Genomic DNA, 112469 nt, shown 5'->3' with positions numbered 1-112469 from the left:
TGTCGCTACCAGTGCCGGGTGCCGTGCGCGCCCTTGATGCGGCCCTCGAGGTTGGGAGTGACCCACCCGCCGTAGAAATCCCCCGGCTGGGGCAGGACGCGCACGCCCCCGACCCACGCCTCGTCCATCAGCCCCGCGTAGAAGGCCACGAACCCCGCAAGCGGCGCGAAACCGGCGGTGGGGTGGTCGTAGCTCCAGGCGGCACGCGGTGCAGTCGTCGCACCGGCGAGCACGTCGAAATAGCGCGCCGCGCCCTTCCACTCGCAGAACGTGGCGCCGCCTACCGGGCGCAGCGTGGCGCCGATATCCTCGGGCGGCAGGTAGTAGGTGGGCGCGTGATGGGTCTCGAGCACCCGAAGCGCGTGGGTCGTGTCGGCAACCGTCACGCCCCCAAGCCGGACCGTCACCCGCTGCGGCACGGGCTCCAGCGCCGGCGGGCGCGGGTAGGACTGGACGTTCTCACGCGGCAGGCCGGTCATGCGAGCCCTCCGCCGGCGAAGCGCGCCAGGACATAGGCCGCGATCACGATATGGGCGAGGGTGATGACGACGGAAAGCCCGTGCAGCCACTTGAAGCGCGCCTTCGCGCCCGTGTCGGTGGCGCGGTTGATGGCCGGCATCAGGACCTGCCGCGTGGGCAGCGTCGTGGCCGCGACCAGCGCGAGCAGCCCGGCCGCAAGCGGGTCGACGGGCCACGCGAGCGCGGCCGCCGCCGCGGCGACGCCCATGACGAAAAGATAGAACAGTGGAAAGGCGCGCCGGATCGTCGTGCCGGCCACGTCCGGCGGCAGGGCGGTGAACAGGAAGGCCGCGAAACCGAAAGAATAAAGCACCATGCCCCCGAAAAGAAGCGCGGTGGCGAGAAGCGCCGCGGTCAGCATGAGACATCTCCGCTTGCGAGGGCGGGCCGCCGGGCGAGGCCCATGTAGAGGATCGCGGTGAGGGGCAGGGGCCCGAAGGTCAGGTCCAGGCGGCGGTCGATGCCGCGCGGCCCGAGGCCGGTCATCAGCCCCGGCGCGAGGCCCGCGCCCTCCATCGCGCGCGAAAGCTCCCGCGGCTTGATGAACATCGCGGGATCGTGCGTCCCGCGCGGCAGAAGGCGCAGCAGATCCTCGGCCACGGTGATGGTCGCGAACCGCGCCAGCGGGTTGCGGTTGATCGTGTCGTAGAGAAAGAGCCCGCCCGGACGCAGCACGCGCGCCACCTCCGAGAGCACCCGGTCGAGGTCGGCCACATGTTCGAGCACGTCGACGCAGACCACGGCATCGAAGGCCGCGTCGTCGTATGGCAGGGCCTCGCCCACGCCGACATCGTAGCGGATCCCGAGCCCCCGGGCGTCCGCGTGGCGGCGCGCGGCCTCCACCGCCTCGGCGGCGGGGTCGATCCCGGTGACCCGCGCGCCGCGCCCGGCCATCGCCTCCGCCATGAAGCCGCCGGCGCATCCCAGGTCCAGCACGTCCTTTCCCGCCCAGTCGATATGCCGGTCGAACCATTTCAGACGCCCCGGCACGAGATTCTTGAGCGTGCGCACCCAGCGCACCTCGTCCGACCACCATCGGTCGGCCACGGCGTCGTAGATCGTCAGGTCATTTCGCATCGGCATTGTCCCGTGTCGGTCTGGGCCGCGGCACCACATAGGGCACGGAGGCGCGGTACCGCGCGAACCGGTCGCCGTAGCGCGCGGCGAAGCGCCGTTCCTTCAGGCGCGGGGCCAGCAGGCAATAGGCGGTGTAGCTGACGGCGAGGGCGAGCTGGTCTGGCGTCCAGACCGGCACCGTCCAGAGCGTGAGCGCGAACGCCACGTAGATCGGCTGCCGTATCACGCGGAACAGGCCCTGCGTCGGCATGTCGGGAAAGACCGGACGGATCCGCGCCATCAGCGACATCCATCCCAGCGCGCCCGACTGCACCTCCGCACCGGCGTCGAAGCTTGCCTTGATCAGCAACAGCCAGCTTGCGGCATAGGCCGCGCAGATCGCCCAGAACGCCGCGCCCTCGGCCCGCCACCAGACGATGCCCGAAGGTGTCCAGAGCGCGAAGAGCGCCAGCAGCTGCGCCGAGGCGATGATGGCATAGGTGGTGGTGGCGAGCGTCGCGCCGTGCGGGCCGGGGATCAGCCGCGTCAGCCAACGCCCGCCCGGACCGGTCAGCAGGAACGAATGGGCAAGCGGAAACTGGGCGATCAGTGCCGCGTTGGCCAGCAGCGCCCAGGGCCACGGGACGGTGCCGAAGCTTTCGCTCAGCCCGAAGAACATGGCGGCGATCATCGCCAGCACGGCCGCCGCGAAAAGCGTGTGGCAGAGCAGCCCCAGCCCGAGCGCGAGGGCGATGCGCCCGGCGCCCGGCGGTGGACGCAGCGCGGAACCGATCAGGGCGAGCAGCCGGGCGATCCGGGGGTCATCGGTCATGGCATGCGCTCCAGCAGGGTGTCGGCGGCGGCGGTGCCGCTGGTCCAGGCCGCCTCGACGCGCGGGCCGAGGCACCAGTCTCCTGCAAGGCAAAGCGTGCCATCCGCTGCCGCGAGGCAGGGCTGGCCGAGCGGCGCGGTGACGTGGGCGTAGCGCCAGCGATGCGCCGCGGCGTGGACCGCGCGGTCGGGCGCAGTGCCCAGCCTGTCGCAGAGCAGGGGCAGCATCGCCGCGGCGATATCGTCCGGGTCGTCTTCGAGGTGGCGCCGGCTGAACGCGGCACCCGCCTGCGCGACCCACGCCACCGCGTCCGATGCGGGGCGGCCCGGTTTGCTGCTGTCCTGGGAAATCCAGGAGAGCGGATCATCCGGGTCGCACCGCGTGACGAAGGGGGCGGGCGCGCTCAGCGCCGCCATGAGCGTCAGGGAGGGGGCGAACCCGACGGCGGCCAGCGGCGCGACCAGCGGATGATCCGCACCCAGCAGTCCCGCCACTTGCGGCGCGGGGACGGTCACAACGACGCGGGCGGCCCGGTGCCAGGCGTCGCCCACGCGCAGCATCCACGCGCCCTCGTCCGGGCGCAGGGCCGTGACCTCGGCCCGCTGGCGCACCTCGAGACCCTGTGCGAGCGCCTTGGCGAGCGACGACATGCCGGGCGTGCCGACGAGGTGGGCGCGCCCGGAGCCGTCCTGCCAGCGCGCCACAGCCTCGCGGGTTTCAGCCGCGTCGAGCACCGCGGCAAAGGCATCCCCGCGCGCCGTGACGTACTGCGCGCCGTGGTCGAATTGCAGCCCGTCGGCGCGCCGGGTGGCGACCCGCCCGCCGATGCCGCGCCCCTTGTCGAACAGCACCGGCACCAGCCCCGCCCCGGCAAGCCGCCGCGCACAGGCGATGCCGGCGATTCCGGCCCCCACGATTGCCACGTCCATCATGCCTCGACCGTCCGTTCGAGGATCTGCGGGATCTTCTTCTTGACCTTGAAGAACCCGGCGGTCGCGTGGGGCCAGATCGCGCTGTCCCAATCGCGGCGCCACTCGCGGATCGCGATGCCACGCGCCTCGAGCGCCGGCCGCGCCTCCATCAGCCAGTCATGCAGCGGACCGCGCGTCACATAGGGCGTGACGATCTGCGTGGCCCCCGCCTCGGCCGCCCAGCGAGCGAGAAGATCCGGGTGATCGGCGCGCAATCTGGCGGGCGAGACGCCCGCCCGGGCCGCCGCGTCGGCGAGCGCATCGGCCTCGAACCGCGCGACGGCCTCCGCCACGGGCCGGGGCGAGCGCAGGTTGCTGGCCGACAGCGTGGCGGTGCCGCGGATGTCGAGACCGGCGAGGTCGAACTCCTCGACGCGGCAATCCTCGTCGGTGATCAGAAGCGCGGCGGGCGCGTGCGCGTCGGGTTCAGCGACCTCCCGCAGCGGCTGGACCGGGGGCAGCCCGTCGGGCTCTTCCGCCTCAAGGCCCTCGGTCACCTCTGCCAGATCGCGCTCGCGCGGGGTGAAGCGGCCGCCGGTGAACTTGGCGATGTTCCAGGCCTGCGCGCGGTAGGGCTTGCCGCGCGTGTGCAGCCCCGCCACCCAGCGCCAGCCCAGCGTGTTCGAGGCCGCATCCCCGTCGAGCAGGTGGCGGTAGAAGAAGTCGGCGCCCAGACGCCAGGGCAGTTCCAGCGTGAAGATCCAGATCGAGGCGAACCACATCCGCGCGTGGTTGTGCAGATACCCGGTCTCGACCAGTTCCTCGGCCCAGGCGTCGAAACAGGCCAGCCCGGTCCGCCCCTCCTCGGCGCGGCCCACGTCGCGCCGGAGGCGGCGGTCGAGATCGAGGGTCTCCAGATCGGCCCGGACGCCCTCGGCATAGCGGGTCCAGGCCTGGGGCCGGCGTTCCAGCCAGCCCTTGAAATAGCCGCGCCAGATCACTTCCTGGACGAATTTCTCGGCGTTCTCGGGGCCGTGGGCGGCCAGCGCGGCGGCCGCGACCTCTTCTTCGGTGACGAGCCTGCGCCGGACATAGGGCGACAGGACGGAGACGTCCTTGTGCCGGCCGGGCCCCCGGTCATGGTTGCGCCCGTTGGCGTAGCGCCGGCCCATGGCTGGCACGAAGTTTTCCAGGCGTTCCAGCCCATGGGCGCGTGTGGCGATGGGGCGATGCATCTCTCTGCCGTATCCGGTTGCCGGTGTCGGGCGCACATGTTTCGCTGCGCCGGCGGGTCAACACCATGCGACGGGGTGTCCCCGGATTTCTTCAATGGACATCGCGCGGCCGGGCAGGGCGCCGCGCCGTCCGTGCCGGCACGCATCGCTGGTCTTTCCGGCCCATGTCCGGGTGCTCGCGCCGCGTGCGGGCCCGTGCCCGCGTCTTGCCGCGCGACGAGCTGGGAGGTTTCGGCGGGCCGGGCGCGAGCCCTTCGCGCCGCGCCCCCATGCCGCCGCGCCTCAGCGCTGGAACACGTAGGCGCCGGGCGCCTCCTCGATCGGGCGATAGCGGCCCGACGTGGTGCCCATGGCGGGCGGCGCCACCTCCTTCGAGGAGCGTTCGCCGAGCCACGCGGTCAGCGCGGGCCACCAGGAGCCCTCCTGCCGTTCCGCCGACGCCTGCCACGCCTCGGGCGAGAGATAGGGTTCCCCGTCCTCGGTGGTGCGTATCCGGTACTCCCGGCCGTCATGGCCGGGCTCGCTGATGATGCCGGCGTTGTGGCCGCCATTTGTCAGCACGAAGGTGAGCTGCGTGTCGGCAAGCAGGTGCAGCTTGTAGACCGATTGCCAGGGCGCGACGTGATCCGACGTGGTCGAGACGCAGAAGATCGGCGCGTGGATGTCGCCGACCGTCACGGGCTTGCCGTTCAGCCGGTACTTGCCTTCCGCGAGTTCGTTGCCCAGGAAGATCTTGCGCAGGTACTCGCTCTGCATCCGGTAGGGCATCCGCGTGGCGTCGGCGTTCCACGCCATCAGGTCGAACATCTCCTGCCGGCGCCCCATCAGGTACTCGTGGACGTAGCGCGACCAGATCAGGTCCGCCGAGCGCAGCAACTGGAACGCCCCGGCCATCTGCTTGGTGTCGAGATAGCCCTGGTCCCACATCATGTTCTCGAGAAACGCGACCTCGCTTTCGCTGACGAAGAGCTGAAGTTCTCCCGGCTCCTCGAAATCGGTCTGCGTGGCGAAGAGCGTCAGCGAGGCCAGCCTGTCGTCGCCGTCGCGCGCCATCTGCGCCGCCTTGGCCGCCATCAGCGTGCCGCCGAGGCAGTAGCCGACACCGTGGATCTTGCGGTCCGGCACGATCGCGCCCACCGCGTCCATCGCCTCGGCCACGGCGTCGAAATAGTCGTCCATCCCCTTGTCGCGATCCTCGGCCGTGGGGTTGCGCCACGACACCATGAAGACCGTGAACCCCTGCTCGACGAGGTATTTCACCAGCGAGTTGTGCGGGCTGAGATCGAGGATGTAGTATTTCATGATCCAGGCCGGGACGATCAGCAGCGGTTCGGCCTTCACCTTGTCCGTCTGCGGCGCGTACTGGATCAGTTCCAGAAGCCGGTTGCGGTAGACGACCTTGCCGGGCGTGACGGCGACGTCGCGCCCCGGCAGGTAGTCCTCGGTGCCCACGGGCAGCTTGCCCGAGATCGCGCGCTCCCAGTCTTCCAGGAAGTGCTCGGCGCCGCGCACGAGATTGGCGCCGCCTTCGCGGAACGTCGCCGCCGCGACCTCGGGATTGGTCGCCACGAAATTCGACGGCGACATCATGTCGAGTATCTGCCGGGTGACGAACGAGACCACCTGCTCCTGGCGGGGGGTCACGCCGTCGATGTCGCAGGCCGCGTTGTACCACCATTGCTGGTTCAGCAGGAAAGCCTGGTAGATGGCGTTGTAGGGCCAGCGCGTCCAGCCCTCGTCCTCGAAGCGGTGGTCGTGGGGCAGGGGCTCGATGCAGGGCTCCGCGCCGGGATCCCGGGCGAGCTGGCCCGCGTAGACGCCGAAGCGCATCGCCTTGCGCGCGGCCTTCTCGGCCAGCTGGACCTGCTTTCCGGGCGATCCGGCAAGGTGGGTCCACCACGTGAAGAAGGTGGAGGCGAGGCCATAGGGCGACACACCGAGGGTGAAGCGCGCCAGATGCGCGTTGGCGGCCCGGTCGAGGCTCTTGGTGCTGTACCGGTCGGGCGCCTCGAGCGGCGAGGTATGGACGATTTCGGGCGGCTCGGCGTCGAGGCCGCTGCGCGCCTCGCGCGGCGTGGACTGGCCGGCCTGCGCCTCGTCCGCGTCAGGCTTCCGGGCCTTCTCCGCCTTGGCGGAACGGGGGGTCTCGTGCTTGGTGTCGGGCATGACTGCTCCTTTCGAACCTTCGCCGCCGCGTTTTTCCGGGCCGGTCGCGCCCCGGTCTACCCCATCCGGAGCCCGCCGTTCACGGCAAGAGTGGTCCCGGTGATGAACCCCGCGTCATCGGAGGCGAGGAACCTCACGCAGCGCCCGATTTCCGGCGGTTCGGCGAGCCGCGAGAGCGGGATCATGTCCACGATGCCGTCCAGGATATCGTCGGGCATGGCGCCCACCATCGGCGTGTCGGCATAGCCCGGGGCGATCGCGTTGACCGTGATGCCCTTGCCGGCCGTCTCGCGCGCGAGCGCGCGGGTGAAACCCTCGACGCCCGCCTTGGCCGCGCAGTAGTTGGTCTGGCCCGCCTGGCCCCGCGCCGCGTTCACCGACGAGATGTTGATGATCCGACCGAAGCCGCGCTCCCGCATGCCTTCGATCACCTGGCGTGTGACGTTGAACATGGATCCCAGATCGACCCGCATGACGGCGTCCCAATCCTCGCGGTCCATCTTGTGGAACATCGTGTCCCGGTTCACGCCCGCATTGTTCACGAGGATGTCGATCGGGCCCAGTGCCTCTTCCACCTCCGCGATGCCCTCGGCGCAGGCGTCGTAATCGGCCACGTCCCATTCGAAGACGGGCATGCCCGTCTCCTTCGCGAAGGCGTCCGCGCGCTCCCCAGCGCCAAGGTGCGTGGCGGCAACCGACGCTCCGCCCTCGGCAAGGGCGCGCGCGGCGGCCGCGCCCAGCCCCTGAACGCCGCCCGTCACCAGGGCCACTCTCTTCTCGGTCGTCATCGGTCGTCCTTTCCTTCTGGCTTGGCATCGCGGCTCAGGCGTCGCTCTCCAGCAGCAGCGCGATGCCCTGCCCGCCGCCGATGCACAGCGTCACGAGCCCCCGGCCCACGCTCTCGCGGCTCATGGCGTGCATCAGGCGGGTGGTGAGAATCGCGCCGTCCTCGGCGTTCACGGTCTTCCCGGAGAGTTCGAAGTCGTCGGTCAACCCGAGGGCGCTGGCGGTTGACGGCTCGTCGATCTCGGCCCGGCCCATATCGACCATCGACCAGCCCGCGCGCGAGCGCGAGGCGCGCGGCAAGCCGGAGGCGGTGGTCCTCGGCGATCTCGCGCATGCCCACGGCCATGCCGGTCGCTACGGTGGTCAAACCGGGCGCATGGCCGGCAGTGCGCGCGCCGTCCTCGCGAAAGGCCGGCGCGCGCTTTGCAAGCCCGTCCCCGGTGGCGTCGGGCCGGTTCGCCTCGTCCTTGCGGACCTCCGTCTCGCCGAACGTCCCGGCGAGCGTGCCGACGGCGTGGCGCGGAACCACTTCCGGAAGGGGCATCTGGGGCTCCGATCTGGGGATCAGGTTTCGGGAAAGTCGGTGTCGGTGGGCTTGCCGCTGCCCGGCTTGCCGCTCCGGACGTTCCAGTGCGGATCCTTGCGCTTGATCCGGCGCGAGATCGCGTAGGCGGCCGGCCAGGTCAGAAGCAGCCCCGCGACGACGGCGGCCGCGATCGGGATCCAGCTGTAGAAACCGAGGGACAGCACCGTGATCACCAGCCCGCCCACGAGGACGGGCCCCGTCAAGAGCGTCACGACGATACTCAGGCGATCCATGTCGGCTCCTTCTCCGGCCCGTGCCGGGACCTGTCTCTCCTGCCTCGGACCATGGTCGAAAAGGGGCCCGCGATCATTAACGCTCGTTAACGACCGCGGCAGCGCGGGGCTGCTTGACTGACGAGCGCTCAAGCTGACCCAGACGAAGCGAGACGGGCATGGGCATCGAGCCATATCCTGACGTAAAGCGCGGCCCCCGGCATCGCGCACCACTGCCGCGCGGCATCCGCATCCCGAGGCGGCTGGCCGCGTGGGCAACGCGGCGTGCGGGGTGTCGTTTCCTGCCATGAAGGTTCGCGAGATCATGTCGCGCCCCGTGGTCGCGATCTCCCCGTGGGGGTCGATCCGCACCGCCCTCGGCCTCATGCGCGAGAACGACATCGGCGCGCTTCCCGTGGTGGGCGAGGACATACTGGTGGGGATCGTCACGGATCGCGACATCGCCTTCGCGCTGGCCCGGGACGCCACCCAGGACACGCTTGTCTGCACGTTCATGACACGGCATCCGGCAAGCTGCCGCGCCGATGAGGAGGTGGCCCGCGCCGCGGAGATCATGGGGGATCGGCAGGTCCGCCGGCTTCCGGTGCTCGACCGGGACGATCGCCTCGCGGGTGTCCTGTCGCTCGGCGACATCGCCGAGCGCGTGTCGGAGGAACTGGCCGGCCAGACCCTTGGCGAAATCTGTGAAAGGCGGTAGCGCCGCGCCGGCCCGGATCAGGCCGCGTGCGTGACTTCCCTGCGCAGCTCTTCGAGGTCGATCTCCGCGATCACGGCCAGCGCGTCGAGATCGTGAACGACGATGTCCATGTGGTCGCTGACCGACAGGATGTTCTGCCGTTCGAAGCGGCGGAAGGTCCGGCAGACATGGACCGAGGACAGCCCGACGAAATCGCCCAGCACTTGTTGCGTCATGGGAATGTGGAACTGCTTTTCCCCGACGAGGCCCGATGTGGACGTGCGCAGCCCGAGTTCCAGTAGCGCGTAGGCGATCCGGCAGTCGGCGTTGCTCCGTCCAAGGCGCAGCATGCGCTCTGCCATGCGCGCATCGCGCAACGCGAAGAGATCGTCCACGAGCCAGTGCGCGTCCGCATGCGCGCCGAGAAGCCGCTGCCAGTCCCCGCGCGGGATGGAGGAAAGGGTGACATCCGTCAGCGCCCAGAGATCCGCCGTGGCGTGCTCCCCGCCCGCGGATCGCGGATCGAAGACGTCGCCGGGAAGCAGGATGTCGATGATCTGGCGATGCCCTTCCATCGTGGACTTCGACAGGACCAGCCATCCCGAGACCACGAAACAGATCGCCGTGCCCTGCTTGCAGGAGACCGACAGCGTTCGGTCCGCGGGGATGTTGCGCCGGGTCGCCTCGATCAGGGCGCGCAGCGCCTGCGCCGCCTGCGGATCCGCAATGTCCCAGCGCGGCATCGCAAGCGGGCTCTTTCCGGCCGGGGTCTTCCTGGTCATTCGCATCTCTCCGGAAGGTCCCGATGGCATCGGCGGGTCACGGTCGGGGCGCATGTGGCCGCACGCTCCGTTCGGTGAGCGCGTCGCACGGTTCCTGACATTCAGTGCATTCGATATCACATGCGGTGGCGAATGGCCATGAAATCGCCCGATTTGGCGCACCGGCCGGAAAAAGCCCGGAAAACGCCCACCGGGAGCGGCGGTCCTTTCGCAAGGAGTGCGGCAGGACAGGTCGGGCCTTTTCTTGTGCCACCGCGCGTTCCCGCCCGCGCAGCGCGACGGATTCCGGTCCTCACCAGATCATCGGCACGAGGACGAGCAGCACCGTCACGCAGATCAGCGTCAGCGGCGCGCCGGCACGGGCGTAATCGAAGAACCTGTAGCGTCCGGCGTCGTAGACCAGCAGGCAGGCCGGCTCCAGCGGCGAGATGAACGACACCGAGGCGGACAGCGTCACGAGAATCGCCAGCATCCGCGGGTCGAGCCCCAGCCCGTCGGCGGCCGCCACCGCGACCGGGATCACCGTCAGCGCGGCGGCCGCGTTGGACATCGGCTGGGTCAGCAAGACGGTCAGCAGGCTGAAGCCGGCCATCGCCGCGAACGGTCCGACGGGCGCGCTCCACCGCACGACGATATCGGCGAGGTAGGCCGCCGCGCCGCTTTCCTCCATCGCGAGCCCGAAGCCCGACATTGCCGCGATGAGCACGATGAGCCGCCATTCGATGAACCTGTAGGCTTCCGACATGGCGATGTTGCCGGCCAGGATCACGAAGAGCACCGCCACGAGGAACGCGAGCGACAGGGGCGCAAGGCCCAGGGCGCTGACGAGGATCGCCACCGCCATGGCCGCGAGCGCCCTGGTGCCTTCGCGCGGCGTGACGACCGGCGTCTCGACACGGGTGAGGACCTTAAGATCCGGATCGCCCCGCAGCGACGCCATGTGCCGTTCCGGGCCCTGAAGCAGAAGCACGTCGCCCGAGCGCAGCCGCAGGTTCTCGATCCGGGCCGGGCGGCTCCGCTCGCGCCGGTAGACGGCCAGCACGATGCCGCGGTAGCGGTCGAAAAAGCCGATCTGCTTGAGCGACTGCCCGACCAGCCGGGACTGCGGCGTCACCACCGCCTCCACCAGCACCGGCGTCACGTCGCCGCCGTATCGTTCGGAGAAGTGGCTGTCGGGCTCCAGCGTGAAATCGGAGGATTTCCTAAGCTTCATCAGACCGTCCCGCGTGGTCCGGATGATCAGCTCGTCGCCCGCGCGCAGCTTGCGGGAATGGTGCGGATCGCGCCTTTCGCGATCGCGAACGACGGACAGCAGGTCCGTGTCGAGCCCGTCGAAATCGAGGTTTCCGATGGCCTCGTCGATGGCCGAGGAGCCTTCGGGAAGGCCGAGCGTGGTGAAGAACCGTCGCGGTTCGGCGTTTCGCGCGGTCTCGACGGACCTCCGCGCAGGCAGAAGCCAATGCCCCGTCATCGCCAGCCACAGCAGCCCGGTCACCGACAGAACGGCGCCCACCGCGGCGAACTCGAAAAGCGAGAAGGGCTCCAGCCCGAGCCTTGATGCCATGCCGCTGCCCGCGAGGTTGGCCGAGGTGCCGATCAGCGTCGCCGATCCGCCGAGCATCGAGGCGAAGGCCAGCGGCATCAGGACCCGGCTCGCGCTGATCCCGGTGCGCCGGGCCGTCTCGATCGCCGCGGGCATCAGCATCGCGGTCGTGTTGGTGTTGCTCAGAAGGGCGGAACTGCCCGCGGACATGGACAGCAGCGTGAGTATCGATAGCCGCTCGTTGCCCTTTCCAAGGTCATGCGCGAATTTTCCCAGCCATTCCATCACCCCCGATTTCGCGACCGATCCCGCCAGCACCATGACCGACGCCAGCACGATGATGATTTCGCTGCCGAACCCCGTATAGGCGTCCGCCGGCGCGAGGATCCCGCTTGCGACGAGGGCCGTGAGCAATCCCAGCGCCGTGACGTCGGGCGAGACCAACTCCGTCGCGAAAAGGACCATCGCCGCCACCAGAAGCAGGAGGACAATTGCGATCTCGGGCGTCATCGTCCCCCCGTCGGCCTGGCCCGGCGCGGCGCCGCAGGCAGGATTCGCGGGCCATTTAAGCCGGTTTCGGCGCAAGGCGCGAGCGCCGCCCGTGATGCGCCCCGGTCGGCGCCGTGGCGTGAGCGAAAAGCGGCGGCCGCGCCTACGGGTGGTCGCGCCCCGGGGCAAGACCGTCGAGGACCAGGCCCGCCACCCGCGCGGTGTCGTCCCAGCCGGGCAGCGCCGCTCCGGCGGCCTGCGCGGCGCGCGCGGTGTCCGTGCGCAGCTTCGGGTCGCCCAGAAGCCGGTCGAGGGCCGCCGCGAACGCTGCGGCATCGTCCGGCGGCACCAGAAGTCCCGCGTTCTTGGCCACCGTGTCCGGCACCGCGCCGGTGCGGCAGGAGACGATGGGCAGCCCGTGCGCCATCGCCTCGTCGAAGACGATCCCGTGCCCCTCGTACCGGGTGGCGAGCGCGAAGATCGACGCTTCCCCGTAAAGCCGCGACAGCGCCTCTGCCGAGACCCGCCCGGCGATCCGCACCCGCCCGGCGAGACCGAGGGTCTCGCGCAGCCGGGCAAGCTCTTCCGAATGGGCCGCGTCGTGCGGCGCGCCCACGATCACGCAGTGCCAGTCGCGCGCGGTCAGCCCGGCCAGCGCCCCGAGGAGGATGTCGTGCCCCTTGCGCGGGTGCTGGATGCCCACCGAAAGAATGAGCGGCGGATCGGTCGGCGCCCGCCGCCCGGCCGGGCGGTCGGTGCCCGGGCGGGCGATGGTGATGCGGTCGGGGGCAACGCCGTAATCCGCCTGCAGCGTCGCGGCGGTGTGGGGGCTCGGCACCAGGACATGGGCGGCAAGCGCGAGGTTGTCGCGCTCCGTCCGGTAAAGATGCGCGCGCCGGCGCGGCTCCAGCCCGCTTTCCAGGGCGAGCGGATGATGGATCATCGCGACCACGGGCGCGCGCACCTCGCGAATCGCCCCGGTGTCGATCGCGCCGAAGACCAGCCCGTCGAGGATCAGCGGGCGGTCCGGCGCGATGGCGGCGAGGCGCGCGGCGGCGTCGGCCATGTCCCCGGGCGTCGGATCGGGAAACGAGGGCCCGAGGGCCAGATGGGCCACGTCGCGGCCCTGGGCGCGCAGCCCTTCGAGAAGCCGGCGCTCGTAGATGTAGCCACCCGTCAGCGTCGTGATGTCGCCGGGAATGGCGAAGGCGGCGGCGCGCGGGCTCATGCCAGCTGCTCGGGGGCGTAGACACGCAGCACGCGCGTCTCCAGCCGGCCGACCCCGGCATAGCCGAGCGCCGAGAACCCGGTGACGACCAGCACCGTGATCCAGAGCATGGTGTAGTCCGACAGCGAGGCCGACAGCGCCATGAGGCTGCCCACGCCCTTGCCGGTGGCGAGCCATTCCACCACCGTTACCGCGAGGACCGAGGCCGGCACGCCCATCCGCGCGGCGGCGAAGAAGGCGGGCAGCATCGCGGGCAGCCGGACCCGCAGCAGGCGCTGCCATTGCCCGGCGCCGTAGCTGTCGAGCACGTCGATCACCTGCCCGGGCGCCTGCCGCAGCCCGTGCAGGCACGCCACGAGGGTGGGAAAGAACACCATCACCGCGACCAGCACGATGGTGCCCAGCGCGCCGCGCCCGAGGAACAGGACGATGAGCGGCGCGGTGGTGACGATCGGCACGGATCGCAGCGCGATGGCGAGCGGCATGACGGTGCCCGCGACGGCCGGAACCAGCACGAAGAGAATCGCGAGCCCCGCGCCCGCGGCGAGCCCGGCGGCGTATCCGGGCAGCAGGAACACCGCCGTTTCCGCCATCGCCGCGCCGAGCGTCGCGCGGGTGGCCGCGGCGTCGGGCGCGGTGATCAGCGCCGCAAGCACGTCGCCGGGGTCTTTCGCGAAGAACGGGTTCGGCCCGAAGAGCGCGATGGCGCCCCACCAGAGGCCCAGGATCGCGAGCGACACGCCGGCCACCCGCGCGAGCAGGCGGACGGGGCCCGCATCGGCCGCCGTCTCGGCCCGCGGCGGGGCCAGGATGATCGGCGGCGCGTCCTTCAGCGCATGTCGGGCGAGCGCCCCGATGGCGAGGTAGGCCAGCACCGAGACGGCCGTCGCAAGCGTGGCGGTCGCCCAGGTCATCTCCACGTCGAGCGCGCGCATCGCGCGGGTCGTCCGGACCCCGAGGCCGCGCTCGGCGCCGGTGAATTCGCCCCCCATCGCGCCGAGGAAGGCGGCGGGCGCGGCGATCTGAAGACCGGCGAAGAGATAGGGCAGCGACGCCATCAGCCGGACATGGACGAGGGTCGCAATCCGTCCCCGCCCGTAGCTCGCCACGAGGTCGAACCAGCTCGCCGGCGCAGCGCGCAGCCCCACCAGCAGCGGGACCAGCGTGGTGTAGTAGACGGCGAGCGCGGCCAGCACGATCTGCGGCCCGTTCCCGGGCCCGAAGATCACGCGCAGGATCGGTCCCGTGGCCACCAGGGGCAGGCAGAACACCACGAGCGCGACCCCGGTCACCAGGCGCTGGCTGCGCGGCCAGGCCAGCGCGATGCTGGCAAGCAGCAGCGCGGCGAGATTGCCGAGCACGAAGCCTGCGGCCGCGTTGCCGAGCGTCTCGCCGAGCGCGCGGAGCATCAGCCCGCGATTGGCGATCAGATAGGCGATGACCTCCGACGGTGCGGCGAGGACAAAGGCGCCCGACAGCGCGTGGGCCGACAGCTCCCACCCCGCGAGGACAAGGCCGAGACCGAGGCCGGTCAGGCGCACGCTCCCCGCGCCCGTCGCGGCGGCCGGCTGCGCCAGCCCGCTCATTGCGCCGCGAGCGGCCGGTCGCGCAGCGCCGCGCCCTGTGAAAGCGCGGCGAAGACCTCGTCGACCAGCGCGACGAAGGCGGGATGGCGGGCGTCTTCGGGGGCGCGTGGCCGGGCGAGGTCGACCGCGATGTCGGCCACGATCTCCGCCGGGCGCGGGGACAGCACGACCACCCGGTCCGACAGCATCACCGCCTCGGTCACCGAATGGGTCACGAGGATGGTGGTGGTGCCGCGCGCCTCCCACAGGCGCGGCAGATCCTGGGCGAGTTGCTTGCGTGTCAGCTCGTCCACCGCGCCGAAGGGCTCGTCCAGCAGCAGAAGCCGCGGCTCGGTGGCCAGCGCGCGTGCAATGGCCGCGCGCTGCCGCATCCCGCCCGAGAGTTCGGCGGGGCGCGTGTCCGCGAAACCGTCAAGGCCCACCAGCGCGATCAGCTGGTCGATGGCGGCCTGGTCCACGGGGCGGCGCGCCAGCGACAGCGCCAACTCGATGTTCCCGCGCACGCTGCGCCAGGGCAGGAGCGACGGGTCCTGGAAGGCCACCGACAGCCCGGCGTGGCGCAGGGTCTCCGCCGGTGGGCGGCCGCCGATCTCGACGCGGCCCGCGCTCGGCGCCTCCAGCCCGGCGATCATCCGCAGAAGCGTGGACTTGCCGCAGCCCGAGGCGCCGACCATCGCCGTCGTCTGTCCGGGCGCGAAGCGGATGTCGACGGGTCGCACGGCCTCGACGCCGCCGGGCCACGACTTCGCCAGCCCGGTGCAGGTCACGCCGGGTGGTTGGTTGGTGTCAGCCGCCATGGACCTCTTCTAGGATCGAGCGGTCCCACAGCTCGGGTGTGACCGTCCGGCCGAGAAGCGCGAGGGTTTCGATATTCGCGGCGACCGTCTCGTCGGTCCACCATCCGAAGCCGTTCTCGTCGGTCAGATCCGAGAACATCAACGGCACCTGACGCGCCGCCTGAAGCCTTTGCGTCTCGGGGTCGAGCCCCGCGTCGGGGTGCATCCGCAAGGTCAGCTCGGCGGCGGCGTCGGTGTCCTCGCGGTAGGCCTCCCAGCCCCGGACCTCTCCGCGCATCAGCGCCACGAGCTCGTCCCGGCGGTTGGCGATGCTGTCCTCTGTGGCGATGTAGGTCTGCGAATGCAGGGCGTAGCCGTGATCGGCCATCAGCATGGTGACCGAGTCGATCCCGCGCACGGCCATGGCAACCGGCAGGTCGGTCTCCCAGCAGAGCAGGCAGTCGACCTCCCCGGCCAGCAGGGGCTGGGCGGAATACTGCGTGGGCACGATCTCGATCGCGTCGATGTCCACGTCGTTCAGCGCGCAGAGCGCGCGCAGGACGGGCGTGTTCGCCAGCGCCATGCCGATTCGCTTGCCGATGAGATCCCCCGGCGCGTTCACCGGGTTGCCGGGCAGCGAGGCGACGACGAAGGGGTTCTTCTGCATCGCGACGCCGAGAATGCGGAAGGGCGCGCCCTGTTCGACCGCCGCGGCGGTGTAATCTNTGCCGATTCGCTTGCCGATGAGATCCCCCGGCGCGTTCACCGGGTTGCCGGGCAGCGAGGCGACGACGAAGGGGTTCTTCTGCATCGCGACGCCGAGAATGCGGAAGGGCGCGCCCTGTTCGACCGCCGCGGCGGCGTAATCTGCGGCGGAAATGCCGCCGAGCGCCGCGCCCGAGATCACGGGCGGTTCGACCGGGGCGTTCGGTCCGCCGGGCAGAAGTGCGACCTCCAGCCCTTCCTCGGCCCACCATCCGCGGTCCTGCGCGATGTAGCTGCCCGCGAACTGCGCGGAATGCAGCCACGACAATTGCAGCGCCACCCGGTCCTGCGCCATCGCCCGGCGCGTCGAAAGCCCCAGCGCCGAGGCCGCGATGCCTGCCGCTCCGGCGCCGAGCAGGCCGCGCCGTGTCATGTTTGATCGTTTCGTCACCACATCCTCCTGTCGCGCCCGATAGGCTAAGTTGCTGGGCCCGATTGGCAAGGGGTCGCGTTTTCCTGTCCGGGTTTCCGGGGTGGCATCCCGCGCGGCGCATCGCCCGCGTCACGGCGCGGCGCCAGTCCGAAGAGCACGAGGCCCGGGCCCATCGAGGCAAGAAAGACGAGACCGAAGGCGACGCTCGCGGCAAGCCCCTCGGCCGCGCTCGCCCCCGCGAGGGGGAAGAGCGCGGCGGCGGCACCCTCGCGCAGGCCCCAGCCGCTGATCGTGAGGGGGATCACCATCGTGAAGAGGATGAGCGGGACCAGCGTCAGCACCGCGACGCCCGACAGCTCCGCGCCGATGGCCCGCGCGCAGAAGGCGAAGGCGGCGATGTTGCAGAGCGCGGTACCGAGGCTCAGCCAAAGCTGCCGCCAGCGCACGGCGGGCGCCGCGACCGCCTGCCCGAAGGCCCGCGCGAAGGCCTCGAGGGCGCGCCCGGCGGGTCCGGGCAGGAGCGTCCCGGCCGCCCACAGCGCCCCCGGCAGCGCGAGCCCGGCAAGCACGAACGCCGCGAGCGGGCCTTGCAGGGCGCCCGGCCAGTCGAGGCCGCCCGGCCGGGCGGCGGTGACCAGAAAGGCCATGGCCAGCACGATAAAGAGCGCGATCTGCCCCGCGAGCCGCTCGAAGAAGACCGCCTGCCCGGAGGCCAGAAGCCCGGCCTGCGAGCGCGCGCGCACCGCGCGCCCGGCGTCGCCCAGCATGCCGCCGGGCAACGCCTGGTTGACGAGCTGCGACAGGTAGTATTCGCGCAGCGCCGTCAGACGGTCGAGCCGGATGCCGAGCCGCGACGCCGTGAGCCGCCAGCGCAGCGCGGACAGGATCGTCTGCACCGTCAGCGCCGCGAGCGCCGCCGCCAGCCAGGCGGGATCGGCACCGGCGAGCCGCCCAGCGGCCGCCGCCCCGTCGGCGACGCGCCAGCGCAGGCCCAGAAGACCCGCGGTCACCGCGATCTTCACGAGCCCGGAAAGGGCAGGGGTCGACAGGCCGCGCACCGCTCAGCTTTCGCCGCCGGGCGCCCGGCCCGACGAATAGCTTCGCAGGATCAGGTCCCGCATGCGGTCCATCGGCACGACCTTCGCGTCGGGCGCCGGGATCAGCCCCGGTGCAAGGCCCCAGGTGGCGGCGCGCGTCACCAGGTGCGCCGGGCCGATGACGTGGATCGGCACATGCGGGCGCTCGTCGAGCGCCACGAACCCCGCCGCCTGGTGGTCGCCCAGCACGATCATCAGCGGCGGATCGTCCGCATGACGCGCGGCATAGTCCAGCACGGTCCGAAGCGCGTAATCCACCGCGAGCCGATACTGCGCCCTGACGCGTCCGCGGTCGCGCCAGACCACGTCGGGCGGATCGCCCGCTTCGGCCATCGCGTCGAAGACGCGGCCGTCGCCGATCTCGTCCCACGCCACGAGATCCGGCACCGGCACCCAGGGCGCGTGGGACGAGCCCGTCGCCACCTGCGCGAAGATCGGCCGGTCGTCGGGCGCGTCGCGCAACCTGCGGTCGAGCGCGGCCAGGGTGAACTGGTCCGGCATCGTCACCCAGTTGAACGGGCGTCCGCGATAGCCGAGATCGCGCGCGGCGAGGATCGTCTCGAAGCCCATGACTTCGGATTCCGGCCAGTCGAGCGTGATCTGCGGCATCACGGCGGCGGTGTGGAAGCCCGCGCGCCCGGCGAGGTGAAAGAGCGTCTGCCGGCCGGATGCGAGCGCCGCGCCATAGCGGTTCTGGCCGTCGATCCAAAGACCATTGGCGAAAGTCGCATGGGCGAGCCAGCTTTGCCCGCCCTGCGTGGGCGAGCCGAGAAGCCCCGACGCCATGGACAGGCCGAGTCCGGACAGACGGTCCTCTCCCCGGGCCAGCGTGGTGCGGTGCAACTGCGCGAAGAAGGGCGTGTCGAGGCTGGTGCGCCCGTAGCTCTCGACGAAGACGATCAGCACATCGCGGTCGATCAGGTCGAGAAGCCCGTCGCCTTCCGCGAGGGGATCCTCGGCGGCCGCCTGCCGGAACGTGCGCAGGTCGGCCAGCGTGGCGCGCGCCGATTGCAGGCGCTCCACGCCCACGCGGGCGGTGAAGGCGGCGCCCGGCGGGTCGAGCGGAAGGCTCCAGCGCCCCATCGCCTGACCGATCTCGGCGGTGGCGAGCCCGGCCACGAGGATCGCGCCCGCGGCCGCGCCCCGGCGCAGATGACGGTCGGGCCCGGGCAGCCGCGCCCAGACGCCCGTCGCCCACCACGCCGCCGCTGCCACGAGCGCAAGCGCGACGAGGGCGCCCGCGACGGAAAGGACCGCCGGCAGCGGGCCGATCGCGCCGGTCAGAAGCCGAAAGCCCGCCGCGACCAGGGCAAGGTCGGCCACCGGGTTGAAGCCCCGCGACAGCGAGGTGAACATCGCGAAGTCGGCAGTTTTCAGAACCGCGATCAGCAGCAGCGCGGCGACGAGCGCCGCGCGCGCCGCCGTCGCCCACGTTCCGGCCCCCAGCGCGACCAGCCCCAGCAGGATCACGGGCAACTCCAGCGGAAAGACGGCGAGCGCGCCCCAGGTGAAGGCCGCGGGATGGTTGGGCTGCACGAGCAGAAGATAGAGAACCAGCGCGGCGAGGGCCGGCGGCAGGGCGCTCCGGACGGTACCGCGTGTCAAGGCCGGGTCCGCCAAAGCCAGAGCACGTCGCGCGCGAAGGACCACGCAAGCGCCGCGGCCACACCGGCAACGAGGGGCTCGGCGATGCGCAGGGCGACCGGGTCGAGCTGCAGGGCGATCAGCGCGCCCAGCTGCAGCACGCAGACGGCCTTGCGGCCGAAACGCTCGGGCAGGGGCCGGTCGAGCCAGGGCAGCACATGCGCGGCCACCGCGAAGACGTAGCGCGGCAGGCCGAGCAGTACCACGGCCGGTCCCGCGGGGCCGGCCACCCAGGCGTTCAACGCGAGGATCAGTGCGAGGGCCGCGTCCACCTCCATGTCGAAGCGCGCCCCGAAGGACGACACGCGCGCCTCGCGCCGGGCGAGCCACCCGTCGACGCCGTCGAGCGAGAGCGCGATTCCGGCGACGGAAAGCACGGCCCAGGACGCGGCGTCGCCGACCAGCGGCGCCAGAAGCGCAGAGGTCAGCGCGAGTCGCGTCAGCGTCACGACGTTGCAAAGCCCGAGCGCGCCATGCGGGTAGCCGCGGCGCATCAGGTGCAGGACGAAACCTGCACCCGCGAGATAGCCCGCGAGAGCCAGCGCCATGGCCGCGCCGTCCGGCCCGACCAGCGCCATGGCGACGGCGAGCACGATCGGAACGCCCCCGAGGACCGCCGCGCCAAGCATGCCGCGCGGCCCGCGCATCAGAGCGGGCCACGTGCGGCGCGGCGCGGGTACGAGATTGGAATCGCTCATCCGCGAAAGATTAGCGCCGCGCGCCTGCTGTCAAGATGAGACACCGGCCGCTTGATGCATGGCGGACCTGCTCTAACCTTTTAGATGGGCAGAAACCTGCGCAGCCCGCGAGCGAGGACGGAGAAACCGGGCCCCGATGCAGATCACGCGATACTCGACGACCGCACGGCTCTTGCACTGGATCATGGCCGCGCTGATCCTTCTGACCATCCCGGCGGGGTTCGTCATGGTTCAGCCGGGTATCGACCGGGGGCTTCAGAACGCCCTTTTCATCTATCACAAGAACGTGGGCGTCCTGCTCTTCGTCCTCGTCGCCCTGCGCCTGGCCTGGCGGCTGCGCAACCCGCCGCCGCCCCTGCCGTCGCACATGCCGAGCTGGCAGGCGCGGATCGCCGGGGCCACCCATGCCGCGCTCTATGCCCTTCTGGTGCTTCTGCCCATCGCCGGATACGTGCGGGTCAGGGCCGGCGGCTTTCCCATCGAAAGCCTCGACGCGCTGGGCGCGCCATCGCTGGTGCCGCGCTCCGACGCGCTTGCCGAGGTCGCGAAACGCGTTCACTACATCGCCGCGATCTCCATTGCCGCGGTGCTCGCCACCCATGTCGGCGCCGCGCTTCATCACGGCATCGTGCGGCGTGACGGCGTATTTTCGCGCATGTGGCCGCCGATCGGGGGCAGGACACGCTGAGGCGTGCTTGCAACCGCCGCAGGTTGCGATAGCTGGCAGCGCAGCCGCGCGCCTCGACCAAAGAATGGCGTGGCTGGTCCGAAGGAGGGGCCGCCCTGCATCATGTCACTTGCCGAGATCGCCCTTCGCCCGGTCCGGGCCCATCCCGCGCGTCCAGCTCGCGGTGGCGGGCGGTGGCTGGGCGCCTTCCTCGCGCTGACAGCACTTCTCGCGGGTGCGCTCATTGCGGCGATGGCCCTCGCGATCAAGGAGTGGACGGTCCTCTCGGCCCTGGCGCTCGCGCTCGCCGGGCTGAGCGCGCTCTGGATCTCGGGCGGCGCGGCGACCGCGCTGGTGGGCCTCGCCCAGCCGGTCCTTGCGCGCGAAAACGTTCCCGATGGGTGGCGGCCGGCGGGCCGGACGGCGATCCTCGTGCTTCTGTGCAACGAGCCGCCCGCCGCGCTCGCCCGGTATCTGTCCGATCTGCGCCGCGGCCTCGACACGCTCGGTCTCGGGACGGAGGCAGAAATCTTCGTGCTGTCCGACACGTCGAGCCGCGAGGGGATCGCGGCGGAGGACGCGGCGCTCGCGCCGCTCGCCGCTGCGGGAGAGATAACCCTGCGCCGGCGCGCGAAGAACACGGGCCGCAAGCCCGGCAACATCGCCGACTGGCTGGACACCCACGGCGCGGCCTTCGAGCACATGGCCGTGCTCGATGCCGACAGCCGCATGAGCGCGTGGCGCCTGCGCGACCTGATCCACCGGATCGACACCCGGCCGCGCACGGGCCTCTTGCAGGCCGGCATGACGCTTCTGCCGGGCCGCAGCCGGGTCGGCCGCCACCAGCGGACATCCTCGCGCCTGCTGTCACCGAATTTCGGGCGCGGCATGGCCGCCTGGGCCGGCGAATGCGGCAACTACTGGGGGCATAACGCGATCATGCGGGTGGCGGCGTTTCGGTGCGCGGCGACGCTGCCTCGCCTGTCGGGCCCGCCGCCCTTCGGCGGCCCGCCGCTCAGCCACGACTTCGTCGAGGCCGCCTGGATCCGGCGCGCGGGCTGGGCGGTCGAACTCGATCCCGATCCGTCCGGCAGCGCAGAGGACGGCCCGCAGACGCTTGCGGCGTTCCATCGCCGCGACCGGCGCTGGTGCCAAGGCAATCTGCAACACCTGCGCCTGCTGGCCGCGCCCGGGCTCGACCCGGTCAGCCGGCTACACCTCGCCTCGGGCGTGCTGAGCTATCTCGCCGCGCCGATCTGGCTCGGGCTCGTGGCGCTGGTGGCGTCGGGTGCGGTCACCGTCTCGGGCGCTCTGCCTCTCGCGCTTGCCGCGGGCATCCTGCTGCTGCCGAAACTCTGCGCGATGGCTGGCTGGCTGGCCCGCGCGCGCACCGCCTTGCGCCGTCGGGTGATCCTGCGGGCCGCGGCGGGGGAATTGTGGCGGTCCACGCTGATCGCGCCGCTGGTGATGGTCAGGCAGGCGGGCTCGGTGGTGTCGGTGCTGACCGGCCATGACTGCGGCTGGACACCGGGTGCCGCGGCGCGGCGCATTCCGCCGCCGCGCGGCCTGCCCGAGGCGGCCGTGGGCCTTGCCCTCGTCGCGCTCGCCGCGCTTTCGGGATCCGGCACCGCGGCGCTCTGGGTGCTGCCCGTCGCCCTGCCTCTCGTCGCCGCGCCGATTATCGAGCGCAGGCTCGACGCGGGCGCGTGATGCGGCGGCGTGGCTTCCTCGCGGGGGCGGCGGCGCTCATCGCCGGACCGGCGCCGCGCGTCTCCGCACAGCCGGCGCGCGGGGCGCTGCTCGACGTCGCGCGGGCGCGGGCGGCCGCGCCCTTCGCGGAGAGCCCCGCGGCGCTGCCGCCGCCCTTCGCCGGCCTCGATTACGATGCCTTCCGGGGCATCCGCCCCGGCCCCGGCCGTGCCGGGATGCTGCCCCTCGGGTCGGGCTTCGCCGTCGACCTGCTGCCGCCCGGGCTCTACTTTCCCCACCCGGTGGAGATCGAGCTGCCCGAGGGCGACGGGTTCGCGCGCGTCCCCTTCGCGCCCGGCCTTTTCGATTTCGATTCGCGCTATTTCGGCGCCGTCCCCGACAAGGCCCCGGGCGCGGGGTTTTCCGGCCTGCGGCTGCGCCACCCGCTCAACGCGACCGGCCGCCCCGACGAGGTTCTGGTCGTGCAGGGCGCAAGCTATTTCCGCGCCGTCGGGCAGGCCATGGTCTACGGCCTGTCGGCCCGCGCCGTCGCGCTCGGCACGGGCAGTGCCGGGCCGGAGGAGTTTCCCCGCTTCACCCGCCTGCGCCTGCATCCGCCCGAGGGCGGCGCGGCGCGGATCGAGGCGGTGAGCGACAGCCCGTCGCTCGCGGGGCATCTCGACATGACGCTCCGGCCCGGCGCCGAGACCGTCATGGATCTTGCCGTGACGATCCTGCCGCGCCGGGACATCGACGATATCGGCATCGCGCCCCTGACCTCGATGTTCCTGAAGGGGCCGATGCGCGCCGCGGTCTCGGACGATTTCCGGCCACGCGTGCACGACAGCGACGCCCTGGTGATCGAGAACGGGGCGGGCGAGGCGCTCTGGCGACCCATCGCCAATCCCGCCTCGCTCCAGATGTCGTCCTTTGTCGATGAGGGCCCCGGCGCCTTCGGCCTCTGGCAGACGCCGCGCGGCTTCGAGGATTTCGAGGACAGCGAGGCGCGCTATCACGACCGGCCCTCGGCGGTGGTCCGGCCCGTGGGCGACTGGGGCCGCGGGGCCGTGGTGCTGGTCGAGATTCCCACGGCGGACGAGTTCATGGACAATGTCGTGGCCTTCTGGCGCCCCGAGGCGCCGCTGTCCGCCGGGGGCGAATACCGGTTCGTCTATCGCCTGGTCTGGACGCGGGCGGCGCCGCTGCCCGAAATGCCGCTGCCGATCCGGCAAAGCCGCAGCGGGCGCGAACATGACCGGCCCGGCACGCGGCGCTTCGTCGTCGATTTCGCGGGCGCGGCGGCCGGGCTCGAACCGGACCTCTCGGTGAGCGGCGATGCGGAGTTGTCGGGGCTGAGCCTTTTCGCCCTGCCGGGCGGACGGGGCACGCGCGTCACCTTCCTGCTGACACCGGGCGAGGCGCCGGCCGCGGAATTGCGTCTCGTGCTGCGCCGCGCGGACGGATCGGCGGCGAGCCCCGTCTGGCTGCACCGGTGGACGCGGGCGCGCGACGGCGGCGTCTAGGGGTCGAACGCGACCTCCGCGCGCAGCGGGCGATGGTCGGAGGCCATCCGTAGCCCCGGCCCGTCGAGAACCTGGGCGGTGGCCACGCGCGCCGGCGCGGTGACGAGCAACCGGTCGAGCGGAAGAAACGGGCGGCGCGCGGGGAAGGTCGCGGGCGCCGGCCCGGACAGGCGCAGCCCGGTGATCCCGTGCGAGAGGGCGAGCCCGCCCCAGGGCCGCCATTCGTTGAAATCCCCGCAAACGAGCGTCGGCCGCGCCGCGCGGCGGAAGAGATGCTGGCCGAGGGTGCGCATCTGCGCCACGCGCAGCCCCTGCGAGAGCGACAGATGGGTGCCCGCAAGGCGCAGCGGGCGGCCGTCGAGCCGGAAATCGACCACGACCGCGCCGCGGTGGCAGTGACCGGGCAGGTCCACCAGCGCGATGTCCTCGACGCGGCAGCGCGGATGCAGGAAGACGACCGTGCCCAGAAACCCGTGGCTTTCGGGGCCCCATCGGTGGCTCGCATCGCCGTGGATGTGGCGGAGCGCGGTGTCGGCCTCGATCCGGGCGAGGTCGAGAAAACCGCGATGCGGCGGCGCCTCCTCGTCGGCCTCCTGCAGGATCAGCGCGTCGAGGTCGGAGGAGCAGACCTCCTCGCGCAAAACCCGCGCGGTCCGGTCGGGATCGACGACGCCGTCGTTGCCGCGCCCGCGGTGAATGTTCCAGCTGACGCAGCGAAACGTCTCGACGTCTGTCACGCGACGGCCCCCCGGTGTCTTCGCCGTGGCGCGACGTAACTCCGGACGTTGCGCCTTCAAGCCGGATAAGCCGGTGGCCGGCCCGCGCCTAGCCCGCGCCGAGGGAGGATGTGGCCCAGGCGGCGAACTCCGAGATCACGCGCCCGGCGGCCGCGTCGAAGGCGCCAAGAAGCGCCTCGTCGTCGAGGGAGCTCGCCGAGGCGCTCGCCGCGAAGCTGCGGGTGGCGACGATCGCCGTGTCGCGTTCGCGGACGATGCGCGTGATCATGCGGACCACCACGCGGGCGCTGTCGGCGCCGGGGTACTGCTCTGCGTGGAAATCAATCAGCTCGGTGACGATAGCGAAATCGCCGCTCGGGCCCAGGGGCTTTCGGCCGACATACTGGAAGGCCTGCGTCGAATCGAGGGCGCGCAGCATCAGCGTCTGCACCATCACGGGCGCCGGATCGGCCCACCGGACATCCGGCAGGTACTGGGCCTGCAGCGCGCCGGGGCGGATCATGATCCGGTCGGTCTGCAGCGCCCCGCTCGTGGTGGGCTCCTCGATGATGACGTCGCGTGCCAGCATCCGCCCCGCCCGGGCGGGCAGATCGGCGGGGGCCTGCAACTCGAACACGTTGCGCGGGGTGGTGGCATCGGTGAGCGCCGAGAGCGCGCTGCAGGACGCCAGCATCGGGACGGCCAGCGAAAGAGCCAACGCACGAACGGTATGAGCGAGGGGCACGGGGAATCTCACCTTCTGAATTCCGGCACGTTCCGATCCAACAGGAACTGGGTCGGGTTGCGCTCTATCTGTCGGGTGAGCTGATCGAGATTGGCGATCAGCTCGCGGGTCTCCTGCGTCAGCCGGGTGAAGAGCGGCAGCGCGTTTGTGGTAAAGTCCTGAATACCGGGCGCGGAGCTGTCAACAAGCCCCTGCACGCGCGTGAACGCGTCCGAGGCGGCCGCGCTGGCGGACCTGATCTCTGCCGAGATCTCCGGCAGGTCCTCCGACACGGTGCCGATCGCGTCGTTGAGGTCCCGGACCGTCGTGTCGAGCTCCGCGATCAGGGCGGACAGATCGCCGTTGATCATCTCGTCCGCGCCGGTGAAGGCCCTTTCGGCGGCGGCCAGCGTGCGCTCGCCGGTTTCGAGCGCGCCGTTCATCGCCGACAGGGTCTCGTTGGCGTTGGCGAAGGTCTCGGTCACCTGCGTCATGGTCGTCTCCGCCGACGAGACGAGTTCCGCGACGTCGCCGCTGGCCGCGCTCAGGTCGCTCCCGACCGTGTCGATGACCGCGCGCGCGTTTTCCACGGCGGCGCGGACATCCTCCATGACCGCGGGCAGATCCGTCTCCGCCGCCTCCCGGATGGTCGCGATCGCCTCGGTCGCGTCGCTGACCGCGGTCCGCGTTTCGCTCAGCAGCGGGGTGGCCTGATCCTCGATCAACCCGTCGAAGCGGCTGGCCGCGGTCTCGACCGCGCCGGCCGTCTCGTCGAGCGATCCGATCAGCGCGTTCGCCCGCTCGAGCGTCGCTTCCGCCTCCTCCAGCCGGGCGGTGGCGGTCGATCCCGTCGTCTTGAGCGTCTCGATCAGTTCGCTCGCCTCGGCGCGCAGCCCCGCCATGTCGCTGCGCAGGGCGGCCAGCGTGTCCCGCGCCTCCGTCGTGGTGGCGGAGAGATCCTCGGAGATGTAGCGGCGCGCGTCCGTAACCATCCCGTCGAAGGCCTCCAGCGTTACGGACCCGGTCTCGACGACCGCCCGCGTCTCGGTGGCCAGCCCGTCGATGGAGACCAGCGTTTCGTCGGCCGTCGCCAGAACCGTGCTGAGATCCGCGCTGAGCGTGTCGAGCGTCGTGTTGAAGCGGTCGATCTGGAAGGCGAAATCGTCGACGGTGCCCGAGATGCCCGAGAAATCCTCCAGCGCGGCGGCGAATTCCGAGGAAGCCGTCTCGGCGTTCACGAGGATCCGTTCCAGCCGGTCCGCGTTCTCGCCGCGAAAGAGATCGCCGATCTCGCGCACGACGCGCAGGGTCTCGTTGACGAGTTCCGGGGCGTCCTCCGTCAGCGACTGAAGGGTCGAGCGGCCCGCCTCGATCTGCGGGATCTCCTCGTCGCTGACCTCGGTCAGAAGTGGTGCGTCGGGGCTGCCCGGGCCGATGCTGACATCGGAGACGCCCGTGACGCCCTGGGCTTCGATCGTCGCGACGCTGTCGGCGCGCACCGGCGTGTCGGCGGCCACCTCCACCCGCACCGCGATGCTGCCGTCGCCGTCCGGCGCAAGGCGCACGTCCACAACCTGGCCCACGGGCAGGCCGCTGAACCGCACGTCCGAGGCGTTGCTCAGCCCGGAGACGGAGGAGAAGCGGACGTCGTAATAGGCGAACTGCCGGTCGAGTTCGACGCGCGCGAACCACAGGAACATCCCGAGAATGCCCAGAAAGCCGGCGATGGCGAAAATGCCGATGAGGACGTAATTGGCTTTCGTTTCCACCTAGACGTCTTCCTTCGCAGTGTCGGGGGACGCGGTGTCCCGGGCCGCCCGCGCCCGCGGGCCGTGGAAGTAGTCGCGCACCCAGGGATGATCGACCGAGAGCATGTCCTGCATGGTTCCGGTCACCAGCACCTTGCGTTCCGCGAGCACCGCGATGCGGTCGCACACGGCGTGCAGCGTGTCCAGATCATGCGTCACCAGGAAGACCGTAAGACCGAGCGAGCGGCTCAGTCCACGGATGAGGTCGTCGAACTCCGCGGCGCCGATCGGGTCGAGCCCGGCGGTCGGCTCGTCGAGAAAGACGATCTCGGGATCGAGCGCGAGCGCCCGCGCGAGCCCGGCCCGCTTGCGCATGCCGCCCGAAAGCTCCGAGGGGTACTTGTCGCCGGCAAGGTAGGGCAGCCCCACCATCGAGATCTTCAGGTCGGCCAGCGCGCGGGCGACCTGTCCGTCGAGGTCCGCGATCGCGTGCATCGGCACCTCGACGTTCTCGCGCACCGTCAGCGACGAGAAAAGCGCGCCGTCCTGGAACATCACGCCCCAGCGCGCCTCGAGCGCGGCGCGCGCGTCCTGGCTGGCGGTGAACACGTCGGTGCACAGCACCTCGACGCTGCCTTGCGCTGGCCGGTTGAGCCCGGCGATGGTGCGCAGCAGCACCGATTTGCCGGTGCCCGACCCGCCGACGACGCCCAGGATCTCGCCGCGGTAGACGTCCAGATCGAGGTCGTCATGGACGACATGCGTGCCGAACTGGGTGCGCAGCCCCCGCACGCTTATGACGGCCTCGGCCCTGTCGCCCGCCGTGTCCTCGGCCCTCTTTTCCGTGGTGCCACCGTCCATCGTCATACCCCGATCTCGGCGAAGAAGACCGAAAACAGCGCATCCGCAACGATCACGGCGAAGATCGCGGCCACAACGGATTTCGACGTCTGCCGGCCGAGCGACTCCGCGTTGCTTTCCACCTGCATTCCGGCATGGCAGCCCACCACGCCGATGATCAGCGCAAAGACCGGCGCCTTGACCATGCCCACCATCAGGTGGCTCGTGTCCGTCCCCTCGATCAGCCGCGTGCGGAACATCGCCGGAGAGATGCCGAGCTCGATCCACGCCATCAGCGCCCCGCCGAAAAGGCCCGCGAGGTTCGCGATCAGCCCGAGGATGGGCAGCATCAGCAGCAGCGCGAGGATGCGCGGCACGAAGAGGATCATCGCCGGATCGAGGCCGAGGGTGCGCATGGCGTCCACCTCCTCGCGCATCTTCATCGACCCGATCGCGGCGGTGAAGGCCGAGCCCGTCCGCCCCGCGACGATGATCGCGGTCAGCAGGATGCCCAGCTCGCGCAGGATCGACACGGCGATCAGGTCCACCACGAAGACCTCCGCCCCGAACTGGCGCAGCTGAGAGGCGCCCTGGAAGGCCAGCACCACGCCGATCAGGAACGCCATCAGCGCGACGATGGGAACCGCCTTCACGCCGACTTCCTCGCAATGATGCACGAGCGAGGTCAGGCGGAATTCCCGCGGGTGGCCCACGCTGCGCCCCAGCCGCGACAGGAACAGGCCCAGGTATCCCGCCAGCCCGAGGAACTTGGAAACGCCGCCGGCCACGCGGCGGCCGACCTCTTCCAGCATCCCGACAAGCGTCGCGGGTTTCTCGGCCCGCTCCTCGGGTTCGGGCAGGGCCTTGGAGACGGTTTCGAGGATCGCCCGCGCCTCGGTCGAGGCGCCTTCGACCTCGAGCCGCCCGCCGCCCGCTTCGAGCCGCGAGCGGAGCGTCACGAGAAGCCAGGCCCCGGCCGTGTCGAGACGGGAGAGCGCGCCAAGGTCGGCCACGACATCGGCGTCGGGGCGCAGGGTTTCGAACCGTCTTGCCACCGCACCGACCGTGTGGATGGTGAACGCGCCGGACAGCTTCATCGCGACGGTGTCGGTCCCGACATCCATCTCGATTTCCGGGGAAGCGTCTGAAACCATCCTCGCAACCTCCATCGTCGGACAGCCCCGGTCGGACGACAGGACAGGCCATCCGCTCGACCTCTACCGAAAATCCGCCTGCTGCAAGATGCAATAAATATCCGCGCCGGTGCGCGCCAGCCGGGGCGGTGGTGCCGCGCGGGTCGCGAGCGTCGCGGGGGCGCAGGCGCCGCGCGTCACGGCCTGTGCCCCCGGCCGGTCAGTCCTGCTCGGCGCTGGCCAGGCGCGTGATCGCCGTGCCGGCGATCTCCTGCCGGCCGGCGGCCCAGGTTCTGCGCGCCATGGCGGCCGTGCGCTCCAGCACCGCCTGCGCCGGGCGCGTGGCTTCCTGCGGCCGCATCAGTTCCTCGTGGAAGAGATAGAGACGCGAGGCGAAAAGCTCGAAGGGCAGCGACGCCTCACCGTGCCGTTCGCCCGAGCCGTGGGTCGAGACCACGACGCCGTCGCCCCAGTCCTGGCCCGAGTCGTTGTTGGGGTTGTAGAAGTAGACCCGCATCTCGTCGTCCTGGTCGGGCGCGACGCGCAGGATGGTGATCGCGTGCCATCCGACGAAGCGCGCCGCGGCATCGGTGGCCGCGATGCCCGCGGGCTGGGGGTGGGTGACCGGTTCCCCGCCGTTGAATGCCGGATGGTAGGCGGAATGGAAGCGGGCGATGAAGTCCTCGATCCCGGCAAGCGCGCCGGTGGGCACGTCGACGGCCACCGCGCAGGCGCGGCCGACCCACCAGCCGTGGAATTCGGGATTGATCCAGATGTGCGGATCGTTGTTGCGGTCGCTGCAAAGGCGGCCCATCTCGGCGTAGATCCGGTCGAGATGCGGCACGAGCGTGACCGAGACCGGGTCGGCGTCGAGCGGCGCGCCCGCCGCGAGGCCCGCCGGCAGGTCGGCCGAACGGATCGCCCGGCCCTCGAAATGCATCGTCACCGTGTCGAAACGCGCGGCCTGCGCCGCAAGGTGAAGAAGGTAGTCGGGATCGTTCTGCGCCCACATGGCGATGGCGCGCGCCGACTGGCAGGTGGGATTGGCGCCCTGGCCCACGCCGAGGGGCTGGCCCAGAACCTGGATGCACCCGGCAAGCAGCAGATCGGCGGGCGGCGTCGCGTTCAGGCCCGAGATCGACAGCCGCTCGGCGACCGCCGCGTTCGGCACGAGCGCCAGCAGGCGGCGCAGGGCGGGGGCGACGGGCGCGTGATGCAGGATGCCGCGGTCCAGAAGAAGCGACAGGCCATAGAGCGCCTGCGCGGTTTCCGGCCGGACTGCGCGGCGGATGATCTCGATCACGAGCGCGCGATGGCGGCGCCAGCAGTCGCTGCCGGTGGCGCCGAGGCCCAGCGCCTCGGGGGCCATGCCGTCATGCTCGGAGTCGATCACCCAGAGCAGGAAAGCGGCGTGATAGTCGGAAACGAGGCCCGTGTCGTGCATGGCCCGGGCAAGGCCCTGCGCCTCGTGGCGCAGGTCGGAGTCGTCCATCGCCGAAAGCCGCTCGCGGTAGATCTCGAGCCCCGGGTCGTCCATGCACGCGGTGGTGGGCCCGAAAAGGGCCGTCACCAGGCGGTCGGCGCCCAGGCGCCTCTCGCCGATGTCGCCGCCGCGCTCGGCCAGCGTGATCGCGATCTGCGCGATCATGTCCTTCACCTCGGCCACCTGGATCGGGCGTTGCCGCAGGATGCGCCAGATCTCGTCCACCAGCTCGCCCAGCACATCCTGAAAGCCGACATGCTCGGCGAGGTAGCGAAACAGCCCGTCGACGACGATCTGCCTCTCGCCCGCGGCGCGCGCGGCCTCGTCTGGGGCGCCGAAGAACCGCCGCAGGTTGAGTGCGAGGACCCGGGTCAGGAACCGGCGCGCCGCGGCGGCGTGGATGCCCGGATGCTCCGCCTCGCCATTGGCCACGGCCATCAGGCGCAGCAGGCTGACGGCCTCGGCGGTCACGGTGGCGGGCGCGCCGTTCTCCAGCGTGCCAGACACGAGGCCGGGCAGCAGGTTGGCCGGGGCGTCCCAGTCGGAGCCGGCGAAGAGGCCCGCCCGGTCCATGCGCGGGGCGAGCTCGTGCAGGCGGTCGATGCCGCCCGGAACGGCAAGCAGCCGGCCGGCCACGCTCAGCACCTGCGCCTGGTGCCGCGGCTTGGCGAAGGTGCGGGCCTCTTCGAGCCGTGCCAGCGGCCCTTCGAGGGTGGCGACGAGGCGCTCGGCCTCGTCACCCTGTGGGGCGCCGGTCATGGGCGGTGGCCTCCATCCCGGTTACACATAGAAATCGAGTTCTTCCTGCGCCTTGAGCAGGTCGCGGAGGCGGTGCGGATTCTCGCCGAAGAAATAGACGAGGCCCCAGTGGGTACCGAAGGCCGTGCGCTTGGTGACCTTCTGCTCGAAGGGATCGGCCAGTTCGTGAAACTCGAAATACGGGTCGTTCGCCGTCTCCTCGGGGATCTGCATCCGCTCGACCACGCGGCGGCGGGGATAGGCGCCGAAACAGCCGGCATGGCCCTTGGCATCCTCCACCGGCTTGGGGAAGAAGGCGTCGAGCTCTTCCTGCGTCGTCTTGGGATCGAAGGCGAGCACGATCCCCTGGTAGCCGTTGAAGCCATAAGCCCGCTCGATCAGTTCCAGCGCGTTGAAGCCCGGCGGGCGATAGGCCACCTCGCCGAAGTACATCGTGCCATCATTGGTCACGAAGTATTCAGGATGGATGAACCCGAAGTCGATGTCGAAAGCCTCGATCAGCTTGTTGATCTGCTCTTCGATCAGGGGACGCCAGGATTCCAGTTCCGGCGTGGCGGGCACGAAGACCGAGTAGCCCAGCGTCACGTATTCGGAGATGTTCAGGAACTGGATCTTGCGGTCCTTGATCCAGGCCTCGACCGCGAACTCCCAGCCGTCGAGATGGCTTTCGAGCAGGGCGGGGAACTCGTCGTCCGAGATCGAATCGACGTCCTCCACGGTGCGGATGGTCCGGTGACCCAGGCAGCCCGCCTTGTCGAACGCCTTGAAGTGGATCGGGTCGTCGGGATCGCCGTCGAGCTTCAGCAGCGTCTGGTTCACCCGCTTGAGAAACCGTACCACGTCGCCGCGGTTGTCGGCCTCCTCGAAGATGCCCACGCGGATGCCGGCAAGCTGCGCGCGGCGCTTCATCAGCGACTTGTCGCGGAAGAGCATCGACTGCCCGAGCAGACGCGGGTTGTTCAGCAGGACGGAGTTGATGGCCCCGGCCCACTCCACGGTTTCCTCGTAAAGCGGGATCGCCACGTCACAGCCCTCGTCCTTGAGGATCTGCGCGATCTCGTGGGACCGCTCGTTCAGCCGGTCGAAATCCCACGCGATGAAGGGAATATCGTTGGCCTTGGCGTATTCCTCGGCCCAGGCGGGCGCGACGATCACGTAACGGCGGTCGAACCGGTCGATGGCGTCGATCGCGTTCAGCGACCAGCCGAGGATCGCGACGTAGCCCTTGTTGGGGTCTTTCTCGGTCATGATTGGCCTTTCGTTTCTGTGTGCCAAAAACTGCTTTGTTTCAGTAAGATGGACGCGGACTTCGACGCGAGCGCCCGTCATCGCATCCCGCCAGGGACACGCGAGGGACGTCGCGCTGTATCGGAGTGGGTCCGACGGCTCCGGTAGGTCGCGTCAGGTCATGGAGAGATGCTTAGCATGACTAAGCAGATTTGCCAACCCGCCTGCCGTTTTCCGCCGTCCGGCCCTGTTCCGGCCAGCCGGTGCGGCGCATCCAGGCACAGCCGGGCGCACTGTCGCACGACCGCCAGCCTTCCGCAAATTTCCCGTGTTCGCTCCGCAGCTTGTCGGCTAACGTCGCACCATGAAAGACCTGCACCGAACGATCCGCCTGCTCTACACGGGGCGCAGCCAGCGCGCGCGCCAGTTCCGCTACGGGCTGATCGTGTTCGACGCGCTGACCATTCTCTACTTCATCGCCACCGCGGCCCTTCCCACGACCCCTCTGATTTCGCTGCTGAACACCGTGCTCGGCGCGGCAATCCTTGCGGACATCTCGGCGCGTCTGTGGATTTCGGAGAACCGGCGCCGCGAACTGACGCGCATCCATACGCTCGCCGACATCGTCGTGATCGGGTCGCTCATCCTTGCGCCGCTCTTCGCCGAGAACCTGGCTTTCCTGCGTGTCCTGCGGGGGTTGCGCATCCTTCACGCCTACCAGCTGCTGCGCGACCTTCGCAGCGAAAGCACGTTCTTCCGCTACCATGAGGATGCGATCCTCGCAGCGGTCAACCTGTTCGTGTTCATCTTCGTCACGACCTCATTCGTCTTCGTCATCGCCTTCGAGGATCGCTCGGGTCTCGCGGGCTATATCGACGCGCTGTATTTCACCGTCGCTACGCTGACGACCACCGGCTTCGGCGACATCACCATGACGACGCCGACGGGCAAGCTGCTGGCGGTCTTCATCATGGTCGTCGGCGTGGCGCTCTTCGTGCAGCTTGCGCGCGCCATCTTCCAACCCTCCAAGATCAAGTATAAATGTCCCGAATGCGGGCTGAACCGCCACGATCCCGACGCGATCCACTGCAAGCATTGCGGCACGTCGCTGAAGATCGAGACGGAATTCGCGAACGGGACCTGACGCGGCCCTGGGGGTGTGCGCGACGGCGCGATCGCCCCGCCGGCCGCAGGATGAAGCCGCCCGCGTGACGCGGGCCCGAGGGGAACAGCACCATGTCGGAAGAGGCCGATCTCGACCGCGACGAGGAAAAGCGCGTCGACGAATACGAGAAGGTGCCCTCGTCGGTCATCTTCGAGGCGCTCCGCCGCGAGGGCGATCACGAACTGTCGCGGCCCGCGAACGCGCTCTGGTGGTCGGGCGTGGCGGCGGGGCTCGCCATCAGCACCTCGGTCGTGTGCAAGGGCTTCCTCGTGTCGATCCTGCCGCATGAGCCTTGGGCCGCGGGCATCTCGAACCTGGGCTACACGGTCGGCTTCCTGATCGTGATCCTGGGGCGGATGCAGCTTTTCACCGAGAACACCATCACGCCGATCCTGCCGCTGTTCCTGGCGCCGACGCGCGCCAATTTCTACCAGACCGCGCGGCTCTGGGGGATCGTGTTCGCGGCCAATCTCGCAGGTTGCCTTGCCGCGGCGCTCGTGCTGGCCTACGGCCATATCCTGCCTGAGGCCCGCTTCGAGGGCATCCTCTACGTTTCGCGCCACTACGCGGAGGCGACGCCGTTCGAGCATTTCGCCTGGGGCATCCCGGCGGGCTTCCTGATCGCGGCGCTGGTCTGGATCCTGCCGCGCATGGAAAGCGCGGGCGAGGTCCTGATGATCGTGATCCTGACCTACGTCATCGGGCTGGGCGGCATGTCGCACGTCGTCGCCGGTTCGACAGAGCTTTTCATCCTCGTGGCGCTGGGCGAGCTTGACCCGGCGGCCGCGGTGCTGGGCGGCATCCTGCCCGCCTTCGCCGGGAACGTGCTGGGGGGAACCGGCATATTCTCGACGCTGACCTACGCGCAGGTGCGCGCGGAGATCTGACGGGGGGAGTGGCTCAGTCCTGCTGAACCTCCTCCAGCCCGCGGGCGAGCACCGCGCCGAGCGCGGCGATGACGGCGAAGGCCAGAAGCACGGCGGCGGGCCCGAAGCGGTCGGCCGCCAGCCCGAAAAGCCCGCCGGCGAGAAGCGCCAGCCCGATCAGCGTGTTCGACAGCGCGGTATAGCGGGCGCGGAAGCCGTCCTCCGCCATGTCGGTCAGGTGCAGCTTGCGCCCCGCGCGCACGCCCTCATAGGCGATCTGCGCGGCGAAGATCGCCGCCGCCGCGCCGAGCGCGCCGCCGAGCCCCCCGAAAACGAGGCCGAGCGCGCCTGTCGCGGCGAAGACGACCGCCCCGAGCGCGCCCGCTGCCATCAGCGTCTGGCGGCTGGAGCGGTCCGACAGGCGCCCCCAGACATAGGAGGCCAGCACCGAGGCCGCGGTGGAGGCCATCACCAGCGGGCCCAGCTGGTCGAGCGCGGTGCGCCCCGACGCGGCCGAGAGCATGACGATGAAGGGCGGGGCGAGCGCCGTCACGGCCAGCGCGGCGCGCGAGCCCACGAAAAGGCGCAGCTGCGCGTCGGTCAGGATGGGATCGACGAGCGCGGCCAACGAACCGTCGTCGTCTTCGTCATCGTTGCGTTCCCGCGGTTCGCGCAGCGCCATGAAGAGAACCGCGGCGAGCAGGAAGGCCGCCCCCGCCACCGCGATCAGGGCGGCGAGCGGCGCGACGGCGACCTCGAAGACGCCGGCCGCCATCAACAGGCCCACCCCGAAGACCGAGACGGACGCGACCGACGCGGCAAGCCCGGTGATCGCGCCGCGGCGCCGCTTGGCGATGGTGCGCGCCAGCGAGTCCTTGTAGCTGACCGACGAGGCCGACCGCGCCACGGCGAGCACCGCAAGGCAGGCCACGATCACGGCCCCCGCCACGGCCCCGGACAGAAGCAGCGCCGCCGCCGCGATCCCGAGCGCCGCCAGCCCCTGCACCGCGCTGCCCGCGGCCCAGAACCGCTTGCGCTGCGGGCTCGCCTCGACGCTGCGGGCGAGCGCGAGCTGCGGCAGCAGCGCGCCGGCCTCGCGCACCGGGACCAGCAGGCCGATCATCGCCCCCGGCGCGGAAAGCGCCGTGAGAAGCCAGGAGAGCACCAGCTTGGGATCGATCAGCGCGTCGGCGGTCTTGGTCAGGGTCAGCGAGACGACGTGGATCATCCCGTTGCGCGCCTCGCCGGGGCGGACCTCCTCGGCGTCGGTGCCGGTGATGCGGCCGAACGCCGTTTTCAGCCTGTCGCTCATCGCGGATCGAACTTTCCGACCGGGATCTTCAGGTAGCTGTGGCCGTCCCCCTCGGCCCCCGGCAAGCGGCCGCCGCGGATATTGACCTGCAGCGCGGCGAGCATCCGGCCGGGCAAGGGCAGGGTGGCGTCGCGCGCCTCGCGCGTGGCGATGAACTCGGCCTTGCCGATGCCGTCCTTCACGTGCCGGTTGCGCAGCCGGTGCTCGGCCACGGTGGCCATGTATTGCGGCGCCGTGCCGTCGCCCGGATAGTCGTGACCGATGTAGAGCCGCGTCTCCGGCGGCAGGTCGAGGATCGCCCGCAGCGAGGTCCACAGATCCTCGGTGCTGCCGCCCGGGAAATCGGCGCGGCTGGTGCCGCTTTCCGGCATCATCAGCGTGTCGTGCACGAAGGCCGCGTCGCCGGCGACATAGGTGATCGAGGCCAGCGTGTGACCGGGCGAGCACATCACCCGCACCGGGATCTCGCCCACCATGAATTCGTCGCCCTCGGCGAAGAGGCGGTCCCATTGCGATCCGTCGGTCGGGAAATCCTCGCCCAGGTGATAGAGGTCCTTCCAGAGCTTCTGCACGCCGGTCACCTTCTCGCCGATCGCGGTGGGCGCGCCCAGCTTTTCCGAAAGGTAGCGCGCCGCGCTGAAGTGATCGGCATGGGGGTGCGGGTCGAGAATCCAGTCGACCTCGAGCCCCTCGTCCCGGACATGGTCGAGGATCTCGTCGGCGCTTTCGGTCGTCACGGCGCCGGCCTCGGGGTAGAAGTTCCAGACCGGATCGACGATCGCGGCCTTTTTCGTCTCGGGGCAGTGGAAGACGTATTGCAGGCTGCCGGTCGGGCGGTCGAAGAAGGCGCGGATGATGGGGGACATGGGATACTCCTTTTTCACGGAATTCAGTGGGCGAGGACGAGCATCTGGAAGGCCATCATCACGGCGAAGGCCAGCGTGACGGCGGTCGCGGCGGAGCCGGTATCGACCTTTTCCGTCGCCTCGGGGAAGAGTTCGGCGAAGACCATCCAGATCATCGCGCCCGCCGCTAGGCCGAGGCCCACGGGCAGGAACGGACGGAAGGTTTCGACGAACAGGTAGGAGGGCGCGGCCATGATCGGCTGCGGCAGGCTGGTGAAGATGGCCCAGAGCCCGGCCTTCCAGACGGGCGAGCCGCGCGGCACGAGCACCAGCGCGATGGCCAGCCCCTCGGGCACGTTGTGAAACGCGATGGCGGTGGTGATGAAGGCGCCGAGCCCTTCCGATCCGGCGAAGGACACACCCACGCCCACCCCTTCGGCGAAGGAATGGGCCGTCATGATCCCGAGGATCAGCAGCGCCTTCGTCGCGTTCGCACCGTGCAGGTCGGCCACGTCGACCTCGCCCGCGCCCGAGAGCAGCCTGTCGGCGAGCACGATCGCGCCGAGCCCCACGAGCACGCCCACGAGGGTGAGCGTGATGTCGAGGGTCGCACCCTCCGCGATCAGGCTGTGGCTGGCGGCCAGCATGAGCCCGCCGGCGGCGGCATTCGACCAGCCCATCGTGCGGTTGCCCAGTTTCTTCACGAACAGGAAGGGCAGGGCGCCCACGCCGGTCATGATCGCGGTGAGCATCGCCGCCGCGACGACGATCAAGAGGGTGGTTTCCATCCTTCGCTCCCGTCAGCTGTCGGAGCCGGTGTTCCCGCCGGCGGTCCAGGCCTCGGCGATCCCGGCGCGCATCTCCCCGGTCGTGGTCGGCGCGTCGTTACCTTGGGCGGCGGCCGGCAGGGCGGCGCAGCCCAGCGCCAGCGCGGCGACGGCGCCGCGCAATGTCGTGGCAAGGGTCATCGGCAGCTCCTTCACTTGAAGCGCGCCATGGCGTTGCGGAACGATTCCGAGAGGCTGTCCCACGCCTTGTCGAACCCGGATTTCATGTCGGCCCAGGCCTCGTCGCTGGCCTCGCGCAGCTCCTTCAGCTTGGCCTCGGCCTCGTCGCGCCGGTTGCGCGCCTTCTCGAGCTGCTTTTCGTACTCGATCCTGGTGTCGGCCTCGGCCTCGTCGACCTTGGCCTTCATCTTCTCGATCTCGGCGTTCCACTGGTCCAGCTTCGCCTTGGCCTTCTCGATGTAGGCGTCTCTCTCGGACATTACGCAAACTCCCTCCGGTTGACGAAGCGCGCGAAAGCGCGCTCCATGACGCATATTGCATTGTTCGGCGCTGCGAAAGCATGCAAACTCCTGAATGAGACCCTGACGTAGGAACCGAAAGGAGAAATTTCATGTCGGAAACCCAGAAGCTTACCCTGCCTGTCGTGCGGATGGCGCGCGACAATGACGAGTTCCGCAAGGTCATCTGGACCGGCGAGAACGCCCAGCTGGTGCTGATGGCGATTCCCGAGGGCGGCGAGATCGGCGGCGAAGTGCACGAGGGGCACGACCAGCTGCTCTACTTCGTCGCGGGCAGCGGTGTCGCCAAGATCGGCGAGACGGAACTCGACGTGGCCGACGGCGATGTGAGCATCGTGCCCTCCGGCACCTTCCACAACTTCCGCAACACCGGATCGGGGATGCTGAAGCTCTTCACGACCTACAGCCCGCCCGAGCATGAAGCGGGCACGGAGCACGCCACCAAGGCCGAGGCCGACGCGGACGAGTGAGCGCGTGAAGGTCGATACCGCAATCGTCGGGGCGGGCACCGCCGGCCTGTCCGCCCTGCGCGAGGTGCGTCGGTATACCGACGACTTCGTGCTGATCAATCACGGTCACTGGGGCACCACCTGCGCCGCGACGGGATGCATGCCGTCCAAGACGCTGATCGAGGCGGCGAACGCGTTTCACCGGCGGCGCGCCCTCGCGACCCTCGGGATCCGGGGGGGCGAGGGGCTTCGCGCCGACATTCCGGCGGTCCTCGCGCGGGTGCGCGAGATGCGGGACGGCTTCGTCGAGGGGCCCGAGGCGGTGCCCGGCAGGCTTGGCGCGCGTGCGATGTCGGGCCGGGCGCGGCTTCGCGGCCCGGGCCGGTTGACGGTGGACGGCGACGAGATCGAGGCGCGCGCGATCATCCTCGCGCCGGGCAGCCGGCCCGTGGTCCCCGCGCCCTGGCGCGATTTCGGCGAGCGGCTGCTGACCACGGACACGCTCTTCGACCGGCAGGACCTGCCGCGCCGCATCGCGGTGATCGGCATGGGCGCGGTCGGGATCGAGATGGCCCAGGCGCTGGCGCGGCTCGGGCTGGAGGTCGCGGGCTTCGACGCGGTCGAGGCGATCGCCGGCATCGACGACCCGGAGGTGCTCGCCTCGCTCCGCCCGCTGATCGAGGCGGAGCTTGCGCTCCACCTAGGCGCCGAGGCCGAGCTTCGGCAGGAGGACGGCGCGATCCGGGTCACAGGCGCGGGCGGCACGTTCGAGGCCGACGCGGTGCTGGCCGCGATCGGACGCCGGCCCAATCTGGACGATCTGGGCCTCGACACGCTGGGCGTTCCGCTCGACGACCGGGGGATGCCCGAGGTCGATCCCGAAACGCTGCGCATCGGCGATCTGCCGGTGTTCCTGACGGGCGATGCGAACGGTATTCGCCCGCTGATGCACGAGGCCGCGGACGAGGGGCACGTCGCCGGTCGCATGGCCGCGCCGGAGGAGGTGCGCGAAAGGCTCTGCCGGCGCACGCCGCTGTCGATCGTGTTCTGCGCGCCGCAGGTCGCACGCGTCGGCCCGCCGCTGTCGGAACTCTCCGGCCGCGACATCGCCACGGGCAGCGCGGATTTTTCCGCGCAGGCCCGTGTGCGCATCGCCGAGAGCACCGCGGGGGTGCTTCGCATCCATGCCGAGCGCGATACCGGGCGGCTGCTCGGGGCCGAGATGGCGGTGCCCGCCGCCGAGCATCTCGCGCATCTGATCGCGCTCGCCGTGGAGCGGCACGCGACCGTGGCCGACATGCTTGCGATGCCCTTCTATCACCCGGTCCTCGAAGAAGGGCTTCGCAGCGCCCTGCGCGATCTTGCCAAGAAGGTTTCGGGCGCGGGCGGGTCGGACCTGTCGCGCTGCAAGGCGCTTGGCCATGACGCGCTCGACTGACGGGCGCCGGGCGTCTCGCGCGGGGGTCTGCGCGACATGATCTCGCGCTCGGCATGGTATCTTCGCGCCCTGCTCCGGCAGGTCTGGGTGCGCGTCGCGCTCTTCGCCGCGCTCGCGATCGTCTCGGCCGTGCTCGCCCGCGTCCTGTCGCCCTACCTGCCGGAGACCGTCGCGCTCAGCACCGGGTCCGAGGCGGTGGCGCAGCTTCTGGGCGTTCTGACCTCCTCTATGCTCGCGGTGACGACCTTCTCGCTGTCGATCGCCGTCTCCGCCTTCGCGGCCGCGGCGGGCACCGCCACGCCGCGCGCCACCGTGCTCCTGCAGGAAGACCGGACGACGCAGAACGTGCTGGCCACGTTCCTGGGCGCGTTCCTGTTCGGGCTGGTCGGGCTGATCGCGCTGCGCGCCGATCTCTACGACGCGTCGGGCAAGGTCGTGGTGTTTCTTTTCACCGTTGCGGTCATCGGGCTCGTTGTCGTCGCCCTGATCCGCTGGATCGACCACCTGATGGAGTTCGGGCGGATGGGTGACACGCTCGACCGGGTGGAGCGTGCGGCGCCCGCTTCGCTGCGCAAGCGCATCGACACCCCCTATCTCGGCGGACGCGCCCTCGCCATGCAGCCCTCGCGCCATGCTCAGACCGTCGACGCGACCGAGACCGGCTATGTGCAGACCATCGACATGCACGCGCTTCAGGAACGCGCCGAGGCGCTGGGGGCCCGCGTCATGCTGTGCCGCCTGCCGGGCGCGTTCGTGGCGCGGGGCGACCCGCTCATGGCGGTCGGGGGGAGCCCGATTTCCGAAGACGCGGCGTCGGCGATGGCGCGCGCGGTCATCATCGGCCGCCGTCGCACCTTCGACGAGGATCCGCGTTTCGGGCTGATCGCCCTGGGCGAGATCGCCTCGCGGGCGCTGTCGCCTGCCGTCAACGATCCCGGCACGGCGATCGACATCCTGGGCCGGCTTGTCCGCGTGCTCGTTCCGTGGCGCGACGCCGACGGCGCCGAGATCCGCTTCCCCGACGTGTTCGTGCCCGCGATCACGGCGCAGGATTTCATGGAGGATGCCTTCCGGCCGATCGCGCGCGACGGGGCGGCGCTGTCCGAGGTGCAGATCAGGTTGCAGAAGGCGCTTTCCTCGCTGCGGCAGGACGCGCCCGAGGATTTCGCGGCGGCCTGCGAACGCATGGCGCGGGAGGCGCTGGCCCGGGCCGAGGCCGAATCGCTTCTGCCCGCGGAACTGGCCGCGATCCGCGCGGCGGCGCGGCTGGAAACGCCCCCGTCCGGTGCGGGCGACGGGATCGCGGCGCCGCGCGGAGCACGGCCCGCGGCGGGCGATCCGCCCGGTTGAGCCGGTCGCGCAGCCGGGGGCGATGCGCTGGTGCGGATGTCGCCTGACCTCTTGTCTTCGCCCTTCCCTGGTGCCAAGTTTCGCAGCCAGGAGACGCCGTCCGGCGGGACAGGCCCACGCATCGCGGAGATAACAGATGCCCTCACCCGATCCCGATTTCGAGAAGCAGAAGAAACGCCACTGGCCGACGCTCATCGGCATCGCGGCCGTTCTCCTGCTCGTCATCGTGGCCATGCTGGGCTTCGGCGTGTGGGACGCGGCCCCGATCGAGGAGCAGGCCGCGCCCGGCCCGATCGAAGAGGGTGAGGGCTGATCCCCCGCGCGGCAGCCGGGCCGGTGGCACGGCGAGATCGTCATTGAAAAGTAGAGGGTTACGTTGCGGCTTTCACCTTTCGGCCCACGGCCGGAACGGCCGCCTGTCGGGCCAGCGATGCCGTCGCGGCGCACGCCCCGAACCGCGGGGTCTGGCCGACCGCTTGACCGTCGCGGTTTTCCGGGGGCGATGTCCCGCCGCGGCGGGTGACGTCCATGGCCTAGGGGATGCGAAGGGCATGCTGAAACCGGCGTCGTGCCCGATCATGTGACCCGCGCGGTCGCGCGCGCCGGTCCTTTCGCGTTCGTGACCTCGCCCCGCGCCGATACGAAGGCAGGGCGTCGCCCACCGCTCGCGGGCCGGCGGATCACCCCGCGAGCGCCACGAAGCCCGCGACGCCAAGCGTCAGCGCGGCGCCCACGGCCAGGTAACGCCCCCGCATCCGGCGGTCCTGCCTGGATGTGCCGCCGAGGTAATCGAAGCGCTCGTAGATGACCTGGCCCATCGGCACGCCGAGATCGACGAGGGTGTCGGAGACCGCTGTCACCATCGGGCCCGGCCCGCAGATGAACGCGACCGCCTGTTCGGGGTCGAGGTCCCGAAGCATCGCGGAGAGCCGGTCCCGGTCGAGCCGCCCGACCGCCCCGGCCCAACCGGGGCCGCCCTCCTCGCTGACGAGCAGGACCTCGAGGTCGAGGCGCGCCTTCGCCGCCTCGATCTCGGGCAGGCAGGCGAAGTTCTCGGGCGTGCCCGCCGCATAGGCAAGCCGCACGGGCCGGGGATCGCCGCGCGCGTCGAGGTCGCGCAAGAGGCCCATGATCGGCGCGATGCCGACGCCGCCCGCGATGAGACGGAGCGCGTTCCCGTCGTGGGACTCCAGCGTGAAGTCGCCATAGGGCCCGTCGATGCCGATGGTGGTGCCGGGGGGCAGCGTCCCGATCCGGTTTGTGAAGTCGCCGGCCTCCTTGATGATGAGGCCCAGCCCCGGGCGCTCCGGGCTGTCGGCGATCGAGAACGGATGGTCGAAGAGCGGAAAGCGCCGCGCGCCTTCGGTCATCCAGACGAACTGTCCCGCGCGATAGTCGAGCGGGGCGGTCCCCGGTGCGGGCTGGATGTCCAGCTCCCACATGCGATCGGCAAGCGGGGTGACACGGGCAAGCCGCCAGCGGCGCAGGTGCAGCTGGGCCCAGCGCCAGCCATAGAGCACCGCCATGACGCCCACAACCAGCCCGGCCGTCACCCACCAGAAGGACTGGACCGCGCCCATCGCGCTGAACCGTCCCACCGCGAGCGCATGATGCAGGCCCGCGCCCACCGCCAGGATCGCGAGAACCACATGCGCCCCGCGCCACGCCTCGTAGGGCAGGGGCAGCCGCGCGCGCAGCGCGGAGCCTGCGACGAGAAGGAAAAGGGCGGCGACCGCGATGACCCCGCTGCGGTAATGCGGCAGCGTGTGGTAGGCCCAGAGCCGTTCCAGCCCGAGCGCGGGATCGGCCATGACCGTGGGCACGACATAGGCGAGCGGATGCAGCAGGGCGGCCAGCAGGACCCACCAGGCGGCGGTCTTGTGAAACGCCATCACGCGGTCGATCCCGAGATGCCCCGACACGACCTCGAACCGGCCGGAGGTCACGAACTGGACCGCCATCGCGGCAAGCGCCACCATGCCCAGCCCCGCCGCGGCGATTTCCCAGGGCACCGCCGGTGCCACGCTGCGCGTCGTGGCCAGCAGCAACGGCGCGAGGCAGGCCGCGAGGTAGAGCGGCGCAAGCGCCCGCGAGGGCACACGCAGGCTTCTGGATTGATGCGGTCGCTTGGCGGATGTGGCTTCGCGCGTCATGCCGCTGTCCCTCTTGCGTTTTCGCGACCACGCCGCGCCCGGTCCGCCATGCGCGATCATGCGCAGGACTCGCGCCTGATCGTATGGTATTCTCGAGCCATAGCCAATCTGCCGGAGGGTGCCATGTCCGCGATCCGAGTCCTGACGCTTTCCTGTGCGATGACGCTCGGTTTTCTCACAGTTGCACCCGCGGCCGCGCAGGCGCCCACCCTCACGGAGATCACCGAGGCGTGGCTCGATGGTCCGCACGGGGATTATCGCTCGCCCTCCTACACGCACTGGAACGAGGATGGCGAAGTGCCGCCGGCCTGCGCCGCCTGTCACTCCGAGACGGGGTTCCTCGACTGGCTCGGCGCGGATGGCAGCGCGGCGCTGTCGGTCGAGCATCCGGCCACGATCAACACCGCGATCGGCTGCGTCTCTTGCCATGTCTCGCAGGCCGAGGCGCTCGACGCGGTGCCCTTTCCCTCGGGCGTGACCGTGAGCGGCCTCAACACCTCGGCCACCTGCACGGTCTGCCACCAGGGCCGCGCCTCGACCGCGACGGTGGCCGAGGCCACGGACGGAATCGGGCCGGACACGGTCTCGGACGAGCTCTCCTTCATCAACGTCCATTACGGTGTCGCGGCGGCGGTGATGCACGGCGCGGAAACGCGCGGCGGCTTTCAGTACGACGGCCGCAGCTATGTCGGCCGTTTCGTGCATGTCGCCAGCGCGAACAGCTGCGTGGCCTGCCACGAGCCCCATGGCGGAGAGGTCGCGACCGCGGGGTGCCTCGATTGCCACCAGGGCGTTTCGGATATCGCGGCGATCCGCACGCGCCACGCCGATTTCGATGGCGATGGCATCGCCGATGGCGGCATCGCCGACGAGATCGACGGGCTGCACGCCATCCTGAACGACGCCATCACGGCCTATGCGCGGGAGGTCGCGGGCACGCCGATCGGCTATGACAAGGAAAGCTACCCCTATTTCTTCACCGACGGCGACGGGGACGGACGTATCGGCGCGGCGGAAGCGGTCTACCCCAACCGCTACGCGAGCTGGACGCCGCGTCTCTTGAAGGCGGCCTACAACTACCAGCTCGTGGCCAAGGACCCGGGCGCGTGGACGCACAACCCGTCCTACGCGATCCAGCTTCTGCACGACAGCGTCATGAGCCTGTCCGAACGCGTGGAGATCGATACCGGTGGCCTCGTGCGGCCGTAGCGCGGGTGCGCGCGCGGCGGGCTTGGTGCCCGCGCCCGGCGGCCGAGCGCGCGCGGGTGCCGGGCAAGACGCCACCTCACGCACCCGATCACCGCAAAGCGCCGCGTGGGGCTTCATCGCGCGGCGTTTAGCGGTTAGCGTGCGGTGTACACATGCCGGTTGCCGCGGACACGCCGCGCACGGGCCAAGGGCAGCAGCGCGGAGCGACTGATGACACTTTTTCCCCTCTACCTCGCGATCTGCGCCGTCCCTGCGGCGGCCGGCATGATGTTCAAGCCCGGTGCCTGGTACCGCGACCTCGACAAGCCGGGCTGGACGCCGCCCGACATGCTTTTCCCGGTCATCTGGGCGGTGCTTTACGTCCTGATGTCGCTGGCGGCCGCGCGCGTCGCGATGCAGCCCGACAACGATCTTGCTCTCGGGCTCTGGGCGCTTCAGATCACCATCAGCACGCTCTGGTCGGCGGTCTTTTTCGGGCTGCACCGGATCCGCACCGGGGCTGTGGTGATCGCGCTCTTGTGGGCTGCGGTGCTGGCCACCACGCTCGCGTTCCTCGCCCATGACACGCTCGCCGCGCTGATGATGGTGCCCTATCTCGCCTGGGGCAGCTTCGCGCTTGCGCTGAACCTCTCGGTCATGCGGCGCAATCCCGAGCGCGGCTACGCCTGAGCGCGCGGCCGACCCGCCTTGCGCGAGAGGCACACGGGCCCGCAGGCGTGACATCCGGCCAGGGCGCCGTCTTGCGAAAGGAACCCGCCGTCTGCCGGCGCGCCGCCTGGTGTGACGCGCCACGGCCCGTCCCGTCCTGCGCAGCGCTCCGGCAGCCGAGCGCAGGGATGGCCGCAAGCTTAGGCCGAGGACGCGGGTCCGGGGAGCCGACCTTCACGACACTGCCTGCCCCGCGAGGATCGGGTGCCCCTCGCGGCCTGGCAATCCACCGCCCGCGCGCCACGCCGCCGGATGCGCGAGTCGCGGCCTGCGCGCGGGCGGGAAGACAGTCCTGCGCGCGCGCATTGACCCGCGTCAATGCCGCGCGCGGTCACGCGCGGGAGAGTGACCGCGCCGGTCGATGTCCACCGGTCGCAAACGGGAAGGGGAGGTGACCATGCCCGAGACCTCGAACGAGGCGGCCGACGAAAGCCCCCGCGGCGACGAGCCCGATCTCCAGTCGCGGTTTCCGACGGCCTACACGATCCTGTTCCTGCTGATCGTCCTGGTCGCCGCGCTGACATGGATCATCCCGGCCGGCCAGTACGACCGGGAACTGAACGAGGAAATCGGCCGCGAGGTCGCGGTGCCGGGCACCTACCAGACGGTCGAGGCGAACCCGCAAGGCCCGATCGACGTGCTTCTCGCCCCGATCGCGGGCTTCTACGATCCCGACAGCTATTCGGCCAACGCCATCGACGTGGCGCTTTTCGTGCTGCTGCTGGGCGGTTTCCTGGGTGTGGTGAACGCCACGGGCTCGATCGACACCGGCATGCGATCGGCGATGCGCTCGATGGAAGGGCGCGAGATATGGATGATCCCGATCCTCATGACGCTTTTCGCCATCGGGGGCACGACCTACGGCATGGCCGAGGAGACGCTGGCCTTCTACGCCATCCTTCTTCCGTTGGTGATGAAGGCGGGCTATGACGCTGTGACCGGCGTCGCGATCATCCTGATCGGCGCGGGCATCGGCGTGCTCGGCTCCACCATCAATCCCTTCGCGCCCATCATCGCCTCCGATGCCGCGTCCATCCCCTTCACCAACGGCATCGTGCTGCGCTTCGTGATCCTGATCGGCGGGCTGGCGATCTGCGTCGCCTACGTCATGCGCTGCGCCGCGCGGGTGCAGGCCGACAACGACCGCTCCGTCGGCGCGCGCCAGTGGGACGCGCACAGGCGGCACTTCCTGAAGGACGGCGGCGGGGAAGAGGGCGACGACACGCTGACGGGCACGCAGAAGGTGATCCTCGTCGTCTTCGCGCTCACCTTCATCGCGATGATCTGGGGCGTGTCGAGCCAGGGCTGGTGGATGGCGCGGATGGGCGCGCTTTTCCTCGGCGCCGCGATCCTGACCGGGCTGATCGGCCGGCTGGGAGAGAAGCGGCTGACCGGCGCCTTCGTCGACGGCGCGCGCGATCTGCTGGGCGTGGCGCTGGTCATCGGGCTTGCCCGCGGCATCGTCGTGGTGATGGAGGACGGGCTGATCGCCGACACGATCCTGCACGCCTCGGCCCAGACGCTGGGCGAGTTGTCGAGCGTCGCCTTCATCGCGACCATGTTCGGCATCGAGGTCGGGATGAGTTTCTTCGTGCCGTCGTCCTCGGGGCTGGCGGTGCTGTCCATGCCCATCCTCGCACCGCTCGCGGATTTCGCCGGGGTCGGGCGCGATCTCGTGGTCACGGCCTACCAGTCGGCGAACGGGCTGGTGAACCTCATCAACCCGACCTTCGCGGTGGTGATCGGCGGGCTGGCGATCGGGCGGGTGCCCTATGACCGCTGGATCGTCTTCATCTGGCCGCTTCTGCTGATCCTGACGGCCTTCATCCTCGTCGTGCTGGCGGCGGGCGCCCTGATGGGAGGTGCGGCATGAGCGATCGCGAACTCGGGGTCCATTCCGAAACCGGCCAGCTGCACCAGGTCATCGTGTGCCGGCCCGGCCTCGCGCATCGGCGGCTCACGCCGCAGAACTGCGAGGACCTGCTTTTCGATGACGTGTTCTGGGTCCGCCAGGCGCAAAAGGACCACGACGTCTTCGCCGAACTGATGCGCGGCGAGGGGGTCGAGGTCCTCGACACAGGCGTTCTGCTGGGCCAGACGCTCGACATCCCCGAGGCGCGCGACTGGGTCCTCGACCACAGGATCACGCCGCAGGAGATCGGGGTGGGGATGCTGTCCGACCTGCGCGCCTGGATGAAGGAGCTGCCGGGCGAGAGGCTGGCCGAGTTCCTCATCGGCGGGCTCACGGTGGACGATCTGCCCTTCGAGCCGGCGGGCATGTTCGGCGCCTATCTCGGGCGGCTCGGCTTCATCCTGCCGCCGCTGCCCAACACGCTCTTCACCCGCGACAACAGCGCCTGGATCTACGGCGGCGTGTCGCTCAATCCGATGTACTGGCAGGCGCGGCGGCCGGAAACCCTGCTGATGGCGGCGATCTACCGCTTCCACCCGGTCTTCGCGGGCCGGGCGGAGGTGCTCTGGGGCGATCCGACCCGCAATTTCGGGCTCGCGACGCTGGAGGGCGGCGACGTGATGCCGGTGGGCGACGGGCTCGTCCTCGTCGGCATGGGCGAGCGGACCTCGCCGCAGGCGGTGGGGCTGCTGGCCGAGTCGCTCTTCGACCAGGGGCGGGCCACGCGGGTGCTGGCCTGCCAGCTCCCGAAGTCGCGCGCGGCGATGCATCTCGACACGGTCTTCACCTTCTGCGGCGGCGAGGTGGTGACGAGCTTCACCGAAGTCGCCGAAGAGATGACGGTCTACGATCTGCATCCCGGCGAGGGCCGCGCCCCGCTCGATATCCGCCGGATCGACCGCCCGCTCTTCGACGTCGTGGCCAAGGCGATGGGCTTCAAGAAACTCACCGTGGTGCCCACGGGCGGCGCGGACGCCTTCGAGGCCTCGCGCGAACAGTGGAACGACGGGAACAACGTGCTGGCGCTGCGCCCGGGACTCGTGGTCGGCTACGACCGCAACGACGATACCAACGCCGCGCTCAGGGCCGAGGGCATCGAGGTGCTCGAGGTGCCCGGCGCGGAGCTTGGCCGCGGCCGCGGCGGCGGGCGCTGCATGAGTTGCCCCACGATCCGCGACCCGGCATAGGAGGACGCATGGCCTACAATCTGAGGAACCGCCATTTCCTGAGCCTGAGGGATTTCGCCCCCGCCGAGATCGGGTTCCTGCTCAAGCTTTCCGCGGACCTGAAGGCGGCGAAATACGCGGGCACCGAGCGGAAGCTTCTCAAGGGCAAGGAGATCGCCCTGATCTTCGAGAAGGACAGTACGCGCACGCGCGCGGGCTTCGAGGTGGCCGCCCACGACCAGGGCGCCAACGTCACCTACCTGGGCCCCTCGGGCTCTCATATCGGCCGCAAGGAGACGGTGAAGGACACGGCCCGCGTTCTGGGCCGGATGTTCGACGGGATCGAGTATCGCGGCTTCGGGCAGGCGGTGGTCGAGGAACTGGCCGCCCATGCCGGCGTGCCGGTCTGGAACGGGCTGACCGACGAGTTCCACCCGACCCAGATCCTGGCCGATTTCCTGACCATGCAGGAGCATTCCGGCAAGCCCTGGCGCGACATCGCCTTCTGCTTTCTCGGCGATGCCGGCAACAACATGGGCGACAGCCTTCTGATCGGCGGCGCCAAGATGGGCATGGACGTGCGGCTTTGCGCGCCCAAGGCCTGCTGGCCCGCCGGGGAGATAGAGGCCGAGGCGCGGGAGATCGCCGAGGAGACGGGCGCGCGGCTCGCGATCACGGAGGACGTGGCCGAGGCGACGCGCGACGCGGATTTCCTCTACACCGATGTCTGGGTCTCGATGGGCGAGCCGAAGGAACGCTGGGCCGAGCGGATCGAGCTTCTCAAGCCCTACCAGGTCACGGCCGAGGTGATGGCCGGCACCGGCAATCCGCGCACCCGCTTCATGCATTGCCTGCCCGCCTTCCACAACGCCGAGACCGAGGTGGGCGCGGAGATCGAGAAGGCGTTCGGCATCACCGCCATGGAGGTGACCGACGAAGTCTTCGAAAGCGAGGCGTCGATCGTCTTCGACCAGGCCGAGAACCGGCTGCACACCATCAAGGCGGTGCTCGTCGCCACGCTGGGGGCGTGAGGCGATGCTGGTGGTGGCCGCGCTGGGCGGCAACGCGCTTCTGAGCCGCGGGCAGGCGCTTACCGCGGAGAACCAGCGCGAGAATGCGCGGATCGCGGCAGGGGCGCTGGCCGAGATCGCGCGGGCCGGGCACGACCTCGTCGTGACCCACGGAAACGGCCCGCAGGTCGGGCTTCTGGCGCTTCAGGGCCTCGCCTACAAGCCAGCGGAGATCTACCCCCTCGACGTGATGGGCGCCGAGACGGAAGGCATGATCGGCTACCTGATCGAGCAGGAACTCGAGAACGCCCTCGCCCACAAGCGCACGGTGGCCACGCTGCTCACGCAGATCCGCGTCGATCCCGACGACCCGGCCTTCGAAGCGCCCACGAAGTTCGTGGGCCCTGTCTACGACAAGGCGAAGGCCGACGAGATGGCGGAACGCCACGGCTGGACCGTCGCGCAGGACGGAGAGCACTGGCGCCGCGTCGTGCCCTCTCCGGCGCCGGTGGAAATCCCCGACCTCAAGGTGATCCGGCAGCTTCTCCTGCACGGCACCATCGTGATCTGCGCGGGCGGCGGCGGAATCCCGGTGATGGCGCGCCCCGACGGAAGCCTTACCGGCGTGCAGGCGGTGATCGACAAGGACGCGGCCAGCGCGCTTCTGGCCGACGCGATCGGGGCCGACGCGCTGCTGATGCTGACGGATGTCGAGGGCATCGTCCGTGATTTCGGCACGGAGGCGGCCGAACGGATAGAGCATCTTTCCCCCTCCGAAGCCACGGCGCTGGATCTGCCCGCGGGCTCGATGGGCCCGAAAGCCGAGGCCGCGGCACGTTTCGCCGCCGTACGCGAGGGCCGTATGGCGGGAATCGGACGCCTCGGCGAGGCGCTGGAGATCCTCGAGGGCCGGGCGGGCACGCGCGTGAGCGGCGCGCCGGGCTGATCGGGTCGCGCCTCCCGCGCCGATGCAAGCGCGGCAGGGGCACGCGTCTGTCGATGGATCGAAGTGCGGCGTGCCCGCGACGGTCGCGGGCGCGCCGTGTCCGGTCAGTTGCCGGACGCGCCGTTGTCGTCGGCGCTCCAGGCCTCGGCGACCGCGTCCCAGGCGTCGGCGAAGCCGTCCTTGAGCTGGTCCCAGGCGCTGTCCGCGCCCGCCTGGAGCGCGCCGAAGCGCTCGCCCAGCCGGTTGCGCGCCGCGCGCAGCTCGCGAAGCTGGTCGCGGGCGGTCTCGCGGGCCTCCTCCGACATCTCCGCCCAGTTCTCGCGCAGCGCCTGCTCGCGCCGCGCGATCTCGGCGTCTAGCCGATCGAGCGCCTCGCGCGCCCGGGTCAGCGCCGCGTCGCGCTCCTGCTCGGAATAGGCCGCGACGGCGTCCATCGCCTCGGCGATCTCGGCGCGCACCTCCTCGGTCGTGGTCAGTGCGTCGGTATCCTGGGCGGCGGCCGGCAGGGCGGCGCAGCCCAGCGCCAGCGCGGCGACGGCGCCGCGCAATGTCGTGGCAAGGGTCATCGGCAGCTCCTTCACTTGAAGCGCGCCATGGCGTTGCGGAACGATTCCGAGAGGCTGTCCCACGCCTTGTCGAACCCGGATTTCATGTCGGCCCAGGCCTCGTCGCTGGCCTCGCGCAGCTCCTTCAGCTTGGCCTCGGCCTCGTCGCGCCGGTTGCGCGCCTCCTCGAGCTGCTTTTCGTACTCGATCTTGGTGTCGGCCTCGGCCTCGTCGACCTTGGCCTTCATCTTCTCGATCTCGGCGTTCCACTGCTCCAGCTTCGCCTTGGCCTTCTCGATGTACTCGTCTCTCTCGGACATTACGCAACCTCCATGCTGGACTGTCCGTGCGAGGCGGGATGCCGCGCCACGCGGCCAGTCGATTTCGGGCCCGGATGGGGTGCGCCGCCTTCGTACTCTCGAAGCAGCACAGTGTGGCCATCCGACTTGTGCCGACCTGTAGATCATGCATGAAATCCCTTTCCATTGACGCAGGTCAAGGCCCGGGCGGCGCGTGAACCCGGCCAGGGCATGTGCTAGGCTTCTGGAAAGGGTCGAACGGGGGATGTCGTGGCCTCAGGTTTGCGCGCGCTCGCCGTGGCGGGCTTCGTTTCCGCCGGGACCCTCTCGGGCGCGCCGGGGCTCGAGGCCGATCCCGGCTGCGCGACGGATGCGATCCTCGTCTTCGACGGCTCGGGCAGCATGGCGGAGGTCGCCTACGAACTGTCCGGGACCCCGCGAATCATCGACGCGCGGGCCGCCATGCGCCGGGCCATTCCCGACATCACGCCGTTTCGCGATCTCGGCCTGCTGGTTTACGGCCCCGGCGGCGCCGACGCCTGTTCCGGGATCGATCTGCGGTTCCGGCCCGCGCCGGACATGGGGCCGGCCGTGATCGACGCGATCGAGAGGCTGGAGCCAGCGGGCCTCACGCCGCTCGCGGCGTCGGTGGAGCACGCGGCCGAAGCGCTCGACTACCGGACACGGCCCGCGATCGTCGTGCTGGTGACCGATGGCAACGAGACATGTGGCGGGACGCCTTGCGCGCTCGGCACCCGGCTTGCGTCGCGCGCGGCCGACCTGCGCGTCCATGTCATCGGCTTCAAGGTCGTGGACGATTTCTTCGGCTGGAACAGCCCGGAGGCGCGGACCTACACGGGCGGCGAAACCGTCGCGAAATGCCTCGCCGACGCGACGGGCGGGCTTTTCGTGTCCACCCGCACGGTCGATGACCTTACCCACGCGCTGCGCGAAACGCTGGGCTGCGCCCTGATCGGCCGCGCCGCAACGGCGCCCGGCGCGGTGGGCCGTGCGCCGGGGTGAGGGCCGGGATCCGGGGGCCTGCAGGGGCAAGGATGCGCCGATACGGCGATGCCGTGCGGGCGAAAGCCATGGCAAAATTCAAGAATACGTGATCCGTCCAGTGCGAATCGGGCATTTCCAGGCTGTGGATAACCTTCGGGACATTTCTCCTTTGCGGCTTGGGTGACGGACCTGCCATGACGCTGTCGCGGTCGTTTGCGCCGCAAGGGCCAAGGTGCTGACAAGATACGAGATTGCCCGTGACACCCGGGTGGGAGCGGCGTTTTCACCGGTGCGGCGAGGTGCTGGGCCGTGCGCGCGCCGGCCCGTGCACAAACCCTGAACGTCGGCGCTGCGTCGCTGTGGAACGGGCAGGGGCGGCGTCGCGCCTTGATCCAGATCAAGGTTTGCGCGAATTCCGCCACGGCGCCTTCATCCGCATCGGTCCCGCCAGCCGCAACTCGGCTTCCGGGGCGGATGTCCCTTTCGCTGCGGGCTTTGCGAAACCGGGTTCTCGCCTGTCAACCCACCGGATATGCGCTACCTTCAGGAACTGAACCGGCGTAGCGGTCAACGGCATGGTCAGGCAACTTGTTCTTTCGCTCGTGGTGATCGCCGGAACGCTGGCGCTCTGGATCAACTTCGTGCCGTCCTCCCTGCCGCTTCTCGACCGGCTGGGCGTCCTCGACCTCGTCGGGGTGGAGCTCGACGCGGAAGAGGATACCGGCGGCAGCGGCGGGTTCGGGCGCGGACCGGCCACCGTCATCACCGTGCCCGTCGCCGAAGGCATCATCGACGACCGCGTGGCCTCCATCGGCGACGGCAAGGCGCTGCGCAGTGTCACGGTGCGCACCGACGCGACCGGCCGGGTGGTGGAGATCGGGTTCGAGCCCGGCGGCAAGGTGCGGGAGGGCGACCTGATCGTCAGGCTCGACGACGAGGCGGAGCGCATCGCGGAGGAGCGCGCGGAGCTGACACTGGCCGATGCGCGGGACGAGGCGGAGCGGCTGGAGCGACTTGCCGGGACCGGATCGGTGACCGAGGTCAGACGTCGGGATGCCGAGCTCGCGCTGCGGCAGGCGGAGCTCGCCTTGCGCCAGGCCGAGTTCGACCTCGCGCAGCGGCGTGTGCGCGCACCCATCTCGGGCTGGGCCGGTGTGCCCGACCTCGGCGTGGGCGATCGCGTGACGGGCGGCGCGGCGCTCGTGTCGATCAGCGACCGCTCGGAAATCCTGATCGACTTCCGGGTGCCCGAGCGGGTGATCCCGCGCCTGGCAGCCGGGATGCCGCTGGAGGCGCGGCCGCTTGCCCTGCCGGACCGCCTGCTGGAGGGCGAGGTGCGCGCGATCGACACGATCGTGGACAGCACCAGCCGCACCCTGCTGGTGCAGGGCAGGCTCGCCAATCCGGACGACGCGCTGCGCGCGGGCATGGCGTTCGAGGTCTTCCTCGCCTTTCCGGGCGAACGCCTGCCGTCGGTCGATCCGCTTGCCGTGCAATGGTCGAGCGACGGCTCCTTCGTCTGGGTCGTGCGGGACGGGGCGTCGGTGCGCGTGCCGGTGACGATCCGCCAGCGCAACGAGGATGCGGTCCTGGTCGAGGGGGCGCTCGAGATCGGCGAGCAGGTCGTGACCGAGGGCGTGCAGAACCTGCGCCCCGGCGGCGAGGTGCGGGTCGCCGAACCGCAGGCCGCGCGGCTCGACACGTCGCGCGACGCGCTCTGAGGGGGGCGGGCGGATGATGGAGGATGCCACGCGAACGGCCCAGGGCGGCACGGCGCTTTTCGTGCGCCGCCCGATCCTGGCCTATGTGCTGAGCGCGCTCGTCGTGCTGGCGGGGCTCGCCGCGATCTTCGGCGCCGAGATCCGCGAGCTTCCGAACGTGGACCGCCCGGTCGTGACCGTCACGACCCAGTTCCCGGGCGCATCGCCGGAAAGCATCGACCAGGAGGTGACCGGCCGGATCGAGGGGGCCGTGGGCCGGGTCGCGGGCATTCGCTCGATCTCGTCGAACTCGCGTTTCGGGCGCAGCCGCGTCACGCTGGAATTCACCGGCAACGTCGATATCGATGTGGCGGCGACCGACGTCCGGGATGCCGTGGCGCGGATCGCGGGACAGCTTCCCGACGGTGCCGAGACGCCCGAGATCGTCAAGGCCGACGCCGACGCGCAGCCGGTGGTGCGCGTGGCCGTCACCTCCGCCAGCCGCTCGCCGCAGGACCTCACGCGGATCGTCCGGGAGCGGGTCGAGGACCGGCTGATCTCGATCGAGGGTGTGGCCGACCTGCAGATCTACGGCGACCGGGAACCGATCTTCCGCGTGGACATCGACCTGGCCGAGCTGGCCAGCCGGGGCCTGACACTTGCCGACATGCGCCGCGCGCTGGCCGATGCGGGCTTCAACGCGCCGGCGGGCGACCTTGCGGGCAGCCGGCAGTCGATCAACGTGCGCACGACCGCGCTGGTGGCCTCGCCCGCCGCCTTCGAGGATCTGCAACTTGCCCCGAACGTCCGCGTGCGCGACGTGGCCACCGTGACGCTGGGCCCCGCGCCCAACGAGACGGTGCTGCGCGCCAACGGCCAGACGGGGCTCGGGATCGGCATCATCCGGCAGGCGGGCAGCAACACGCTCGACATCTCGGCGGCGGTGCGGGCGACCGTGGCGGAACTCGACGCCACGCTGCCCGAGGACGTGCGCATCTTCGTCACCTCCGACGACGCGGTGTTCATCAACGGCGCGATCGCGGAGGTTCTGAAGACGCTCGGCCTGGCCATCCTCATCGTCGTCGTGGTGATCTTCGTGTTCCTGCGCGACGCGCGCGCCACGATGATCCCGGCGATCACAATGCCGGTCGCGCTGATCGGCACGCTCGCCGCGATCTGGATGGTGGGCTTTTCCGTCAACATCCTGACGCTGCTCGCCCTCGTGCTGGCCACCGGGCTCGTGGTGGACGACGCCATCGTCGTTCTGGAAAACATCGTGCGGCGGCGGTCCGAAGGAATGGGCCCGCGCGCGGCGGCCGTGCTCGGCACGCGGCAGGTGTTCTTCGCCGTGGTGACGACCACCGCGACGCTCGCGGCCGTGTTCGTGCCGCTGTCCTTCCTGCCGGGACAGGCGGGCGGGCTTTTCCGTGAATTCGGCTTCACCCTCGCGATGGCGGTGGCGCTCTCCTCCCTCGTGGCGCTGACGCTCTGCCCCGTGCTGGCGAGCCGTCTTCTGCGCGAGGGATCGGCCCGGACCGGTCCGGTGGCGTGGGTCGGCAATCGCCTCGCGGCGATCTACGCGCGCACGCTGGGCTGGGCGCTTGCCGTGCCGCTGGTGATCGTGCTTGCCGCGGTGCTCTTCGCGGCGACGGCCGTGCTGGTGGGCAGCGGCATCCGCCAGGAACTGACCCCGCGCGAGGATCGCGCCGTCGCACTTCTCAGCGTGACCGCGCCGCAGGGCGTCTCGCTCGACTACACCACCGGAAAGATGCGCGAGATCGAGGACGCGGTGCAGCCCCTGCGCGAGGCGGGCGAGATCACCAACGTCTTCTCGATCACCGGCTTCGGCGCCGACAACCGCGGGTTCATGGTCTTCACGCTGGCCAAGTGGGGCGAGCGCGCGCGCAGCCAGGACGAGATCGTGGGCGAGATCAACGGCAAGCTGCGCCGGATCGTGGGCGTGCGCGCCTTCGCCATCCAGCCCAATTCCCTGGGCATCCGGGGCGCCGGGCGGGGCCTGTCCTTCGCCGTCACGGGATCGAGCTACGCGCAGCTCGCGGAGGTGTCCGAACGCCTCGTGGCCCGGATGCAGGAGATGCCGGCGATGGGCCAGGTGCGCCTGGAATACGAGACAACCCAGCCGCAGCTTTTCGTGGAGATCGACCGCACCCGCGCGGCCGATCTGGGCATCGACATCACCGGGCTGGGCGAGGCGCTGCGCGCGGTGCTGAACGGGCGCACGATCGGCGAGGTCTTCGTCGAGGACGAGGCGATCGACGTGCAGATGCTGTCGACCACGAACCCCGTGAACGACCCGGGCGATCTGCAGAACATCTTCGTGCGCTCGTCGGAGGGGCAGATGGTGCCGATGTCGAGCTTCGTCCGACTGGAGGAGCGCGCCGTCGCGCCCGAACTCGAACGCGAGGGCCAGCAGCGCTCGGTCGAGATCTCGGCAGGGCTCACGCCGGAGCTGGCGCTTGGCGACGCGCTGGCGCAGGTCGAGGAGATGGCGGACGACATCCTTGCCGAGGAAAACCGCATCGTCCCGCTGGCCGAGGCGGCGACGCTCGACCAGACCAACGCGGGCCTCCTCGTGACCTTCGCCTTCGCCATCGCGGTGGTGTTCCTGGTGCTTTCGGCGCAGTTCGAAAGCTTCGTCTCCGCCATCGTCGTGATGGCGACCGTGCCCATCGGGCTGGCCTGCGCGGCCTTCGCGCTTCTGCTGACCGGGCAGAGCCTGAACGTCTATTCGCAGATCGGGCTCGTCATGCTGATCGGGATCATGGCCAAGAACGGCATCCTGATCGTGGAGTTCGCGAACCAGCTACGCGACCGGGGGCAGGGGGTGCGCGAGGCGATCCTCGACGCCTCCACGATCCGCCTGCGTCCCGTGATGATGACGATGACCTCCACCGTGCTGGGCGGCGTGCCGCTCATCCTGTCGTCGGGGGCCGGGGCCGAGGCGCGCGAGGCGCTGGGCTGGGTGATCGTGGGCGGGCTCGGGCTCGCCACGCTTTCCACCCTCTATCTCACACCGGTCGCCTACCTTCTGCTCGCCCGCTTTTCCAAGCCCCGTGCCGAAGAGGCGCGGCGGCTGACCCGGGAGCTCGAAGAGGCGCTGGCGGGCTGAGGCGGCCGCGCCGGCGCCGTCCTGTCGGCTCAGGCCCGGCGCAGCCTGCGGAGCCTCGACCGCGGCGGTGCGGGACGCGCGGCGGGCGCGGGGTGGTCGGACGCGTCGGGCATGAGGGCGGGCGCGAATTCCGCCCAGACGGGCAGGTGGTCCGAGGCGATGCGGCTCGGTCCTTCCCTGACCACGCCCGCGCCGAAGGCGTGCAGGCCGAGGCCGTGCGCGATCCTGTCGAGCGGCGCCAGCGGCCGCGCGGCGTGGAAGCTGGCGCCCGGCGCGAGCACCGCGAAATCGGGCGCGAGGGCCTCGAGCCCGCGGACCGTGGACCATTCGTTGAAATCGCCCAGGATCAGGGTGTTGGGCAGGGCGGCGGCGTCCAGCCCGGTCCGGATCGTGGCGAGCTGGCGGCGCCGCCACGCGCGCAGGAGCCCCAGGTGGGTCGCGACCACGCGCACGCGCGCTTCGAGCCCGGGCACGGCGATTTCCGCCGTGATCGCGCCGCGCGGCTCGAGCGCGGGAAGCTCGATCGAGGCCGCCGCGCGCACCAGCAGATCCCGTCGCACCAGCAGCGCGTTGCCGTGCACGCCGAGCGAGCCTGGATTGCCGCCCACGTCCACGACCTCCATGCCGGTGGCCTCCGCGATCTCGTGGCGCGACAGCGCGGCGGGCCGGGTGCCCAGGCGCAGATCGGCCTCCTGCAGGGCGACGATGTCGGCGCGCAGATCGGCGATGGCGGCGATCACGCGCGCGGGATCCCGCCGCCGGTCGAGGCCGACGGCCTTGCGGATGTTCCAGGTCGCCACGCGCAGGGCCGCGGCGGGCGCCGTGTCCGGTTCCCGTCCTTGCCAGTCGATCGTCTCGCGGTGTGTCTGCACCAATCCTCTGTTCCTTGCCGGGCGTCCTCTGCCCCCTTGTCGCGTCGCCTGGTCGCGCCGCGCGGGCGTGTCAGGCGCGCTGGCCGCCGGCCACAGGGCTGCCGCGGGGCCTCGATGATCGCCCGTGAGCCGCATGTCGGGCGGGGTTTCGCATTATGTCGCGACGCCGCGGCCGCGATTCAAGGCGGTGGCGCCGTGCGCCCCATCCCGCGCGCCTCACAGCACGGGGCCCATCATGGCGACCGAGTTGTTCCAGAGCCGTTTGCCCGGACCCCAATCCGTCACCTCCTTCATGGTGATTTCGCGCGACCGGGAAATGTAGCCGTCCTGCAGGTCGCGGAGTTCTCCGGTGAGCGCCCTGTCCTTGAGAAGCACGTTGTTTTCGTAGTTGAGCTCGAAGGAGCGCCGGTCGAGATTGGCCGAGCCGATCAGGGCGATCTCGCGGTCGAGGGTGAGCGACTTGGCGTGCAGCAGACCTCCCTCGTACTCGAAGATCCGCACATTCGATTGCAGAAGCTCGAGGTAGTAGCTTCGGCTCGCGGCGCCGACGATCCAGGAATCGTTCTTGGCAGGAAGCACCAGGCTCGTGCGGACCCCGCGATGGCCGGCGCCGCAGAGCGCCGACTGCATCGAATCCGAGGGCACGTAATAGGGCGTCGTGATCACCAGCTCCTCGCGCGCGCCGTGCATCAGAGTCTCGAAGACCTCCGGCATGGCGGAATTGCGGACCGTCGGTCCGGTGCCGATTGCCTGTGCCACGATCGAGCCCTTCGACGGCTGTTCCGCTGCCGATGCGCCCAGATCCTCCAGCCCGTCGTCGACATGCGAGACCCAGTCCTGCAGGAACAGCCTCTGGTTCTGGCCGGCCACCGGGCCTTCGAGGCGCAACATGACGTCGATCCAGGGGGCGTATCGGGGTTTCACCCGGAATTCCGGGTCGGCGCAGTTCTGGCTGCCGCAATAGGTGATGCGGTCGTCGATCACCACGATCTTGCGGTGGTTCCTGAGATCGACCCGGCCCCGGATCGGGTGCAGCAGCGGGTTGCCGATGGGAAGCGCAGCGGCGAGGCGTACGCCGGCCGCCTGCATGTCGGTCCAGTGGCGCGAGCGCACGAGCCGCCGGGAGCCGAGATCGTCCGCCATCGCGCGCACGACGACGCCGCGGCGCGCGGCCGCCTTGAGCGCCTCGACGACCTTCAGACCGTTGGTGTCGTCGAGCCAGATGTAGAAGACGAGATGGACGTAGCGCTCCGCCGCCGCGATGTCGTCGAGCAGGGACGCGATGGAGGCGTTCGAGTCGGAGAAGACCCGCGCGGCGTTTCCGGTCGTGGGAAGAAAGCCGCTGACAGAATAGCCGAGGTTGAAGAGATACGCATGGTCCGAGGCGACGGCCGCGATCCGCCTGCGGGCATCAACTGGGTCGACCTGCGGCGCCTTGAAAAGCCGCGCGGCCTCGCGATAGCGCGCGACCCGGCGCCGGCCGATGTTGGTTTCTCCGAAAAGGACATAGGCCAGCATGCCCACCGCCGGCAGCGCGAGCATGACGAGAACCCAGGCGACGCGGGCCGAGGGCTCCCGGTAGGGGCGCAGCAATGCCCGCAGGATGAAGCCCACCTGCAGCGCGATATAGAGCGTCAGCAGAGAGACGGTCACGACCGATGAGCTCATCGCGCGTCCTGCGCAAGGTGATGAAGCCCGGTTGCCTGCGCCATGTCCGCCTCCGTTTCGAGGGTGCCGCTTTCGGACGCATCCTCGGCGTTCGGCGCGCGCAGCGCAATGTCGCCATGGCGCGACGGCGTTGTCGCCCGTGGGTGCCGGATTGACCGCAGCGAACGATTTTTTCTCTTGCGGAACCGGGCTAGGCTTGCAGCCGGGGCGCTCGGTCATGTCGCGCCCGGAAGGAAAGAGGCGAGACGCCGTGGCGCGCAAACCCGTAACGCTGACCCAGGATCCCCATGGACGCCGCGGCGCGCGCGAAAAGGTGCTCGAGGTCGCGATCGGGCGGGAGTTGCGCGCCTTCCGTCGCCAGCAGAGCATAACGGTGGCCGAGCTCGCCCAGCAGACGGGGCTTTCGGCCGGTATGCTCTCGAAGATCGAGAACGGCAACATCTCGCCCTCGCTCACGACGCTCCAGGCGCTGTCGCACGCGCTGAGCGTGCCGCTCACGGCCTTTTTCCGCGGCTACGAGGAGCGCCGGGGCGTCGTCCATACGCCGGCGGGGCAGGGGGCGGATGTCGAGCGGGCGGGCACCCGGGCCGGGCACCAGTACAACCTGCTCGGTCACCTGGGCTCCAACGCGAGCGGCGTGGTGATGGAACCCTATCTCATCACGCTCTCCAAGAAGACGGACGTCTTTCCCGTCTTCCAGCACGAGGGGCTGGAGCTGATCTACATGCTGGAAGGCGAGGTGGGCTACCGTCATGCCGACAGCCTGTTCGACCTCCGGCCGGGAGATTCGCTCTTCTTCGATGCCGACGCGCCGCATGGCCCCGAAGAGTTGCGCCGCCTGCCCACCCGGTACCTCTCCGTGATCTGCTATCCGCAATCGGGATAAGCGTGGCTGCCTGAATTCTGTGCAGATCCGCCACTGGTTGGCGGGCCGGGGCCCAAGCTGGGTATCGGCACTTTTGCCCCAGAAGAAAATCTGTTGCCCATCAGTCCTGGCGGGCCCGTCTCTGGGCCGGCGGCGAAGCGGGGCGCGGCAATGTGCGGAATCGTCGGACTGTTTCTCAAGGACGCGGCGCTCGAGCCGCGGCTCGGCGCGCTTCTGTCGGACATGCTGATCACCATGACCGATCGCGGCCCCGACAGCGCGGGGCTCGCCGTCTACGCGCCGGGGGGCACTGGCAAGATCACGGTGCAGTCGGACGCGCCCGCGGCGGATCTCCCGGGGCTCGACGCGCGACTGTCCGAGGCTCTGGGCGCGAGGGCCACGATGCGCGCGAAGGACACCCACGCCGTTCTAGAGCTGCCCGCCGACTGCATTCCTGCGGCGCGCGAGGCCCTGGCCGGGCTAAGCCCGGGCCTTCGGGTGATGAGCGCGGGCGAGGCGATCGAGATCTACAAGGAGGTCGGGCTGCCCCGGGACGTGGCCGCGCGCTTCGACCTTGCGGCGATGGCCGGCACCCACGGCATCGGCCACACCCGCATGGCCACCGAGTCCGCCGTCACGACGCTCGGCGCGCATCCCTTTTCCACGGGCGCCGATCAGTGTCTCGTGCATAACGGCTCGCTTTCGAACCACCACAACCTCAAGCGCCGCCTCGCCCGGGCGGGCGTGGAGGTGCAGACCGAGAACGACAGCGAGGCGGCAGCGGCCTACCTCACCTGGCGGATGCAGGAGGGGGCCACCCTCGGCGAGGCGCTGGAGGCGGGGCTGGCCGATCTCGACGGCTTCTACACCTTCGTGGTCGGCACCAAGGACGGCTTCGGCGTCGTGCGCGACCCCATCGCCTGCAAGCCCGCCGTGATGGCCGAGACCGACGGCTACGTCGCCTTCGGCTCCGAATACCGCGCGCTGGTCGGGCTGCCCGGCATCGACGCGGCGCGCGTCTGGGAACCCGAACCCGCCACCGTCTATTTCTGGGCCCGCTGACATGCAGACGATCGACCTTGCCGCCGAGGACCTCCGGACGCTGAACGCCACGCTTCAGGGCGCGGGCGGGAACGCGACCGAGTGGGAGGTGCTGAACCCCCGCGGCGCCCATGCCCTGGCGGTCGGTCTCGACACGCCGATCCAGGTCACGGTGCGCGGCTCCACCGGCTATTATTGTGCCGGCATGAACAAGCAGGCGAGCGTGCGCGTCGCGGGATCGGCCGGGCCGGGCGTGGCCGAGAACATGGTCTCGGGCACCGTCATCGTGGAGGGCGACGCCAGCCAGTATGCCGGCGCCACGGGGCGCGGTGGCCTGCTGGTCGTGAAGGGCAACGCGAGTTCGCGCTGCGGCATCTCGATGAAGGGCATCGACATCGTCGTGGGTGGAGGCGTGGGCCACATGTCCGCCTTCATGGCTCAGGCCGGAACGCTCGTCGTGTGCGGCGACGCGGGCGAGGCGCTGGGAGACTCGCTTTACGAGGCGCGCCTCTTCGTGCGCGGATGGGTGAAGAGCCTCGGCGCGGATTGCGTCGAGAAGGAGATGCGCCCCGAGCACCTGGAGCTGGTTGCCGGGCTGCTCGAGCGGGCGGAGATCGACGCGCGGCCCGAGGAGTTCCGCCGCTACGGCTCGGCCCGCACGCTCTACCACTTCGACATCGACAACGCCGGGGCCTACTGATGAGCGACACTCCCCAGACGCCGCCGCGCTTCTCCGCGACCTTCCCGCCCGAGGTGAACGCCGAGATCCGCCGCGCCGCGGCCACCGGCATCTACGACATCCGGGGCGGCGGGGCGAAGCGGCGGGTGCCGCATTTCGACGATCTGCTTTTCCTGGGCGCGTCGGTGTCGCGCTACCCGCTGGAGGGCTACCGCGAAAGCTGCGGGACGGACGTGGTGCTGGGCGGACGCCACGCGACGAAGCCGCTCAACCTCCAGATCCCGATCACCATCGCGGGGATGAGCTTCGGCGCGCTCTCGGGTGCGGCGAAGCAGGCGCTCGGCCGGGGCGCGAGCATGGCGGGCACCTCGACCACCACGGGCGACGGCGGCATGACCGACGAGGAACGCGAGCACTCGACGCTTCTGGTCTACCAGCTCCTGCCCTCGCGCTACGGCATGAACCCCGACGACCTGCGCCGCGCCGACGCCATCGAGGTCGTCGTGGGGCAGGGCGCCAAGCCCGGCGGCGGGGGGATGCTGCTCGGCCAGAAGATCTCGGACCGGGTGGCCGGGATGCGCACGCTGCCAAAGGGGATCGACCAGCGCTCCGCCTGCCGCCACCCGGACTGGACCGGGCCCGACGACCTGGAGATCAAGATCCTGGAGCTGCGCGAGATCACCGGCTGGGAAAAGCCGATCTACGTGAAGGTGGGCGCGACGCGACCCTACTACGACACCGCGCTCGCCGTGAAGGCCGGCGCCGACGTGGTGGTGATCGACGGGATGCAGGGCGGCACCGCCGCCACGCAGGACGTGTTCATCGAGCATGTGGGCATCCCGACCCTCGCGGCGATCCGCCCCGCCGTGCAGGCGCTTCAGGATCTCGGCGTCCACCGCGAGGTGCAGCTCGTCATCTCGGGCGGGATCCGCAGCGGCGCCGACGTGGCCAAGGCCATGGCGCTCGGGGCCGACGCGGTGTCCATCGGCACGGCGGCGATGATCGCCATCGGCGACAACGACCCGAAATGGGAGGCCGAGTACCGGAAGCTGGGTACCACCGCGGGCGCCTATGACGACTGGCACGAAGGGCGCGACCCCGCGGGCATCACCACGCAGGATCCCGAGCTTGCCGCGCGCCTCGACCCCGAGGATGCGGGCCGCCGGCTGCGGAACTACCTCAAGGTGATGACCCTCGAGGCGCAGACCATCGCGCGCGCCTGCGGGCACAACCACCTCCACAACCTAGAGCCCGAGGACCTGTGCGCGCTGACGATGGAGGCCGCGGCGATGGCGCGCGTGCCCCTTGCCGGAACGGACTGGTGGCCGGGCAAGCCCGGAGGCGGCCTCTAGTCCCGCCGGGCGGCGACATCGGAACAGGGAGACGGCGATGACACAGGATCTGGCGGAGTTCGCCCGCGAAAAGGGGATCAGGTATTTCATGATCTCCTTCACCGATCTCTTCGGCGGCCAGCGCGCCAAGCTGGTTCCGGCGCAAGCGATCGGCGACATGCAGAAGGACGGCGCGGGCTTCGCGGGCTTCGCCACCTGGCTCGACATGACCCCGGCCTTTCCCGACATGCTGGCCGTGCCCGACCCCGCGAGCGTCGTCCAGCTTCCGTGGAAGCCCGAGGTCGCCTGGGTCGCGGCCAATTGCATGATGGAGGGCGAGGAGGTCGCGCAAGCCCCGCGCAACGTGCTGCGCCGCCAGATCGCGGCCGCCGCGGAGGCCGGGCTGCACGTCAAGTCGGGAATCGAGGCGGAGTATTTCCTGCTCACGCCCGCGGGCGACGCCATCAGCGATCCCTACGACGCCGCCGAGAAGCCCTGCTACGACCAGCAGGCCGTGATGCGCCGCTACGACGTGGTGCGCGAGATCTGCGACCACATGCTCGATCTCGGATGGGGCCCCTACCAGACCGACCACGAGGACGCGAACGGGCAGTTCGAGATGAACTGGGCCTTCGACGACGCCCTCGTCACCGCCGACCGGCACAGCTTCTTCAAGTTCATGGTGAAGTCGGTGGCCGAGGCGCACGGGCTGCGCGCCACCTTCATGCCCAAGCCCATCGAGGGGCTGACGGGAAATGGCTGTCACGTCCACGTCTCGGCCTGGGACGCGCCGGGCGCCGATGCGGGCCGCAACGTCTTCGACGGCACGGGGCCGGGCCCCGCGGGAGAGCTGGGCCTCTCGCCGGAGGGCGCGCATTTCCTCGGCGGGATCATGCGCCACGCGCCCGCGATGGCGGCGATCACCAACCCGGTCGTGAACAGCTACAAGCGGATCAACGCGCCCGTCACCCATTCCGGCGCCACCTGGGCGCCCAACACCGTCACCTGGTCGGGCAACAACCGCACCCACATGGTGCGCGTCCCTGGGCGCGGGCGGTTCGAGCTGCGCCTCGCGGACGGCGCGGCCAACCCCTACCTGCTGCAGGCGGCGATCATCGCGGCGGGGCTGTCGGGTCTGAAGGACGAGGCCGATCCCGGGCCGCGCCTCGACATCGACATGTATGCCGAGGGCCACACCGTCACCGAGGCACCGCGGCTGCCGCTCAACCTGCTCGACGCGCTGCGCGCCTTCGAGGCGGACGGGGCGTTCTCCGGGGCCATGGGGGAGGCGTTCACGGCCGCCTACCTCAAGCTCAAGAACCGGGAGTGGCACTCCTTCGTCTCGCATTTCTCCCGCTGGGAAAAGGAAAACGCGCTAGACATCTGAGCGCCGCCTTCAGCCGGGCTTGCTTGCGACGAGGCAGGCCCACGTGATATGCCCGCCGGCCAGCGCCTTCCGCCAGCGCGCGACGCTCTGCGCGATGGCGTCCCGCGCGTCGGGGTCGAGGCCGGGCACCGGGTCCGACAGCGCCTCGGCCAGCTTGTCGTAATGGGTGCGGATGTCCCGGGGGCGCTCCTCCGACGCCGCGATCTCGAACCCCGCCGCCTCCGCCATGGCGCGGTAGTCCGCGGGCGTCGCGCCGGCCCGGGCGCCCAGCCTCGCGAAGGCCTCGTTGACCAGCGCCTCGTCCGCGCCCGGGGCGGTCAGGATGTCCGAGAGCGCGAAGACGCCGCCGGGACGCAGCACACGGTGGACCTCGGCCATCACGCGCGGCCGGTCCGTGGAATGGATGAGCGACTCCTGGCAGATCGCCGCGTCCCATGCGCCGTCGGGCTCGCCGATCTCGTGGAAATCGCCGAGCCGGACATCGATGCGGTCGTCGAGCCCGGCCTCGGCGTTGCGGCGCCGCGCCTCGGTCACGGCGCGCCCGGAGATGTCGATGCCCGCCGCGGGGCACCCCATGCGCGCCAGAAGGCGCAGCGTCCCGCCATAGCCGCAGGCGATGTCGAGAACCCGGTCGCCGGCCACGATCCCGGCGAGGGAGAGAAGATGGCGCGTCATCGCGACGGAGGCGTCGGCCACGCTTTCGGCCCCGGTGTCGTAACGCCCGATATGGATGTCGTCCCCGCCCCAGCAGAGCCGGTAGAAGGCCGCGACGTCTGCGTCGTTGTAATAGGCGGCCGCCTCTGCCGCGTCGGTCTTCCCGCCGTCCATCCGCGCCCCCGTGTCTGACACCTCCCCAAGACATGCCACGGCCGGAGGCGCCGGTCCATGCCGCCGCGGCGCGCAGCTTGGCGCGGTCGGTAGCGCACCCCCGACGAGGTCGGCCGGAGCTTTAGAAGGCTGAGGTGTTTGCGAAACACCGGCGGGCTGTCGTTGCGCGACGCCCTCGGCTTTGGCAGGCTCGGAACGGCAGGAAAAGCCGGAGGTTGCGCGCGGGAGGAGCGCGCCGTCTCGGGACGCGACCGCAGGGAGGGGATCGCATGACGGAAGAGGGCCGCTCCCATCCGAACGTGCCGGGCGTGGACCAGTCCGACCGGCTGGTTCCCGTGAACCTGCGGCAGTCCGGCGCCCCGCCCGTGCAGATGCTCATCTCCACCCGTGTGCGGAAATCGCCCTTCTGGCATCTCTCGGTCGAGGCGGGGTGCTGGCGCGCCACCGTCTACAACCGGATGTATCACCCGCGCGGCTATGTCCGGCCCGAAGAGGGCGGCGCCATGGCCGAATACGAGGCGCTGGTGAACCGCGTCACGCTCTGGAACGTCGCGGTCGAGCGCCAGATCCGCGTGCGCGGACCCGACGCCGAGGCGTTCGTCAACCGCGTCATCACGCGCGATGCCACGAAGATCCAGCCCATGCGGGGCAAGTACGTGATCGTCTGCAACGAGAAGGGCGGCATCCTCAACGACCCGGTCCTTCTGCGTCTTGGCCGCGACGAGTTCTGGTTCTCGGCCTCCGACAGCGACCTCCTTCTGTGGTTGCAGGGCGTGAACGTGGGGCTTGGCCACGACGTGGAGATCGCCGAGCTCGACGTCGCGCCGCTTCAGGTCCAGGGGCCGACCTCGGAGGCGTTCATGGCCGATCTCTTCGGGGAAGAGATCCGTCGCCTGCCCTATTACGGCCTTTTCGAAACGACGCTTGCCGGCTGCCCGGTGGTGGTCAGCCAGACCGGCTTTTCCGGCGAGAAGGGCTACGAGATCTTCGTGCGCGACGCGACCCTCGCCGCGGAACCGGTCTGGTACGCGCTGCGCGCGCATGGCGCGCTCTACGGGCTGCGGGTGATCGCGCCGGCCCATCATCGCAGGATCGCGGCCGGTATCCTGTCCTGGGGCCAGGACATGGATACCGAGACCTCCCCCTTCCAGGTGAACCTCGCCTACCAGGTGCCGCGCAAGAAGGCCGCCGACTATATCGGGCGCGCCGCGCTGGAGGCTCAGCGCGCCGAGATCGACGCGGGCCGCTTCCCGTTCAAGCTGAAGCTCGTCGGGCTGACGATGGGCGGGCGTCCGGTGACCGACTACGCCCCCGATTTCTGGCTCATCGCCACGCCGGACGGAGAGCGGGTGGGCTACGTGACCTCGCCGTGGTGGTCGCCCGAACTTCAGGTCAACATCGCGCTCGGCTACGTGCCGCCGGCACTCTCGGCGCCGGACACGGCACTGAAGGTAGAGCTGCCAGACATCTACGCGGACGCCACGGGCCGACCCGTGGACGCCCGGGTGACGGAGGTGCCGTTCCGGCCCTCGTCGCATCCCGGCGCGCGGGAGCAGGCGCAGGCGGCCGGCCGCGACTGGGCCGGCTGAGGGCGCGGAGACCGGATCGTCGTGCCCCATCGCCAGCTTGTTCCACAGCCAGCCGATGCGCTCTTGCGGCGGCTCGTCATCTCCGGCGGGGCGGTGCCCATGGGGTTCGAACTGTTTCCGCCACGGTCGGAGCGCCGCCATGCGCAGTTCCGCGAGACCGTCGAGCGCCTCGCCCCGGCCGCCAGCGAGGGGTTCTCCGTCACGATGGGCGCGGGCGGCACCACGCGCGCCGGGACCCACGACAGCGCGGTGGAGGTAGCGCGCCTGACCGGGCGACCCGTCATGGCGCACCTGACGGCGCTGGGCCTGTCGCGGCGGGCGGCGCTCGAGACGGCGGAGGGTCTCTGGCAGGCCGGGATCCACGACATCCTTGCGCTGCGGGGGGATCAGCCCCGCGCGATGGAGGGTCCGCTGCCGCCGGGCTTCGCGCATGCCTCGGACCTCGTCGCGGCGCTTGCAGAGCGGCACCCGTTCCGGATCGCCGTCGCCGCCTATCCCGAAAAGCACCCCGAGGCCGGCACGCTCGACCAGGATATCGACCACCTGAAGCTGAAGCTCGATGCCGGGGCGCACATGGCCTATTGCCAATTCGTGCTGGACCCGGCGGCTTACGGGCGGTTTCTCGAGGCATGTGCGCGCCATGGCATCGACGCGCCGATCGTGCCCGGCCTCATGCCGCTCGAGGGGTGGGCGCGCGTGCGGAGCTTCGCCAGGGCCAACGGCACGACGGTGCCCGACTGGCTGGAACGGCTCTTCCGGGAGAGCGAGGACAAACCCGAGATGCAGCCCTATCTCGCGGCGGCGGCCACGGTCGAGCAGGCCCGACGCCTCATCGCCTACGGCGCCCCGTCCATCCATGTCTACACGATGAACCGCTGGCCGCTTCCCCTGGCACTGTCGCGTCTTCTGGGGCGGTGCTGAGCCTGCGCGCATCGCCGCCACGCTTGCCGGGCTGAGCGGGGCCGGCACGCGGCCGTGGCGCAGCGCGGCCTGACGCTGCCTGACGCAACCGCAGCCGGCGGAAACCCGGGACGATCCTTTGCCCCCAAGCGGGAAAAAGAACTTGCGAAAGCTCATATTTCATATATTCACGAAATATGGAATTTACTGCCTCCGACCGCCTTTCGACACTCGGCCACCCGCAGCGGCTGGCCCTCTTCCGGCTGCTCATGCGCCGTTACCCGGACCGCGTGCCGGCCGGTGAGCTGGCCTGTGCGCTGGATCTCAAGCCCTCCACCTTGTCGTCCTACCTGGCCGCGCTGATGCAGGCCGGCCTCGTCACGCAGGAGCGTGCGGGCACGTCGCTTCGCTACACGGTCGACATGACGGAGGTGCGGGGCACCCTCGACTACCTGCTGCGCGACTGCTGCCGCGGGCGGCCGGAACTTTGCCCACCTCTGACCGATCCCTCCACGACAGGAAAACTTCCCATGCCCGAAAACCTTTACAAGGTGCTCTTCATCTGCACCGGCAACTCGGCGCGGTCGATCTTCGCCGAGTCCATTCTTCGCAAGGAGGCCGGCGACCGCTTCGAAGCCTACTCGGCCGGCACGAAACCCTATTCCGAACTCAACCCCTTCGCGCTGGAGGTGCTGGCGCAGAAGGGGCACGACATCTCCGTGCTGCGCGCGAAGAACCTGTCGGAATTCCAGGGCGACGACGCGCCCAGGTTCGATTTCGTCTTCACGGTCTGCAACCAGGCGGCCAACGAGGAATGCCCCGCCTGGCAGGGGCAGCCGATCAGCGCCCACTGGGGCATGCCCGACCCGGTGAAGGTGGAGGGAACCGACGCCGAGAAGAGCCTCGCCTTCCAGCAGGCCTACGGGGCGCTGCGCAATCGCATCCGCGCCTTTGCCGCGCTGCCTCTGGCCTCGCTCGACCGGATTTCGCTCCAGAAGGCGGTGGACGAGATCGGCCATGCGAGCAACGGGGCGCCGGCATGACGGTCTACGCGGTGAACGGCCTGGGGCGGATCGGCAAGCTTGCCCTCAAGCCGCTGCTCGAACGTGGGGCGACGCTCGCCTGGATCAACGACGCGATCGGCGATCCGGCGATGCACGCCCATCTGCTCGAGTTCGACACGGTGCATGGCCGCTGGGACGCAGCCTTCGCACATGACGAGGCCTCCGTCACCATCGACGGCACGCGCCTGCCTTTCGTCGGCGCGCGGGATCTTTCCGACCTGCCGCTCGATGGCGTGGACGTGGTCATCGACTGCACCGGCGTCTTCAAGACCGAGGCAGCGCTCGCGCCCTATTTCGAGGCGGGCGTGAAGAAGGTGGTCGTCTCCGCTCCGGTCAAGGACGGACCCACCGCCAACATCGTCTACGGCGTCAATCACGACATCTACGATCCCGTGGCCCACCGGATCGTCACCGCCGCGTCCTGCACCACGAACTGTCTCGCGCCGGTGGTGAAGGTGCTGCACGACAGCCTCGGCATCCGCCACGGCTCCATCACCACGATCCACAACGTGACCAACACCCAGACCATCGTGGATCGCCCGGCGAAGGATCTGCGCCGGGCGCGCTCGGCGCTCAATTCGATGATCCCGACGACGACCGGCAGCGCGACGGCGATCACCCTCATCTACCCCGAGCTTGCGGGCCGGCTAGATGGCCATGCCGTGCGCGTGCCGCTTCTGAACGCCTCCATCACCGACTGCGTCTTCGAGGTGGAGCGCGCGACCGATGTCGATGAGGTGAACGCGCTCTTCGCGGCCGCGGCCGAGGGGCCGCTTTCGGGTATCCTCGGCTACGAGGAACGCCCGCTCGTCTCGACCGACTACACCAACGATACCCGGTCGGGTATCGTGGACGCGCCCTCGACCATGGTGGTGAACGGCACGCAGGTGAAGGTCTACGCGTGGTACGACAACGAGATGGGCTACGCGCACCGGCTGGTGGACGTGGCGCTGATGGTGGGCGCGTCGCTGTGAGCGCGCGGCCCGACGGTCTTTCCGCCTACGTCGCCGTGACGGCAGCCTACTGGGCGTTCATGCTGACCGACGGCGCGCTCAGGATGCTGGTGCTGCTGCATTTCCACACGCTGGGCTTCACGCCGGTACAGCTTGCCTATCTCTTCGTGCTCTACGAGATCGCCGGGATGATCACGAACCTCGCGGCCGGGTGGATCGCGGCGCGGTTCGGGATGACCTCGACGCTCTATGCCGGGCTCGCGATCCAGGTCGTGGCCCTGGTCGCGCTGGCGCGGCTCGACCCGGACTGGGCGATCGGCCTATCGGTGGCCTATGTCATGCTCGTCCAGGGGGCGAGCGGCGTGGCCAAGGATCTCGCCAAGATGTCGTCGAAGTCGGCGGTGAAGATCCTGGCGCCGGCCGGGCAGGGCGGCCTCTTTCGGTGGGTGGCGCTGCTGACGGGGTCGAAGAACGCGGTGAAGGGCCTGGGCTTCCTGCTGGGCGCCGCGCTGCTGGCCACGCTCGGCTTCGCGTGGGCCGTCCTCGCCATGGCGGCGGTGCTGGCGGCGATCCTCGTCGCCGTGCTGATCGTCATGCCGCCGGGCCTTCCGAAAGGGCGCAAGGGGGCGAAATTTTCCGAGGTGTTCTCGAAATCGGCCAACGTGAACTGGCTGTCGGCGGCCCGGGTGTTCCTTTTCGGTGCGCGCGACGTCTGGTTCGTCGTCGGCATCCCGATCTATTTCTACGCGGTCCTCTCGGACGGCACGGAGGCGGGCAACCGCGCGGCCTTCTTCCTCGTCGGGAGCTTCATGGCGCTCTGGATCATCCTTTACGGGGCGGTCCAGGCCGCGGCACCGCGGCTGCTGCGCGCCGCCGCGCGCCCGGAGGCCGAGCTGGTGCACGCGGCGCGGGGCTGGGCGTGGGGCCTGTTTCTCGTGCCCGCCGCGCTCGCCGTCGCCGCGCTCCTGTCGCCCGGGCCGCAAGCCTGGCTGACCGCAACGCTGGTCGCGGGGCTTCTGGTCTTCGGCGCGATCTTCGCGGTGAACTCGTCGCTGCACTCCTACCTGATCCTCGCCTTCACGCGGGCCGAGCGGGTCACGATGGATGTGGGCTTCTATTACATGGCGAATGCGGCGGGCCGGCTTCTCGGGACGGTTCTGTCGGGGCTCACCTACCAGCTCGGGGGGCTGGCGCTCATGCTCGGGACAGCGGCGGTCATGCTCGCGGCCTCGGCGCTGGCCGCCGGGCGTCTGCGCGCGGACCTGTCTGCGGAGGCGCCGGCCTGAAGGGTGGGGCGATCGCGGATCGAGGCCCGCGCCCGACGCGGGGACGGCGCCCGGGCCTCACCGGGTCAGCACAAGCTCGCCATCCGAGATCCGGATCGTGCCGAAGCGTTGCAGGTAGCTCATCCCCAGGAGCGACTCGCGCATCTCGCCCGCGTTGACCCAGGCGTTGAAGCCCTCGTCGCGGATCGGACCCGTGCCGATGCTGTCGAGCCTCACGGGCGCGGTGGCCACCTCGCCATTCGCGGTCATGGCCCGGCCGAGAAAGGCAAGGGACTCCGTGTCGATGCCCGCCCGCGCGGCGTCGGCCCGCGTGAGGACGACCTGGCTCGCGCCCGTGTCCACCACGAAGCGCACGGGGACGCCGTTCACGTCGAGGGTGAGGTAATAGTGCCCGTCGGGTGCGCGCGGCACCGTGATCCGGCCCTGATCGGCCAGCACGTTCTGGCGCGGCGCCACCGTCTGGCGGATGTCGCCCCAGAGCCCCACCGCCGCGATCGCGCCGAGAAAGATCAGCCCCCAGACCGCGGCGTATTGCGCCATCTGTCCCAGGCGCGTCCGGTTGCGCAGCAGAAGCCAGAACGCGATCGCCCCGCCCAGAAGGGCGAGGTAGGTCAGTTGGGCGATCTGGTCTCCGGTCATCGGCGGCGGCCCTCTGGCGGTTGAGTGGGGATGTAGGCACACCGGCCCCGGATGTCAGGACCCCGAAAGCCCGAAGGCGCGGAATCCGTCCAGCACGAACTGCACGGACAGCGCGGCGAGCAGCATCCCCAGAAGCCGGGTGACCACGTTGACGCCCACCCGCCCGAGCGCCCGTTCGATGAGGCCGCTCGCGAGAAAAAGGATGAACGCGATCGCGACCACCGTCGCCATCACCCCCGTGACCCAGGCCAGCCCCAGAAGGCCGGGGTTCTCCTCGGTCAGCAGGATCATCGAGGCGATGGCGCCCGGTCCGGCCAGCAGCGGGATCGCCAGCGGGAACACCGACGGGTCGGGACGATCTTCGCTGGCCTGGTCCTGGCGCCGCTGGGCGCGCCGCTCGAACAGCATGTCGAGCGCGGTGAGGAAAAGCAGGATCCCGCCGGCAATGCGGAAGGCGGGCATCGAGATCCCGATGAAGCCCAGAACCGCCTCGCCGAACGCTCCGAAAAGCGCGAGGATCGCGATGGCGATCACGCAGGCGCGCAGCGCAATGGCGCGTCGTTCGGCAAGCGTCATTCCGGGTGTCAGCGCGACGAAGACGGGGGTGAGGCCCACCGGATCGATGACGACGAACAAGGTCGTGAAGGCGACGACGAGAAAGGCGGGCTCCATGCGGGCAGTCTTTCCCCGAAGACGCAGATGCGCAAGACCCGCGGCCTCGCGGGTGGGGCCGTTCTTCCGCCGCGTCCCGGGAGCGTTTCACGGTCATCGCCGCGCCATCGACCTGTCCTGCGCCGGGTCGCTTTCGGGCCGCGGATCCTGGTCCGGGGCCGGGACGCGTCAGCCTGCGATGCGGTGTGTCCGGTCCTCGTATGCCGCTGTCGGCGCCAGGGCGCTCCTTGCCGGCCCGGCTTCCGTGGCGGGACCGTCTGCGCCGCGGAAACGGGCCACCACCTCGGACAGGCTTTCGGCGCGTTCCTGCAGGACAAGGCTTGCCGCCGAGGTTTCCTCGAACATGGCCACGTTCCTTTGCGACATCTGGTCGAGTTCGTGCATCGCGCCGTTGATCTCGTCGACCGCGCTCGACTGCTCGGTCGCGGAGAGCGAGATCGCAGTGACGTGCTCCGACAGGGTCGCGACCTCCTCTCCGATACGCGTCAGCGCCTCGGCGGCGGTGCCGGCGATCTGCACGCCCTTGTCGATCCTGGCGTCGGACTCCGAGATGAGCGTGCCGATCCGCTCGGCGGCGTCCGCCGAGCGTTGCGCCAGCGCGCGCACCTCGTCCGCGACGATGGAAAAGCCCCGACCCGCGTCGCCCGCCCGGCTCGCCTCGACATTGGCGTTGAGCGCGAGCAGGTTGGTCTGGAAGGCGATCTCGTTGATGACGCCCGTGATCTGGCCGATCTCGCGGGACGCCTCCTGGATGTCGCGCATGGTCTGCTCGGCGCTCTGGACGACGGACTTCGACTCCTCGGCGCGCTTGTGCGCGGAGGCGGCGCGGCTTTCGGCATTGGCGGCCGCGGCGGCCTGCTCGCGGATCCGTGCGGCGATCCTGTCTGCCGCACCGACGATTTCGGCAAGCGTCGCGGCCTGCTTCTCGCTGCGTTGCGAAAGCGTCGTCGAGGCCCCGGCGATGCTCTGGGTTTCGGAGCGCACGGCCTCCGCGCTGGCGTGAACCGACGCGATGGCCTGCGACAGTTCCGTGCAGGCGCCGTTGAAGTCGTGGCGCAGATCCTCGTAACGGCCCGCGAAGACGTCGTCGATCCGCGCGCCCAGATCGCCGTCGGCGAGCGCATGAAGGGCCCGTTGCAAGGCGGCGACGACCGCCGTGCGCTCCTCCTCGAGGCGGGATTGCTCCGCCGCCCGCCGGGCGGCCTCCGCCCGGGCGCGGGCATCGGCGTCGGCCCGCTCGGCCTCCAGGCGGTTGCGGCTGCGGATCGCCCACCAGAGCGCGCCGGCCTCGATCGTCACGACGAGGCCGTGGAAGAGCGTGCGCGACAGATCGTTGGCGAGGCCGAGCGAGGGGTAGATCAGCGCGGGCAGCGCCAGGGTGAGCATCAGGTGATGTGCGGCGATCGCGGCGGCGGCGGCCAGCACTGCCACCTCGTCGGACATGACGAGCGTCGCCGCGAGAAGGGCGAAGAAGATCATGTGACTGTCGAGCTGCCAGGCATGTCCCGCGAGCGCCGCGGTAATCGCGATGGCCTGACCGACGAGGCCCAGCGCCGCGGCGATCCGGCCCATGCGTCCGGCCGCGCTTGCGCCCAAGGCGCCCAAGCCCGCGAAGAGCGCCGCGGCCAGAAGCGGCGGCCAGACGGGATTGCCGGCGACCGCCGCCGCCAGCGCGGAGAACGGAACAAGCGCGAAGCAAAGCCGCACGATCAGTCGCAGCCCCGCGTTGCGGGCGACCTCCAGCCCGGTTTCGGTGTCGGTGGCGGCGGTCATGCCCGGCCTCCGCAGATGGCGGCGAAAAGGCCCGCATCGGCCACCGCCCAGGCGCCCTGCGCGCGGAGCGCGGGCGCGAAACCCGGCCCGGGGAACTGGGCGAGGCGCGCGAAGGGTGGCGAAACCGGCGCGACCGGCCAGCCGCCGGCCTCCCGGATCATCGTGTCGATCCCGGCCCAGGGCGGGGCCACCACCAGAACCGGGGCGCCCGGCCGCGGCGGCGCGCCGTTGAGCGCAAGCACCGGCCCCGAGACGAGCATGGCGAGACAGAGCATGGCGAGAGCGAGTTGCGGCATCGGGGCGCCTCCCTTCCGGATGCCGAATCGCTATCATGCGAGAGCTTTTGAAACGTTTAACGCCTCAGCTGCCGCCGGCGGTCTCCAGACGCTCGACCGCCCGGACCCAGAGCGCCTCGGCGCGGTCCAGCCCTTCCATGACCTCGGCGTACTTGCGCTGCCAGACCGTCGCCTCATCGGTGCGTTCGGGCGCGTAAAGCTTCGGATCGGCGAGCTTTTCCGCCAGCCGGTCGCGCATCTCGGTGAGCTTTTCGAGGCGCGCCTCGCATTTGCGGACCTCCTGGCGCAGCTCGGCCATCCGCTCGCGCGAGGGCCGGCGCGGCCGTTCGGGCGCGGCGGGCCGGGGCGCGTCGCGCGGCGCCCTGGACTCTTCCAGCAGGAAGCGGCGGTAGGCGGCGAGATCCTCGTCGTAAGGCGCCACCGTCCCGCCCGACACCAGCCAGAGCCGGTCGGCCACGAGATTGAGCAGATGCATGTCGTGAGAGACGAGGATCACCGCGCCGCTATAGGCGTTGAGCGCCTCGACGAGCGCCTCGCGGCTTTCCATGTCGAGGTGGTTGGTCGGCTCGTCGAGGATCAGCAGATGCGGCGCGTCGAGCGTCGCCAGCAGGAGCGCCAGCCGCGCCTTCTGCCCGCCGGACAGGCGCGCGGTGACCGTATCGACCTGCTCGGCATGAAGCCCGAATCCCGCAAGCCGCGCGCGAAGCTTCGCAGGGGGCACGTTCGGCCGGGCGCGGGCGAGATGCTCGAGCGGTGTCTCGCCTTCGCGCAGCTCATCGAGCTGGTGCTGCGCGAAATAGCCCACGCGCAGCTTCGCGGCGGTGGTCTTGCGACCTTCCATCAGCGGCAGCCGGTCGGCGAGCAGCTTGGCGAGCGTGGATTTGCCCTGTCCGTTCCGCCCGAGGAGCGCGATGCGGTCGTCCTGGTCGATCCGCAGGTCGAGCCGCCGCAGCACCGGCGTGCCGTCGTACCCCGCCGCGCCGCCCTCGATGCGGATGATGGGCGGCGAAAGCGCCTCGGGCTCGGGGAAGGTGAAGACCTGCCTGGCCGCCTCCTCTGGGGCCGCGATCGGGTCCATCCGCTCGATCATCTTGATGCGCGCCTGCGCCTGGCGCGCCTTGTTCGCCTGGTAGCGGAACCGGTCGACGAAGCTTTGCATGTGGGCGCGCCGCGCCTCCTGCTTCTTCGCCTCGGCCGCCTGCACGGCGCGGCGTTCGGCGCGGGCGCGCGCGAAACGGTCGTAATTCCCCGTCCAGAGCGTGAGCTTGCGGTCCGAAAGCTCGAGGATCGCGCCCACGGCGCGGTTCAGCAGGTCCCGGTCGTGGCTGATGACGATGACCGTGTGCGGGTAGCGTGCGAGGTAGCTCTCGAGCCAGAGCGCGCCTTCGAGGTCGAGGTAGTTGGTGGGCTCGTCGAGCAGCAGGAGGTCGGGCTGCGCGAAAAGCACGCCAGCGAGCGCCACGCGCATCCGCCACCCGCCCGAGAAGGCCGAGCACGGCATCGCCTGTTCCGCCTCGGTGAAGCCGAGCCCCTTCAGGATCGCTGCCGCGCGCCCCTCGGCCGACCAGGCGTCGATGTCCGCAAGGCGCGTCTGGACCTCGGCGATCCGGTCGGGATCCTCGGTCGTTTCGGCCTCGGCCAGGAGCCCCGCGCGCTCGGCGTCGGCGGCGAGCACGGTGTCGAGGAGCGATACCTCGCTCGCCGGCGCCTCCTGCGCGACGCCGCCGATGCGCGCGCGGGACGGCAGCTCGATCCGTCCGCCCTCCAGCGCCAGCTCGCCGCGGATCAGGCGAAAGAGCGTGGACTTGCCCGTGCCGTTCCGCCCCACGAGCCCCACCTTGTGCCCAGCGGGAATCGTGGCGGAGGCCTCCTCGAACAGCGGGGTGCCTTCCATGGAGAAGGAGATGTTCTCGATACGCAGCATGCGCGCTCTCTAGCAGCGGCGCGGGCCGGCATCCAGCGGGGCTTTGGCCCATCGCGACGACATGCCCCCCGGGGCCCCGACGCGCGCGCGCCGACCGCCGGGCGGCCGGGGCGTTTCCCGGGTTTTCAAGGGCGGGTCTGCATGCTAGGCGCACGCCCGACGTGACCGGGCGGGCATGGGGCGCGCCCATCATTTCTTGCGAGGACAGACCGATATGGCCACCGAACGCACGCTGTCGATCATCAAGCCCGACGCGACCCGCCGGAACCTCACCGGCAAGATCAACGCCAAGTTCGAGGAGGCGGGACTGCGCATCGTCGCGCAGAAGCGCATCCGCATGACGATCGAGCAGGCGCAGACCTTCTACGCCGTCCACAAGGAGCGCCCCTTCTTCGGCGAACTCAGCGAGTTCATGGCATCCGCACCGGTCGTCGTGCAAGTGCTCGAGGGCGAGGGCGCGATCGCGAAGAACCGCGAAGTGATGGGCGCGACGAACCCCGCCGATGCCGCGCCGGGCACCATCCGTGCGGAGTTCGCGGAATCGGTCGGCGAGAACTCGGTGCACGGCTCCGATGCGCCCGAGACCGCGGCGCAGGAGATCGCGTTCTTCTTCTCCGAGCTCGAGATCGTCGCCTGATCGCAGTCGTTCAGTGACTGTAGATGGCCGCCGCCGCATCCGCGCCGGCGGCCTTTTCGTGCCCGGAGGGCGCGTGGTCGCCACGCACCGCGCCAACCCGGGGCGGCCGTGCGCACCGCGCGGCCGGCCGGTGGCAGGGTGCGTGCTCGTCACGCACCACACCGGCCCCCCGACCGCGTGCTAGTCACGCACCGCGCCCGCGCGCTTCTTTCATGGGCGAAGGCCCGGGCCTCAGACTGCCTCGGCGGCGCGTGCGGCCGCGAAGGCGCAGATCGTCTCCAGCGCTTCGGTGAAGGCGTCATCGGGCACCGTCATCGCCACCCTGACATGGCCCGCCGCGGCGCGCCCGAAGCTTTCCCCGGGCATCACGGCGATGCGGTGCGCGTCGAGCAGCCCATCCGCGAAGGCGATGCCCGAAAGCCCGGTGCGGCGGATGTCGAGCATCACGTACATCGCCCCCTCGGCGGGCACGAGGCCCACTGCCTGCTGGCGCGCGAGGATGTCCCGCGCCAGCGCGCGGCGGCGGCGGAAGGGGGCCGCCACCGCCTCCTCGAGATCGGGACGCGACAGGGCGAAGATGCCCGCGTCCTGGATGTAGCCCGGCACGCCGTAGGTGGTCACGGTGGCGAGATCTATGAGCCGGGCAACCGCCTCTTCCGGCCCGACGATCCAGCCCAGCCGCGAGCCCGTCATGGCGTGGCTCTTCGACATGGACCCCACGACGAGCGTGCGCGCGGCCATGCCGGGCAGGGCGCGCGGAGAGACGTGCGCTCCCTCCCAGACCTGGGTGTCGTAGACTTCGTCCGCGACGACCCAGAGATCATGCGCCTCCGCCACGCGGGCGAGGCCCTCGAGCGTCTCGCGGCGATAGACGGCGCCCGTCGGGTTGTTGGGAGTGTTGACGAGGATCGACCGCGCGCCCGCGGCCTTCTCCGCCACCGCCACCGCCTCCGCCTGCGGCTGGAAGCCGTCCTCAGCCCGGGTCTCCACCCGCACCGCCTCGGCGCCCGCCGCGCGGATCGTGCCGGGGTAGGTGGCGTAGTAGGGATCGAGGTAGAGCGCCCGGTCGCCCGGGTCGCAAAGCGCCATGTGCGCGGCGAAGAGGCCGGCCTGACCGCCCGGCGTGATCAGCACGTTCTCCCGGCCCGTCGTCACGCCCGTGCGCGCGGCCACCCGCGCGGCGACGGCGTCCCGAAGCGCGTCGACGCCCGGCACCATGGCGTAGCCCGTGGGCCCGGCCGCCGCCGCTGCACGCATCGCCGCGAGAATCTCGGGGTGGGTGGGTACATCGTGCTCGCCCACGGTGAGTTCGGTCACCGGCTGTCCCGCCGCCTTGAGGTCGCGCGCGCGATAGAAGAGCTCCCAGCCGTCCGAGTCGCCTTCGTTGAGCGTCCTGATCCGTCTCGAGAGTTCCATGCAAGTCCCCTTTCGCCACCCGCGGCGGAAAGGACCGCCGGCGGCCGGCGATGTCAACCGCCGCGGGCGGCGCGTCAGTCCGCGGCGGCGATCCGGGCGCGTTCGGTGTCGGGAAGCTCTTGCAGCGCCCGGTCATGGCTGTCGCGGATCCGGCGCTTCAGCACGTCCTCGGAGGTGGAAGATATCTCCACCGCGATCCAGCCGTCATGGGGCAGGAACGGGGCCATGCCGGTATAGGCGGCCCTCAGGCGTTCGGCGGCGCTTTCGGCCCCGTCGGCCCTGAGCGACAGGGCCTCGCCGCCATCGGCGAGAAGCGCGAAGGCCCTGGAGCCCACCATCCAGCAGATGAGGCCGGCGCCGAACGGGTTGTCCCGGCGCGCGCCCGGCAAGCCGTCGCAGTAGGCGATGATCTCCTCGCGCATCATGGACTGAGTCATGCCCGAGCGGGGCCTGTCGCGCAACGCTCTTGGCAGGGCCGGCGCGTGTTGTTACAGGAACTTCATGACCACCGTCGCCACCTGCATTCGCATCTGCACCATCCGCTGAGCCTGAGCGGCGGGACGGTCTTCACTTTCCATTTCCGGACGAGATCGCTAAGCCCGCCGCGGCAGACCCGCCAGAGGGACGCGCGCCATGACCGAGATCCGCCTGACCAACACGCGAACGCGCCGCAAGGAGGCGTTCGAGCCGCTCGATCCCGGCAACGTGCGGATGTATGTCTGCGGCCCCACGGTCTACGACCGCGCCCATCTCGGCAACGCGCGGCCCGTCATCGTCTTCGACGTGCTCTACCGGCTTTTGCGCCATGTCTACGGCCCCGGGCACGTGACCTACGTGCGCAACATCACCGATGTCGAGGACAAGATCATCGCCCGCGCGCAGGAGCGCGGCATCGGGATCGACGACCTGACCCGGCAGACCACCGAGTGGTTCCACGAGGACATGGCCGCGCTTGGCGTTGACTATTCCGACGACCCGCGGTTCCGCGAGCCCCACGCGACCGATTTCATCCCCCAGATGATCGCCATGATCGAGGCGCTCATCGCCCGCGGCCACGCCTACGAGGCCGAGGGACATGTCCTGTTCGCGGTGGGCAGCTACGCGAATTACGGACGCCTCTCGGGCCGCTCGGTCGAGGACATGATCGCGGGCGCGCGGGTGGAGGTGGCGCCCTACAAGCGCGACCCGATGGATTTCGTCCTCTGGAAGCCGTCGACGCCGGAAGAGCCGGGCTGGGAGAGCCCCTGGGGCCGCGGGCGACCGGGCTGGCACATCGAGTGCTCGGCGATGAGCCACGCGCTTCTCGGCGCCTCCTTCGACATCCACGGCGGCGGCAACGACCTCATGTTCCCCCACCACGAGAACGAGATCGCGCAATCCTGCTGCGCCCATCCCGAGGGCAGCTTCGCGCGCTACTGGCTGCACAACGAGATGCTGCAGGTGGAGGGCAAGAAGATGTCGAAATCCCTCGGCAACTTCTTCACGGTGCGCGATCTTCTGGAGGGCGACTGGAGCGGCGGCTGGAAGGTGCCGGGCGAGGTGATCCGCCTCGTCTTCCTCCAGACCCATTACCGCAAGCCCATGGACTGGACCGAGGAGAAGGCGCGGGAGGCGAAGCGGCTCATCTTCGACTGGCACAAGCAGACCATGGATCTCGAACCGACACCGCAGGCTTCGTTCCGCCCGAGCGACACCATGCTCGACGCGCTTGCGGATGATCTGAACACGCATGAAGCCCTCAATGTTCTCAAGAGGCTTAGAAACGAGCCGCAGCGGCTCTTGGACAATGCGCGGTTTCTCGGATTCCTGTCGGACGAGGCACGAGAACGGTTTCGGCAGGAATGGCTCGCGATGAGTAGCGGAACCGGCTCCAGCCCGAGCCTTGCAGAGCTCGGCCGCAAGCTGGATGAGCTGCGGAAAATGGCCATGCAGACCAAGGACTTCTCCGAGGTGGACCGGCTGAAGGCCGCGCTCGTCGCGGCCGGGGTCGAGGTCCGGATGAGCAAGCAGGGGGTGGAGCTCCTCCCCGCCGCGGGCTTCGATCCGGCGAAGCTGGAGGAGCTGGGATGAACGAGGAATTCTGGATCACTACGATCGCCATCGTCATTGGCCCAATTCTCGCTGTGCTGATTTCCCAGTTCTTGCTGAAGCACGGAGAACAGAGACAACGTAGGCTTTTTATCTTCCGATCATTGATGTCGACGAGAAGAACGCCGCTGAGCCCAGAGCGCGTTCAGGCTTTGAATCTCGTGGAGGTCGAGTTCTATGGACAGAAGAAGGTCATCGCCAAGTTCCAAGAGCTTCTGAAGGTTTATTCAGACCAAGTTCGATGGAAGTCGGCAGATGAGACAGTTCAAAGAGCGCTTCTTCAAGAGGTTGACGATTTGACTGCACAACTACTTGCCGAAATCGGCGCTTCGTTGGGATACAAACTAGAAAACTTGGAGCTGTTGCGCGGTGGGTATTACCCAGAAGCGTTTACTCATCTCGAAAACCAACAGGCCGAAATCCGGGAATTCCTAGTTGGGTTGAACAATGGGCAGAAAGCTTTGCCGATAATGCTTGTGGATGCGAGGTACCCCAAAGAGAACTTGCAATATGCGAGGGACGGTCGGGATATCATTAAGGCTGCGGAAGTGAGTGAGGAATCGGGTCAAACAGGTAATAACGCATGACCCGCGAGCGCCTCTCCATCTACGACACGACGCTCCGCGATGGGCAGCAGACGCAGGGCGTGCAGTTCTCCGTCGAGGAGAAGCGCAAGATCGCCGCGGCGCTCGACGCGCTCGGGGTCGACTACATCGAGGGCGGATGGCCGGGCGCGAACCCCACCGACAGCGCCTTCTTCGACGCCGCCCCCGAGACCCGCGCCCGCATGACCGCCTTCGGCATGACGAAGCGCGCGGGCCGCTCGGCGGAAAACGACGAGGTGCTCGCCGCCGTCCTCAACGCCGGCACGCCGGCCGTCTGCCTCGTCGGCAAGACCCACGACTACCACGTCGAGCGCGCGCTCGGGATCAGCCGCGAGGAGAACCTCGAGAACATCGCCCGCTCCGTCGCCCATGTCGTGGGCCAGGGGCGCGAGGCCATCTTCGACGCCGAGCATTTCTTCGACGGCCACGCCTCGGACCCGGGCTACGCGCTTGCCTGTCTCGAGGCCGCGCTCGCGGCGGGGGCGCGCTGGATCGTGCTTTGCGACACCAATGGCGGCGCGCTGCCGGGGCGCATCGGGCGCGTGGTGGGCGAGGTGATCGCCCGCGGCATCCCCGGCGACAGGCTGGGCATCCATGCCCACGACGACACCGAGACGGCGGTGGCGGGGAGCCTCGCCGCGCTCGAGGCCGGCGCGCGGCAGGTGCAGGGCACGCTGAACGGCCTCGGAGAGCGCTGCGGCAACGCGAACCTCACCGCGCTCATCCCGACGCTGAAGCTCAAGGAGCCCTGGGCGAGCGCCTTCGAGACCGGCGTCAGCGACGCCGCGCTTGCGGGCCTCACCCGGACTAGCCGGATGCTCGACGAGATCCTGAACCGCGTGCCGCAGAAGCAGGCGGCCTATGTCGGCGCCTCGGCCTTCGCCCACAAGGCGGGGCTTCATGCAAGCGCGATCCTGAAGGATCCGTCCACCTACGAGCATGTCGATCCGGTCCGCGTCGGCAACGCCCGCGTCGTGCCGATGTCGAACCAGGCGGGCCAGTCGAACCTGCGCCGGCGCCTCGCCGAGGCGGGGCTCGATGTGGCGCCGGACGACCCGGCGCTCGGGCGCATCCTCGAGGAGGTGAAGGCGCGCGAGAACGAGGGCTATTCCTACGACACGGCGCAGGCGAGCTTCGAGATCCTCGCCCTGCGGCTTCTCGGGCGGCTGCCCGATTATTTCGAGGTGAAGCGCTACCGCGTCACGGTGGAGCGGCGGAAGAACAAGTACGACCGGATGGTGAGCCTTTCCGAGGCGGTGGTCGTCGTGAAGGTGGACGGGGAGAAGAAGCTCTCCGTCAGCGAATCGATGGACGATGCGGGCTCCGACCGCGGCCCCGTCAACGCGCTCGCCCGGGCGCTCGCAAAGGATCTCGGCCCCTACCAGTCCGTCATCGACGACATGCGCCTGGTGGATTTCAAGGTGCGGATCACCCAGGGCGGCACGGAGGCCGTGACGCGCGTCATCATCGACAGCGAGGACGAGCAGGGGCGGCGCTGGTCGACCGTGGGGGTGAGCGCCAACATCGTGGACGCGAGCTTCGAGGCGCTGCTGGACGCGATCACCTGGAAGCTCGTGCGCGACGCGGGCTGAGGCGGAGGGCCGGGCGATGACGACCGACGACGCAGGCAATGCGGGCATGATGCGCTACCGCATCTGCCTGGTTCGCGAGGCACCGGACATGGCCGGGGACCTGCGCCGGGCGCGGGGCAGGATGGCCGCCTCGCGGACCGCGCCCGCCAATATCGGCCGCACGCCGACCCCGGCGAGGCCGGCTTGACCCTGGAGGCCTGCGCAGAGCTACTTCGCCGGGGCGATCCGGACAGGTTCCGCGCCGCCATGGCCGCGCCGCCCTCCGCGCGCGGGGTGCTCTTTCCGATCTTCGCCTTCAACGTGGAGGTGGCGCGCGCGCCCTGGGTGGTCTCCGAGCCGATGCTGGGCGAGATCCGCCTGCAATGGTGGCGCGACGCGCTGGAGGAGATCGCGGAAGGCGCGGCCCCCCGGCGCCACGAGGTGGTGACGCCGCTCGCCGGGGTCATGGACGCAGAGGGCGCGCGGCTTCTCGACGGCGTGGCCGCGGCGCGGCGGGCCGACCTCGAGCGCGCCCCCTTCGCAGACGAGGCGGCGCTTCTGGCCTACATCGACGCCACGGCGGGCAACCTGCTCTGGGCGGCGGCGCGCGCGCTCGGCCCGGCCGAGGAGGCGGTGGTGCGCGACGCCGGGCTTGCCGCGGGGCTTGCCGCCTATCTTCGCGCGGTGCCCGAGCTCGAGGCGCGGGGCCGCGCGCCCTTGCCGGACGGGCGGCCGGAGGCGGTCGCCCGGCTCGCCGCCGAGGGCCGGCGCCGCCTTGCCGCCGCCCGCGCGCGCCGGCGCGACGTGTCGCGGGGGGCGGGCGCGGCGCTTCTGGGTGTCGGGCAGGCCGCGTCGGAGCTTGCCCGTGCCGAAGCCGAGCCGGCCCGCGTGGCGCAGGGCACTCCGCGGGTGAGCCCGGCGCGGGAGCGGGCCGCGCTCATCTGGCGCGCGTCGACGGGGCGCTGGTAGCGGCGCGGCGCTCAGGCCGCCATGTCGCGGGGCCGCAGGGCGAGCCAGATCAGCGCGCCGCCCGCGAGCACGAGGAACGGCACCATGGCGATGTTCACCGCCATCCAGCCTTCCATCGCCGAGCCGCCGGTGCAGTTCATCAGCCCGCCCGAGGCGAGCGAGGCGAAGGTGACGCCGCCGAAGACGATGAGGTCGTTCAGCCCCTGCATCCGGCCCCGCTCCCACGGCTCATGGGCGCCGGCGAGCATCGTGGTCGCGCCGATGAAGCCGAAGTTCCAGCCCACGCCCAGAAGCACGAGCGCCAGGAAGAACTGCTCGAGCTCCACCCCGGTGAGCGCCACCGCCCCCGCGGCGCCGAGGATCGCGAGGCCGGTGGCCACGATGGTCTTGGCGCCGAAACGCGCGATCAGGTGCCCGGTGAAGAAGGAGGGCACGTACATCGCCAGCACATGGGCCGTCACCACGTCCGCCGCATTGCCCTCGTTGAAGCCGCAGCCCACCACGGCGAGCGGCGTCGAGGTCATCACGAGGTGCATGAGTGCGTAGGAGACCGTGGCGCAGATCACTGCGACCGCGATGGTCGGCGTGGTGATGAGCTCCCACCGCGACCGCCCCTTGGGCGCGTCCTCCGCCGGGACGGGCGGCGTGGGGATGTCGAGGGCGAGAAAGAGCGCCGAGCCCAGGACGTTGAGCGCGATGACCGCGAGGTAGGTGCCGAGGAAGGGGATCACGAAGGCCTGGCTCGTCACCTTGACGAGTTGCGGGCCGATGATCGCCGCGGCGAGCCCGCCCGCCATCACGTAGGAAATCGCCTTGGGCCGGAACGCGTCCGTCGCGGTGTCGGCGGCGGCGAAGCGGTAGAAGCCTTGTGCCGACATGTAGAGCCCGGTCAGAAGGCTGCCGGCGAGGAAGATCGGAAAGGACGCGTACCAGAGCCCGATCGCGCCGACCGCGCCGCCCGTCGCGCCGCCCATCGCGCCGATGAAGAAGCCGGTGCGCCGCCCGTAGCGCTGCATCGCCCACGAGAGCGGCGTGGCCGAGATCATCGAGCCCAGAACGATGAGCGAGATCGGCAGCGTCGCGAGGCAGGCATTGGGCGCGAGCGACTGCCCGGCAAGGCCGCCGATGGTGAAGATCATCGGCATCTGCGCGCCAAGAAGCGCCTGCGCGCCGACGAGCACGGTCACGTTGCGTTTCGCGCGCGCGTCGCTGTCGGCGTCGGAGAGAGCGGTATCGGTCATGGGCCTCGTGCTAAGCCCGCCCGCGGCCGGTGGCAAGACCCTCGCATGCCGGAGGCGAGATGTGTTGGCGGGGCCATGGTGCAGGCGGCCCCGGCGCGCTAGGAAGGGGGCATGGCGGAACGCATCATCGAAACGCCGGACTGCGTGGCCGAGGGCGCGGCGTGGCTCGCCGCGCGCGAGCCGCGCTTCGGCCACGTGCTCTCCCTGACCGGGCCCCTGCCGCTACGCCGCCGGGGCGACGGGTTCTCCGCGCTTCTCGCGGCCATCGTGAGCCAGCAGGTGAGCGTGGCCGCGGCCCGGGCGATCCAGGGGCGGCTCGAGGCCGCGCGGCTCACCGGGCCCCGCAAGATCACCTGGGCGTCGCAAGAGGAGCTGGCCGCCTGCGGCCTGTCGCGCCAGAAGATCCGCTATGCCAAGGCGCTCGCCGCGGCGCGCATCGACTACCGCGCGCTGCGCGCCGCGCCCACCGAGGAGGGCGTCGCCACGCTGACCGATGTGCCGGGCATCGGTGTCTGGACGGCGGAGATCTACGCCATGTTCTCGCTCGGGCGCGCCGACGTCTTCGCGCCGGGCGACCTCGCGCTGCAGGAATCGGCGCGGCTTCTCTTCGGGCTGCCCGAACGGCCGAAGGCGCGCGCGCTGCGCGCCATGGCCGAGGCGTGGTCGCCCTGGCGCGCGGTTGCGGCGCGCGCGCTCTGGGCCTACTACCGCGTGGAAAAGGAACGGGAAGGGATCACATGACGCGTGTTCTTCAGGCCGAGAAGGTGGCGCCGCGATCGGGGGAGACCCGAAATGCGGTTGTGTTCCTGCACGGTTACGGCGCGAACGGCGCCGATCTTCTCGGGCTGGCGCAGCCGCTCGGCGAGCATCTGCCCGACACGCTTTTCGTGGCGCCCGATGCGCCCGAAGCCTGCGCGGGCGCCCCGATGGGGTTCCAGTGGTTCCCGATCCCCTGGATCGACGGCTCCTCCGAGGAGGCGGCGGAGCAGGGGATGCGCGCGGCGGTGGCCGATCTCGACGCCTTTCTGGACGCCTTCATGGTGGACGAGGACCTTATGCCCGAGCAGGTGGCGCTTTTCGGGTTCAGCCAGGGCACCATGCTCGCCCTTCACGTCGCGCCGCGCCGCCCCGATGCCGTGGCGGGGATCGTGGCCTTCTCGGGCCGGTTGCTCGCTCCCGAGGTGCTGGCCGACGAGGCGGTGAGCCGCCCGCCCGTGCTGCTCGTGCACGGGGACATGGACGATCTGGTGCCCGTGCACTCCATGCCGGAGGCTGCCGAGGCGCTGCAGAAGGCGGGCTGGAAGGACGTCTACGCCCATGTGATGGAGGGTACGGGCCACGGAATCGCGCCGGACGGGCTGGGCGTGGCGCTGGCCTTCCTGCGCGACAAGCTCAGTTTCTGACGCGGTGCCGGGCCGCGCCGCAGCGCCGCCTCCGGCGGGAGTATTTGGGCCAAGAAGAAGGGCCGGGGCGCGCGCCGCCGGGGCACGTCGCGTGGGCCGGTTCAAAGCCCGCGGTCAGCCCCAGAGCCGGGGCTCGGCGATCTCGAGCGAATTGCCGGCCGGGTCGCGGAAATAGAGGGAGCGCGCGCCGTTCGGCCAATGGAAATCGGCCTCGATCTCCACGCCCGCCGCCTCGAGCCGCGTGCGCCAGGCGTCGAGTTCGCTGGCAGTGGCCGCGAGGCAGAGGTGCCCGGGCCCTTCGGCGCCATGGGGCGGCACGGGCAAGCGGGCGTCGGGGTCCGGCGGCCGGGCCGTCTCGGCAGGATTGAACACGAGCACGATCTGCGCGCCCGCCCGGTAGAAGACGTGCCGGTCGCCCACGCGGCGGATGCGCTCGAGCCCCAGAACGCCGCCATAGAACGCCTCTGCCGCGTCGAGGTCGGCGGCGTAGACCGCCGCCTCGAGCACGCCGCCGGCGGGCGGGGCAGGGGGCAGATCGGATCTGATCATGGCGCGAAAGCCTACCAGCGCGCCCCCGGCCTGTCACGGCACGCCCGGGGCCTGTGGATAACCGTCACGAAGACGTTACAGCCGTCGCGTAGGCGTTCCACGAGACCACTGGATGTAGCGGGGCTTGTCCTTAGCCGAACGCGATATATAGTGGGGACGAGAGATGGAAGAACTGGGGCGGCGCACCCCGCCCCGTTCCCCGCGACAGGGGCTCTGAGGGTGGAGGCTGTGAACCGGATGGATGGCGAATTCAGAACGACTTTCGTGCGTGAACCGGCGGCGCTGAAACAGCATCCCGCCCTCGTTCTGAACGCCGATTATCGCCCGCTGTCGTATTACCCGCTCTCTCTCTGGCCCTGGCAGGAAGCGATCAAGGCCGCGTGGCTCGACAGGGTGGACATCGTCGCGGAATACGACGAGGTCGTCAGAAGCCCGTCGACGAGGATACGCATCCCCTCGGTCGTGGTGCTGAAGGATTATGTCCGACCCCAGAAGCGCGTGGCCTTCACGCGCTTCAATCTTTTTCTGAGGGACGAATTCTGCTGCCAGTACTGCGGCGCGAAGGGCGACCTGACCTTCGATCACGTCGTGCCGCGCGCGAAGGGCGGGATCACCAGCTGGGAAAACGTGGTCGCCGCCTGCGCGCGGTGCAATCTTCGCAAGGGCGCGAAGAGCCTGCGCCAGTCGGGCCTGACGCTGCGCAAGCCCCCGCGGCAGCCGGGCGCGGAAGAGATGCGCAACATGGGCCGGCGCTTTCCGCCCAACTACCTGCACGAGAGCTGGGTGGACTTCCTTTACTGGGACGCCGAACTCGAGGCCTGACCCCGGCCGCGCCGCACCGGCGCAACCCGTCATGCCCGGATGGGAGCTCGCGCGAACGCGCGGTTCATGCGGGCCTTTCATGCCGCCAAAGACCGGCCCGAGCGGAGCTCTGGCAGCCGCTCTCCACGTGTCATGTGCATGCCGGCAAGAGGCGCGCCGCCCCGGTGGCAGATGTCTTGCCCGCAGGGGGCATCCATGCCGGTGGTACTGCAGGGCGTGCAAGGCGCGGTGCGCCGCGCGAGATGGCGCGCGACTTTGATGGCCCGGCTTTTCGGATCGGACCGTGTCCGAGACCCGCCGGGGCCCGGGCGCGGGCGCCCGGCCGCCCGCTCAGGCGCGCTGGTTCTGGCGTGCGGTGGCCTGGGCGCTCGGCTGCTGGCTCGCCGCGCCCTCGGCCGGCTGGGCCTGCGTCTGCGGCTGTTGCTGCGCTTTCGCCTTGGAGCCACCGTTCAGGGGATCGTCCTGACGCTGCACCGAGCCCTCGAAATGGGCGCCGGACTCGATCGCGATCGTCTTGTGGATGATGTCGCCCTCGACCCGCGCGGTGGAGGTAAGACGCACCTTCAGGCCACGCACCCGTCCGACGATCCGCCCGTTGATGACCACGTCGTCGGCGGTCACTTCGCCCTTGATGGTGGCGCTTTCGCCGATGGTCAGCAGGTGGGCGCGAATATCGCCCTCGACAGTCCCCTCGACCTGGATATCGCCGGTCGTCTTGACGTTGCCGGTGATGTGCAGATCCGAGGACAGCAGCGATGCGGGGGGTTTCGCCTTATGCGGCGGCGCCTTGTAATCCCCCTGCTTCGCGGCGGGGGCTGTATCTGCCGTGGCCTGCGGCGCGGCGGTATCCGCCTTGGGGCCGGGATCGTTGATCTTGCTCTTAGAAAACATCGTTGGCAGCCTTGATGTAGGTCATGGGGTTGACGGGCTTCTCGCCGACGCGGACCTCGTAGTGGAGGTGCGTGCCCGTGGAGCGTCCGCTGTTCCCCATATCACCGATCCTCGTGCCGCGCGATACCCTTTGACCGACTTCCACGCGGATACGCGACAGATGCGCGTAGCGCGTCTCGATCCCGAACTGGTGCTGGATCTTCACCAGCCGCCCGTAGCCCGACAACCAGCCGGCATGGGTGACGACGCCGTCCGCGGTCGAATAGATCGCGGTGCCGTGGGGGCCGGCGAAATCGGTGCCGTTGTGCATCCGCCCCCAGCGCATCCCGAAGCCGCTGGTGAAACGCACGCTGTCCTTCACCGGCATGGCGAAGGGCGCCTTCTGGGCCGCGATGCGGTAAAGGTTGAGCTCGTCGAGACGGTTCAGGATGCGGTTGGCACGCTCCGCGTCGGGGTGCGGCGCCTCTCCGCGGGTCGAGAAGGACAGCGGCGTGATCGGCCCCCCGAGGCCCGAATAGCCGCGGCGCACCTCGTCGATCAGGCGGTCGGCGTCGAGGCCCGCGCGTTCGAACATCTTGTCCAGCGGCTCCACCGAGACGGTCATCGCCTCCTCGAGCTGGCGGAAGATCTCGGAATTCTGGTCCTGCATCCGGCGGATGCGTTCGGCCATGCGATCCGCTTGCAAAAGCGCATCCTGCGCATCGGCCACCACCTTGTCGCGCTCGGCGGCGGTTTCCGACAGGGCGCGGGTGAGCATGGCCACCGCTTCGCTGTCGCCGCCATCCCCCAAGCCCTCGACGCCGCCCTCGAGCGCGGCGCGCAGCGTGGCGACCTCCTTGCGGACACGCTCGCGCTCCTTGAGGGCGGTGCGCAGCTTGCCCTGGATCACCTCGAGCCCGGTTTCCATTTCGCGCCGGCGGGTCTCGGAAGCCAGCAGCCGCGACTGCATGACCGAGACCTCCTCGAGCGCGGTGTTGAACCGTTCCTGTGCGGCCAGCGCCTCCGCGGCGCGCGCGTCGCGCTCTGACGAAAGCTCGTTCAGGCGATGCTGGTACGTTTCCATGTCGCGTCTGGCCTGGTCGCGGAAATTCCCCGCGCCAATGCTGTCCATCAGAAGGACCGACGTGGCGATGATGGCCCATGCCACCACGAGCGTCGCGCCCGAGAAGGCCACCGCCTGCGTCGCCGGCCTGAGCCGGATGAACCGCATGTCGTCGTCGGATTTCAGAAAGAGCCGCCGCTCGGGGAAAAAACGTTCCAGGAACGCGTTGATCCTGATCAGAAGACGCGATCGCACGAAGCCCGCCCCTTTTCCTGCCTGTCCCAATGCCGACGCTCGGATCCCCGGTCCGGCGCCTTGGCGAATGGCTTAGCGGCGAGGTCGAAGGCTGACAACCTTTTTGGGCGTTCCCGTCGCGGATGCGCTCCGAATCACGCGAAACCGGCAAGATTCCGCCGAGTCGCGCGAAAACGCCGCGCGCGGGCCTCAGCGTTGCGCGGATGCCAGCGGCCAGTAGAAGTCCGGCGGCAAGCCCGCCTCGGCGCGCTTTTCCTCGTTGAAGGGCGGCTTCAGCGCGCCCTTGAAGTACCGCGCGACGAGCGCGTGAAAGACATCCTTGGGGTCGGCGTTCTCGCGTCCGCAGAGGAAGTGGAACCACTTCGAGCCGTAGGCGACATGCGCCTCCTCCTCGGCATAGATCGTTTCCAAAGCGGCAACCGCCTGTTTCGCTTCCGCGCGCTGAAACACGTCGATCATCCCCGGTGTCACGTCGAGGCCGCGTGCCTCCAGCACCATGGGCACCACGGCGAGGCGGCCCATCAGGTCGTCGCGGGTGTCCTCGGCGGCGCGCCACATCCCCGCATGGGCGGGCAGGGCGCCGTAATGGCTGCCCATGGCTTCAAGACAATCGGCGACGAGATTGAAATGCTTGGATTCCTCGTCCGCCGCCTTCACCCAGTCGTCGTAGAAGCCGGGCGGCATCGGCACGTCGGCGAAACGCGCCACGATGTCCCAGTGCAGGTCCACCGCGTTGAGTTCGATATGCGCGACCGCGTGCAAAAGCGCCTTGCGCCCCTCGGGCGAGCCGGGCTTGCGCTTGGGCACGGCGCGCGGGTCGAGAAGCTCGGGCCGGTCGGGCCGCGCCGGGCGGAGCGGCGGGCGCGCATCGCCGAGAGGCAGCGGCGTGCCCGCCGCCCGCGCCTCGAACCAGCGCGCGGCGTGGGCGCGCGACAGCGCCGTTTTCGCCCGCGCGTCAGCGGTCGAGAGCACCTCGACCGCCATGCCGGTCAGCGTCGCGCTCACAGTGCCTTCGCGGCCTCGAGAACCTCCTCGGCGTGGCCCGGCACCTTGACCTTGCGCCATTCCCGCGCGATCCGCCCCTCGGCGTCGATCAGGAAGGTGGAGCGCTCGATCCCCCAGAAGGTCTTGCCGTACATCTTCTTTTCCTTCCACACGCCAAAGCTTTCGCAGACGTCGGACCTCTCGTCCGAGAGAAGCCCGACGTCGAGATCGTGCTTGGCGGCGAACTTGTCGTGGCTGGCCAGGCTGTCCTTGGAGATGCCGAACACCTTCACGCCCGCGGCCTCGAACGCGTCCTTCAAGCCGGTGAAGGCGACCGCCTCCTTGGTGCAGCCCGAGGTGTCGTCGCGCGGGTAGAAGAACAGCACGACCGGCGCGCCGCGCAGCGCGGAGAGCGTCACCTCACCTCCGACGCTGGCGGGAAGAGTGAAATCGGGGGCGGTTGCGGGGGTGTCGGGCATGCTCTGGCGCTCCTCTGGCTGCGGCCTTGGATATTTCATATTAGGATACGGCCATGACAATCAAACCGATGAGGCGGAAACGGCGATGAGCGGCCCCGGCACCGACGGGAGGGCCGGCGTCCCCTCTGCGGGGCGCCGGCGCGCGGGGCTCTGGGGCCTTGTCGCCCTCGCCCTCGCGCTCGCGGGCCTCGCCGCCGCGGCGCTGTCGCTCGGGGGGCGCGGCGTGGCGGCGCCAGACTGGCTCGTGACCCGGGTCGAGGCGCGGCTTCAGGCGCTGGCCCCGGGCCTCGACGTGGAGTTCGGCGCGCTGACCCTGAGGCTCGGGCCGGAGGGGCAGCCGGTCCTTGGCCTGCGCCGGGTGTCGCTTGCCGATGCCTCGGGCACGGAGGCCGCGACGATCAGCGAACTGGACGCGACGCTCGCGCTGCGGCCGATCCTCTCCGGTCGGTTGGAGCCGAGCGCGCTGCGTGTCGCGGGGGCGATCCTGACGGTCCGACGCGACCGGTCCGGTCGGCTCGATCTCGCCATCGGCACGCCGCGCGCGGCCGGGACGAGAGAGTTGCGCGACCTCGTCGCACGGATCGACGAGGTCGCGCTGCGCCCGCAATTCGCCCGCCTCGGTTCGGTGGAGGCGCGCGCCGTCACGCTGCGCTACGAGGACGCCCGGGCCGGTCGGGCCTGGACCGCGGATGGCGGGCGGCTCCGCATCGAGCGGCAGGAGGGCGCGCTGCGGCTGTCGGGCGATTTCGCGCTGCTCTCGGGCCATGACAGGGCCGCGCGGATCGCGCTCAACGCCGAAAGTCCGATCGGCGCCCGGGATATCGCGTTCGGCGTCACCTTCGACGGGATGAGTGCGACGGATATCGCCACCCAGTCGCCCGCGCTCGCCTGGCTCGAGGTGCTGCGCGCGCCGATCTCGGGGGCGCTGCGCGGGGCGGTGGATGGCCACGGCGCGCTCGGTCCGCTGCATGCCACGCTCCAGATCTCCGAAGGCGTGCTGCAACCCTCGCCGGGCACCCAGCCCGTCCCGTTCCGGTCGGCGCGCAGCTACTTCACCTACGATCCCCGCGCGGCAACGATCACCTTCGACGAGATCAGGGTGGACAGCGCCTGGATCAGCGCGCGGGCCGAGGGCCGCGCGCTTCTGAAAGGGTTGGAGACGGGCTGGCCCACCGAACTGGTGGCGCAGATCAGGGTGGCCGACATGAGCGCGGCCGCGGCTGATCTCTACGACGGCCTCGTCACCGTCGAGCGGGCCAGTGCCGACGTGAAGATCCGGCTCGACCCGTTCGAGGTCACGCTGGGCCAGATGGTTCTCGACGACCCCGACCTGCCGCTGCGGCTCTCGGGTCGTGCGTCGGCGCACCCCGAGGGCTGGCGCGTCGCGCTCGACGCATCGGCCGAGATGGTGTCGCCGGAGCAGGTCGTCGCGTGGTGGCCGCCGGGGCAAAACCCCAACACCCGCCGCTGGGTCGCGCGCAACGTGCTTGGCGGTCGGCTGGTGCGGCCCGCCGCGGCGCTGCGCATCGCGCCCGGCGCGCCGCCGCGGGTCCATGTGACGGCGGGGCTCGACGGTGCCCGCGTCCGCGTGCTGCGCGGCTTGCCGCCCGTCGAGAACGGGCGGGGCCACCTGACGATCGACGGCGACCGCCTTGCCATCGCCGTGGAGACCGGGCGCGTGGCCACGGCCGGGGGCGGCACGGTCGACCTTGCCGGGTCCACCTTCGTCATTCCCGATCTCCGGACGCGCCCGGCACGCGCCGAGATCGGGCTCGAGGCCCGCGCCCCGATCCCGGACGCGCTCTGGCTTCTCGATCAGGCGCCCTTCCGCTTTCTGGAAAAGGCCGGGCGCGGCACCGATCTGGCGAAGGGGCGGGTGCGGCTCGAAGGCCGGGTGACGCTGCCGATGAGGCCCGACATCCCCCGCGACGCGATCGATTTTGCCTTCGCGGGGCAGCTTCTCGGCGTCGAGAGCACGTCGGTCGTGCCGGGCCGGCACCTCGAGGCGCCGGCGCTCGATCTGGCCGTCGGTCGCGAGGCGCTCGTCATATCCGGCGCGGGCCGGATCGACGGCGTGCCCTTCGACGCGGAGTGGCGCGCTCCGCTCGGCGAGGGCGGTCCGGGCCAGGGCAGTCGGCTGAGCGGCGAGGTGGAACTCGGCCGCCGCTTCGCGGAGGTGTTCGCGCCGGGTCTTCCGCCGGACGGGGTTTCGGGTGCGGCGCGTGCCGCGCTCGACGTCGTGCTGCCGCCCGGAGGCCCGCCCAGCTTCACGCTGCGGTCCGACCTTCGGGGCCTCGGCGCGGCGTTGCCGGCGATCGGCTGGACGAAGGGCCCGGACGCGCGCGGCCGTCTGGAGGTCGCGGGCGTTTCGGGCGCCCCGGGGCGCGCGCCGCGCATCGACCGGCTGAGGCTCGAGCTTCCGGGACTCGATGCCGCGGGCCGGATCGACTTGCGGGACGAGGGCGGTCTTGCGCAAGCGGTCTTCGAGCGGGTGCGCGTGGGTGCCTGGCTCGACACGCAGGTCACGCTGACCGGGCGCGGGCCCGGCATGCCGCCCGAGGTCGCGCTGAACGGAGGCCGCCTCGACATGGCGGCCATGCCGGAGCTCGGCGCGGCAGGGGCGGGCGGTGCCGCGGGCGGTCTGATCGTGGCGGCCCTCGACCGGGTCGCGCTGACCGACCGGATCGTGCTGGAGGGGTTTCGCGGCCGCTTCAGCACCGGGGAGGGGATCGCGGGGGCCTTCACCGCCGATGTGGGCGGACAGGCGCCGATCCGCGGCGAACTGATCCCGCGGGCGGGCGGGCGCCCGGCTCTGCGCCTCGCGTCGGAAGACGCAGGCGGGGTCTTCCGCGCCGCGGGACTTCTGCGGCAGGCCTCGGGCGGGGCGATGACGCTGGCGCTGGAGCCCGGTCCGCGGCGGGGCTCCCAGGACGGCTTCCTGTCGGTCACCGATGTCCGGCTTCGCGATGCGCCGGTGATGGCCGAGCTTCTGAACGCGCTCAGCATCGTCGGATTGCTGGAACAGATGGGCGGGCAGGGGATCTACTTCTCGGATGTGGAGGCACGGTTCCGCCTCACGCCGGATCGGGTGATCGTGAGCCGGGCCTCGGCCGTGGGGCCGTCGATGGGCGTGTCGCTCGACGGCTATTACGGGCGCGCGTCGCGCCGGCTCGACATGCAGGGCGTGCTGTCGCCGGTCTACCTCGTCAACGTGGTGGGCGCGCCGCTCACCCGCCGTGGCGAGGGCCTCATCGGCTTCAACTTCCAGATCACCGGCGACGCGCGCGCGCCGCGCGTGGCCGTCAATCCGCTTTCGGCGCTGACACCGGGGATGTTCCGCGAGATATTCCGCCGTCCGCCGCCCCAGCTTTCGCAGTGACCGGCCCGAGGAGCCCCGCAGATGCAGCTCAGCGATTTCGATTTCGACCTGCCCGACCACCTGATCGCGACGCGGCCCGCCCGCCCGCGCTCGTCCGCCAGGCTGCTCGTGGCCGAAGGCGACCGCATCACCGACGCGATCGTGCGCGATCTGCCGGGCTTCCTGCGCCCGGGGGACCGGCTGGTGCTGAACGACACCCGGGTGATCCCGGCGCGGCTTTCGGGTGTGCGGCGGCGCGACGGCGGGGCGGGCCGGACCGAGGCGGCGATCGAGGTGACGCTGCTCGAACCGCGGCCCGGCGGCCTGTGGAGCGCGCTCGTGAAGCCCTTGAAGAAACTCGCGCCGGGCGAGACGGTGCGCTTCTCCGACACGCTCTCGGCGCGGATGCAGGGCCGCGAAGAGGATCGCGCGATCCTCGAATTCAACCTGACGGGCCACGATTTCGACGCTGCACTGGCCGAGGCCGGGGCAATGCCATTGCCGCCCTACATCGCGCAACGGCGCGCGCCCGACGAACAGGACCGGGAGGATTACCAGACGGTCTGGGCACGTCGGCCCGGCGCGGTCGCGGCGCCAACGGCTAGCCTGCATTTCGACGCGCCGCTTCTCGCCGCGCTCGAGGCGGCCGGGATCGCGTTCAGCCATGTGACGCTGCATGTGGGCGCGGGCACCTTCCTGCCGGTGAAGGTGGATGACGTCACCCGGCACAGGATGCACGCCGAATGGGGCGAGGTGAGCGAGGACGCCGCCCGGGACCTGGCGCGGACGCGGGCCGAGGGCGGGCGGATCATCCCGGTGGGCACCACGGCGCTGCGCCTGATCGAGACGGCGGCGCAGGGCGGCGAGATCGCGCCATGGCGCGGCGATACCGACATCTTCATCTACCCCGGCTTCGCGTTCCGCGCGACCGACGCGCTGATGACCAACTTCCACCTGCCGCAGTCCACCTTGATGATGCTCGTCTCGGCGCTGATGGGGCAGGACCGCATAAGGCGGATTTACGCTCACGCAATCGAATCCGGGTACCGGTTCTTCTCGTACGGCGACGCATCGCTCTTGATCCCGGAGCGGTAGGCTGTAAGGCGTGCGGGCCGCGACAGGACATGGTCGCGGACGGGACAGCGCGCCGGGCCGCGGAGGGTGCAGAGTGAAACCGTTCTTGCGGGTCGAGGGCCGATGCTGAGCGTTCTGAGCAATTCCTGGGCCCTGCTTCTGGGCATGTTCCTCCTGATGATCGGCAACGGCCTTCAGGGCACGCTGCTCGGCGTGCGCGGCGAGATCGAGGGATTCTCGACCGCCGAGATGTCGATCGTGATGTCGGCCTATTTCGCGGGCTTCCTGGGCGGCTCGCGGCTCGCGCCCGAGATGATCCGGCGCGTGGGCCATGTGCGCGTCTTCGCCGCGCTCGCTTCCATGGTCTCGGCGGTGCTGATCCTGTTCCCGGTCTTCACCGACCCGTGGCTCTGGACGATCGGGCGGCTGCTGGTGGGGTTCTGCCTTTCGGGGGTCTACGTCACCGCGGAAAGCTGGCTCAACAATGCCGCCACGAACCAGAACCGCGGCCAGACGCTGTCGGCCTACATGATCGTGCAGGTGGTGGGCATCATCACCGCGCAGGGGCTTCTGGTGGTGGCGGATCCGTCGGGTTTCGTGCTTTTCGTGATCCCGTCGGTGCTGGTCTCCATCTCGTTCGCGCCGATCCTGCTGTCGATCTCGCCCACGCCCGCCTTCGACACCGCGAAGCCCATGACCCTGCGCGCGCTTTACGGGGTTTCGCCGCTGGGCGTGATGGGGATGCTGCTGCTGGGTTCGGTGTTCGCGGCGCAGTTCGGGATGTCGGCCGTCTACGGCGCGGCCGCCGGGCTTTCCCTGGGCCAGATCTCTGTCTTCGCGGCGATGTTCTTCGTGGGCTCGCTGGTGGTGCAGTATCCGCTCGGCTGGCTTTCGGACCGGATGGACCGTCGACTGCTGATCCTGGTCTGCTCGGCGGTGGGCGCCGTGGGCGCGGCGTTGGGCTATGCCTCGGGGCAGGTCTTCGAGGTGCTGCTCGTCGCGGCCTTCGTGATCGGCGGCGTGTCGAACCCGCTCTACTCGCTTCTCATTGCCTACACGAACGACTTCCTCCAGCCCGAGGACATGGCCTCGGCGTCGGGCGGGCTGTTGTTCATCAACGGGCTGGGCGCCATCGCCGGCCCGGTGGTCACCGGGCAGATCATGCGCATCCAGGGGCCGGCGGGTTTTTTCGTGGTGATCGCCTTCTTCTTCGCGGCGCTGTCGATCTACGCGGCCTATCGCATGACGCAGCGCCCCACCCCGGCGACGGAGGACGCGGCCAGCTACGCGCCGGTCGGGCCGACCTCCACCCCGGTGGCGGTCGAATTCGCGCAGGAATACGCCATCGAGGTCCAGGCCGAGGAAGAGACCGCGGCAGCCGATGCGCGCGGCCCGACATCGGACGCGGCCTGATGCGCTTCGATCAAGGCTGAAGCGGTCTGTTGCAATTCGTTACTGTAAACCGCGATGCTCCGGGCATTACCTTGTGGAAACCTGGTGGAGGACCAGTTGCGGAGGAGACAGGGCGCATGGGTGACGTTGACGGTATTCTGAGTTTCTGGCTGGACGAGGTCGGGCCGGATGGGTGGTACAAGGCGGACGACGCGCTGGACGAAGAGATCCGTCGGCGGTTCCTGCCGCTCTGGGAAGGCGCCTGCGAGGGCCGTTTCGCGATGTGGCTCACCTATCCCGCGGGGTCGCTGGCCTACATCATCCTGACCGATCAGTTTCCGCGCAACATGTTCCGCGGCGAGGGGCGCGCCTTCGCCACCGACCGTGCCGCGCTCGCCGCCGCGAAGTCGGCGATCCACCGCAAGTGGGATCTGCGCATCGACGAGCCGGCGCGGCAGTTCTTCTACCTTCCGCTCATGCACTCGGAGAACCTGTGCGACCAGGATCGCTGCGTGCGCCTCATCCACGAGCGCATGCCCGAAACCGGCGCCGACAATCTGACGCACGCCAAGGCGCACCGTGAAGTGATCCGCCGCTTCGGCCGCTTTCCCTACCGCAACGCGGCGCTCGGCCGCGCGAACACGGCGCCCGAGCGCGCGTTCCTCGACGAGGGCGGCTACGGCGCGGCGGTGCGCGAGTTGCAGGTCGCGGTCTGACGCACCGCGCGCGTTGAAGCGCCCGGGCGGATGGTTTAGCGTCAAACCATCTTCGCGCGGGAGGCTTCAGGCATGGCAGAATCGAGTTTCGACATGGTGGTGATCGGGGCGGGCCCCGGCGGCTACGTGGCCGCCATAAGGGGGGCGCAACTCGGCCTCCGGGTCGCCATCGTCGAGCGCGAGCACATGGGCGGCATCTGCCTCAACTGGGGCTGCATCCCGACCAAGGCGCTGCTGCGCACCTCCGAGATCTTCCACCTGATGCATCGCGCGGGCGAGTTCGGCCTGAAGGCCGCGGATCTCGGCTTCGAGCTCGACAAGGTGATCGCCCGCTCGCGCAAGGTGGCCGGTCAACTCTCGTCCGGTGTCGATCACCTGATGAAGAAGAACAAGATCACCGTGCTGCGCGGCGAGGGCCGCCTTGCCGGCAAGGGCCGCGTGGCGGTGAAGACCGACAAGGGCGAGGAAACCCTGTCCGCGAAGGCCGTGATCGTGGCCACCGGCGCCCGCGCGCGCGAGCTGCCCGGGCTCGAGGCCGACGGTGAGCGGGTCTGGACCTACAAGCACGCGCTCAAGCCGCCGCACATGCCCAAGAAGCTTCTGGTGATCGGGTCGGGCGCGATCGGCATCGAGTTCGCCAGCTTCTACAACACCATGGGCGCCGAGACGACCGTGGTCGAGGTTCAGGACCGCATCCTGCCGGTGGAGGATCCCGAAATCTCGGCCTTCGCGAGGAAAGCGTTCGAAAAGCAGGGCATGAGCATCCGGCCCTCGTCGGTGGTCAAGAAGCTCGAGCGCGGCAAGGACAAGGTGACCGCCCATATCGAGAGCGACGGCAAGACCGAGACGCTGGAGGTCGACACCGTGATCGCGGCCGTGGGGATCGTCGGCAACACCGAGGGGATCGGCCTCGAGGAGGCCGGCGTCACGGTGGAGCGCGGGCAGATCAGGGTGGATGCGATGTGCCGCACCGGGGTCGAGGGCGTCTACGCCATCGGCGACATCGCCGGCGCGCCATGGCTCGCCCACAAGGCCAGCCACGAGGGGGTGATGGTGGCCGAACTCGTCGCCGGCGGCGATCCCCATCCCGTGCGCCCCGAGCAGATCGCGGGCTGCACCTACTGCCACCCGCAGGTGGCGAGCGTGGGCCTGACCGAGCCCGCGGCCAAGGCGGCCGGCCACGAGATAAGGGTGGGCCGCTTCCCGTTCATTGGCAACGGCAAGGCCATCGCGCTCGGCGAGCCAGAGGGCCTCGTCAAGACGATCTTCGACGCTGCGACGGGCGAGCTTCTGGGCGCGCACATGATCGGCGCTGAGGTGACGGAGCTGATCCAGGGCTACGTCGTGGGCCGCACGCTGGAGACGACGGAGGCAGAGCTGATGCAGGCGGTTTTCCCGCATCCGACGCTCAGCGAGATGATGCACGAATCCGTGCTCGACGCCTACGATCGCGTGGTGCACATGTAGAACGCGCGCGCAGGCGCCCCGGCACCCGGCAAACGGACGGGCCGGGACGGTGCCGCGCGTCGGCTGCACCGTCCCGGCCCGGAGAGCCTTCGCTCAGGCGCTGCGGCGGCGTCCGCCCCGGCGCCCGCCGCGTCCGCCACCGCCCGCGGCGGCCTGCGCCCGGGCGGCCTCGGGGAAGGGCGTGCCGCCCTGCACGGCCTCGAGCACGCGGGCGAAGCGGATCCAGTCGCTGCCGTTCGGGTCGTTGTTCATCAGGAAGTTCGCGGCCTTGATCGCCTCCATCTCGACCTGGCGCACCGGGTTCATGATCGCCGAGGTCATGCCCGAGGCGATCGCCATGGGCAGGAAGGCCGCGTTGATCCCGTGCCGGTTCGGCAGGCCGAAAGAGATGTTGGAGGCGCCGCAGGTGGTGTTCACGCCCAGCTCGTCACGCAGCTTCCGCACGAGAGAGAAGACCTGCCGCCCCGCCGTCCCCATGGCGCCCACGGGCATGACGAGCGGATCCACGACGATGTCGTGGGCGGGAATGCCGTGATCGGCCGCGCGCTCGACGATCTTCTTCGCCACCGCGAAGCGCACCTCCGGATCCTCGGATATGCCCGTGTCGTCGTTCGAGATCGCGACCACGGGAATGTTGTACTTCTTCACGAGCGGCAGGATCGCCTCCAGGCGCTCCTCCTCGCCGGTGACGGAATTGAGAAGCGGGCGGCCCTCCGCCGCGTCGAGCCCCGCCTCGAGCGCGGCGGGCACCGAGCTGTCGATGCAGAGCGGCACGTCCACCAGCCCCTGCACGAGCTCGATCATCTTCCGCATCAGCGGCGGCTCGGTCTCGTTGGGGTTGGGGTTCGAGTTGTAGACGACGCCCGCGTTCACGTCGAGCACCATCGCCCCGCAGGCCACCTGCTCGAGCGCGTCCTTCTCGACGGTGGAGAAGTCGCCCGCCTCGAGTTCGGCGGCGAGCTTCTTGCGGCCCGTCGGGTTGATGCGCTCGCCGATCACGCAGAACGGCTCGTCCAAGCCGATGGTGACGGTCTTGGTCTTGGACTCGACGACGGTGCGGGTCATGTGATGCCTTTCAAGCTGCTGTTGCGGGCGCGGCGGCGGCGCCGCCATGCGCCTGGGCCCACTCGGCATTGGCCTTGATGCCGCCGAGCGGGAAGAAATGGACGTTGGTGATGTTGAAATCGGGATTGCGCGCCTTGTGCGCGGCGAGTTCGGCCACAACCTCGGTCGGCTCGTAGGGCAGCAGCAGTTTCGAGACGTCCATCGCCCGTTTCTGCAGCACCTTGAGCGAGGGGCCGACGCCGCAGGCCACGGCGAACTTGATGAGCGTCTGCAGCTTCGCGGGCCCGGCGATGCCGATGTGGATGGGCAGCGTGATGCCTTCGGCGCGAAGCCGGTCCGCCCACGCGATCAGCGGCTCTGCGTCGAAGGCGAACTGCGTGACGATCGCCATCTCCGCGTCGGTGCGCCGGGAGAAGTCCTGTTTCCAGCGAAGCGACGCGTCCACGGTCGCGCTGCCGCCCGCGGGGTCGATGTCGCGGTTGCCCTCGGGGTGCCCGGCCACATGCAGGCGGCGGAAGCCGGCCTTGTCGAACAGGCCGCTTTCCATGAGCTGCATGGAGCAGTGGTAATCGCCGTGAGGTTTTTCCACCCCGCCTGCCAGCAGCAGCGCCTCGCGCACGCCCGCCTCGCCCTGGTAGCGGGCGATCCAGTCCGCGAGCGTGGCCGCGTCCTTGATGATCCGCGCCGGGAAATGCGGCATCGGCTCGTAGCCCTCGGCGCGCAGCCGCGCGGCGGTGGCCACCATGTCGGCGATGGGCGTGCCCTCGATATGGGCGATGTAGACCCGGGTGCCCGCGGGCAGGAGGGTGCGGAAATCCTCCACCTTCTCGGCGGTGCGCGGCATCACCTCGATGGAGTAGTTCTCGAGGAAAGCCTCGAACTCGGGGCGCGCGGGACCGGGCGCGCCCGTTTTCCGCTGGCCGAATTTCAACAGCGCCATGATGGTCTCCTTCAAACGCATGGGGCCGTCAGGCCCAGCCGTCATTCGCGATGAGCGCCCGGAGCCGCTCCTGATCGTAATCCGCGTCGAGGCGCGCGGCCTCCGCTTCCGCCACCTCGGCGGGATCGCCCTCGACCTCGTAGGGCGCGGCCTTGCGCCACTCGGCCAGGTAGGCGTCGGTGTCCGCCGCCCCCACCTTCATCGCCGCGCGGTCGATCGCCTGTTCGAACCGCTCGGGCAGGGGCTTCTTTGATCCGCGCCGGCCTTTGCCCACGATGACCTGCGCGGGTATGTCGCGCCAATAGACGATGGTGACGTCCGGCATGGATGATTCCCTCGCTTCGGTTGGTCCTCTCTAGAGCAGCGAGCTCCGGCGCCGATGCTTGATTTCGACAATTGCGCCGCGCGAAGCGACAGGGCCGCGTCGCATCGCAAGACAGCACCAGCCTAAGGCGGGGCCGCGCGCTGCGCCACAGACGGGCGCCGGAATTCTACTCAGCTTCTGCATGAGGCGCATTCAACAACCTTGACGTGCGTGGCGCGCGAAATCCGCGCGCGCACACCTTGCCGGAACGGCCGTCGCACCGTATCTTGGGAGCAAGTTGAAATCGGAGGGCGTGTGACATGGCGCCCAGGCGTCCCAAGGGTGCGGGCGCTGTCCCAGTTCCGGTCGAAAGCCCCGCGCCCGCGCGGCCCGATCCCGCCGAGCTTTACGCCGCGCTGGATCTGGGAACCAACAGTTGCCGCATGCTGATTGCCCAGCCCAAGGGCAGCCAGTTCCATGTGGTGGACAGTTTTTCGAAAACCGTCCAGCTCGGAATGGGGCTGGAGCGGTCGGGCAACCTCAGTCGTGGCTCGATGCGCCGCACGACGCAGGCGCTGCGTATCTGTCAGCAGAAGATCCAGCGCCACAAGGTCCGCCGGATGCGCCTCGTCGCGACAGAGGCCTGCCGGCGCGCGGGCAACGCCCGCGATTTCCTGCGCCAGGTCGAACGCGAGACGGGCCTCGCCCTCGAGATCATCCAGCCCGAGGAGGAGGCGCGGCTCGCCGTGATCTCCTGCGCGCCGCTCGTCTCGACCCGGACGGAGCAGCTTCTGGTGGTCGATATCGGCGGCGGCTCGACCGAGCTTGTCTGGATCGACCTCTCGTCGGTGCCCAACCGCGAGCGCCCGCGCGCGATCATGCGCCTGCACGCGGGCTTCCACCCCACCGACAGCCCGTTCCCGGCGGCCAAGGTGGTGGACTGGATCAGCGTGCCCCTCGGCGTGGCGACGCTGCGCGACCAGTTCCGCGACGTGGAGGACGACGCGGCGCGCTATGCGCTGATGAGCTGGTTCTTCGAGGAGAACCTGGCCGATTTCGCGCCCTACAAGGACGAACAGGCCCGCGAGGGATTCCAGATCGTGGGCACGTCCGGCACGGTGACCACGGTGGCGGCGAGCCATCTGGGACTCAAGCGCTATGACAGGACCAAGGTGGACGGGCTGCGCATGACCTCCGACCAGATCGACCGGGTGATCCGCGACTATCTCGCCATGGGCCCCGAGGGCCGCCGGCGCGACCCGCGCATCGGGCAGGACCGTCAGGCGCTGATCATGTCGGGCTCCGCGATCCTGCAGGCGCTCTTGCGCGTCTGGCCGACCGATCGCCTGTCGGTGGCCGACCGGGGCTTGCGCGAGGGGCTGCTCTACGCGCAGATGACGGCCGACGGGGTGCTCGAGGACGGCCCCTTCTGAGCGTGCGGGGGACCGAGAATTTTCGATCGAAAATTCTCGCGGCGCCGGACCCGGCGAGGGATGGAAGGACTGCCATGACACGACGCAAGGGCACATCCGGACGCGGCCAGCGCGACCTGACCGTGAAGGTGAAGACCGCGCGGGGGCGCAAGCTGTCCTCCACGCGCTGGCTTCAGCGCCAGCTCAACGATCCTTACGTGAAGCGCGCCCGCGACGAGGGGTATCGCGGACGCGCAGCTTACAAGATCAGCGAGATTGACGACAAGTACCGCTTCCTCGTTCCGGGGGCGCGGGTCGTGGACCTCGGCTGCGCGCCTGGGGGCTGGAGCCAGGTGGCCGTCGCGCGCGTGAACGCGCTCGGCCAGAAGCCGGGCAAGGCGCGGGGGCGCGTGCTTGGGATCGACCTGCAGGAGGTGGACGCGATCCCGGGCGCCGAGCTGCACCGGCTCGACTTCCTGGAAGAGGGGGCCGACGACAGGGTGAAGGCGTGGCTCGGCGGCAAGGCCGACGTGGTGATGTCGGACATGGCCGCCGCCGCCTCCGGGCACAAGCAGACCGATCACCTGCGGATCGTGGCGCTTTGCGAGGCGGCGGCCGAGTTCGCCTTCGACGTGCTGGAGGAGGGCGGCACCTTCGTGGCCAAGGTGCTCGCGGGCGGGGCGGAACAGGGGCTTCAGGCGCTCCTCAAGCGGCGCTTCGACAAGGTGGTCAACGTGAAGCCGCCCGCCTCGCGCGCGGACAGTTCGGAAAAATTCGTGGTCGCGACCGGGTTCCGGGGCCCGGCCGGCGACGGCGACGCTAGCGGCGAAGTGCGCTGATGCTTTCGCCGTAGCGCGCGCGGAAGGCGCGGGCGAGGGCGGCCGGGTCGGCATAGCCGCAGCGCAGCGCGATCTCGCTTACCGGTGCGGCACCCGCCTCTGCCATCTGCCGCGCCGCCGAGAGGCGAAGGTGGCGGTAGACGCGGCCCGGCGCCGCGCCGAGCTCGGCGTGGAAGCGCCGGTCCAGCGTGCGGCGCTGGCAGCCCAGCCGCCGCGCCAGCAGCTCTATCGGCAGGGGCGCCTCCAGATTGTCGCGCATGAGGGCGAGCGCCCGACCGACAAGCCCCGCGGGCGGCGCGCCATCCGCGTCGCGCCGTTCGCGGGCGAGGAAAAGCCCCTCGATCTCGAGCGCCGGGGCCTCGCCCAGATGCGCGCGCACCAACGCCAGCGCCATCTCGTAGGCCGACATCGCGCCCGCGCAGGTCAGCCGCCGCCCGTCCGAGACGACGCGCGCCCGCAGCGCCTCCACCCGCGGGAAGCGTTCGGCGAAGCTTTCGAGCGCGTCCCAGTGCACGGTCGCGCGCCGCCCGTCGAGCAGCCCTGCCGCCGCCAGGAGCCAGGGCCCCGTGTCGAGCCCCGCGACCACGCCCGCGCGCCCGGCAGCCGCGCGCAGCGCGCGGCGCGTGGCCGGCGTGTCCAGCCGCTCGGGCGCGTAGCTCGCCAGGACGAAGAGGTAATCCACCGCGCGGGGGCTTGCGGCCGCGTCGGGCATCATGCGCAGCCCGCTCGAACTGGTCACTGGCGCGCCGTCGATCGTGACGAAGCGCCAGCGATAGGCGTCCCGCCCTGCGAAGGTGTTGGCCGCGCGCATCGGTTCGATCGCGTTGGCAAGGCAGAGGTTCGAGAAGCGGTCGAAGACGAGGAGGTCGATCTCGACCGGGCGCGACGCGCCGACTGTCCATTCCGGCATGATGATTGTCGCATACCGCAAGGACGCATGCCGCGCCAGCACCCTAGCATCGCACTGAACCCGGAGGATGCCATGCCGCTCGAAATGTCCCGCGAGGTTTTCGTCACCTGCGCCGTCACGGGCTCCGGCTCGACCCATGACCGGAGCCCGCACGTCCCGCGCTCACCCGCCGAGATCGCCGAGAGCGCCATCGCCGCCGCGAAGGCCGGCGCCGCCATCGTGCACTGCCACGTCCGCGATCCCGAGACCGGCGCGCCCGCCCGGGACCTCGCCCTTTACCGCGAGCTGACCGAGCGCATCCGCGCCGCGGACACCGACGTGGTGCTGAACCTGACCACCGGCATGGGGGGCGATCTGGTCTTCGGCGGCCCGGAGACGCCCCTGCCGCTCGCCCGGGGGACCGACATGGCCGGCGCCTCCGAGCGCCTCGCCCACATCGCCGAGTGCCGCCCCGAGATCTGCACGCTCGATTGCGGCACGATGAACTTCGCCGAAAAGGACTACGTGATGACCAACACGCCCGGTATGCTCCAGGCGATGGGCAAGGGCATCACCGATCTCGGCGTGAAACCCGAGATCGAGGCGTTCGACACGGGCCATCTGTGGTATGCGAAACAGCTCGTCGCGGACGGCAAGATCGCGCCCGACGTGCTGGTGCAGCTCTGCATGGGCGTGCCCTGGGGCGCGCCGGACGATCTGAACACGCTGATGGCGATGGTGAACAACATCCCCGAGGGCTGGACCTTCTCGGCCTTCTCGCTGGGGCGCAACCAGATGCCCTATGCCGCCGCCGCCGTGCTCGCCGGCGGGCATGTTCGCGTCGGGCTGGAGGACAATCTCTATCTCGAGAAGGGCGTGCTCGCCACCAACGCCCAGCTCGTCGAGAAGGCGGTGGGCATCGTCGAGGGGCTGGGCGCGCGGGTGATGACGCCCGCGGAGGTGCGCGAAAAGCTCGGCCTCAAGAAGCAGGACATGGCATGAAGCGCGTCGCTCGAATGCCCCGATGCCGCGCATGCGGAGGGCGGGGCCTCGGCCCGCGGAGGGCCGCGTCTCACCCGGCGCGTGCCAGGGTGCCGGCTAGAGCGGCGCGGATCGCCCGCGGCGCCGACGGGACGGGGGCGTTCGCGCGATGACCGGAACGGCGGCCATCATAGGCGGCGGCGTCATCGGCTCTGGCTGGGCCGCGCGCTTTCTTCTCAACGGATGGGACGTGCGCGTCTTCGACCCCGACCCGGACGCGGAGCGCAAGATCGCCGAGGGGCTCGCCGCGGCGCGGCGCGCGCTGCCGATGCTTTACGATGTGGCACTGCCCGCCGAGGGCCGGCTCGATTTCGCGGGCCGCATCGCCGAGGCGGTCGCGGATGCGGACTGGATACAGGAAAGCGTCTCCGAACGGCTCGACCTGAAGCACCGGGTCTTCCGCGAGATCGAGGCGGCGGCGCCGGAGGCGGCGCTCATCGGCTCTTCCACTTCCGGGTTCAAGCCTTCCCAATTGCAGGAAGGGGCGGCCCGGCCCGGCCGCATCTTCGTCGCCCATCCGTTCAACCCGGTCTACCTTCTGCCGCTGGTCGAGCTCGTGGGCGGCGTGAAGGCCGAGCCGGACAGCATTGAGAAAGCGTCCGAAATCCTTTCCGCGGTCGGCATGTTGCCACTGCGCGTGCGCGGCGAGATCGACGCTCACCTCGCCGATCGCTTTCTCGAGGCCGTGTGGCGCGAGGCGCTCTGGCTGGTGAAGGACGGCATCGCCACGACCGCAGAGATCGACGACGCGATCCGGATGGGCTTCGGCCTTCGCTGGGCGCAGATGGGACTTTTCGAGATCTACCGCCTCGCCGGGGGCGAACAGGGGATGCGGCATTTCCTGGCCCAGTTCGGCCCGGCCCTCGAATGGCCATGGACGAAGCTCATGGACGTGCCCGCGCTCGACGATGCGCTGGTGGAGGAGATCGCCACGCAATCGGACGCGCAATCGGGGCACATGACCATCGGGGAGCTGGCGCGTCTGCGCGACGACAATCTCGTGGCGCTCCTGCGGGCGCTGAAGGCGCGCGGCGCGGCGGCGGGCCGGGTGGTCGGCGACCACGAGGCGCGCCTGCGGCCCACCCCCGTGGTCGGCGCCCTGATGGAGACCCAGCGCCGGGTCGTCCCGGTGGACTGGACCGACTACAACGGGCACATGAACGAGGGGCGCTACGGGCAGGTCTTTTCCGACGCGGCCGAAACGGTCCTCGCCGCCATCGGTGCGATGGAGGCCTACGTCGCCCGCGGGCTCAGCTATTTCACCGTCGAAACCGACATAAGGTACCTTGCCGAAACCCTTGCCGGCGAAGAGATTTCCGTGGAAACGCGCGTCACGCAGGGCGAAGGCAAGAAGCTGCGGCTCTTCCACGAGATGAAGCGCGCGACCGACGCGGCGCTTCTGGCGACCTGCGACCAGCTGCTCATCCACGTCAACCTCGCGACACGGCGCGCCTGCGCGCCCGAACCCGAGGTCGCCGCCGCCATCGCGCGGCTCGCCGCCGCCCGGGCGGGGGGATGAGCGCATGCAGCTGGGCCTGAGCGAAGAACAGGAGATGATCGTCGCCACCGTGCGCAGCTTCGTGGAGCGCGAGATCCATCCCCACGAGGCGGAGGTGGAGCGCACGGGGGTCGTGCCCCCGGAACTCGCAGCGGAGATCCGGCGCAAGGTCATCGAACTGGGCTTCTACGCCTGCAACTTTCCCGAAACGGTCGGCGGCGCGGGGCTTTCGCATCTCGACTTCGCGCTGGTCGAGCGCGAGCTTGGCCGGGGCTCCATGGCGCTCACCCATTTCTTCGGCCGCCCCCAGAATATTCTGATGGCGTGCGAGGGAGAGCAGCGTGAGCGCTACCTCCTCCCCGCGGTGCGGGGCGACCGGATGGATGCGCTTGCCATGACCGAGCCCGAGGCGGGCTCGGACGTCCGCGGCATGAAATGCACCGCCCGGCGGGTGGATGGCGATTGGGTGGTGAACGGCACGAAACACTTCATCTCCGGCGCGGATCATGCCGATTTCTTTATCGTTTTCGTCGCAACCGGCGAGGACGACACGCCCCACGGTCCGAAGAAGCGCATCACCGCCTTCCTCGTGGACCGCGGCACGCTGGGCTTCACCGTGCGCGACGGCTACCGCTCGGTCAGTCACCGGGGCTACGCGAACTGCATCCTCGACTTCGACGACTGCCGCCTGCCGGACGCGCAGGTCCTGGGCGAGGTGGACGGCGGCTTCGAGGTCATGAACACATGGCTCTACGCGACCCGGATCACCGTCGCGGCGATGGCCGTGGGCCGCGCCCGGCGCGTCTTCGACCTCGCGCTCGATCATGCCGCGGCGCGCCGGCAGTTCGGGCAGACGATCGGCCGCTTCCAGGGCGTGTCCTTCCAGCTCGCCGACGCGGTGACCGAGATCGACGCTGCGGACTGGCTGACGCTCGCCGCCGCATGGCGGCTCGACCAGGATCTGCCCGCCAAGCGGGAAATCGCATCGGCCAAGCTCTACGCCACGGAGATGCTCGCCCGCGTCACGGACATGGCGATCCAGGTCTTCGGCGGCATGGGCCTCATGGACGACTACCCGCTGGAGCGGTTCTGGCGCGACGCCCGGGTGGAGCGGATCTGGGACGGCACGTCGGAAATCCAGCGCCACATCATCGGGCGGGAGCTTCTCCGGCCGCGCGGCAGCTGACGGCCATGCGCCCGCCCGGTCCTTCTTCTTGGGAAGAAATACTCCGGGGGAGTCGCGCGGCACGCGCGACGGGGGCAGCGCCCCCATGACCGCGGCGGCCGGCCCGCGCGACCTCTCCCGTCTGCTCCGACCGCGCTCGGTCGCGGTGATCGGCGGCGGCTGGGGGCGCGCGGTGGTGGCCGCGCTCGATGCCATGGGCTTTCCGGGCGAGGTCTGGCCGATCCACCCGACGGCGCCCGAGATCTCCGGCCGCCGCACATTCGTCAGGCTCGAGGATCTGCCCGGCCCGCCCGACGCGGCCTACGTCGCCATCAATCGTGGCGCCACCGTCGCGGCGGTGCGGGGCCTGTCGGAGATAGGCGCCGGCGGGGCGGTCTGTTTCGCCTCGGGCTTCGCCGAGGCCGAGGCCGAAAGCACGGGATCGGGCGGCTTGCAGCAGGCGCTCGTCGACGCGGCCGGCACAATGCCGATCATCGGCCCCAACTGTTACGGCTTCGTGAACTACCTCGACGGCGCGCTTCTCTGGCCGGACCAGCATGGCGGGGTGCGCGTGCCGACGGGCGTCGCCATCGTCACGCAAAGCTCCAACATCGCCATCAATCTTACCATGCAGGCGCGGGCACTGCCGCTGGCCTACGCGGTCACCGCGGGCAACCAGGCGCAGACGGGCCTGGCCGAGATCGCGCACGCGCTCGCGGCGGATCCGCGGGTGACGGCGCTCGGCCTGCATGTCGAGGGTGTCCGCGACATCGCCGCGTGGGAGGCGCTCGCCGCCCGGATCCGGGCGCGGGGGCTGCCCGTCGTGGTCCTGAAGGCCGGCCGCTCGACCGAGGCGCGGGCCGCCACCCTGTCGCACACCGGCTCTTTCGCGGGCGACGCGGCGGGTGCGCGGGCCTTCTTCGCGCGGCTGGGGTTTGCCGAGGTCGAAACCCTGCCGGGCTTCCTCGAGGCGCTGAAGCTCGGGCACATGACGGGCGGTCTTGCCCGGGGCGGCCTTGCGGCGCTGTCGAGTTCGGGCGGCGAGGCGAGCCTCGCCGCCGACGCGGGGCTTGCGCGGGGCCTGGCCTTCCCGGCGCTGACGGACCCGCAGCGCGCCCGGCTGCGCGCGGCGTTGGGACCGATGGTGGCGCTGGCCAACCCGCTCGACTACCACACCTATGTCTGGGGCGACGCCGGGCGCATGGCCGACACCTTCGCCGCGATGGACGGCCCCCACCTCGCCGCGATGGCCGTCATCGCCGATTTCCCGCGCGCCGATCGCTGCGAGACGGCGGGCTGGGACTGCGTCGTCGAGGCGGCGCTCGCCGCGCGGGCGCGCGTGGCGCGTCCGCTCATCGTGGTCTCAACCCTGCCCGAAGGCATGCCCGAACCGGTCGCAGCGCGGCTGATGGCGGGCGGCGTCGTGCCGATGGCGGGACTCGAGCCGGCGTTCGAGGCGCTCGCTGCATTCGCCCGCGTCGCGGGCGCGTCCGTGGCGCCTGCGCCGCTGCTCCACCCGTGTGCGGGGCGCGCGGCGCCGCGCCTTCTGTCGGAGGCGAAGGCCAAGGCGGCGCTTGCCGCCCACGGGGTGCCGGTGCCCCGGGGCGAGACGGTGGAGGGTCCGGCCGCCGCGGGGCTGGCGGCCGGCCGGCTCGGCGGCCCCGTGGCGGTCAAGGCGCTCGGTATCGCCCACAAGAGCGAGTCCGGCGCGGTGGCGCTCGGCCTCTCCACGCCCGAGGCGGCCCGAAGGGCGGCGGCGGGGATGCCGGGGGCGCGCTTTCTCGTCGAGGAGATGGTGGAGGACGGTGTGGCGGAACTCCTGCTCGGTGTCACCCGCGATCCGGCGCATGGTTTCGTGCTGACGCTCGCGGCCGGCGGGGTGCTGACCGAGCTTCTGGCCGACAGCGCCAGCCTTCTGGTCCCCTCCGGCGAGGACGAGATCGCCGCGGCGCTCGACGGGTTGCGCGCCGCGCCGCTCCTCGCGGGCTATCGCGGCCGCCCGTCCGCGTGCCGGGCCTCGATCCTCGCCGCGGCGATGGCGCTTCAGCGCTTCGTCGCGGCCGAGGCGCACCGGCTCGTCGAGGTCGAGATCAATCCGCTTATCTGCGCGCCGACGCGCGCGGTCGCGGCCGATGCGCTCGTCCGTTTCGGCTGAGGCCGTCACGCCGGCGTCATGGGGGGTTCCTATCGTCGCGCGCGGGCGGCATCCTGCCGGGGCGGGCGGCGCGCACCCCCGCCAAAGGCACCACGGCACACCGGGTTAGGGCGATCGACGCATGCTGATCGAGAACAAGACCTTCGACGAGCTGTCCGTCGGCGACAGCTCCGAACTCAAGCGGCTTTGCACGCAGGACGACATGGTGATCTTCGCCAACGTCTCGGGCAATCACAATCCGATGCACCTGGTGGATCCCGACGGGGAAGGGCCGAGGGAGCCGCCGGCGCCGTCCATGTTCATCGCCTCCCTCATCTCGGCGGTGATCGGCAACGTGCTTCCCGGGGCGGGCACGCTCTACCGCAGCCAGACCCTGCATTTCTGTGGCCGCGCCCATGCCGGCGAGGAGCTGGTGAGCCGGGTCCGGGTCATCGGCAAGGACGCGGCCGAGGGCACCGTGACGCTCGAGACGGAGGTGCGCCGCGCCGGCGACGACGCGCTCGTCACGACGGGCGAGGCGGTGGTCGAGGCCCCGCGCGAGAAGATGAGCTACGACGACCGCGATCTGCCGGGGCTCGTCGTTCAGCGCCACCGCCATTTCGAGGAACTCTTGCGCCGCGCCGAGCCGCTGCCGCCGCTGCCCACGGCCGTGGTCTGTCCCGAGGAGGCGCTTTCGCTCGGCGGCGCGCTGCTCGGGATGAAGCACACGCTCATCACGCCGATCCTCGTGGGGTGCGCCGACAAGATCCGCGCGACGGCCGAGGAGATCGGCGCCGACCTGACGGACATCGAGATCGTGGACGAGGCCGATCACGCCGCCGCCGCGCGCCGCGCCGTGGCGCTGGTTCACGAGGGCCGCGCGGGCGGCGTGATGAAGGGGCATCTGCACACCGATCAGCTGCTCCGCCCGATGGTCGACAGGGAAAAGGGGCTGCGCGGCGACCGGCGCTTCACCCATGTGTTCGTCATGGACGTGCCGGGGCTCGGCCACCCGCTTCTGGTGACCGACGCGGCGATCAACATCTCCCCCGATCTGCGCGTCAAGGTCGACATCGTCCAGAACGCCATCGACGTGGCGCGCTCGATCGGCATCGAGACGCCGAAGGTGGGCGTGCTGTCGGCGACGGAAAACGTGAACCCGGACATGCCGTCCTCGATCGACGCGGCACTTCTGTCGAAGATGGCGGATCGCGGGCAGATCACGGGCGGGCTGGTGGAAGGGCCGCTCGCCATGGACAACGCGGTCGACATCGGCGCGGCGCGCACCAAGGGCCTGAAGTCGCCGGTGGCCGGTCACGCCGAGGTGCTGGTCGCCCCCGACATCGACGCGGCGAACATGCTGGCCAAGCAGCTCACCTTCATCAGCCACGCCGAGGGCGCGGGGCTTGTGCTGGGCGCGCGCGTCCCGGTGATCCTGAACTCGCGCTCCGA

The 112469-nt window shown here is 70.3% G+C and carries 105 protein-coding genes (2 of these 105 running past the window's edge); 51 read left to right on the top strand and 54 right to left on the bottom strand.

Translation table 11 applies throughout. The features are described from left to right. Positions 1–37, top strand: the end of a protein-coding gene (locus tag AB6A65_RS12085; RefSeq protein ID WP_371038648.1) for a hypothetical protein. The gene continues 155 nt to the left of window position 1, outside the view; the window shows 37 of its 192 coding nt (coding positions 156–192); its start codon lies off the left edge, out of view; the stop codon is at positions 35–37. Here the strand turns inward: AB6A65_RS12085 and AB6A65_RS12080 are convergent. From AB6A65_RS12080 to AB6A65_RS12035, 10 genes are all read right to left on the bottom strand, one after another. Continuing rightward, positions 6–479, bottom strand: coding sequence for a DUF427 domain-containing protein (locus AB6A65_RS12080; RefSeq protein ID WP_371038642.1), 474 nt, complete (start codon positions 477–479; stop codon positions 6–8). The two genes, AB6A65_RS12085 and AB6A65_RS12080, sit on opposite strands and share 32 nt — an antisense overlap. Beyond that, positions 476–880, bottom strand: coding sequence for a DUF4149 domain-containing protein (locus AB6A65_RS12075; protein ID WP_371038641.1), 405 nt, complete (start codon positions 878–880; stop codon positions 476–478). The genes AB6A65_RS12080 and AB6A65_RS12075 overlap by 4 nt, the downstream gene beginning before the upstream one ends. Further along, complete coding sequence (gene ubiG / locus AB6A65_RS12070; RefSeq protein ID WP_371038640.1) at positions 874–1596, bottom strand: bifunctional 2-polyprenyl-6-hydroxyphenol methylase/3-demethylubiquinol 3-O-methyltransferase UbiG; 723 nt, start codon at positions 1594–1596, stop codon at positions 874–876. Before ubiG ends, AB6A65_RS12075 begins: the two co-directional genes overlap by 7 nt. After that, positions 1586–2407 carry an isoprenylcysteine carboxylmethyltransferase family protein gene (locus tag AB6A65_RS12065; RefSeq protein WP_371038639.1) on the bottom strand — a complete coding sequence of 274 codons (822 nt, stop codon included), beginning with the start codon at positions 2405–2407 and terminating at the stop codon, positions 1586–1588. Before AB6A65_RS12065 ends, ubiG begins: the two co-directional genes overlap by 11 nt. Continuing rightward, positions 2404–3339 carry an NAD(P)/FAD-dependent oxidoreductase gene (locus AB6A65_RS12060; protein ID WP_371038638.1) on the bottom strand — a complete coding sequence of 312 codons (936 nt, stop codon included), beginning with the start codon at positions 3337–3339 and terminating at the stop codon, positions 2404–2406. Before AB6A65_RS12060 ends, AB6A65_RS12065 begins: the two co-directional genes overlap by 4 nt. Then, positions 3336–4553, bottom strand: coding sequence for an FAD-binding domain-containing protein (locus tag AB6A65_RS12055; protein WP_371038637.1), 1218 nt, complete (start codon positions 4551–4553; stop codon positions 3336–3338). Before AB6A65_RS12055 ends, AB6A65_RS12060 begins: the two co-directional genes overlap by 4 nt. Positions 4554–4835: 282 nt before the next feature. After that, positions 4836–6719 carry a PHA/PHB synthase family protein gene (locus tag AB6A65_RS12050; RefSeq protein WP_371038636.1) on the bottom strand — a complete coding sequence of 628 codons (1884 nt, stop codon included), beginning with the start codon at positions 6717–6719 and terminating at the stop codon, positions 4836–4838. A 56-nt stretch (positions 6720–6775) separates the two neighbouring features. Then, positions 6776–7507, bottom strand: a complete 732-nt coding sequence (gene phbB / locus AB6A65_RS12045; RefSeq protein WP_371038635.1) for an acetoacetyl-CoA reductase — start codon at positions 7505–7507, stop codon at positions 6776–6778. Between the two features lie 34 nt (positions 7508–7541). Next, positions 7542–7805, bottom strand: coding sequence for a hypothetical protein (locus AB6A65_RS12040; RefSeq protein ID WP_371038634.1), 264 nt, complete (start codon positions 7803–7805; stop codon positions 7542–7544). A gap of 264 nt (positions 7806–8069) precedes the next feature. Then, positions 8070–8324 (bottom strand): hypothetical protein, encoded by a 255-nt coding sequence (locus AB6A65_RS12035; protein ID WP_371038633.1) that lies wholly within the window; start codon positions 8322–8324, stop codon positions 8070–8072. Positions 8325–8610: 286 nt separating this feature from the next. On the opposite strand from AB6A65_RS12035, the gene AB6A65_RS12030 reads away from it, so the two are divergent. Continuing rightward, the gene (locus AB6A65_RS12030; protein WP_371038632.1) at positions 8611–9021 is read left to right on the top strand and encodes a CBS domain-containing protein; all 411 of its coding nucleotides are present in this window, start codon (positions 8611–8613) and stop codon (positions 9019–9021) included. 17 nt (positions 9022–9038) lie between these two features. On the opposite strand, the gene AB6A65_RS12025 is transcribed toward AB6A65_RS12030, so the two are convergent. From AB6A65_RS12025 to AB6A65_RS11985, 9 genes are all read right to left on the bottom strand, one after another. Then, complete coding sequence (locus tag AB6A65_RS12025; RefSeq protein WP_371038631.1) at positions 9039–9782, bottom strand: Crp/Fnr family transcriptional regulator; 744 nt, start codon at positions 9780–9782, stop codon at positions 9039–9041. Positions 9783–10074: 292 nt separating this feature from the next. Continuing rightward, entirely contained in the window at positions 10075–11835 is a 1761-nt protein-coding gene (locus tag AB6A65_RS12020; RefSeq protein WP_371038630.1) for an SLC13 family permease, read from the bottom strand. A 142-nt stretch (positions 11836–11977) separates the two neighbouring features. After that, positions 11978–13042, bottom strand: coding sequence for a glycosyltransferase family 4 protein (locus tag AB6A65_RS12015; protein ID WP_371038629.1), 1065 nt, complete (start codon positions 13040–13042; stop codon positions 11978–11980). After that, complete coding sequence (locus tag AB6A65_RS12010; protein ID WP_371038628.1) at positions 13039–14628, bottom strand: ABC transporter permease; 1590 nt, start codon at positions 14626–14628, stop codon at positions 13039–13041. Before AB6A65_RS12010 ends, AB6A65_RS12015 begins: the two co-directional genes overlap by 4 nt. Beyond that, the gene (locus AB6A65_RS12005; protein WP_371038627.1) at positions 14625–15425 is read right to left on the bottom strand and encodes an ABC transporter ATP-binding protein; all 801 of its coding nucleotides are present in this window, start codon (positions 15423–15425) and stop codon (positions 14625–14627) included. The genes AB6A65_RS12010 and AB6A65_RS12005 overlap by 4 nt, the downstream gene beginning before the upstream one ends. Next, positions 15415–16542: an ABC transporter substrate-binding protein gene (locus AB6A65_RS12000; RefSeq protein WP_371038647.1), complete on the bottom strand. Its 1128-nt coding sequence runs from the start codon at positions 16540–16542 to the stop codon at positions 15415–15417. The genes AB6A65_RS12005 and AB6A65_RS12000 overlap by 11 nt, the downstream gene beginning before the upstream one ends. A gap of 44 nt (positions 16543–16586) precedes the next feature. Next, positions 16587–17600 carry a YbhN family protein gene (locus tag AB6A65_RS11995; RefSeq protein WP_371038626.1) on the bottom strand — a complete coding sequence of 338 codons (1014 nt, stop codon included), beginning with the start codon at positions 17598–17600 and terminating at the stop codon, positions 16587–16589. Positions 17601–17603: 3 nt separating this feature from the next. Next, the gene (locus AB6A65_RS11990; RefSeq protein WP_371038625.1) at positions 17604–19244 is read right to left on the bottom strand and encodes a sulfatase-like hydrolase/transferase; all 1641 of its coding nucleotides are present in this window, start codon (positions 19242–19244) and stop codon (positions 17604–17606) included. Next, on the bottom strand, positions 19241–19930 hold the full coding sequence (locus AB6A65_RS11985) for a CDP-alcohol phosphatidyltransferase family protein (protein WP_371038624.1): 690 nt from the start codon (positions 19928–19930) through the stop codon (positions 19241–19243). Before AB6A65_RS11985 ends, AB6A65_RS11990 begins: the two co-directional genes overlap by 4 nt. A 187-nt stretch (positions 19931–20117) precedes the next feature. Between AB6A65_RS11985 and AB6A65_RS11980 the strand changes: the two genes are divergently transcribed. From AB6A65_RS11980 to AB6A65_RS11970, 3 genes are all read left to right on the top strand, one after another. Then, positions 20118–20669: a cytochrome b gene (locus AB6A65_RS11980; protein WP_371038623.1), complete on the top strand. Its 552-nt coding sequence runs from the start codon at positions 20118–20120 to the stop codon at positions 20667–20669. Positions 20670–20738: 69 nt separating this feature from the next. Further along, a complete protein-coding gene (gene mdoH / locus AB6A65_RS11975; protein WP_371038622.1) occupies positions 20739–22358 on the top strand; it encodes a glucans biosynthesis glucosyltransferase MdoH in 1620 nt (539 codons plus the stop codon). After that, positions 22358–23860, top strand: a complete 1503-nt coding sequence (locus AB6A65_RS11970; RefSeq protein ID WP_371038621.1) for a glucan biosynthesis protein — start codon at positions 22358–22360, stop codon at positions 23858–23860. The genes mdoH and AB6A65_RS11970 overlap by 1 nt, the downstream gene beginning before the upstream one ends. Here the strand turns inward: AB6A65_RS11970 and AB6A65_RS11965 are convergent. The 7 genes from AB6A65_RS11965 to AB6A65_RS11935 all read right to left on the bottom strand — a co-directional run bounded on the left by AB6A65_RS11965 (position 23857) and on the right by AB6A65_RS11935 (position 32511). Further along, entirely contained in the window at positions 23857–24597 is a 741-nt protein-coding gene (locus tag AB6A65_RS11965) for an endonuclease/exonuclease/phosphatase family protein (protein WP_371038620.1), read from the bottom strand. The genes AB6A65_RS11970 and AB6A65_RS11965 overlap by 4 nt on opposite strands. 88 nt (positions 24598–24685) lie before the next feature. Then, positions 24686–25321: an ABC-type transport auxiliary lipoprotein family protein gene (locus AB6A65_RS11960; protein ID WP_371038619.1), complete on the bottom strand. Its 636-nt coding sequence runs from the start codon at positions 25319–25321 to the stop codon at positions 24686–24688. 8 nt (positions 25322–25329) lie between these two features. Continuing rightward, entirely contained in the window at positions 25330–27069 is a 1740-nt protein-coding gene (locus tag AB6A65_RS11955; RefSeq protein WP_371038618.1) for an MlaD family protein, read from the bottom strand. Next, on the bottom strand, positions 27070–27909 hold the full coding sequence (locus AB6A65_RS11950) for an ABC transporter ATP-binding protein (RefSeq protein ID WP_371038646.1): 840 nt from the start codon (positions 27907–27909) through the stop codon (positions 27070–27072). Positions 27910–27911: 2 nt separating this feature from the next. Next, positions 27912–29042, bottom strand: coding sequence for an ABC transporter permease (locus AB6A65_RS11945; protein ID WP_371038617.1), 1131 nt, complete (start codon positions 29040–29042; stop codon positions 27912–27914). A 199-nt stretch (positions 29043–29241) separates the two neighbouring features. Continuing rightward, positions 29242–31263 (bottom strand): hypothetical protein, encoded by a 2022-nt coding sequence (locus AB6A65_RS11940; protein WP_371038616.1) that lies wholly within the window; start codon positions 31261–31263, stop codon positions 29242–29244. 21 nt (positions 31264–31284) lie between these two features. Next, positions 31285–32511 (bottom strand): acetyl-CoA carboxylase biotin carboxylase subunit family protein, encoded by a 1227-nt coding sequence (locus AB6A65_RS11935; RefSeq protein WP_371038615.1) that lies wholly within the window; start codon positions 32509–32511, stop codon positions 31285–31287. Between the two features lie 343 nt (positions 32512–32854). On the opposite strand from AB6A65_RS11935, the gene AB6A65_RS11930 reads away from it, so the two are divergent. Both AB6A65_RS11930 and AB6A65_RS11925 read left to right on the top strand, forming a co-directional pair. Further along, the gene (locus AB6A65_RS11930; RefSeq protein WP_371038614.1) at positions 32855–33634 is read left to right on the top strand and encodes an ion channel; all 780 of its coding nucleotides are present in this window, start codon (positions 32855–32857) and stop codon (positions 33632–33634) included. A gap of 92 nt (positions 33635–33726) precedes the next feature. Then, positions 33727–34542: a formate/nitrite transporter family protein gene (locus tag AB6A65_RS11925; protein ID WP_371038613.1), complete on the top strand. Its 816-nt coding sequence runs from the start codon at positions 33727–33729 to the stop codon at positions 34540–34542. Between the two features lie 13 nt (positions 34543–34555). Here the strand turns inward: AB6A65_RS11925 and AB6A65_RS11920 are convergent, their stop codons facing one another. Genes AB6A65_RS11920 through AB6A65_RS11900 form a run of 5 tightly spaced genes read right to left on the bottom strand, consistent with a single transcriptional unit; the run spans position 34556 to position 37945 of the window. After that, positions 34556–35833 (bottom strand): MFS transporter, encoded by a 1278-nt coding sequence (locus AB6A65_RS11920; RefSeq protein ID WP_371038612.1) that lies wholly within the window; start codon positions 35831–35833, stop codon positions 34556–34558. Then, on the bottom strand, positions 35830–36699 hold the full coding sequence (locus AB6A65_RS11915; protein ID WP_371038611.1) for an MBL fold metallo-hydrolase: 870 nt from the start codon (positions 36697–36699) through the stop codon (positions 35830–35832). Before AB6A65_RS11915 ends, AB6A65_RS11920 begins: the two co-directional genes overlap by 4 nt. A gap of 23 nt (positions 36700–36722) precedes the next feature. After that, positions 36723–37466: a ZIP family metal transporter gene (locus tag AB6A65_RS11910; protein ID WP_371038610.1), complete on the bottom strand. Its 744-nt coding sequence runs from the start codon at positions 37464–37466 to the stop codon at positions 36723–36725. A gap of 12 nt (positions 37467–37478) precedes the next feature. Next, complete coding sequence (locus AB6A65_RS11905) at positions 37479–37646, bottom strand: hypothetical protein (RefSeq protein ID WP_371038609.1); 168 nt, start codon at positions 37644–37646, stop codon at positions 37479–37481. 11 nt (positions 37647–37657) lie between these two features. Then, positions 37658–37945, bottom strand: a complete 288-nt coding sequence (locus tag AB6A65_RS11900; RefSeq protein WP_371038608.1) for a hypothetical protein — start codon at positions 37943–37945, stop codon at positions 37658–37660. A gap of 131 nt (positions 37946–38076) precedes the next feature. Here AB6A65_RS11900 and AB6A65_RS11895 point away from each other — a divergent pair, with 131 nt between their 5' ends. From AB6A65_RS11895 to AB6A65_RS11880, 4 genes are all read left to right on the top strand, one after another. After that, entirely contained in the window at positions 38077–38454 is a 378-nt protein-coding gene (locus AB6A65_RS11895; RefSeq protein WP_371038607.1) for a cupin domain-containing protein, read from the top strand. A gap of 4 nt (positions 38455–38458) precedes the next feature. Further along, entirely contained in the window at positions 38459–39871 is a 1413-nt protein-coding gene (locus AB6A65_RS11890; RefSeq protein ID WP_371038606.1) for a dihydrolipoyl dehydrogenase, read from the top strand. Between the two features lie 36 nt (positions 39872–39907). Then, positions 39908–41221 (top strand): DUF2254 domain-containing protein, encoded by a 1314-nt coding sequence (locus tag AB6A65_RS11885; RefSeq protein ID WP_371038605.1) that lies wholly within the window; start codon positions 39908–39910, stop codon positions 41219–41221. A gap of 136 nt (positions 41222–41357) precedes the next feature. After that, complete coding sequence (locus AB6A65_RS11880) at positions 41358–41534, top strand: hypothetical protein (RefSeq protein ID WP_371038604.1); 177 nt, start codon at positions 41358–41360, stop codon at positions 41532–41534. A gap of 367 nt (positions 41535–41901) precedes the next feature. On the opposite strand, the gene AB6A65_RS11875 is transcribed toward AB6A65_RS11880, so the two are convergent. Then, positions 41902–43374, bottom strand: coding sequence for a ferric reductase-like transmembrane domain-containing protein (locus AB6A65_RS11875; RefSeq protein WP_371038603.1), 1473 nt, complete (start codon positions 43372–43374; stop codon positions 41902–41904). 123 nt (positions 43375–43497) lie between these two features. Here AB6A65_RS11875 and AB6A65_RS11870 point away from each other — a divergent pair, with 123 nt between their 5' ends. The 6 genes from AB6A65_RS11870 (at position 43498) to arcC (ending at position 50325) form a co-directional block, all read left to right on the top strand. After that, a complete protein-coding gene (locus AB6A65_RS11870) occupies positions 43498–44583 on the top strand; it encodes a polyheme membrane-associated cytochrome C (RefSeq protein ID WP_371038602.1) in 1086 nt (361 codons plus the stop codon). 210 nt (positions 44584–44793) lie between these two features. Next, positions 44794–45252: a TspO/MBR family protein gene (locus tag AB6A65_RS11865; RefSeq protein WP_371038601.1), complete on the top strand. Its 459-nt coding sequence runs from the start codon at positions 44794–44796 to the stop codon at positions 45250–45252. A 436-nt stretch (positions 45253–45688) separates the two neighbouring features. Beyond that, a complete protein-coding gene (locus tag AB6A65_RS11860) occupies positions 45689–47164 on the top strand; it encodes a YfcC family protein (RefSeq protein WP_371038600.1) in 1476 nt (491 codons plus the stop codon). Next, positions 47161–48390, top strand: coding sequence for an arginine deiminase (locus tag AB6A65_RS11855; RefSeq protein ID WP_371038599.1), 1230 nt, complete (start codon positions 47161–47163; stop codon positions 48388–48390). Before AB6A65_RS11860 ends, AB6A65_RS11855 begins: the two co-directional genes overlap by 4 nt. Positions 48391–48398: 8 nt before the next feature. After that, positions 48399–49400 carry an ornithine carbamoyltransferase gene (argF, locus tag AB6A65_RS11850; protein ID WP_371038598.1) on the top strand — a complete coding sequence of 334 codons (1002 nt, stop codon included), beginning with the start codon at positions 48399–48401 and terminating at the stop codon, positions 49398–49400. A 4-nt stretch (positions 49401–49404) separates the two neighbouring features. Beyond that, on the top strand, positions 49405–50325 hold the full coding sequence (gene arcC / locus AB6A65_RS11845) for a carbamate kinase (RefSeq protein ID WP_371038597.1): 921 nt from the start codon (positions 49405–49407) through the stop codon (positions 50323–50325). A 104-nt stretch (positions 50326–50429) separates the two neighbouring features. Here arcC and AB6A65_RS11840 read toward each other — a convergent pair whose 3' ends face one another. Both AB6A65_RS11840 and AB6A65_RS11835 read right to left on the bottom strand, forming a co-directional pair. Next, positions 50430–50891, bottom strand: coding sequence for a hypothetical protein (locus AB6A65_RS11840; protein ID WP_371038596.1), 462 nt, complete (start codon positions 50889–50891; stop codon positions 50430–50432). An 11-nt stretch (positions 50892–50902) separates the two neighbouring features. Further along, positions 50903–51190 carry a hypothetical protein gene (locus AB6A65_RS11835; RefSeq protein ID WP_371038595.1) on the bottom strand — a complete coding sequence of 96 codons (288 nt, stop codon included), beginning with the start codon at positions 51188–51190 and terminating at the stop codon, positions 50903–50905. Positions 51191–51439: 249 nt separating this feature from the next. Between AB6A65_RS11835 and AB6A65_RS11830 the strand changes: the two genes are divergently transcribed. The 3 genes from AB6A65_RS11830 to AB6A65_RS11820 all read left to right on the top strand — a co-directional run bounded on the left by AB6A65_RS11830 (position 51440) and on the right by AB6A65_RS11820 (position 57004). Next, positions 51440–52192 (top strand): VWA domain-containing protein, encoded by a 753-nt coding sequence (locus AB6A65_RS11830; protein WP_371038594.1) that lies wholly within the window; start codon positions 51440–51442, stop codon positions 52190–52192. 557 nt (positions 52193–52749) lie between these two features. Beyond that, the gene (locus AB6A65_RS11825; RefSeq protein ID WP_371038593.1) at positions 52750–53895 is read left to right on the top strand and encodes an efflux RND transporter periplasmic adaptor subunit; all 1146 of its coding nucleotides are present in this window, start codon (positions 52750–52752) and stop codon (positions 53893–53895) included. A 13-nt stretch (positions 53896–53908) separates the two neighbouring features. Beyond that, positions 53909–57004 (top strand): efflux RND transporter permease subunit, encoded by a 3096-nt coding sequence (locus tag AB6A65_RS11820; RefSeq protein WP_371038592.1) that lies wholly within the window; start codon positions 53909–53911, stop codon positions 57002–57004. Between the two features lie 29 nt (positions 57005–57033). On the opposite strand, the gene AB6A65_RS11815 is transcribed toward AB6A65_RS11820, so the two are convergent. Continuing rightward, positions 57034–57876 (bottom strand): endonuclease/exonuclease/phosphatase family protein, encoded by an 843-nt coding sequence (locus AB6A65_RS11815; RefSeq protein ID WP_371038591.1) that lies wholly within the window; start codon positions 57874–57876, stop codon positions 57034–57036. Between the two features lie 216 nt (positions 57877–58092). Further along, positions 58093–59544, bottom strand: coding sequence for a cardiolipin synthase (cls, locus tag AB6A65_RS11810; RefSeq protein ID WP_371038590.1), 1452 nt, complete (start codon positions 59542–59544; stop codon positions 58093–58095). Positions 59545–59761: 217 nt separating this feature from the next. Here cls and AB6A65_RS11805 point away from each other — a divergent pair, with 217 nt between their 5' ends. From AB6A65_RS11805 to glnT, 5 genes are all read left to right on the top strand, one after another. Then, the gene (locus tag AB6A65_RS11805; RefSeq protein WP_371038589.1) at positions 59762–60430 is read left to right on the top strand and encodes a helix-turn-helix domain-containing protein; all 669 of its coding nucleotides are present in this window, start codon (positions 59762–59764) and stop codon (positions 60428–60430) included. Positions 60431–60580: 150 nt separating this feature from the next. Next, positions 60581–61471: a glutamine amidotransferase family protein gene (locus AB6A65_RS11800; protein ID WP_371038588.1), complete on the top strand. Its 891-nt coding sequence runs from the start codon at positions 60581–60583 to the stop codon at positions 61469–61471. Position 61472: 1 nt separating this feature from the next. Continuing rightward, complete coding sequence (locus AB6A65_RS11795) at positions 61473–62150, top strand: protein GlxC (protein ID WP_371038587.1); 678 nt, start codon at positions 61473–61475, stop codon at positions 62148–62150. Next, entirely contained in the window at positions 62150–63481 is a 1332-nt protein-coding gene (locus tag AB6A65_RS11790) for an FMN-binding glutamate synthase family protein (protein ID WP_371038586.1), read from the top strand. Before AB6A65_RS11795 ends, AB6A65_RS11790 begins: the two co-directional genes overlap by 1 nt. 37 nt (positions 63482–63518) lie before the next feature. After that, entirely contained in the window at positions 63519–64847 is a 1329-nt protein-coding gene (glnT, locus tag AB6A65_RS11785; RefSeq protein ID WP_371038585.1) for a type III glutamate--ammonia ligase, read from the top strand. A 9-nt stretch (positions 64848–64856) separates the two neighbouring features. On the opposite strand, the gene AB6A65_RS11780 is transcribed toward glnT, so the two are convergent. Next, positions 64857–65675: a cyclopropane-fatty-acyl-phospholipid synthase family protein gene (locus AB6A65_RS11780; RefSeq protein WP_371038584.1), complete on the bottom strand. Its 819-nt coding sequence runs from the start codon at positions 65673–65675 to the stop codon at positions 64857–64859. A 269-nt stretch (positions 65676–65944) separates the two neighbouring features. Between AB6A65_RS11780 and AB6A65_RS11775 the strand changes: the two genes are divergently transcribed. From AB6A65_RS11775 to arsJ, 5 genes are all read left to right on the top strand, one after another. Next, a complete protein-coding gene (locus AB6A65_RS11775) occupies positions 65945–67264 on the top strand; it encodes a glycine cleavage T C-terminal barrel domain-containing protein (protein WP_371038583.1) in 1320 nt (439 codons plus the stop codon). A 99-nt stretch (positions 67265–67363) separates the two neighbouring features. After that, positions 67364–68185 (top strand): methylenetetrahydrofolate reductase, encoded by an 822-nt coding sequence (locus tag AB6A65_RS11770; RefSeq protein ID WP_371038582.1) that lies wholly within the window; start codon positions 67364–67366, stop codon positions 68183–68185. A 176-nt stretch (positions 68186–68361) separates the two neighbouring features. Continuing rightward, entirely contained in the window at positions 68362–69207 is an 846-nt protein-coding gene (locus AB6A65_RS11765) for a helix-turn-helix domain-containing protein (protein ID WP_371038581.1), read from the top strand. Further along, the gene (locus AB6A65_RS11760; protein WP_371038580.1) at positions 69204–70202 is read left to right on the top strand and encodes an ArsJ-associated glyceraldehyde-3-phosphate dehydrogenase; all 999 of its coding nucleotides are present in this window, start codon (positions 69204–69206) and stop codon (positions 70200–70202) included. The genes AB6A65_RS11765 and AB6A65_RS11760 overlap by 4 nt, the downstream gene beginning before the upstream one ends. After that, on the top strand, positions 70199–71467 hold the full coding sequence (gene arsJ / locus AB6A65_RS11755; RefSeq protein WP_371038579.1) for an organoarsenical effux MFS transporter ArsJ: 1269 nt from the start codon (positions 70199–70201) through the stop codon (positions 71465–71467). The genes AB6A65_RS11760 and arsJ overlap by 4 nt, the downstream gene beginning before the upstream one ends. A gap of 57 nt (positions 71468–71524) precedes the next feature. On the opposite strand, the gene AB6A65_RS11750 is transcribed toward arsJ, so the two are convergent. The 5 genes from AB6A65_RS11750 to AB6A65_RS11730 form a co-directional block, all read right to left on the bottom strand. Beyond that, on the bottom strand, positions 71525–72106 hold the full coding sequence (locus AB6A65_RS11750; protein WP_371038578.1) for a TIGR02281 family clan AA aspartic protease: 582 nt from the start codon (positions 72104–72106) through the stop codon (positions 71525–71527). Between the two features lie 54 nt (positions 72107–72160). Continuing rightward, entirely contained in the window at positions 72161–72778 is a 618-nt protein-coding gene (locus tag AB6A65_RS11745) for a MarC family protein (protein ID WP_371038577.1), read from the bottom strand. A gap of 168 nt (positions 72779–72946) precedes the next feature. Further along, positions 72947–74551, bottom strand: coding sequence for a methyl-accepting chemotaxis protein (locus tag AB6A65_RS11740; RefSeq protein ID WP_371038576.1), 1605 nt, complete (start codon positions 74549–74551; stop codon positions 72947–72949). Continuing rightward, on the bottom strand, positions 74548–74847 hold the full coding sequence (locus AB6A65_RS11735; RefSeq protein WP_371038575.1) for a hypothetical protein: 300 nt from the start codon (positions 74845–74847) through the stop codon (positions 74548–74550). Before AB6A65_RS11735 ends, AB6A65_RS11740 begins: the two co-directional genes overlap by 4 nt. A 64-nt stretch (positions 74848–74911) precedes the next feature. Further along, positions 74912–76771, bottom strand: a complete 1860-nt coding sequence (locus AB6A65_RS11730; protein WP_371038574.1) for an ABC-F family ATP-binding cassette domain-containing protein — start codon at positions 76769–76771, stop codon at positions 74912–74914. Positions 76772–76985: 214 nt separating this feature from the next. Here AB6A65_RS11730 and ndk point away from each other — a divergent pair, with 214 nt between their 5' ends. Next, positions 76986–77408 carry a nucleoside-diphosphate kinase gene (ndk, locus tag AB6A65_RS11725; protein ID WP_371038573.1) on the top strand — a complete coding sequence of 141 codons (423 nt, stop codon included), beginning with the start codon at positions 76986–76988 and terminating at the stop codon, positions 77406–77408. Between the two features lie 231 nt (positions 77409–77639). On the opposite strand, the gene AB6A65_RS11720 is transcribed toward ndk, so the two are convergent. Further along, positions 77640–78824, bottom strand: coding sequence for a pyridoxal phosphate-dependent aminotransferase (locus AB6A65_RS11720; RefSeq protein WP_371038572.1), 1185 nt, complete (start codon positions 78822–78824; stop codon positions 77640–77642). Between the two features lie 74 nt (positions 78825–78898). Further along, positions 78899–79261, bottom strand: a complete 363-nt coding sequence (locus AB6A65_RS11715) for an MmcQ/YjbR family DNA-binding protein (RefSeq protein ID WP_371038571.1) — start codon at positions 79259–79261, stop codon at positions 78899–78901. Positions 79262–79457: 196 nt separating this feature from the next. On the opposite strand from AB6A65_RS11715, the gene cysS reads away from it, so the two are divergent. Genes cysS through AB6A65_RS11690 form a run of 5 tightly spaced genes read left to right on the top strand, consistent with a single transcriptional unit; the run spans position 79458 to position 84057 of the window. Next, positions 79458–80894: a cysteine--tRNA ligase gene (cysS, locus tag AB6A65_RS11710; protein ID WP_371038570.1), complete on the top strand. Its 1437-nt coding sequence runs from the start codon at positions 79458–79460 to the stop codon at positions 80892–80894. Next, positions 80891–81499: a DUF6680 family protein gene (locus AB6A65_RS11705; RefSeq protein ID WP_371038569.1), complete on the top strand. Its 609-nt coding sequence runs from the start codon at positions 80891–80893 to the stop codon at positions 81497–81499. The genes cysS and AB6A65_RS11705 overlap by 4 nt, the downstream gene beginning before the upstream one ends. Then, positions 81496–83109: a citramalate synthase gene (cimA, locus tag AB6A65_RS11700; RefSeq protein ID WP_371038568.1), complete on the top strand. Its 1614-nt coding sequence runs from the start codon at positions 81496–81498 to the stop codon at positions 83107–83109. Before AB6A65_RS11705 ends, cimA begins: the two co-directional genes overlap by 4 nt. Positions 83110–83125: 16 nt before the next feature. Beyond that, positions 83126–83296: a hypothetical protein gene (locus tag AB6A65_RS11695; protein ID WP_371038567.1), complete on the top strand. Its 171-nt coding sequence runs from the start codon at positions 83126–83128 to the stop codon at positions 83294–83296. Further along, entirely contained in the window at positions 83293–84057 is a 765-nt protein-coding gene (locus tag AB6A65_RS11690) for a squalene/phytoene synthase family protein (protein ID WP_371038566.1), read from the top strand. Before AB6A65_RS11695 ends, AB6A65_RS11690 begins: the two co-directional genes overlap by 4 nt. An 11-nt stretch (positions 84058–84068) precedes the next feature. Here AB6A65_RS11690 and AB6A65_RS11685 read toward each other — a convergent pair whose 3' ends face one another. Then, entirely contained in the window at positions 84069–85298 is a 1230-nt protein-coding gene (locus tag AB6A65_RS11685; RefSeq protein ID WP_371038565.1) for an MFS transporter, read from the bottom strand. A gap of 111 nt (positions 85299–85409) precedes the next feature. Between AB6A65_RS11685 and AB6A65_RS11680 the strand changes: the two genes are divergently transcribed. Next, positions 85410–86039, top strand: coding sequence for a DNA-3-methyladenine glycosylase (locus AB6A65_RS11680; protein WP_371038564.1), 630 nt, complete (start codon positions 85410–85412; stop codon positions 86037–86039). After that, on the top strand, positions 86036–86701 hold the full coding sequence (locus AB6A65_RS11675; protein WP_371038563.1) for an alpha/beta hydrolase: 666 nt from the start codon (positions 86036–86038) through the stop codon (positions 86699–86701). Before AB6A65_RS11680 ends, AB6A65_RS11675 begins: the two co-directional genes overlap by 4 nt. A 114-nt stretch (positions 86702–86815) precedes the next feature. On the opposite strand, the gene AB6A65_RS11670 is transcribed toward AB6A65_RS11675, so the two are convergent. Beyond that, positions 86816–87250, bottom strand: coding sequence for a VOC family protein (locus tag AB6A65_RS11670; protein ID WP_371038562.1), 435 nt, complete (start codon positions 87248–87250; stop codon positions 86816–86818). A 237-nt stretch (positions 87251–87487) separates the two neighbouring features. Here AB6A65_RS11670 and AB6A65_RS11665 point away from each other — a divergent pair, with 237 nt between their 5' ends. Continuing rightward, entirely contained in the window at positions 87488–88072 is a 585-nt protein-coding gene (locus AB6A65_RS11665; RefSeq protein ID WP_371038561.1) for an HNH endonuclease, read from the top strand. Positions 88073–88402: 330 nt separating this feature from the next. Here AB6A65_RS11665 and AB6A65_RS11660 read toward each other — a convergent pair whose 3' ends face one another. From AB6A65_RS11660 to AB6A65_RS11645, 4 genes are all read right to left on the bottom strand, one after another. After that, the gene (locus tag AB6A65_RS11660) at positions 88403–88963 is read right to left on the bottom strand and encodes a polymer-forming cytoskeletal protein (RefSeq protein WP_371038560.1); all 561 of its coding nucleotides are present in this window, start codon (positions 88961–88963) and stop codon (positions 88403–88405) included. Beyond that, positions 88953–90260, bottom strand: a complete 1308-nt coding sequence (locus tag AB6A65_RS11655) for a DUF5930 domain-containing protein (RefSeq protein WP_371038559.1) — start codon at positions 90258–90260, stop codon at positions 88953–88955. The genes AB6A65_RS11660 and AB6A65_RS11655 overlap by 11 nt, the downstream gene beginning before the upstream one ends. A gap of 189 nt (positions 90261–90449) precedes the next feature. After that, positions 90450–91244, bottom strand: a complete 795-nt coding sequence (locus AB6A65_RS11650; protein ID WP_371038645.1) for a ferritin-like domain-containing protein — start codon at positions 91242–91244, stop codon at positions 90450–90452. A gap of 17 nt (positions 91245–91261) precedes the next feature. Beyond that, complete coding sequence (locus tag AB6A65_RS11645) at positions 91262–91723, bottom strand: peroxiredoxin (protein ID WP_371038558.1); 462 nt, start codon at positions 91721–91723, stop codon at positions 91262–91264. Positions 91724–91808: 85 nt separating this feature from the next. On the opposite strand from AB6A65_RS11645, the gene AB6A65_RS11640 reads away from it, so the two are divergent. The 5 genes from AB6A65_RS11640 to lpdA all read left to right on the top strand — a co-directional run bounded on the left by AB6A65_RS11640 (position 91809) and on the right by lpdA (position 99730). After that, positions 91809–95102 (top strand): DUF3971 domain-containing protein, encoded by a 3294-nt coding sequence (locus AB6A65_RS11640; RefSeq protein WP_371038557.1) that lies wholly within the window; start codon positions 91809–91811, stop codon positions 95100–95102. Between the two features lie 21 nt (positions 95103–95123). After that, positions 95124–96176 carry a tRNA preQ1(34) S-adenosylmethionine ribosyltransferase-isomerase QueA gene (queA, locus tag AB6A65_RS11635; protein ID WP_371038556.1) on the top strand — a complete coding sequence of 351 codons (1053 nt, stop codon included), beginning with the start codon at positions 95124–95126 and terminating at the stop codon, positions 96174–96176. Positions 96177–96278: 102 nt separating this feature from the next. Continuing rightward, positions 96279–97568: an MFS transporter gene (locus tag AB6A65_RS11630; RefSeq protein ID WP_371038555.1), complete on the top strand. Its 1290-nt coding sequence runs from the start codon at positions 96279–96281 to the stop codon at positions 97566–97568. Positions 97569–97684: 116 nt separating this feature from the next. Then, entirely contained in the window at positions 97685–98263 is a 579-nt protein-coding gene (locus AB6A65_RS11625) for a DUF924 family protein (RefSeq protein WP_371038554.1), read from the top strand. Between the two features lie 72 nt (positions 98264–98335). Further along, the gene (gene lpdA / locus AB6A65_RS11620; RefSeq protein WP_371038553.1) at positions 98336–99730 is read left to right on the top strand and encodes a dihydrolipoyl dehydrogenase; all 1395 of its coding nucleotides are present in this window, start codon (positions 98336–98338) and stop codon (positions 99728–99730) included. A gap of 93 nt (positions 99731–99823) precedes the next feature. Here lpdA and AB6A65_RS11615 read toward each other — a convergent pair whose 3' ends face one another. Genes AB6A65_RS11615 through AB6A65_RS11605 form a run of 3 tightly spaced genes read right to left on the bottom strand, consistent with a single transcriptional unit; the run spans position 99824 to position 102060 of the window. Beyond that, entirely contained in the window at positions 99824–100795 is a 972-nt protein-coding gene (locus AB6A65_RS11615) for a methyltetrahydrofolate cobalamin methyltransferase (protein WP_371038552.1), read from the bottom strand. 10 nt (positions 100796–100805) lie between these two features. Further along, a complete protein-coding gene (locus tag AB6A65_RS11610; protein ID WP_371038551.1) occupies positions 100806–101735 on the bottom strand; it encodes a methylenetetrahydrofolate reductase in 930 nt (309 codons plus the stop codon). Between the two features lie 28 nt (positions 101736–101763). Continuing rightward, complete coding sequence (locus AB6A65_RS11605; RefSeq protein WP_371038550.1) at positions 101764–102060, bottom strand: virulence factor; 297 nt, start codon at positions 102058–102060, stop codon at positions 101764–101766. Between the two features lie 299 nt (positions 102061–102359). Between AB6A65_RS11605 and AB6A65_RS11600 the strand changes: the two genes are divergently transcribed. Then, on the top strand, positions 102360–103472 hold the full coding sequence (locus tag AB6A65_RS11600; protein ID WP_371038549.1) for a Ppx/GppA phosphatase family protein: 1113 nt from the start codon (positions 102360–102362) through the stop codon (positions 103470–103472). Positions 103473–103546: 74 nt separating this feature from the next. After that, the gene (locus tag AB6A65_RS11595) at positions 103547–104290 is read left to right on the top strand and encodes an RlmE family RNA methyltransferase (RefSeq protein ID WP_371038548.1); all 744 of its coding nucleotides are present in this window, start codon (positions 103547–103549) and stop codon (positions 104288–104290) included. Here the strand turns inward: AB6A65_RS11595 and AB6A65_RS11590 are convergent. Beyond that, positions 104271–105200 (bottom strand): GlxA family transcriptional regulator, encoded by a 930-nt coding sequence (locus AB6A65_RS11590; protein WP_371038547.1) that lies wholly within the window; start codon positions 105198–105200, stop codon positions 104271–104273. The genes AB6A65_RS11595 and AB6A65_RS11590 overlap by 20 nt on opposite strands. 72 nt (positions 105201–105272) lie before the next feature. Here AB6A65_RS11590 and AB6A65_RS11585 point away from each other — a divergent pair, with 72 nt between their 5' ends. From AB6A65_RS11585 to AB6A65_RS11565, 5 genes are all read left to right on the top strand, one after another. Further along, positions 105273–106181: a 3-keto-5-aminohexanoate cleavage protein gene (locus tag AB6A65_RS11585; protein ID WP_371038546.1), complete on the top strand. Its 909-nt coding sequence runs from the start codon at positions 105273–105275 to the stop codon at positions 106179–106181. 148 nt (positions 106182–106329) lie between these two features. Continuing rightward, the gene (locus AB6A65_RS11580; protein ID WP_371038545.1) at positions 106330–107739 is read left to right on the top strand and encodes a carnitine 3-dehydrogenase; all 1410 of its coding nucleotides are present in this window, start codon (positions 106330–106332) and stop codon (positions 107737–107739) included. Positions 107740–107743: 4 nt separating this feature from the next. Beyond that, positions 107744–108904, top strand: coding sequence for an acyl-CoA dehydrogenase family protein (locus AB6A65_RS11575; RefSeq protein ID WP_371038544.1), 1161 nt, complete (start codon positions 107744–107746; stop codon positions 108902–108904). Positions 108905–108989: 85 nt separating this feature from the next. Further along, on the top strand, positions 108990–111038 hold the full coding sequence (locus AB6A65_RS11570; RefSeq protein ID WP_371038543.1) for an acetate--CoA ligase family protein: 2049 nt from the start codon (positions 108990–108992) through the stop codon (positions 111036–111038). A gap of 121 nt (positions 111039–111159) precedes the next feature. Beyond that, a protein-coding gene (locus tag AB6A65_RS11565) for a bifunctional enoyl-CoA hydratase/phosphate acetyltransferase (protein WP_371038542.1) crosses the window boundary here: on the top strand, positions 111160–112469 show its 5' portion. The gene runs 88 nt beyond the window's last position; the window shows 1310 of its 1398 coding nt (coding positions 1–1310); its start codon is at positions 111160–111162; its stop codon lies beyond the right edge, outside the window.

Origin of the sequence: Rhodosalinus sp. FB01 (genome assembly GCF_041365715.1) — a bacterium.
In the GTDB taxonomy this organism is placed as follows: domain Bacteria; phylum Pseudomonadota; class Alphaproteobacteria; order Rhodobacterales; family Rhodobacteraceae; genus Rhodosalinus.
This window is presented reverse-complemented; position numbering and strand designations above follow the sequence as displayed.

Bases quoted from the DNA above. Each gene is read 5' to 3' on its own strand.
- AB6A65_RS12080 (WP_371038642.1), bottom strand. From the start codon at position 479: ATGACCGGCCTGCCGCGTGAGAACGTCCAGTCCTACCCGCGCCCGCCG.
- AB6A65_RS12075 (WP_371038641.1), bottom strand. From the start codon at position 880: ATGCTGACCGCGGCGCTTCTCGCCACCGCGCTTCTTTTCGGGGGCATG.
- ubiG (WP_371038640.1), bottom strand. From the start codon at position 1,596: ATGCGAAATGACCTGACGATCTACGACGCCGTGGCCGACCGATGGTGG.
- AB6A65_RS12065 (WP_371038639.1), bottom strand. From the start codon at position 2,407: ATGACCGATGACCCCCGGATCGCCCGGCTGCTCGCCCTGATCGGTTCC.
- AB6A65_RS12060 (WP_371038638.1), bottom strand. From the start codon at position 3,339: ATGATGGACGTGGCAATCGTGGGGGCCGGAATCGCCGGCATCGCCTGT.
- AB6A65_RS12055 (WP_371038637.1), bottom strand. From the start codon at position 4,553: ATGCATCGCCCCATCGCCACACGCGCCCATGGGCTGGAACGCCTGGAA.
- AB6A65_RS12050 (WP_371038636.1), bottom strand. From the start codon at position 6,719: ATGCCCGACACCAAGCACGAGACCCCCCGTTCCGCCAAGGCGGAGAAG.
- phbB (WP_371038635.1), bottom strand. From the start codon at position 7,507: ATGACGACCGAGAAGAGAGTGGCCCTGGTGACGGGCGGCGTTCAGGGG.
- AB6A65_RS12035 (WP_371038633.1), bottom strand. From the start codon at position 8,324: ATGGATCGCCTGAGTATCGTCGTGACGCTCTTGACGGGGCCCGTCCTC.
- AB6A65_RS12030 (WP_371038632.1), top strand. From the start codon at position 8,611: ATGAAGGTTCGCGAGATCATGTCGCGCCCCGTGGTCGCGATCTCCCCG.
- AB6A65_RS12025 (WP_371038631.1), bottom strand. From the start codon at position 9,782: ATGACCAGGAAGACCCCGGCCGGAAAGAGCCCGCTTGCGATGCCGCGC.
- AB6A65_RS12020 (WP_371038630.1), bottom strand. From the start codon at position 11,835: ATGACGCCCGAGATCGCAATTGTCCTCCTGCTTCTGGTGGCGGCGATG.
- AB6A65_RS12015 (WP_371038629.1), bottom strand. From the start codon at position 13,042: ATGAGCCCGCGCGCCGCCGCCTTCGCCATTCCCGGCGACATCACGACG.
- AB6A65_RS12010 (WP_371038628.1), bottom strand. From the start codon at position 14,628: ATGAGCGGGCTGGCGCAGCCGGCCGCCGCGACGGGCGCGGGGAGCGTG.
- AB6A65_RS12005 (WP_371038627.1), bottom strand. From the start codon at position 15,425: ATGGCGGCTGACACCAACCAACCACCCGGCGTGACCTGCACCGGGCTG.
- AB6A65_RS11985 (WP_371038624.1), bottom strand. From the start codon at position 19,930: ATGCGCGGGCCGCGCGGCATGCTTGGCGCGGCGGTCCTCGGGGGCGTT.
- AB6A65_RS11980 (WP_371038623.1), top strand. From the start codon at position 20,118: ATGCAGATCACGCGATACTCGACGACCGCACGGCTCTTGCACTGGATC.
- AB6A65_RS11970 (WP_371038621.1), top strand. From the start codon at position 22,358: ATGCGGCGGCGTGGCTTCCTCGCGGGGGCGGCGGCGCTCATCGCCGGA.
- AB6A65_RS11950 (WP_371038646.1), bottom strand. From the start codon at position 27,909: ATGGACGGTGGCACCACGGAAAAGAGGGCCGAGGACACGGCGGGCGAC.
- AB6A65_RS11945 (WP_371038617.1), bottom strand. From the start codon at position 29,042: ATGGTTTCAGACGCTTCCCCGGAAATCGAGATGGATGTCGGGACCGAC.
- AB6A65_RS11940 (WP_371038616.1), bottom strand. From the start codon at position 31,263: ATGACCGGCGCCCCACAGGGTGACGAGGCCGAGCGCCTCGTCGCCACC.
- AB6A65_RS11935 (WP_371038615.1), bottom strand. From the start codon at position 32,511: ATGACCGAGAAAGACCCCAACAAGGGCTACGTCGCGATCCTCGGCTGG.
- AB6A65_RS11930 (WP_371038614.1), top strand. From the start codon at position 32,855: ATGAAAGACCTGCACCGAACGATCCGCCTGCTCTACACGGGGCGCAGC.
- AB6A65_RS11925 (WP_371038613.1), top strand. From the start codon at position 33,727: ATGTCGGAAGAGGCCGATCTCGACCGCGACGAGGAAAAGCGCGTCGAC.
- AB6A65_RS11920 (WP_371038612.1), bottom strand. From the start codon at position 35,833: ATGAGCGACAGGCTGAAAACGGCGTTCGGCCGCATCACCGGCACCGAC.
- AB6A65_RS11915 (WP_371038611.1), bottom strand. From the start codon at position 36,699: ATGTCCCCCATCATCCGCGCCTTCTTCGACCGCCCGACCGGCAGCCTG.
- AB6A65_RS11910 (WP_371038610.1), bottom strand. From the start codon at position 37,466: ATGGAAACCACCCTCTTGATCGTCGTCGCGGCGGCGATGCTCACCGCG.
- AB6A65_RS11905 (WP_371038609.1), bottom strand. From the start codon at position 37,646: ATGACCCTTGCCACGACATTGCGCGGCGCCGTCGCCGCGCTGGCGCTG.
- AB6A65_RS11900 (WP_371038608.1), bottom strand. From the start codon at position 37,945: ATGTCCGAGAGAGACGCCTACATCGAGAAGGCCAAGGCGAAGCTGGAC.
- AB6A65_RS11895 (WP_371038607.1), top strand. From the start codon at position 38,077: ATGTCGGAAACCCAGAAGCTTACCCTGCCTGTCGTGCGGATGGCGCGC.
- AB6A65_RS11885 (WP_371038605.1), top strand. From the start codon at position 39,908: ATGATCTCGCGCTCGGCATGGTATCTTCGCGCCCTGCTCCGGCAGGTC.
- AB6A65_RS11880 (WP_371038604.1), top strand. From the start codon at position 41,358: ATGCCCTCACCCGATCCCGATTTCGAGAAGCAGAAGAAACGCCACTGG.
- AB6A65_RS11875 (WP_371038603.1), bottom strand. From the start codon at position 43,374: ATGACGCGCGAAGCCACATCCGCCAAGCGACCGCATCAATCCAGAAGC.
- AB6A65_RS11870 (WP_371038602.1), top strand. From the start codon at position 43,498: ATGTCCGCGATCCGAGTCCTGACGCTTTCCTGTGCGATGACGCTCGGT.
- AB6A65_RS11865 (WP_371038601.1), top strand. From the start codon at position 44,794: ATGACACTTTTTCCCCTCTACCTCGCGATCTGCGCCGTCCCTGCGGCG.
- AB6A65_RS11860 (WP_371038600.1), top strand. From the start codon at position 45,689: ATGCCCGAGACCTCGAACGAGGCGGCCGACGAAAGCCCCCGCGGCGAC.
- AB6A65_RS11855 (WP_371038599.1), top strand. From the start codon at position 47,161: ATGAGCGATCGCGAACTCGGGGTCCATTCCGAAACCGGCCAGCTGCAC.
- argF (WP_371038598.1), top strand. From the start codon at position 48,399: ATGGCCTACAATCTGAGGAACCGCCATTTCCTGAGCCTGAGGGATTTC.
- arcC (WP_371038597.1), top strand. From the start codon at position 49,405: ATGCTGGTGGTGGCCGCGCTGGGCGGCAACGCGCTTCTGAGCCGCGGG.
- AB6A65_RS11840 (WP_371038596.1), bottom strand. From the start codon at position 50,891: ATGACCCTTGCCACGACATTGCGCGGCGCCGTCGCCGCGCTGGCGCTG.
- AB6A65_RS11835 (WP_371038595.1), bottom strand. From the start codon at position 51,190: ATGTCCGAGAGAGACGAGTACATCGAGAAGGCCAAGGCGAAGCTGGAG.
- AB6A65_RS11825 (WP_371038593.1), top strand. From the start codon at position 52,750: ATGGTCAGGCAACTTGTTCTTTCGCTCGTGGTGATCGCCGGAACGCTG.
- AB6A65_RS11820 (WP_371038592.1), top strand. From the start codon at position 53,909: ATGATGGAGGATGCCACGCGAACGGCCCAGGGCGGCACGGCGCTTTTC.
- cls (WP_371038590.1), bottom strand. From the start codon at position 59,544: ATGAGCTCATCGGTCGTGACCGTCTCTCTGCTGACGCTCTATATCGCG.
- AB6A65_RS11805 (WP_371038589.1), top strand. From the start codon at position 59,762: ATGTCGCGCCCGGAAGGAAAGAGGCGAGACGCCGTGGCGCGCAAACCC.
- AB6A65_RS11800 (WP_371038588.1), top strand. From the start codon at position 60,581: ATGTGCGGAATCGTCGGACTGTTTCTCAAGGACGCGGCGCTCGAGCCG.
- AB6A65_RS11795 (WP_371038587.1), top strand. From the start codon at position 61,473: ATGCAGACGATCGACCTTGCCGCCGAGGACCTCCGGACGCTGAACGCC.
- AB6A65_RS11790 (WP_371038586.1), top strand. From the start codon at position 62,150: ATGAGCGACACTCCCCAGACGCCGCCGCGCTTCTCCGCGACCTTCCCG.
- glnT (WP_371038585.1), top strand. From the start codon at position 63,519: ATGACACAGGATCTGGCGGAGTTCGCCCGCGAAAAGGGGATCAGGTAT.
- AB6A65_RS11780 (WP_371038584.1), bottom strand. From the start codon at position 65,675: ATGGACGGCGGGAAGACCGACGCGGCAGAGGCGGCCGCCTATTACAAC.
- AB6A65_RS11775 (WP_371038583.1), top strand. From the start codon at position 65,945: ATGACGGAAGAGGGCCGCTCCCATCCGAACGTGCCGGGCGTGGACCAG.
- AB6A65_RS11770 (WP_371038582.1), top strand. From the start codon at position 67,364: ATGGGGTTCGAACTGTTTCCGCCACGGTCGGAGCGCCGCCATGCGCAG.
- AB6A65_RS11765 (WP_371038581.1), top strand. From the start codon at position 68,362: ATGGAATTTACTGCCTCCGACCGCCTTTCGACACTCGGCCACCCGCAG.
- AB6A65_RS11760 (WP_371038580.1), top strand. From the start codon at position 69,204: ATGACGGTCTACGCGGTGAACGGCCTGGGGCGGATCGGCAAGCTTGCC.
- AB6A65_RS11750 (WP_371038578.1), bottom strand. From the start codon at position 72,106: ATGACCGGAGACCAGATCGCCCAACTGACCTACCTCGCCCTTCTGGGC.
- AB6A65_RS11745 (WP_371038577.1), bottom strand. From the start codon at position 72,778: ATGGAGCCCGCCTTTCTCGTCGTCGCCTTCACGACCTTGTTCGTCGTC.
- AB6A65_RS11740 (WP_371038576.1), bottom strand. From the start codon at position 74,551: ATGACCGCCGCCACCGACACCGAAACCGGGCTGGAGGTCGCCCGCAAC.
- AB6A65_RS11735 (WP_371038575.1), bottom strand. From the start codon at position 74,847: ATGCCGCAACTCGCTCTCGCCATGCTCTGTCTCGCCATGCTCGTCTCG.
- AB6A65_RS11730 (WP_371038574.1), bottom strand. From the start codon at position 76,771: ATGCTGCGTATCGAGAACATCTCCTTCTCCATGGAAGGCACCCCGCTG.
- ndk (WP_371038573.1), top strand. From the start codon at position 76,986: ATGGCCACCGAACGCACGCTGTCGATCATCAAGCCCGACGCGACCCGC.
- AB6A65_RS11720 (WP_371038572.1), bottom strand. From the start codon at position 78,824: ATGGAACTCTCGAGACGGATCAGGACGCTCAACGAAGGCGACTCGGAC.
- AB6A65_RS11715 (WP_371038571.1), bottom strand. From the start codon at position 79,261: ATGACTCAGTCCATGATGCGCGAGGAGATCATCGCCTACTGCGACGGC.
- cysS (WP_371038570.1), top strand. From the start codon at position 79,458: ATGACCGAGATCCGCCTGACCAACACGCGAACGCGCCGCAAGGAGGCG.
- AB6A65_RS11705 (WP_371038569.1), top strand. From the start codon at position 80,891: ATGAACGAGGAATTCTGGATCACTACGATCGCCATCGTCATTGGCCCA.
- cimA (WP_371038568.1), top strand. From the start codon at position 81,496: ATGACCCGCGAGCGCCTCTCCATCTACGACACGACGCTCCGCGATGGG.
- AB6A65_RS11695 (WP_371038567.1), top strand. From the start codon at position 83,126: ATGACGACCGACGACGCAGGCAATGCGGGCATGATGCGCTACCGCATC.
- AB6A65_RS11685 (WP_371038565.1), bottom strand. From the start codon at position 85,298: ATGACCGATACCGCTCTCTCCGACGCCGACAGCGACGCGCGCGCGAAA.
- AB6A65_RS11680 (WP_371038564.1), top strand. From the start codon at position 85,410: ATGGCGGAACGCATCATCGAAACGCCGGACTGCGTGGCCGAGGGCGCG.
- AB6A65_RS11675 (WP_371038563.1), top strand. From the start codon at position 86,036: ATGACGCGTGTTCTTCAGGCCGAGAAGGTGGCGCCGCGATCGGGGGAG.
- AB6A65_RS11670 (WP_371038562.1), bottom strand. From the start codon at position 87,250: ATGATCAGATCCGATCTGCCCCCTGCCCCGCCCGCCGGCGGCGTGCTC.
- AB6A65_RS11665 (WP_371038561.1), top strand. From the start codon at position 87,488: ATGGATGGCGAATTCAGAACGACTTTCGTGCGTGAACCGGCGGCGCTG.
- AB6A65_RS11660 (WP_371038560.1), bottom strand. From the start codon at position 88,963: ATGTTTTCTAAGAGCAAGATCAACGATCCCGGCCCCAAGGCGGATACC.
- AB6A65_RS11650 (WP_371038645.1), bottom strand. From the start codon at position 91,244: ATGGCGGTCGAGGTGCTCTCGACCGCTGACGCGCGGGCGAAAACGGCG.
- AB6A65_RS11645 (WP_371038558.1), bottom strand. From the start codon at position 91,723: ATGCCCGACACCCCCGCAACCGCCCCCGATTTCACTCTTCCCGCCAGC.
- AB6A65_RS11640 (WP_371038557.1), top strand. From the start codon at position 91,809: ATGAGCGGCCCCGGCACCGACGGGAGGGCCGGCGTCCCCTCTGCGGGG.
- queA (WP_371038556.1), top strand. From the start codon at position 95,124: ATGCAGCTCAGCGATTTCGATTTCGACCTGCCCGACCACCTGATCGCG.
- AB6A65_RS11630 (WP_371038555.1), top strand. From the start codon at position 96,279: ATGCTGAGCGTTCTGAGCAATTCCTGGGCCCTGCTTCTGGGCATGTTC.
- AB6A65_RS11625 (WP_371038554.1), top strand. From the start codon at position 97,685: ATGGGTGACGTTGACGGTATTCTGAGTTTCTGGCTGGACGAGGTCGGG.
- lpdA (WP_371038553.1), top strand. From the start codon at position 98,336: ATGGCAGAATCGAGTTTCGACATGGTGGTGATCGGGGCGGGCCCCGGC.
- AB6A65_RS11615 (WP_371038552.1), bottom strand. From the start codon at position 100,795: ATGACCCGCACCGTCGTCGAGTCCAAGACCAAGACCGTCACCATCGGC.
- AB6A65_RS11610 (WP_371038551.1), bottom strand. From the start codon at position 101,735: ATGGCGCTGTTGAAATTCGGCCAGCGGAAAACGGGCGCGCCCGGTCCC.
- AB6A65_RS11605 (WP_371038550.1), bottom strand. From the start codon at position 102,060: ATGCCGGACGTCACCATCGTCTATTGGCGCGACATACCCGCGCAGGTC.
- AB6A65_RS11600 (WP_371038549.1), top strand. From the start codon at position 102,360: ATGGCGCCCAGGCGTCCCAAGGGTGCGGGCGCTGTCCCAGTTCCGGTC.
- AB6A65_RS11595 (WP_371038548.1), top strand. From the start codon at position 103,547: ATGACACGACGCAAGGGCACATCCGGACGCGGCCAGCGCGACCTGACC.
- AB6A65_RS11590 (WP_371038547.1), bottom strand. From the start codon at position 105,200: ATGCCGGAATGGACAGTCGGCGCGTCGCGCCCGGTCGAGATCGACCTC.
- AB6A65_RS11585 (WP_371038546.1), top strand. From the start codon at position 105,273: ATGCCGCTCGAAATGTCCCGCGAGGTTTTCGTCACCTGCGCCGTCACG.
- AB6A65_RS11580 (WP_371038545.1), top strand. From the start codon at position 106,330: ATGACCGGAACGGCGGCCATCATAGGCGGCGGCGTCATCGGCTCTGGC.
- AB6A65_RS11575 (WP_371038544.1), top strand. From the start codon at position 107,744: ATGCAGCTGGGCCTGAGCGAAGAACAGGAGATGATCGTCGCCACCGTG.
- AB6A65_RS11570 (WP_371038543.1), top strand. From the start codon at position 108,990: ATGACCGCGGCGGCCGGCCCGCGCGACCTCTCCCGTCTGCTCCGACCG.